General features: G+C 58.7%; 117 protein-coding genes, 6 tRNA genes and 4 pseudogenes (2 of these 127 only partly in view). 59 read left to right on the forward strand and 68 right to left on the reverse strand.

Features of this window, described 5'->3' with window-relative positions; all coding sequences use genetic code 11:
- The 3 genes from M5B43_RS04495 to M5B43_RS04505 all read left to right on the forward strand — a co-directional run.
- On the forward strand, positions 1-169 hold the final stretch of the coding sequence (locus tag M5B43_RS04495; RefSeq protein ID WP_053254334.1) for a DUF1780 domain-containing protein. Its footprint begins 461 nt before the window's first position; the window shows 169 of its 630 coding nt (coding positions 462-630); the start codon falls outside the window, past its left edge; it ends in the stop codon at positions 167-169.
- An 89-nt stretch (positions 170-258) separates the two neighbouring features.
- Positions 259-432: a DUF3094 family protein gene (locus M5B43_RS04500; RefSeq protein ID WP_248748964.1), complete on the forward strand. Its 174-nt coding sequence runs from the start codon at positions 259-261 to the stop codon at positions 430-432.
- A 60-nt stretch (positions 433-492) separates the two neighbouring features.
- Positions 493-1,791: an NAD(P)/FAD-dependent oxidoreductase gene (locus M5B43_RS04505; protein ID WP_248748965.1), complete on the forward strand. Its 1,299-nt coding sequence runs from the start codon at positions 493-495 to the stop codon at positions 1,789-1,791.
- A 177-nt stretch (positions 1,792-1,968) separates the two neighbouring features.
- Here M5B43_RS04505 and M5B43_RS04510 read toward each other — a convergent pair.
- The 7 genes from M5B43_RS04510 to rluD all read right to left on the reverse strand — a co-directional run bounded on the left by M5B43_RS04510 (position 1,969) and on the right by rluD (position 7,090).
- Positions 1,969-2,045: transfer RNA gene (locus M5B43_RS04510), tRNA-Pro, on the reverse strand.
- Between the two features lie 94 nt (positions 2,046-2,139).
- A tRNA-Lys gene (locus tag M5B43_RS04515) sits at positions 2,140-2,215 on the reverse strand.
- A gap of 5 nt (positions 2,216-2,220) precedes the next feature.
- Positions 2,221-2,297, reverse strand: a tRNA-Pro gene (locus tag M5B43_RS04520).
- A 10-nt stretch (positions 2,298-2,307) separates the two neighbouring features.
- Positions 2,308-2,383, reverse strand: a tRNA-Asn gene (locus M5B43_RS04525).
- Positions 2,384-2,686: 303 nt separating this feature from the next.
- Entirely contained in the window at positions 2,687-5,251 is a 2,565-nt protein-coding gene (clpB, locus tag M5B43_RS04530) for an ATP-dependent chaperone ClpB (RefSeq protein WP_248748966.1), read from the reverse strand.
- 154 nt (positions 5,252-5,405) lie between these two features.
- Positions 5,406-6,131: a peptidoglycan editing factor PgeF gene (gene pgeF / locus M5B43_RS04535; RefSeq protein ID WP_248748967.1), complete on the reverse strand. Its 726-nt coding sequence runs from the start codon at positions 6,129-6,131 to the stop codon at positions 5,406-5,408.
- The gene (gene rluD / locus M5B43_RS04540; protein WP_024073341.1) at positions 6,128-7,090 is read right to left on the reverse strand and encodes a 23S rRNA pseudouridine(1911/1915/1917) synthase RluD; all 963 of its coding nucleotides are present in this window, start codon (positions 7,088-7,090) and stop codon (positions 6,128-6,130) included. The genes pgeF and rluD overlap by 4 nt, the downstream gene beginning before the upstream one ends.
- A gap of 149 nt (positions 7,091-7,239) precedes the next feature.
- Here rluD and M5B43_RS04545 point away from each other — a divergent pair, with 149 nt between their 5' ends.
- A complete protein-coding gene (locus M5B43_RS04545; protein ID WP_248748968.1) occupies positions 7,240-8,265 on the forward strand; it encodes an outer membrane protein assembly factor BamD in 1,026 nt (341 codons plus the stop codon).
- A 124-nt stretch (positions 8,266-8,389) separates the two neighbouring features.
- Positions 8,390-8,623 (forward strand): PP0621 family protein, encoded by a 234-nt coding sequence (locus M5B43_RS04550; RefSeq protein ID WP_248748969.1) that lies wholly within the window; start codon positions 8,390-8,392, stop codon positions 8,621-8,623.
- Here the strand turns inward: M5B43_RS04550 and thiO are convergent.
- From thiO to pilV, 5 genes are all read right to left on the reverse strand, one after another.
- Entirely contained in the window at positions 8,610-9,719 is a 1,110-nt protein-coding gene (thiO, locus tag M5B43_RS04555) for a glycine oxidase ThiO (RefSeq protein ID WP_248748970.1), read from the reverse strand. The genes M5B43_RS04550 and thiO overlap by 14 nt on opposite strands.
- A gap of 62 nt (positions 9,720-9,781) precedes the next feature.
- Positions 9,782-10,183, reverse strand: a complete 402-nt coding sequence (locus M5B43_RS04560; protein WP_248748971.1) for a type IV pilin protein — start codon at positions 10,181-10,183, stop codon at positions 9,782-9,784.
- Positions 10,184-10,194: 11 nt separating this feature from the next.
- A complete protein-coding gene (locus M5B43_RS04565) occupies positions 10,195-10,725 on the reverse strand; it encodes a PilX N-terminal domain-containing pilus assembly protein (protein WP_248748972.1) in 531 nt (176 codons plus the stop codon).
- A gap of 5 nt (positions 10,726-10,730) precedes the next feature.
- Entirely contained in the window at positions 10,731-11,435 is a 705-nt protein-coding gene (locus tag M5B43_RS04570) for a prepilin-type N-terminal cleavage/methylation domain-containing protein (RefSeq protein WP_248748973.1), read from the reverse strand.
- The gene (gene pilV, locus M5B43_RS04575) at positions 11,432-11,917 is read right to left on the reverse strand and encodes a type IV pilus modification protein PilV (RefSeq protein WP_349292351.1); all 486 of its coding nucleotides are present in this window, start codon (positions 11,915-11,917) and stop codon (positions 11,432-11,434) included. The genes M5B43_RS04570 and pilV overlap by 4 nt, the downstream gene beginning before the upstream one ends.
- A gap of 205 nt (positions 11,918-12,122) precedes the next feature.
- Here pilV and M5B43_RS04580 point away from each other — a divergent pair, with 205 nt between their 5' ends.
- Positions 12,123-12,653 (forward strand): GspH/FimT family pseudopilin, encoded by a 531-nt coding sequence (locus tag M5B43_RS04580; protein ID WP_248748975.1) that lies wholly within the window; start codon positions 12,123-12,125, stop codon positions 12,651-12,653.
- A gap of 4 nt (positions 12,654-12,657) precedes the next feature.
- On the opposite strand, the gene ispH is transcribed toward M5B43_RS04580, so the two are convergent.
- The 6 genes from ispH to murJ form a co-directional block, all read right to left on the reverse strand.
- Positions 12,658-13,605 carry a 4-hydroxy-3-methylbut-2-enyl diphosphate reductase gene (ispH, locus tag M5B43_RS04585; protein WP_248748976.1) on the reverse strand — a complete coding sequence of 316 codons (948 nt, stop codon included), beginning with the start codon at positions 13,603-13,605 and terminating at the stop codon, positions 12,658-12,660.
- Between the two features lie 41 nt (positions 13,606-13,646).
- Positions 13,647-14,084, reverse strand: a complete 438-nt coding sequence (locus tag M5B43_RS04590; RefSeq protein ID WP_197880190.1) for a peptidylprolyl isomerase — start codon at positions 14,082-14,084, stop codon at positions 13,647-13,649.
- A 7-nt stretch (positions 14,085-14,091) separates the two neighbouring features.
- A complete protein-coding gene (gene lspA, locus M5B43_RS04595; protein WP_248748977.1) occupies positions 14,092-14,601 on the reverse strand; it encodes a signal peptidase II in 510 nt (169 codons plus the stop codon).
- Positions 14,594-17,425 carry an isoleucine--tRNA ligase gene (gene ileS / locus M5B43_RS04600; protein ID WP_248748978.1) on the reverse strand — a complete coding sequence of 944 codons (2,832 nt, stop codon included), beginning with the start codon at positions 17,423-17,425 and terminating at the stop codon, positions 14,594-14,596. The genes lspA and ileS overlap by 8 nt, the downstream gene beginning before the upstream one ends.
- 14 nt (positions 17,426-17,439) lie before the next feature.
- The gene (ribF, locus tag M5B43_RS04605) at positions 17,440-18,378 is read right to left on the reverse strand and encodes a bifunctional riboflavin kinase/FAD synthetase (RefSeq protein WP_248748979.1); all 939 of its coding nucleotides are present in this window, start codon (positions 18,376-18,378) and stop codon (positions 17,440-17,442) included.
- Positions 18,379-18,497: 119 nt separating this feature from the next.
- The gene (gene murJ, locus M5B43_RS04610) at positions 18,498-20,036 is read right to left on the reverse strand and encodes a murein biosynthesis integral membrane protein MurJ (protein ID WP_248748980.1); all 1,539 of its coding nucleotides are present in this window, start codon (positions 20,034-20,036) and stop codon (positions 18,498-18,500) included.
- Between the two features lie 253 nt (positions 20,037-20,289).
- Between murJ and rpsT the strand changes: the two genes are divergently transcribed.
- Complete coding sequence (rpsT, locus tag M5B43_RS04615; RefSeq protein ID WP_003188401.1) at positions 20,290-20,568, forward strand: 30S ribosomal protein S20; 279 nt, start codon at positions 20,290-20,292, stop codon at positions 20,566-20,568.
- 194 nt (positions 20,569-20,762) lie between these two features.
- Here rpsT and M5B43_RS04620 read toward each other — a convergent pair whose 3' ends face one another.
- On the reverse strand, positions 20,763-21,248 hold the full coding sequence (locus M5B43_RS04620) for a peptidylprolyl isomerase (RefSeq protein WP_176995167.1): 486 nt from the start codon (positions 21,246-21,248) through the stop codon (positions 20,763-20,765).
- Between M5B43_RS04620 and M5B43_RS04625 the strand changes: the two genes are divergently transcribed.
- The 3 genes from M5B43_RS04625 (at position 21,247) to M5B43_RS04635 (ending at position 24,616) form a co-directional block, all read left to right on the forward strand.
- Positions 21,247-21,537 carry a DUF3565 domain-containing protein gene (locus M5B43_RS04625; RefSeq protein ID WP_248749077.1) on the forward strand — a complete coding sequence of 97 codons (291 nt, stop codon included), beginning with the start codon at positions 21,247-21,249 and terminating at the stop codon, positions 21,535-21,537. The genes M5B43_RS04620 and M5B43_RS04625 overlap by 2 nt on opposite strands.
- A 79-nt stretch (positions 21,538-21,616) precedes the next feature.
- A complete protein-coding gene (gene pta / locus M5B43_RS04630; RefSeq protein WP_248748981.1) occupies positions 21,617-23,716 on the forward strand; it encodes a phosphate acetyltransferase in 2,100 nt (699 codons plus the stop codon).
- A complete protein-coding gene (locus tag M5B43_RS04635; RefSeq protein WP_248748982.1) occupies positions 23,717-24,616 on the forward strand; it encodes an acyltransferase in 900 nt (299 codons plus the stop codon).
- A gap of 272 nt (positions 24,617-24,888) precedes the next feature.
- Here M5B43_RS04635 and cysN read toward each other — a convergent pair whose 3' ends face one another.
- The 3 genes from cysN to M5B43_RS04650 all read right to left on the reverse strand — a co-directional run bounded on the left by cysN (position 24,889) and on the right by M5B43_RS04650 (position 28,609).
- The gene (cysN, locus tag M5B43_RS04640) at positions 24,889-26,787 is read right to left on the reverse strand and encodes a sulfate adenylyltransferase subunit CysN (protein WP_248748983.1); all 1,899 of its coding nucleotides are present in this window, start codon (positions 26,785-26,787) and stop codon (positions 24,889-24,891) included.
- Positions 26,788-26,796: 9 nt separating this feature from the next.
- Positions 26,797-27,714 carry a sulfate adenylyltransferase subunit CysD gene (cysD, locus tag M5B43_RS04645; RefSeq protein ID WP_248748984.1) on the reverse strand — a complete coding sequence of 306 codons (918 nt, stop codon included), beginning with the start codon at positions 27,712-27,714 and terminating at the stop codon, positions 26,797-26,799.
- A gap of 136 nt (positions 27,715-27,850) precedes the next feature.
- Positions 27,851-28,609 carry a Nif3-like dinuclear metal center hexameric protein gene (locus tag M5B43_RS04650; protein WP_248748985.1) on the reverse strand — a complete coding sequence of 253 codons (759 nt, stop codon included), beginning with the start codon at positions 28,607-28,609 and terminating at the stop codon, positions 27,851-27,853.
- A 102-nt stretch (positions 28,610-28,711) separates the two neighbouring features.
- Between M5B43_RS04650 and algW the strand changes: the two genes are divergently transcribed.
- On the forward strand, positions 28,712-29,866 hold the full coding sequence (gene algW, locus M5B43_RS04655) for a Do family serine endopeptidase AlgW (protein WP_248748986.1): 1,155 nt from the start codon (positions 28,712-28,714) through the stop codon (positions 29,864-29,866).
- 111 nt (positions 29,867-29,977) lie between these two features.
- Positions 29,978-32,074 (forward strand): TonB-dependent siderophore receptor, encoded by a 2,097-nt coding sequence (locus M5B43_RS04660; RefSeq protein ID WP_248748987.1) that lies wholly within the window; start codon positions 29,978-29,980, stop codon positions 32,072-32,074.
- A 254-nt stretch (positions 32,075-32,328) separates the two neighbouring features.
- Here M5B43_RS04660 and hemH read toward each other — a convergent pair whose 3' ends face one another.
- Together hemH and M5B43_RS04670 are read right to left on the reverse strand one after the other, a co-directional pair.
- Entirely contained in the window at positions 32,329-33,351 is a 1,023-nt protein-coding gene (gene hemH, locus M5B43_RS04665) for a ferrochelatase (RefSeq protein ID WP_248748988.1), read from the reverse strand.
- Between the two features lie 14 nt (positions 33,352-33,365).
- On the reverse strand, positions 33,366-34,265 hold the full coding sequence (locus M5B43_RS04670; protein WP_248748989.1) for a TIGR01777 family oxidoreductase: 900 nt from the start codon (positions 34,263-34,265) through the stop codon (positions 33,366-33,368).
- A gap of 211 nt (positions 34,266-34,476) precedes the next feature.
- On the opposite strand from M5B43_RS04670, the gene M5B43_RS04675 reads away from it, so the two are divergent.
- From M5B43_RS04675 to M5B43_RS04730, 12 genes and pseudogenes are all read left to right on the forward strand, one after another.
- On the forward strand, positions 34,477-35,463 hold the full coding sequence (locus tag M5B43_RS04675) for an NAD(P)/FAD-dependent oxidoreductase (protein WP_248748990.1): 987 nt from the start codon (positions 34,477-34,479) through the stop codon (positions 35,461-35,463).
- A complete protein-coding gene (locus tag M5B43_RS04680) occupies positions 35,460-35,675 on the forward strand; it encodes a TIGR02450 family Trp-rich protein (RefSeq protein ID WP_248748991.1) in 216 nt (71 codons plus the stop codon). The genes M5B43_RS04675 and M5B43_RS04680 overlap by 4 nt, the downstream gene beginning before the upstream one ends.
- Positions 35,676-35,788: 113 nt before the next feature.
- Positions 35,789-36,748, forward strand: coding sequence for a DUF523 and DUF1722 domain-containing protein (locus tag M5B43_RS04685; protein WP_248748992.1), 960 nt, complete (start codon positions 35,789-35,791; stop codon positions 36,746-36,748).
- 3 nt (positions 36,749-36,751) lie between these two features.
- Positions 36,752-37,681, forward strand: coding sequence for a MerR family transcriptional regulator (locus M5B43_RS04690; protein ID WP_248748993.1), 930 nt, complete (start codon positions 36,752-36,754; stop codon positions 37,679-37,681).
- Positions 37,682-39,127: a deoxyribodipyrimidine photo-lyase gene (phrB, locus tag M5B43_RS04695; RefSeq protein WP_248748994.1), complete on the forward strand. Its 1,446-nt coding sequence runs from the start codon at positions 37,682-37,684 to the stop codon at positions 39,125-39,127. It abuts the gene before it with no gap.
- Positions 39,120-39,542 carry a nuclear transport factor 2 family protein gene (locus M5B43_RS04700; protein ID WP_248748995.1) on the forward strand — a complete coding sequence of 141 codons (423 nt, stop codon included), beginning with the start codon at positions 39,120-39,122 and terminating at the stop codon, positions 39,540-39,542. Before phrB ends, M5B43_RS04700 begins: the two co-directional genes overlap by 8 nt.
- The gene (locus M5B43_RS04705) at positions 39,539-40,321 is read left to right on the forward strand and encodes an SDR family NAD(P)-dependent oxidoreductase (RefSeq protein ID WP_248748996.1); all 783 of its coding nucleotides are present in this window, start codon (positions 39,539-39,541) and stop codon (positions 40,319-40,321) included. The genes M5B43_RS04700 and M5B43_RS04705 overlap by 4 nt, the downstream gene beginning before the upstream one ends.
- Positions 40,318-41,565, forward strand: coding sequence for an FAD-dependent oxidoreductase (locus tag M5B43_RS04710; protein WP_248748997.1), 1,248 nt, complete (start codon positions 40,318-40,320; stop codon positions 41,563-41,565). Before M5B43_RS04705 ends, M5B43_RS04710 begins: the two co-directional genes overlap by 4 nt.
- On the forward strand, positions 41,562-42,371 hold the full coding sequence (locus M5B43_RS04715; protein ID WP_248748998.1) for a DUF1365 domain-containing protein: 810 nt from the start codon (positions 41,562-41,564) through the stop codon (positions 42,369-42,371). The genes M5B43_RS04710 and M5B43_RS04715 overlap by 4 nt, the downstream gene beginning before the upstream one ends.
- A complete protein-coding gene (locus M5B43_RS04720) occupies positions 42,358-43,629 on the forward strand; it encodes a cyclopropane-fatty-acyl-phospholipid synthase family protein (RefSeq protein WP_248748999.1) in 1,272 nt (423 codons plus the stop codon). The genes M5B43_RS04715 and M5B43_RS04720 overlap by 14 nt, the downstream gene beginning before the upstream one ends.
- A gap of 45 nt (positions 43,630-43,674) precedes the next feature.
- Positions 43,675-43,831: pseudogene (locus M5B43_RS04725) on the forward strand (DUF2878 domain-containing protein); the annotation flags it as partial.
- A gap of 54 nt (positions 43,832-43,885) precedes the next feature.
- The gene (locus M5B43_RS04730; protein WP_047543652.1) at positions 43,886-44,191 is read left to right on the forward strand and encodes a YkgJ family cysteine cluster protein; all 306 of its coding nucleotides are present in this window, start codon (positions 43,886-43,888) and stop codon (positions 44,189-44,191) included.
- An 85-nt stretch (positions 44,192-44,276) separates the two neighbouring features.
- Here M5B43_RS04730 and M5B43_RS04735 read toward each other — a convergent pair whose 3' ends face one another.
- The 6 genes from M5B43_RS04735 to hemA all read right to left on the reverse strand — a co-directional run bounded on the left by M5B43_RS04735 (position 44,277) and on the right by hemA (position 49,641).
- Positions 44,277-44,795, reverse strand: a complete 519-nt coding sequence (locus tag M5B43_RS04735) for an acyloxyacyl hydrolase (protein WP_248749000.1) — start codon at positions 44,793-44,795, stop codon at positions 44,277-44,279.
- Between the two features lie 110 nt (positions 44,796-44,905).
- Positions 44,906-45,700 carry a glutamate racemase gene (gene murI, locus M5B43_RS04740; protein ID WP_248749001.1) on the reverse strand — a complete coding sequence of 265 codons (795 nt, stop codon included), beginning with the start codon at positions 45,698-45,700 and terminating at the stop codon, positions 44,906-44,908.
- On the reverse strand, positions 45,693-46,448 hold the full coding sequence (locus M5B43_RS04745) for a molybdopterin-synthase adenylyltransferase MoeB (RefSeq protein ID WP_248749002.1): 756 nt from the start codon (positions 46,446-46,448) through the stop codon (positions 45,693-45,695). Before M5B43_RS04745 ends, murI begins: the two co-directional genes overlap by 8 nt.
- Positions 46,442-47,272 carry a peptide chain release factor N(5)-glutamine methyltransferase gene (gene prmC, locus M5B43_RS04750; protein ID WP_248749003.1) on the reverse strand — a complete coding sequence of 277 codons (831 nt, stop codon included), beginning with the start codon at positions 47,270-47,272 and terminating at the stop codon, positions 46,442-46,444. The genes M5B43_RS04745 and prmC overlap by 7 nt, the downstream gene beginning before the upstream one ends.
- The gene (prfA, locus tag M5B43_RS04755; protein WP_027606884.1) at positions 47,273-48,355 is read right to left on the reverse strand and encodes a peptide chain release factor 1; all 1,083 of its coding nucleotides are present in this window, start codon (positions 48,353-48,355) and stop codon (positions 47,273-47,275) included.
- Complete coding sequence (gene hemA / locus M5B43_RS04760; RefSeq protein ID WP_248749004.1) at positions 48,352-49,641, reverse strand: glutamyl-tRNA reductase; 1,290 nt, start codon at positions 49,639-49,641, stop codon at positions 48,352-48,354. The genes prfA and hemA overlap by 4 nt, the downstream gene beginning before the upstream one ends.
- Positions 49,642-49,823: 182 nt before the next feature.
- On the opposite strand from hemA, the gene M5B43_RS04765 reads away from it, so the two are divergent.
- The 16 genes from M5B43_RS04765 to M5B43_RS04840 all read left to right on the forward strand — a co-directional run bounded on the left by M5B43_RS04765 (position 49,824) and on the right by M5B43_RS04840 (position 64,401).
- Positions 49,824-51,548, forward strand: a complete 1,725-nt coding sequence (locus M5B43_RS04765; protein WP_248749005.1) for a tetratricopeptide repeat protein — start codon at positions 49,824-49,826, stop codon at positions 51,546-51,548.
- Between the two features lie 4 nt (positions 51,549-51,552).
- On the forward strand, positions 51,553-52,170 hold the full coding sequence (gene lolB / locus M5B43_RS04770) for a lipoprotein insertase outer membrane protein LolB (protein ID WP_248749006.1): 618 nt from the start codon (positions 51,553-51,555) through the stop codon (positions 52,168-52,170).
- Between the two features lie 2 nt (positions 52,171-52,172).
- A complete protein-coding gene (gene ispE, locus M5B43_RS04775; RefSeq protein ID WP_349292353.1) occupies positions 52,173-53,024 on the forward strand; it encodes a 4-(cytidine 5'-diphospho)-2-C-methyl-D-erythritol kinase in 852 nt (283 codons plus the stop codon).
- Between the two features lie 37 nt (positions 53,025-53,061).
- Positions 53,062-53,136: transfer RNA gene (locus M5B43_RS04780), tRNA-Gln, on the forward strand.
- Positions 53,137-53,182: 46 nt separating this feature from the next.
- Complete coding sequence (locus tag M5B43_RS04785; RefSeq protein ID WP_003208392.1) at positions 53,183-54,124, forward strand: ribose-phosphate pyrophosphokinase; 942 nt, start codon at positions 53,183-53,185, stop codon at positions 54,122-54,124.
- 138 nt (positions 54,125-54,262) lie between these two features.
- Complete coding sequence (locus M5B43_RS04790) at positions 54,263-54,862, forward strand: 50S ribosomal protein L25/general stress protein Ctc (RefSeq protein ID WP_248749007.1); 600 nt, start codon at positions 54,263-54,265, stop codon at positions 54,860-54,862.
- A gap of 167 nt (positions 54,863-55,029) precedes the next feature.
- Positions 55,030-55,614, forward strand: a complete 585-nt coding sequence (gene pth / locus M5B43_RS04795) for an aminoacyl-tRNA hydrolase (protein ID WP_248749008.1) — start codon at positions 55,030-55,032, stop codon at positions 55,612-55,614.
- 22 nt (positions 55,615-55,636) lie between these two features.
- Positions 55,637-56,737, forward strand: a complete 1,101-nt coding sequence (ychF, locus tag M5B43_RS04800; RefSeq protein ID WP_248749009.1) for a redox-regulated ATPase YchF — start codon at positions 55,637-55,639, stop codon at positions 56,735-56,737.
- Positions 56,738-57,056: 319 nt separating this feature from the next.
- Positions 57,057-57,974 carry a sigma-54 dependent transcriptional regulator gene (locus M5B43_RS04805; RefSeq protein WP_248749010.1) on the forward strand — a complete coding sequence of 306 codons (918 nt, stop codon included), beginning with the start codon at positions 57,057-57,059 and terminating at the stop codon, positions 57,972-57,974.
- Between the two features lie 368 nt (positions 57,975-58,342).
- Positions 58,343-58,528 carry a hypothetical protein gene (locus M5B43_RS04810; RefSeq protein ID WP_248749011.1) on the forward strand — a complete coding sequence of 62 codons (186 nt, stop codon included), beginning with the start codon at positions 58,343-58,345 and terminating at the stop codon, positions 58,526-58,528.
- 483 nt (positions 58,529-59,011) lie between these two features.
- Positions 59,012-59,812 carry a type III secretion system inner membrane ring lipoprotein SctJ gene (sctJ, locus tag M5B43_RS04815; RefSeq protein WP_248749012.1) on the forward strand — a complete coding sequence of 267 codons (801 nt, stop codon included), beginning with the start codon at positions 59,012-59,014 and terminating at the stop codon, positions 59,810-59,812.
- Between the two features lie 570 nt (positions 59,813-60,382).
- Positions 60,383-60,958 carry a type III secretion system stator protein SctL gene (gene sctL / locus M5B43_RS04820; RefSeq protein WP_248749013.1) on the forward strand — a complete coding sequence of 192 codons (576 nt, stop codon included), beginning with the start codon at positions 60,383-60,385 and terminating at the stop codon, positions 60,956-60,958.
- 155 nt (positions 60,959-61,113) lie between these two features.
- Positions 61,114-61,677, forward strand: coding sequence for a CesT family type III secretion system chaperone (locus M5B43_RS27325; RefSeq protein ID WP_248749014.1), 564 nt, complete (start codon positions 61,114-61,116; stop codon positions 61,675-61,677).
- 14 nt (positions 61,678-61,691) lie between these two features.
- Positions 61,692-63,833, forward strand: a complete 2,142-nt coding sequence (sctC, locus tag M5B43_RS04830) for a type III secretion system outer membrane ring subunit SctC (RefSeq protein WP_248749015.1) — start codon at positions 61,692-61,694, stop codon at positions 63,831-63,833.
- Entirely contained in the window at positions 63,830-64,033 is a 204-nt protein-coding gene (gene hrpT, locus M5B43_RS04835; RefSeq protein WP_248749016.1) for an HrpT family type III secretion system protein, read from the forward strand. The genes sctC and hrpT overlap by 4 nt, the downstream gene beginning before the upstream one ends.
- Complete coding sequence (locus M5B43_RS04840; protein ID WP_248749017.1) at positions 64,030-64,401, forward strand: transcriptional regulator; 372 nt, start codon at positions 64,030-64,032, stop codon at positions 64,399-64,401. The genes hrpT and M5B43_RS04840 overlap by 4 nt, the downstream gene beginning before the upstream one ends.
- Here the strand turns inward: M5B43_RS04840 and sctU are convergent, their stop codons facing one another.
- From sctU to M5B43_RS04895, 11 genes are read right to left on the reverse strand one after another with little or no spacing between them, the layout of a single operon-like run.
- Entirely contained in the window at positions 64,402-65,499 is a 1,098-nt protein-coding gene (gene sctU / locus M5B43_RS04845; RefSeq protein WP_248749018.1) for a type III secretion system export apparatus subunit SctU, read from the reverse strand.
- Complete coding sequence (gene sctT / locus M5B43_RS04850; protein ID WP_248749019.1) at positions 65,496-66,284, reverse strand: type III secretion system export apparatus subunit SctT; 789 nt, start codon at positions 66,282-66,284, stop codon at positions 65,496-65,498. The genes sctU and sctT overlap by 4 nt, the downstream gene beginning before the upstream one ends.
- A gap of 10 nt (positions 66,285-66,294) precedes the next feature.
- Positions 66,295-66,558 carry a type III secretion system export apparatus subunit SctS gene (gene sctS / locus M5B43_RS04855; protein WP_248749020.1) on the reverse strand — a complete coding sequence of 88 codons (264 nt, stop codon included), beginning with the start codon at positions 66,556-66,558 and terminating at the stop codon, positions 66,295-66,297.
- A gap of 7 nt (positions 66,559-66,565) precedes the next feature.
- On the reverse strand, positions 66,566-67,219 hold the full coding sequence (gene sctR / locus M5B43_RS04860; protein ID WP_248749021.1) for a type III secretion system export apparatus subunit SctR: 654 nt from the start codon (positions 67,217-67,219) through the stop codon (positions 66,566-66,568).
- Positions 67,216-68,229 carry a FliM/FliN family flagellar motor switch protein gene (locus M5B43_RS04865; RefSeq protein WP_248749022.1) on the reverse strand — a complete coding sequence of 338 codons (1,014 nt, stop codon included), beginning with the start codon at positions 68,227-68,229 and terminating at the stop codon, positions 67,216-67,218. Before M5B43_RS04865 ends, sctR begins: the two co-directional genes overlap by 4 nt.
- Positions 68,226-68,684, reverse strand: coding sequence for a type III secretion system HrpP C-terminal domain-containing protein (locus M5B43_RS04870; RefSeq protein ID WP_248749023.1), 459 nt, complete (start codon positions 68,682-68,684; stop codon positions 68,226-68,228). The genes M5B43_RS04865 and M5B43_RS04870 overlap by 4 nt, the downstream gene beginning before the upstream one ends.
- Positions 68,681-69,109 carry a YscO family type III secretion system apparatus protein gene (locus tag M5B43_RS04875; RefSeq protein ID WP_248749024.1) on the reverse strand — a complete coding sequence of 143 codons (429 nt, stop codon included), beginning with the start codon at positions 69,107-69,109 and terminating at the stop codon, positions 68,681-68,683. The genes M5B43_RS04870 and M5B43_RS04875 overlap by 4 nt, the downstream gene beginning before the upstream one ends.
- Positions 69,096-70,454 (reverse strand): FliI/YscN family ATPase, encoded by a 1,359-nt coding sequence (locus M5B43_RS04880; RefSeq protein ID WP_349292354.1) that lies wholly within the window; start codon positions 70,452-70,454, stop codon positions 69,096-69,098. The genes M5B43_RS04875 and M5B43_RS04880 overlap by 14 nt, the downstream gene beginning before the upstream one ends.
- Positions 70,451-71,356: an FHA domain-containing protein gene (locus M5B43_RS04885; protein WP_248749025.1), complete on the reverse strand. Its 906-nt coding sequence runs from the start codon at positions 71,354-71,356 to the stop codon at positions 70,451-70,453. The genes M5B43_RS04880 and M5B43_RS04885 overlap by 4 nt, the downstream gene beginning before the upstream one ends.
- A 37-nt stretch (positions 71,357-71,393) precedes the next feature.
- Positions 71,394-73,487, reverse strand: coding sequence for a type III secretion system export apparatus subunit SctV (gene sctV, locus M5B43_RS04890; RefSeq protein WP_248749026.1), 2,094 nt, complete (start codon positions 73,485-73,487; stop codon positions 71,394-71,396).
- Positions 73,484-74,569, reverse strand: a complete 1,086-nt coding sequence (locus M5B43_RS04895; RefSeq protein WP_248749027.1) for a TyeA family type III secretion system gatekeeper subunit — start codon at positions 74,567-74,569, stop codon at positions 73,484-73,486. The genes sctV and M5B43_RS04895 overlap by 4 nt, the downstream gene beginning before the upstream one ends.
- Positions 74,570-74,833: 264 nt before the next feature.
- Between M5B43_RS04895 and M5B43_RS04900 the strand changes: the two genes are divergently transcribed.
- Entirely contained in the window at positions 74,834-75,385 is a 552-nt protein-coding gene (locus tag M5B43_RS04900) for an RNA polymerase sigma factor (RefSeq protein ID WP_248749028.1), read from the forward strand.
- Between the two features lie 55 nt (positions 75,386-75,440).
- Here M5B43_RS04900 and M5B43_RS04905 read toward each other — a convergent pair.
- Positions 75,441-75,650, reverse strand: a pseudogene (locus tag M5B43_RS04905) (MFS transporter); the annotation flags it as partial.
- Positions 75,651-75,877: 227 nt separating this feature from the next.
- Here M5B43_RS04905 and M5B43_RS04910 point away from each other — a divergent pair.
- From M5B43_RS04910 to M5B43_RS04920, 3 genes are all read left to right on the forward strand, one after another.
- Positions 75,878-75,954: transfer RNA gene (locus M5B43_RS04910), tRNA-Met, on the forward strand.
- A 167-nt stretch (positions 75,955-76,121) separates the two neighbouring features.
- Positions 76,122-77,354, forward strand: a complete 1,233-nt coding sequence (locus tag M5B43_RS04915; protein WP_130138567.1) for a tyrosine-type recombinase/integrase — start codon at positions 76,122-76,124, stop codon at positions 77,352-77,354.
- The gene (locus tag M5B43_RS04920; protein ID WP_248749029.1) at positions 77,351-78,262 is read left to right on the forward strand and encodes a hypothetical protein; all 912 of its coding nucleotides are present in this window, start codon (positions 77,351-77,353) and stop codon (positions 78,260-78,262) included. The genes M5B43_RS04915 and M5B43_RS04920 overlap by 4 nt, the downstream gene beginning before the upstream one ends.
- Here the strand turns inward: M5B43_RS04920 and M5B43_RS04925 are convergent.
- The 8 genes from M5B43_RS04925 to M5B43_RS04960 form a co-directional block, all read right to left on the reverse strand.
- Entirely contained in the window at positions 78,248-78,865 is a 618-nt protein-coding gene (locus M5B43_RS04925; RefSeq protein ID WP_248749030.1) for a recombinase family protein, read from the reverse strand. The two genes, M5B43_RS04920 and M5B43_RS04925, sit on opposite strands and share 15 nt — an antisense overlap.
- Positions 78,866-79,028: 163 nt before the next feature.
- Positions 79,029-79,499 carry a hypothetical protein gene (locus tag M5B43_RS04930; RefSeq protein ID WP_248749031.1) on the reverse strand — a complete coding sequence of 157 codons (471 nt, stop codon included), beginning with the start codon at positions 79,497-79,499 and terminating at the stop codon, positions 79,029-79,031.
- A gap of 51 nt (positions 79,500-79,550) precedes the next feature.
- Complete coding sequence (locus M5B43_RS04935) at positions 79,551-80,147, reverse strand: tail assembly protein (RefSeq protein ID WP_248749032.1); 597 nt, start codon at positions 80,145-80,147, stop codon at positions 79,551-79,553.
- 8 nt (positions 80,148-80,155) lie between these two features.
- Entirely contained in the window at positions 80,156-80,500 is a 345-nt protein-coding gene (locus tag M5B43_RS04940; protein ID WP_248749033.1) for a hypothetical protein, read from the reverse strand.
- A 68-nt stretch (positions 80,501-80,568) separates the two neighbouring features.
- A complete protein-coding gene (locus tag M5B43_RS04945; protein WP_248749034.1) occupies positions 80,569-81,402 on the reverse strand; it encodes a hypothetical protein in 834 nt (277 codons plus the stop codon).
- The gene (locus tag M5B43_RS04950) at positions 81,399-81,617 is read right to left on the reverse strand and encodes a cytochrome P450 (protein ID WP_248749035.1); all 219 of its coding nucleotides are present in this window, start codon (positions 81,615-81,617) and stop codon (positions 81,399-81,401) included. Before M5B43_RS04950 ends, M5B43_RS04945 begins: the two co-directional genes overlap by 4 nt.
- A complete protein-coding gene (locus M5B43_RS04955) occupies positions 81,604-82,035 on the reverse strand; it encodes a hypothetical protein (RefSeq protein WP_248749036.1) in 432 nt (143 codons plus the stop codon). Before M5B43_RS04955 ends, M5B43_RS04950 begins: the two co-directional genes overlap by 14 nt.
- Positions 82,032-82,448 (reverse strand): DUF5681 domain-containing protein, encoded by a 417-nt coding sequence (locus tag M5B43_RS04960; protein ID WP_248749037.1) that lies wholly within the window; start codon positions 82,446-82,448, stop codon positions 82,032-82,034. Before M5B43_RS04960 ends, M5B43_RS04955 begins: the two co-directional genes overlap by 4 nt.
- A gap of 405 nt (positions 82,449-82,853) precedes the next feature.
- On the opposite strand from M5B43_RS04960, the gene M5B43_RS04965 reads away from it, so the two are divergent.
- Positions 82,854-83,819 (forward strand): hypothetical protein, encoded by a 966-nt coding sequence (locus tag M5B43_RS04965; protein ID WP_248749038.1) that lies wholly within the window; start codon positions 82,854-82,856, stop codon positions 83,817-83,819.
- A gap of 259 nt (positions 83,820-84,078) precedes the next feature.
- On the opposite strand, the gene M5B43_RS04970 is transcribed toward M5B43_RS04965, so the two are convergent.
- Positions 84,079-84,984, reverse strand: coding sequence for a toll/interleukin-1 receptor domain-containing protein (locus M5B43_RS04970; protein WP_248749039.1), 906 nt, complete (start codon positions 84,982-84,984; stop codon positions 84,079-84,081).
- A 306-nt stretch (positions 84,985-85,290) separates the two neighbouring features.
- Between M5B43_RS04970 and M5B43_RS04975 the strand changes: the two genes are divergently transcribed.
- Entirely contained in the window at positions 85,291-85,494 is a 204-nt protein-coding gene (locus M5B43_RS04975) for a hypothetical protein (protein ID WP_044267637.1), read from the forward strand.
- A gap of 42 nt (positions 85,495-85,536) precedes the next feature.
- On the opposite strand, the gene M5B43_RS04980 is transcribed toward M5B43_RS04975, so the two are convergent.
- On the reverse strand, positions 85,537-86,205 hold the full coding sequence (locus tag M5B43_RS04980; RefSeq protein ID WP_248749040.1) for a hypothetical protein: 669 nt from the start codon (positions 86,203-86,205) through the stop codon (positions 85,537-85,539).
- A 141-nt stretch (positions 86,206-86,346) separates the two neighbouring features.
- Here M5B43_RS04980 and M5B43_RS04985 point away from each other — a divergent pair, with 141 nt between their 5' ends.
- From M5B43_RS04985 to M5B43_RS05000, 4 genes are all read left to right on the forward strand, one after another.
- Positions 86,347-86,574 carry a hypothetical protein gene (locus M5B43_RS04985; protein WP_248749041.1) on the forward strand — a complete coding sequence of 76 codons (228 nt, stop codon included), beginning with the start codon at positions 86,347-86,349 and terminating at the stop codon, positions 86,572-86,574.
- Positions 86,575-86,728: 154 nt separating this feature from the next.
- Positions 86,729-86,914 carry a hypothetical protein gene (locus M5B43_RS04990; protein ID WP_248749042.1) on the forward strand — a complete coding sequence of 62 codons (186 nt, stop codon included), beginning with the start codon at positions 86,729-86,731 and terminating at the stop codon, positions 86,912-86,914.
- On the forward strand, positions 86,911-87,174 hold the full coding sequence (locus M5B43_RS04995; RefSeq protein ID WP_248749043.1) for a hypothetical protein: 264 nt from the start codon (positions 86,911-86,913) through the stop codon (positions 87,172-87,174). Before M5B43_RS04990 ends, M5B43_RS04995 begins: the two co-directional genes overlap by 4 nt.
- Complete coding sequence (locus M5B43_RS05000) at positions 87,171-87,629, forward strand: hypothetical protein (protein WP_248749044.1); 459 nt, start codon at positions 87,171-87,173, stop codon at positions 87,627-87,629. Before M5B43_RS04995 ends, M5B43_RS05000 begins: the two co-directional genes overlap by 4 nt.
- Positions 87,630-88,071: 442 nt before the next feature.
- Here the strand turns inward: M5B43_RS05000 and M5B43_RS05005 are convergent, their stop codons facing one another.
- The 4 genes from M5B43_RS05005 to M5B43_RS05020 form a co-directional block, all read right to left on the reverse strand.
- Positions 88,072-89,058: a hypothetical protein gene (locus tag M5B43_RS05005; protein WP_248749045.1), complete on the reverse strand. Its 987-nt coding sequence runs from the start codon at positions 89,056-89,058 to the stop codon at positions 88,072-88,074.
- The gene (locus M5B43_RS05010; protein ID WP_165386517.1) at positions 89,055-89,210 is read right to left on the reverse strand and encodes a hypothetical protein; all 156 of its coding nucleotides are present in this window, start codon (positions 89,208-89,210) and stop codon (positions 89,055-89,057) included. Before M5B43_RS05010 ends, M5B43_RS05005 begins: the two co-directional genes overlap by 4 nt.
- Before the next feature lie 92 nt (positions 89,211-89,302).
- Complete coding sequence (locus tag M5B43_RS27215; protein WP_349292355.1) at positions 89,303-89,638, reverse strand: helix-turn-helix domain-containing protein; 336 nt, start codon at positions 89,636-89,638, stop codon at positions 89,303-89,305.
- Complete coding sequence (locus M5B43_RS05020; RefSeq protein WP_248749046.1) at positions 89,596-89,865, reverse strand: AlpA family phage regulatory protein; 270 nt, start codon at positions 89,863-89,865, stop codon at positions 89,596-89,598. The genes M5B43_RS27215 and M5B43_RS05020 overlap by 43 nt, the downstream gene beginning before the upstream one ends.
- Before the next feature lie 392 nt (positions 89,866-90,257).
- Here M5B43_RS05020 and M5B43_RS05025 point away from each other — a divergent pair, with 392 nt between their 5' ends.
- The 4 genes and pseudogenes from M5B43_RS05025 to M5B43_RS27330 form a co-directional block, all read left to right on the forward strand.
- Positions 90,258-91,037: a PhzF family phenazine biosynthesis protein gene (locus M5B43_RS05025; RefSeq protein ID WP_248749047.1), complete on the forward strand. Its 780-nt coding sequence runs from the start codon at positions 90,258-90,260 to the stop codon at positions 91,035-91,037.
- A gap of 36 nt (positions 91,038-91,073) precedes the next feature.
- Positions 91,074-92,903, forward strand: coding sequence for a gamma-glutamyltransferase (gene ggt, locus M5B43_RS05030; protein ID WP_248749048.1), 1,830 nt, complete (start codon positions 91,074-91,076; stop codon positions 92,901-92,903).
- A gap of 27 nt (positions 92,904-92,930) precedes the next feature.
- Positions 92,931-93,656 (forward strand): polyphenol oxidase family protein, encoded by a 726-nt coding sequence (locus M5B43_RS05035; RefSeq protein WP_248749049.1) that lies wholly within the window; start codon positions 92,931-92,933, stop codon positions 93,654-93,656.
- Positions 93,657-93,748: 92 nt separating this feature from the next.
- Positions 93,749-93,838: pseudogene (locus tag M5B43_RS27330) on the forward strand (transcriptional regulator); the annotation flags it as partial.
- A 26-nt stretch (positions 93,839-93,864) separates the two neighbouring features.
- On the opposite strand, the gene ddlA reads toward M5B43_RS27330, so the two are convergent.
- Both ddlA and M5B43_RS27220 read right to left on the reverse strand, forming a co-directional pair.
- Positions 93,865-94,959, reverse strand: a complete 1,095-nt coding sequence (gene ddlA / locus M5B43_RS05040; RefSeq protein WP_248749050.1) for a D-alanine--D-alanine ligase — start codon at positions 94,957-94,959, stop codon at positions 93,865-93,867.
- Between the two features lie 9 nt (positions 94,960-94,968).
- Positions 94,969-95,100, reverse strand: a complete 132-nt coding sequence (locus M5B43_RS27220; RefSeq protein ID WP_283099358.1) for a hypothetical protein — start codon at positions 95,098-95,100, stop codon at positions 94,969-94,971.
- A 136-nt stretch (positions 95,101-95,236) separates the two neighbouring features.
- Here M5B43_RS27220 and M5B43_RS05045 point away from each other — a divergent pair, with 136 nt between their 5' ends.
- On the forward strand, positions 95,237-96,046 hold the full coding sequence (locus tag M5B43_RS05045) for an AraC family transcriptional regulator (RefSeq protein ID WP_248749051.1): 810 nt from the start codon (positions 95,237-95,239) through the stop codon (positions 96,044-96,046).
- 260 nt (positions 96,047-96,306) lie between these two features.
- Here M5B43_RS05045 and M5B43_RS05050 read toward each other — a convergent pair whose 3' ends face one another.
- The 3 genes from M5B43_RS05050 to M5B43_RS05060 form a co-directional block, all read right to left on the reverse strand.
- Positions 96,307-96,882, reverse strand: coding sequence for a flavin reductase family protein (locus M5B43_RS05050; protein ID WP_248749052.1), 576 nt, complete (start codon positions 96,880-96,882; stop codon positions 96,307-96,309).
- A gap of 60 nt (positions 96,883-96,942) precedes the next feature.
- On the reverse strand, positions 96,943-98,259 hold the full coding sequence (locus M5B43_RS05055) for a PAS domain-containing methyl-accepting chemotaxis protein (protein WP_248749053.1): 1,317 nt from the start codon (positions 98,257-98,259) through the stop codon (positions 96,943-96,945).
- Between the two features lie 96 nt (positions 98,260-98,355).
- Positions 98,356-98,688 (reverse strand): DUF2790 domain-containing protein, encoded by a 333-nt coding sequence (locus M5B43_RS05060; RefSeq protein ID WP_248749054.1) that lies wholly within the window; start codon positions 98,686-98,688, stop codon positions 98,356-98,358.
- Between the two features lie 192 nt (positions 98,689-98,880).
- On the opposite strand from M5B43_RS05060, the pseudogene M5B43_RS05065 reads away from it, so the two are divergent.
- The 3 genes and pseudogenes from M5B43_RS05065 to M5B43_RS05075 all read left to right on the forward strand — a co-directional run.
- A pseudogene (locus M5B43_RS05065) lies at positions 98,881-99,252 on the forward strand (OprD family outer membrane porin); the annotation flags it as partial.
- Positions 99,253-99,618: 366 nt separating this feature from the next.
- Entirely contained in the window at positions 99,619-100,293 is a 675-nt protein-coding gene (locus M5B43_RS05070) for a heavy metal response regulator transcription factor (RefSeq protein WP_248749055.1), read from the forward strand.
- Positions 100,290-101,744: a heavy metal sensor histidine kinase gene (locus tag M5B43_RS05075; protein WP_248749056.1), complete on the forward strand. Its 1,455-nt coding sequence runs from the start codon at positions 100,290-100,292 to the stop codon at positions 101,742-101,744. Before M5B43_RS05070 ends, M5B43_RS05075 begins: the two co-directional genes overlap by 4 nt.
- 52 nt (positions 101,745-101,796) lie before the next feature.
- On the opposite strand, the gene M5B43_RS05080 is transcribed toward M5B43_RS05075, so the two are convergent.
- The 4 genes from M5B43_RS05080 to M5B43_RS05095 form a co-directional block, all read right to left on the reverse strand.
- Positions 101,797-104,943, reverse strand: a complete 3,147-nt coding sequence (locus M5B43_RS05080; protein WP_248749057.1) for a CusA/CzcA family heavy metal efflux RND transporter — start codon at positions 104,941-104,943, stop codon at positions 101,797-101,799.
- An 18-nt stretch (positions 104,944-104,961) separates the two neighbouring features.
- On the reverse strand, positions 104,962-106,065 hold the full coding sequence (locus M5B43_RS05085; protein WP_248749058.1) for an efflux RND transporter periplasmic adaptor subunit: 1,104 nt from the start codon (positions 106,063-106,065) through the stop codon (positions 104,962-104,964).
- Positions 106,066-106,084: 19 nt separating this feature from the next.
- A complete protein-coding gene (locus tag M5B43_RS05090) occupies positions 106,085-107,305 on the reverse strand; it encodes a TolC family protein (RefSeq protein WP_248749059.1) in 1,221 nt (406 codons plus the stop codon).
- Between the two features lie 109 nt (positions 107,306-107,414).
- Complete coding sequence (locus M5B43_RS05095; protein ID WP_248749060.1) at positions 107,415-108,320, reverse strand: cation diffusion facilitator family transporter; 906 nt, start codon at positions 108,318-108,320, stop codon at positions 107,415-107,417.
- A 216-nt stretch (positions 108,321-108,536) separates the two neighbouring features.
- Here M5B43_RS05095 and M5B43_RS05100 point away from each other — a divergent pair, with 216 nt between their 5' ends.
- Positions 108,537-109,907, forward strand: coding sequence for a gluconate:H+ symporter (locus M5B43_RS05100; RefSeq protein WP_248749061.1), 1,371 nt, complete (start codon positions 108,537-108,539; stop codon positions 109,905-109,907).
- Between the two features lie 39 nt (positions 109,908-109,946).
- Here M5B43_RS05100 and M5B43_RS05105 read toward each other — a convergent pair whose 3' ends face one another.
- The 3 genes from M5B43_RS05105 to M5B43_RS05115 form a co-directional block, all read right to left on the reverse strand.
- Positions 109,947-110,444, reverse strand: a complete 498-nt coding sequence (locus M5B43_RS05105; RefSeq protein ID WP_248749062.1) for a DUF4411 family protein — start codon at positions 110,442-110,444, stop codon at positions 109,947-109,949.
- Positions 110,441-111,577, reverse strand: coding sequence for an XRE family transcriptional regulator (locus tag M5B43_RS05110; protein ID WP_248749063.1), 1,137 nt, complete (start codon positions 111,575-111,577; stop codon positions 110,441-110,443). The genes M5B43_RS05105 and M5B43_RS05110 overlap by 4 nt, the downstream gene beginning before the upstream one ends.
- Positions 111,578-111,647: 70 nt before the next feature.
- Positions 111,648-112,041, reverse strand: partial view of an MFS transporter gene (locus tag M5B43_RS05115; protein ID WP_248749064.1) — the final stretch only. The gene runs 911 nt beyond the window's last position; only the last 394 of its 1,305 coding nucleotides appear in the window; its start codon lies beyond the right edge, outside the window; the stop codon is at positions 111,648-111,650.

Consider the following 112,041-nt stretch of genomic DNA (forward strand, 5'->3'; position numbering starts at 1 on the left):
CAACAGCCACTTTCCACCACCGACCGAGTACCTGCGCCAAGGCTGGCGTTCGCTGTCACTGGTAGGCCCGACCTTCGCCCGAGTGCTGTTCGCCCACCCCGACGCACCGGATTTCTTGCGCAACAACCTGGGGCGCAGCATAGTATTCGACGTGGGCATCAGCCTGTGAGACGGGCACCGGCTACGCTTGTGGCGATACCGCCAATCTCCTGACTGTAACGTGGCGCCCTTTTGCAACGTCTACCTGACGAGGCCTTTATGACCAGCCGCCTGAACCCCGATGACCAACAGCATGTCGAAGAGTACCTGCAACTCTCCCAAAACCGAGTCGAGCGCAAGCCTTTCCGGCCGTGGCTGCTCCTGGGTGTGGTGCTGGCGACGGTGATTGGGCTCGGCCTGCTGAGTCGCCTATTGAGTTACCTGACGCTGTGAGCTGCCTTGCGCTCGCGGGGGTAACTGCTCCGATTTCTTTTAGCCTTGCGAGATATCCCCATGACCCATCGTATTATTATCGTCGGCGGCGGCGCCGGCGGCCTGGAGTTGGCGACCCGCCTGGGTAAGACTCTGGGCAAGCGCGGCACCGCCAGCATCACGCTGGTGGACGCCAACCTGACCCATATCTGGAAGCCGCTGCTGCACGAAGTGGCGGCCGGCTCGTTGAACTCGTCGGAAGATGAACTCAATTATGTCGCCCAGGCAAAATGGAACCATTTCGAGTTCCAGCTTGGACGCATGAGCGGGCTTGACCGCGAACAGAAGAAAATCCAGCTGGCCGCCACCCTCGACGAGGAAGGCCGTGAGCTGGTACCCGCGCGCGTGCTGAGCTACGACAGCCTGGTGATCGCGGTGGGCAGTACCACCAACGATTTCGGCACCGAGGGCGCAGCGCAGCACTGCCTGTTCCTCGACACCCGCAAACAGGCCGAGCGCTTCCATCAGCAATTGCTCAACCATTACCTGCGGGCCCACGCTGGCCAGACCGATGTGGAAGAAAAAATCAGCGTCGCCATCGTCGGCGCTGGCGCCACCGGGGTTGAACTGGCCGCAGAGCTGCATAACGCAGCCCATGAACTGGCGGCCTACGGCCTGGATCGAATCAAGCCGGAGAACATGCACATCACCCTCATCGAAGCGGGCCCACGGGTGCTACCTGCCCTACCGGAGCGCATCGGCGGGCCTGTGCATAAAACCCTGGAGAAGCTCGGGGTGACGGTGCTGACCAACTCGGCGGTCAGCGAAGTGACGGCCGACGCCCTGATCACCAGCAGCGGCCAGGTGATTCCAGCCAGCCTCAAGGTATGGGCCGCCGGGATTCGCGCACCGGCTTTCCTCAAGGACATTGATGGCCTGGAAACCAACCGCATCAATCAACTGCAAGTGCTGCAAACACTGCAGACAACCCGTGACGAAAACATCTTTGCCTTTGGTGATTGCGCAGCCTGCCCACAACCGGGCACCGACCGCAATGTACCGCCACGAGCCCAGGCTGCTCACCAGCAGGCTTCGCTGCTGGCCAAGTCGCTGAAGCTGAGGATTGAAGGCAAGGAGCTGCCGACCTACAAGTACACCGACTACGGCTCGCTCATTTCACTGTCGCGGTTCTCGGCAGTGGGTAACTTGATGGGCAACCTGACCGGCAGCGTGATGCTGGAAGGCTGGCTGGCGCGGATGTTCTATGTGTCGCTGTATCGCATGCACCAGATGGCCCTGTATGGCTTCTTCCGCACGGCGATGCTGATGCTGGGCAGCAAGATCGGGCGCGGGACCGAGCCGCGTCTCAAGCTTCACTAAAAACACGGCCCCAGGTGAGAGGGGGCTTGCTCCCGATGGCGGTGGGTCAGCCAAGTAATGAGTGGCTGGCACACTGTTATCGGGAGCAGACCCCCTCCCACATTAGTTTTGTGTTGAGGTTGAGATAATTTCAGGCAAAAAAAATCCCCGTATCTTTCGATACGAGGACTTTTAATATGGTCGGGGTAAGGGGATTCGAACTCCTGACATCCTGCTCCCAAAGCAGGCGCGCTACCGGACTGCGCTATACCCCGGTAAAAAAAAGGCGACCTTTCAGTCGCCTTCTTCGATCAGTGCTTTTGGCCTCTGATCTTAAGATTCGATTCCAGCCTGAACTGGTCTCAAAAATGGTGGGTCGTGTGGGATTCGAACCTACGACCAATTGGTTAAAAGCCAACTGCTCTACCAACTGAGCTAACGACCCAAAAATGGTCGGGGTAAGGGGATTCGAACTCCTGACATCCTGCTCCCAAAGCAGGCGCGCTACCGGACTGCGCTATACCCCGGTTTTGAAATTGGCTCCGTGACCAGGACTCGAACCTGGGACCCAATGATTAACAGTCATTTGCTCTACCGACTGAGCTATCACGGAACTACACATTTCAAATGTACAACTTTTACTGCGATGTAAGCTTCTCTTCGGCTTGTCCGTATCGCTACGTTCATGTCTCTGAGGCGCGCTATTCTACAATCTTAAAAACCCCTGTCAACCCTTTAAATTGCTTTTAAGACAATGATTTGCGCTTCTTTCTGATTTCTTCTTGGGGAGAAGAAACCCGTGGGCTGACGTTGCTGCGGGGCGCACTTTACAAGCCTTTGCCTTACAGTTCAACGCCCTATCGAAAAAAAAGGCCCCGCAACGCGGAGCCTCTTCTTGCAGCACCAACCCATGGGCTTAGTGGAAGACGATTTCGTCGTCTTTCACCGTGGCAGTGACACGCGAGCCAGGCATAAAGCTGCCCGACAGGATCAACTGGGCCAGAGGGTTCTCGATCCAGCGCTGGATCGCACGTTTCAGAGGCCGTGCGCCATATACCGGGTCGTAACCGACCGCGATCAGCTTGTCCAATGCCTCGCCGCTCAGCTCCAGGTCCAGCTCGCGCTCGGCCAGGCGGCTGCGCAGACGGCCCAACTGGATCTCAGTGATCCCTGCGATCTGATCTCGCGCCAAAGGTTCGAAGATCACGACTTCATCGACCCGGTTGATAAACTCCGGACGGAAGTGGGTGGTCAACGCATCCATGACCGCAGCACGCTGGGCTTCACGATCACCCACCAGCTCCTGGATCTGCGCAGAACCCAGGTTGGAGGTCATCACGATCACCGTATTGCGGAAGTCCACCGTGCGGCCGTGGCTATCCGTCAGGCGACCATCTTCCAGTACCTGCAGCAAGATGTTGAACACATCCGGGTGCGCCTTCTCCACCTCATCCAGCAAGATCACCGAGTAAGGCTTACGCCGCACAGCCTCAGTCAGGTAACCGCCCTCTTCGTAGCCCACATAGCCTGGTGGGGCACCAATCAAGCGAGCTACCGAGTGTTTCTCCATGAATTCGGACATATCGATCCGCACCATGGCCTCTTCAGTATCAAAGAGGAACTCGGCCAATGCCTTGCACAGCTCAGTCTTACCCACACCAGTCGGGCCCAGGAACATGAACGAGCCGCTCGGGCGATTCGGGTCGGATAACCCGGCGCGCGAACGTCGCACTGCGTTGGACACCGCCACCACGGCCTCGTCCTGGCCGATGACACGCTGGTGCAACAGGCTTTCCATCTTCAGCAGCTTGTCGCGCTCACCTTCGAGCATTTTCGACACTGGGATACCGGTCCACTTGGAGACCACTTCGGCAATTTCTTCCTCGGTGACCTTGTTGCGCAGCAACTGGTTCTCAGGCTTGCCATGCTGGTCGACCATCTGCAGGCTGCGTTCCAGATCCGGGATCACCCCGTACTGCAACTCGGCCATGCGGTTCAGGTCGCCTTTACGGCGCGCAGCTTCCAGCTCCTGGCGGGACTGCTCGATCTTTTGCTGAATCTGTGCAGAACCCTGTACTTCGGCTTTTTCCGAGGTCCAGATTTCTTCAAGATCCGAATACTCACGCTCCAGGCGGATGATTTCTTCCTGGAGTTTTCCCAGGCGTTTCTTCGCCGCCTCGTCCTCTTCTTTCTTCAGTGCCTGGGATTCGACTTTCAGTTGAATCAGGCGCCGATCAAGACGGTCGAGCACTTCCGGCTTGGAGTCGATCTCCATACGGATCCGGCTGGCCGCTTCGTCGATCAGGTCGATGGCCTTGTCGGGCAACTGCCGATCGGTGATATAGCGATGGCTCAACTTGGCCGCCGCAATGATTGCGCCATCGGTGATCGCCACTTTGTGGTGGACTTCATAGCGCTCTTTCAAGCCACGCAAAATTGCAATGGTGTCTTCTTCGCTGGGCTCTTCCACCAATACTTTCTGGAAACGACGCTCAAGGGCCGCGTCCTTTTCAATGTACTGACGGTATTCGTTGAGCGTGGTCGCCCCCACACAATGCAGCTCACCGCGCGCCAACGCAGGCTTGAGCATGTTGCCGGCGTCCATGGAGCCTTCGCCTTTGCCGGCGCCGACCATGGTGTGCAGTTCGTCGATGAACAGAATGATCTGGCCTTCCTGCTTCGACAGTTCGTTAAGCAAGGATTTCAGACGCTCTTCAAACTCGCCACGGAACTTGGCACCGGCAATCAACGAACCCATGTCCAGGGACAACAGGCGCTTGCCTTTAAGGCCGTCGGGCACTTCACCATTAATGATGCGCTGGGCCAGCCCTTCGGCAATGGCGGTTTTACCCACGCCTGGCTCGCCAATCAGAACCGGGTTGTTTTTGGTGCGACGCTGCAGGACCTGGATGGTCCGACGAATTTCATCGTCACGGCCAATCACCGGGTCAAGCTTGCCCTCTTCGGCGCGCTTGGTCAGGTCAACGGTGTATTTATCCAGCGCCTGGCGCGACTCCTCATGGTTGGGGTCGTTCACCGCTTCGCCGCCACGCAGGTTGTTGATGGCGTTCTCCAGGGCTTTCTTGCTCACACCCTGGCCCAGCAACAACTTGCCGAGCTTGCTGTTGTCATCCATCGCGGCGAGCAGCACAAGTTCGCTGGAGATGAATTGGTCACCTTTCTGTTGGGCCAGACGGTCAGCCTGGTTCAACAGGCGCGCCAGGTCCTGGGACATATTCACGTCGCCAGTCGGATTCTGGATTTTCGGCAATTGGTCGAGCTCTTTGCTCAACTCCTTGCGCAGGCTGTTGATGTCAAAACCCACCTGCATCAACAAGGGCTTGATAGAACCACCTTGTTGTTCCAGGAGCGCCTGCATCAAGTGGGCAGGCTCAATCGCCGGATGGTCGAGGCCGACCGCCAGGGATTGGGCATCAGATAAGGCCAACTGCAATTTGCTGGTTAAACGATCAATACGCATTAGTCACCTTCCTTTTGAGCAGGCCGGAGCTATCTAGGAGCGAGTGAACTCGCGAGAAACACATCCTGAATGATGAAACCTGCCAGATACCCGTATAGATGGGGGGGATTCTGGAAGATTCAAGCTACAGACAGTTGACCTGGATCAGAAGAGTCTAGCGCTCAAGCCAGACAAGAGAGGCAAACCGGCCAGTGCGAGGGCTGCGACGGTAAGAAAAGAAGCGCGGATCGGTGACGGTGCAAAAACCGCCACCATAGACAGCCGTGATACCGCGGGCAGCAAGCCGCAGGCGAGCCAATTGGTAGATGTCGGCCATGAACTTTCCGGGGTTGCGACTGGGCACAAAGGCTTCGACCGTTTCGGCATGTTCCTTCATAAAGGCTTCGCGCACTTCCGGGCCGACTTCAAAGGCATTTGGGCCAATTGCCGGCCCCAACCAGACCAACACTTCGCCAGGCTCAGCCTCCAGGCTTTCGAAAGCGGCCTCAAGCACACCCGCCGCCAAGCCACGCCACCCGGCATGGGCCGCTGCGACGCGGGTACCGGCACGGTTGCAGAACAACGCCGGAAGGCAATCGGCGGTCATCGATGTGCAGGCGATCCCAGGGGTGCTGGTCCAACTGCCATCCGCTTCGGCGATGCGTGAAGGGTCAGCCTCGACCACAGCCACCCCGTGAACCTGGCGTAGCCAGGCAGGCTGAATCTTGAACGATTCAGTAAGGCGGCGACGGTTTTCAACAACAGCCTCAAGGCTGTCCTCGACATGATCACCCAGGTTGAGGCTATCGAACGGCGCCAAACTGACGCCGCCCGCACGGGTGGTGACGCAGGCTTTGACCTGAGACGGCGCGGGCCAGTCAGGAATCAGCCAGTCACTCATCCGATAAATGCCTCACGGTCCTGCTTGAGCAATGACAACAACCAGACCAAGTCGTCTGGAAGAGGCGATTCCCAGCTCATACGCTTACCGCTCGTCGGATGATCCAGCTCCAGGAAGCGGGCATGCAGTGCCTGGCGAGGGAAGGACTTCAACGATTCAACCATGGTTGCACTGGCCGCCGGTGGAATGCGGAAGCGACCACCGTAGGCCGGATCTCCGACCAACGGGAAGTTAATGTGCGCCATGTGCACGCGAATCTGGTGCGTACGACCGGTTTCCAGCTTGACCCGTACGTGCGTGTGGGAGCGGAAGCGCTCCAGCACGCGGTAATGGCTAACGGCCTGCTTGCCGCCTTCCATCACCGCCATGCGCTGGCGCTGCTGGCCGTGGCGGCCGATAGGTGCGTTGATCTTGCCACCCGCCACCACGACGCCGATCACGATGCACTCGTAGATTCGGCTGACGCTACGGCTCTGCAACTGTGTGACCAGTTGCGTCTGGGCCTGAATGGTCTTGGCCACCACCATCAAGCCGGTGGTGTCCTTGTCCAGGCGGTGAACAATGCCGCAGCGCGGGACATTGATGATGTCCGGCACGTGGTGCAACAGGGCATTGAGCAAGGTGCCATCAGCGTGCCCGGCAGCCGGGTGAACCACCAGGCCAGCAGGTTTGTTGATGACCAGAATGTCGTCATCTTCATAGACGATATCCAGCTCAATGTCCTGGGCAACCCATTCTCCCTGGGCTTCCTGCTCGGCAGTCAGCTCAAGAATCGCACCGCCATGAACTATGTCTCGCGGGCGGATAACCGCTCCATCCACAGTCAGGCGGCCGTCTTTGATCCAGGCGGAAAGGCGCGAGCGCGAGTGCTCAGCGAATAATTGTGCGGCGACTTGATCGAGGCGTTGGCCGCCCAATTCGGACGGCACCTCTGCGCGAAGTTCAATTTTATCGGACATGCTCAGACTAGGCGTGGCGTAGCCTTTGGTTTCGGCTGCGCGCTTGTGGTTAAATACGGCGTCTTTTGCCCCGAGGCTTTCAACGGGGCGCTCATCATAACAGGACGGCCCCGCCCAAGACAGCGGCCGTCATAGGGACGCAAGCCGCCATGCAAGTGAAACACCTGCTGCTGATCGCCATCCTCGCCATGACTGCTGCTTGCTCGTCAACAAAGGACGTCGTCGACGAAAACCTGAGCGAAGTCGAGCTGTACCAGCAAGCTCAGAAAGACTTGGACAATAATAGCTACACCAGCGCCACAGCGAAGCTGAAGGCACTGGAGTCGCGCTATCCGTTCGGGCGCTACGCCGACCAGGCCCAGCTTGAGCTGATCTACGCCAACTACAAGAACGCCGAGCCGGAAGCTGCCAAGTCCGCCGCCGAGCGTTTTATCCGCCTGCACCCACAGCACCCGAACGTGGACTACGCCTACTACATGAAGGGCCTGACCTCGTTCGACCAGGACGTTGGCCTGCTGGCGCGCTTCCTGCCGCTGGATATGACCAAGCGTGACCCGGGTGCTGCCCGCGACTCCTACAACGAGTTCGCCCAGCTGACCAGCCGCTACCCCAACAGCCGCTACGCGCCGGACGCCAAGCAGCGCATGATCTACCTGCGCAACCTGTTGGCCTCCTACGAAATTCACGTAGCCCACTACTACCTGACCCGCCAGGCGTATGTAGCAGCCGCCAACCGTGGTCGTTATGTAGTGGAGAACTTCCAGGAAACCCCTTCCGTGGGTGACGGCCTGGCAGTGATGACCGAGGCTTACCAGCGCCTGCACCTGGACGCCCTGGCAAGCACCAGCCTGGAAACGCTGAAACTCAACTACCCGGACCATCCGAGCCTGAAAGACGGCCAGTTCGTGCCTCAGGTCGCCGAAGCTGACAACCGTTCGTGGCTGAGCAAGTACACCCTGGGCCTGATCGAATCCCGTCCACCGCTGCCGCCGGGCGAAACCCGCGCCAACCAGGACGTGATCAAACAGTACCAGGACGCCAAGGACGCCATTCCTTCGGACCTCAAGCCACATGACGAGAACGGTGACGTGATCGAAGAGCAGGCACCACAGGCCCTAGGAAACAACGAAGACCGCTCGTGGTTCAGCTACATGACCTTCGGTGTGTTCGATTGATTGTTTGATGCAACGTGAAAGGGAGCCCTCAGGGCTCCCTTTTTAATGGGCCAGCAGTACTGCGCTGTGCGCATTCCAGGCCCTTGGCTAAACTTGCTTATTCCACGTCGAGAAAGTGCCCATCATGCTTCGTCTACTGTTCTGGATTGCCGTCATTGCCGCCGCAGTATGGTTCTGGCGCAAATTCAAAAACCCTGCAGCCCTGCAGCAACGGTCCGCCGAGCCAGGTGCAGCCATGATGGTGCGGTGCGCCCACTGCGGCGTGCATCTACCACAAGATCGCGCGCTGAACTCACGGCAGGAGTGGTACTGCAGCCAAGCGCACCTGGAACAAGGGCCAAAGACTATCCAGCGTTGAGGCGACCGACGGGCGCGTAAGGCGCCGGATCAATGATCGGTGTACGCGCCAGCAGCAAATCGGCGAATAGCTGGCAGGACGCCGGCGCAAGCACCAGGCCGTTGCGGTAGTGCCCACAGTTGAGCCACAACCCCTTGAAACCAGGAACCTCGCCGATATAAGGGATACCCTCCGGCGAGCCGGGCCGCAAACCAGCCCAGTGCCCCACCACCTCGGCGCCTGCCAAGGCTGGAATCAGCTCAACCGCAGAAGCCTTGAGGCTTTCCAATGCTGTGTCGGTCGGCGTCTTGTCGAACCCTTCATGTTCCAACGTGCTGCCAATCAGAATGTGTCCATCACGTCGCGGTATCGCATAGCGCCCCTTGGCCAGGACCATACTCGACAAGAAGTCCGAAGCGCACTTGTACAAGATCATTTGGCCTTTGACCGGCTCAACCGGCAGCGACAAGCCCAGCGTGCCCAGTAACTTCCCACTCCAGGCTCCCGCGGCAAGCACGACCTGATCGCCAAAAACCTGACCTGTGGCCGTATTCACGCCCACCACGGCATCCCCATCCCGAACAAACCCTGAAACCTCACATTGCTCGTGAATTGTCACGTCGGGTAACGCCAGCAGCGCAGCTCTAAGGGATTTGACCAGCCGAGGGTTGCGCACATTGGCCACATCAGCCATGTAGATCGCCTGGGAGTAACCGCCCCCAAGCACCGGAACCGCATCATGGGCGGCCGACACATCCACTTTGCTCAGTGGCCTCCCCTCACGCGCAGCCCAGGCCAATGCTTCAGCCTCGTCATCCAGATCGAGCCAATACAGCCCCGTCGTGTGAACTTCAGGGTCGACACCGGTGGCAGTAAACAGCCGCTGCGCCAGTTGTGGATAAAAATCCTGGGACCAATGGGCCAAAGCAGTGACCGCTGGGCTGTAGCGCCACGGATACAACGGCGAAACAATACCCCCGCCCGCCCACGAAGATTCCTGCCCCAGCCCCGCACGCTCCAGCAGTATGACCGCCTGCCCTTGGGTGGCCAGGTTGAACGCCGTCAACAACCCAATGACTCCACCGCCGACAATCACTACTTGCTGTTGCTTAGCCATCATTTGATCCAGCCGATAAAAAGGGAAAGGCGCGCCCGGCGCCCATTCATCCAGCACTCGCATCACTGCCCCCAGCACGTCTTGCGCGACATCTCAGGCTGCGCCCCGGGATTGCTGCGCATACCGGTGCTGGTCAAGCTGAAGGTCCCACAGGCGTCGCTCGCCATGACTGAGTTCGCGGCAGGCGTCGCTAGCAGGTCAAAATCCTGGGGGTTTAATACAACACTGATTCTATAGTGATCATTGCCCGCGCTGATGCCGCCTGCATCAATAAAAGTGCCGTTCCTCGTGTAAAAACGCTCCAGATGCTGAGCTTGTTCCGTCAACAACGCGACGACTTGCGCGCGATACACCTTTTTTACCTGGCCGGTGTACCCGGGATAAGCGATCCCTGCCAGCAACGCGATGATCGCCACGACGATCAGTAGCTCGATCAGGGTAAACCCCTGGCTGTCCGTGCCCATCCAATTGCTCCTTATTGAAGTTGCCGCCATAGAATCCGCCGAAACCTCACGCTGCCCTCCTCGTCTACCCGCGCATAGACGGTCTCCAGCACCGTGCGCGATTGGCCACCGAGCCCGACGGCAGTCACCCGAAACAGCGCAGCCGGGGCATGCGAGGGCAAATGAACCAGCCCGGTACCACCCCCCAGGAATTGAACGCCGTAGAACCCACCCTTCATGGCCACCCACGTGATCGCCGAGACCGGGTTCACCCCGGCACCCACCAACGAAAAGGCTTCATCGGGGGGCGCACAAGTGATGATTGAGTGACACATGGGCAACGTGCGACCAACCGTCTGTACCGCCGACTCCCCCAATCTCAGGCCGCTTTCGGCACGTTGAAACGATTGGTTGCGTTGCCACAGGCTGCCGGCGTTTTTTTGCTGGGATATCGCGCCCTGCAATGCTGACAACCCCAGCAGTGACAACAGCAGCAGGAATACCAGGCTGACCAGCAACACCATGCCCACCTGCCGCACATGAATATCCTCACACTTGGTCATCGGCCCTACCCCAGCCGATTTCGCAGCGCCGCCACGACACTGTAGGTCTGATCTTTCACCCGCCCTGTCGGGTCTTGCAATGTCATGAGAATACGCACGCTACGTATCAACGCTTCGTCGAATGGGTTGCTGTCGTAACGCACCACCTCCATTGATGCCGGTTTCGCCGCCATGCCAAAACTGATCTCGAATGCCCCCACGTTTTCGATCAGTACGGCTTTGGCCGGTGCTGCCGGCGTACTGACCTTCACCTGCCCCGACTCGTAGGTGTAGGTGAGCTGGCGTAGGGCAAAACGGATCTGCCCAGGGAGAGGCGGGTATGTTCCCTCATAAGCCTGGGCGGCGGTCTTGCAGTCCGACAGTATCGTCCAGTCAGGCTTGCCGGCACCGTCGCCGACGTTCGCGGTAACCAATGTCAAAGCCTTTGTATTCCCCGACGCCACCCAGCTCACCGGCCGGTGAAAAGCGGCAGGAGCGCCCTCGATAAATGCCACATCCAGACAACCCAACATGCCCGCCTGGCGGATATCCTGCGTCATCTTGCTCAAGACGAACCGTGCATCATCCTGCAGCGTCATGGCGGCCTGCTGGCTGGCGTGGGTCAATCGCGAACTGATCAATACCTGGCTCGCCCCCAGTACCAGCAGCAGCCCGACGGCCAACGCCAGCAACAATTCCACCAGGCTGAACCCCCATGCACGACGGCTCATTGCAACGCTCCCGGCTCATTGGCGATGCGCCCGACCAGGGTGAAGGTTTCCTGTGCTGCCGGGCTGTTTACGACCCTCGCATTCTCCCAACTGATGCTGATGGTGACCTCCGGCCCGCTGACCGCCACGGCCCCTTTGGCCCCTTCGCCAGCAAAACCGATGATATTGGCCTCAAAGTCATGCAGGTCCACATCACGTACGCTGGCGGTCGAAGTGCTAGGCGGCGCCTGTTCGGATTTACCCCATGAGTAATCAGCGCCTGTGTTGGCGCGGATTCGGTCGAGCATGTCGTAGGCGATAAAACTGGCCTGGCTGGTCATCCTGGCGCTGTCGGTGTACTTGAGCGCATTGAGCTGGACCACCGCCGCCCCCAGGAGGCCGATGGCCAGGATCAACAACGCAACCAGCACCTCGACCAGGGTCATGCCAGATTGGTACCGATAAAAAGCGCGCAAATAAAATGTAGGTGGGCTGGCAAGCATTACCGTCGTCATCCATGTCGAAGGCCAGGGAAAGCAGGTAAAACCTGCCGTACGACCCAAGACTAGCGCCGGTTTTTGGTCGGCGCTGCGCCCGGAACAAAGGGAAATACTTTGGACAAAAAGGCCAGCATCCAGCGCCAAGGCCCACACGCTATACCTATACCGGCTGTTTGAAGATCGACTCGCGTCCACGGAGGGAGCGCACATGACACAACGAGGGTTCACCCTGATCGAATTACTGCTGGGGCTGATCGTGACCGGCTTCCTGGCGCAGCTGGCGGTACCCGGCTTCCAGGGATTGCTCGAGTCACAGCAACGCCAAGGCGCAGCCCAGTCCTTGGCCGCCGGGCTGCGCTACGCTCGCTCAGAGGCCATTGCACACAATCGCGCCGTGATCATTCATGCGCGGGACGAGGACTGGAGCCTGGGCTGGCGAGTGATACTGGATGCCAGCGGGCGTGGCCATCTGGACGATGACAATCCGGTACTGTTGGAGCAGCAAGGTAACCGGCGCGTTCCGATTGCGGGCAACGGGCCAGTCAAGGATCAAGTGCGTTTCAACGGATTGGGAGAGCCCGTCTTCACGGGTGGAGGGTTCCGCGCGGGCACCGTACATGTGTGCGATGCGAACCAGGCACAAAGCCTGTATCAGGTCGTGCTGGCCCCCAGCGGACGCATCAGCCTGCGCAGTGATAAGACCGAACAGGCATTATGCCGAGGCTCTTCCAGCACGTAGGGGTTCAAAGCAACGAACGAACCCGCAGTTCCTTGGGCATGGAGAACGTGATGTTCTCTTCACGACCGGCCAGCTCATCGGCGCCGGTAGCGCCCCAAGCCTGCAATTGCTGGATCACGCCGCGCACCAGGACTTCCGGAGCCGAAGCGCCCGCGGTGATCCCGATACGCTCGACACCCTCGAACCAACTGCGCTGCATGTCTTCGGCGCCGTCGATCAAGTAGGCAGGCGTGGCCATGCGCTCAGCCAGCTCGCGCAGGCGGTTGGAGTTGGAACTGTTCGGGCTGCCGACCACCAGCACCACGTCACACTCATCCGCCAGTTGCTTGACCGCATCCTGGCGGTTTTGCGTGGCGTAGCAGATGTCATCCTTGCGCGGGCCGCCAATAGCCGGGAAGCGCGTGCGCAGGGCATCGATAACACGGCTGGTATCGTCCATGGACAACGTGGTCTGGGTCACGAAGGCCAGGCGATCCGGATTGTGCACCTGCAAGTTGGCAACGTCTTTTTCGTCCTCCACCAAGTAGATGGCACCGCCATTGCTGGCATCGTACTGCCCCATGGTGCCTTCGACTTCGGGGTGGCCCGCGTGACCGATCAGGATGCACTCACGGCCGTCACGGCTGTAGCGCGCGACTTCGATATGCACCTTGGTCACCAGGGGGCAAGTGGCATCGAATACTTTCAGGCCGCGGCCTGCCGCTTCAGTGCGCACAGCTTGCGAAACGCCGTGGGCACTGAAGATCACAATAACGTCGTCCGGCACCTGGTCGAGCTCTTCGACAAAGATCGCGCCGCGTGCACGCAAGTCTTCGACCACAAACTTGTTGTGGACAACTTCGTGGCGCACATAAATCGGCGGCCCGAAGACTTCCAGGGCGCGGTTGACGATTTCGATCGCCCGGTCCACGCCGGCGCAGAAGCCACGGGGGTTGGCGAGTTTGATTTGCATGCTATGCCTCGTGTCTTGCCCTGATAGGCCGAATTCGTCAGTCAGAGCGCTTTAACGTCGATGATTTCTACATCAAACGTCAAGGTTTTACCGGCCAGCGGATGGTTGAAGTCGATGGTCACTTGCGCGTCATCGAAGGCTTTGACCACACCGGGCAACTCGGTATTGGCCGCATCATTGAAGATCACCAGCAGCCCTTCCGACAGGTCCATGCCATCAAACTGCGAACGCGGGATGATCTGTACATTTTGCGGGTTGGGTTGGCCAAAGGCGTTTTCCGGCAAAATCTGCAGGTTGCGCTTATCGCCGGCCTTGAAGCCGAACAGGGCCGCCTCAAAACCCGGCAGCAGGTTACCGTCGCCGACCTTGAAGGTCGCCGGGGCCTTGTCAAACGTGCTGTCGACCGTGTCGCCATTCTCCAGGCGCAATGCGAAATGCAAAGTGACTTCCGTGTTCTGGCCGATACGTTGTTCAGCCAATACCTGATCAGTCATTGACGGTCTCTCCGGTTTTCTTACTTTTGAACATGTCCAGCGCCAACATGATTGCACCGACGGTGATGGCGCTGTCGGCAAAATTGAACGCCGGGAAGTACCAGCGGTTCTGCCAATGCACCAGGATAAAGTCGATCACATGGCCCAAGGCAATGCGGTCGTACAAGTTGCCCAACGCGCCGCCCAGCACCAGGGCCAGCGCGATGGCCAACCAGGTGTCATCGCGCCCCAGGCGCTTGAGCCAAACGACCAGCACCGCACCGACCACCACGGCGATCAGGGCAAACAGCCAGCGCTGCCAGCCGCCGCCGTCAGCCAGGAAACTGAACGCCGCGCCGGTGTTATAGGCCAGGGTCCAGCTGAAGTAATCCGGGATTACCACGATTTGCTGGAACATCTCCAAGGCGCCTTCGAAATGAGCCTTGCTGACCTGGTCGATAACCAGGACCAGCACACTCAGTACGAGCCAGCCCAGACGTCCAAAACGGCTGGTGTTAGGCATAGTGACGAACCTCGCCGGCACCGCTGATGTTGTCGACACAACGACCGCAGATTTCAGGATGCTCAGGGTTCACGCCGACATCTTCACGGCAGTGCCAGCAACGGGCGCACTTGGGGAAGGCCGACTTGACCACTTTGAGCTTGAGGCCCGGAACCTCGGTAACCACGGCATCCGCCGGGGCCTGGGCGAAAGGTGCCAGGCTCGCGGTGGAGGTGATCAATACGAAACGCAGCTCATTGCTCAGCTTGGCCAGGTCGGCGGTCAGGCCCTCCTCGGCAAACAGGGTGACTTCGGCTTGCAGGTTGCCACCGACGGCCTTCGCCGCACGCTGAACTTCCAGTTCCTTGTTCACCGCAACCTTGACGGCCATCACGCCCTCCCAATACTCGCGGCCCAGCTCGAAGTCGGCCGGCAATTCGGTCAAGCCTTCGTACCAGGTGTTGAGCATGACAGACTCGTTGCGCTCGCCCGGCAGGTATTCCCACAATTCGTCGGCGGTGAAGGCCAGGATCGGAGCGATCCAGCGCACCAGCGCCTCGGAGATGTGGTACAGCGCGGTTTGCGCCGAACGGCGAGCCTTGCTGTTGGCGCCAGTGGTGTACTGACGGTCCTTGATGATGTCGAGGTAGAAACCACCCAGCTCCTGAACACAGAAGTTGTGGATCTTCGAGTACACGTTCCAGAAGCGGTATTCGCCGTAGTGCTCCTGCAACTCGCGCTGCAGTAACAGGGTACGGTCCACGGCCCAACGGTCCAGGGCGAGCATGTCCTCGGCCGGCAGGATGTCGGTGGCCGGGTTGAAACCGCTCAGGTTCGACAACAGGAAGCGTGCGGTATTACGGATACGACGATAGGCATCGGCGCTGCGCTGCAGGATCTGCTCCGATACAGCCATTTCGCCCGAATAATCGGTCGAGGCCACCCACAAGCGCATGATGTCGGCGCCCAAGGTGTCGTTGACCTTTTGCGGTGCGATCACGTTGCCCAGGGACTTGGACATTTTGCGGCCGTTTTCATCAACGGTGAAACCGTGAGTCAGCAGTTCGCGGTACGGAGCGTGGTCGTCGATGGCGCAACCGGTCAGCAGCGACGAGTGGAACCAACCACGGTGCTGGTCCGAACCTTCCAGGTACAGGTCGGCGCGCGGGCCGGTCTCGTGGCCCATCGGGTGCGAGCCACGCAGCACGTGCCAGTGGGTGGTACCCGAATCGAACCACACGTCGAGGGTGTCACTGATCTTGTCGTACAGCGGCGCTTCGTCGCCGAGCAATTCGGCGGCGTCCAGCTTGAACCAGGCTTCAATGCCTTCCTGCTCGACGCGCTTGGCCACTTCTTCCATCAGTTCGACGGTGCGTGGGTGCAGCTCGCCGCTTTCCTTGTTCAGGAAAAACGGGATCGGCACACCCCAGTTACGCTGGCGGGAGATGCACCAGTCCGGGCGGTTGGCGATCATCGAGTGCAGGCGTGCCTGGCCCCAGGCCGGTACGAACTTGGTGTCTTCGATCGCCTTGATCGCACGGTTACGCAGGGTCTGGCCCTGAACCGGCTCTTTATCCATGCCGATAAACCACTGCGCGGTGGCGCGGTAGATCAGCGGGGTCTTGTGGCGCCAGCAGTGCATGTAGCTGTGCTTGATGGTTTCGGTGTGCAGCAGAGCGCCGACTTCCGACAGTTTGTCGATGATCGGCTGGTTGGCCTTGAAGATGAACTGACCACCGAAGAACTCCAGGGACGGCACATAGACGCCGTTGCTTTGCACTGGGTTCAAGATGTCGTCGTTGACCATGCCATAGGCTTTGCAGGTCACGAAGTCGTCCACACCATACGCGGGCGCGGAGTGAACGATGCCGGTACCAGCGCCCAACTCAACGTAGTCAGCCAGGTACACAGGCGACAGGCGATCGTAGAACGGGTGACGGAAATTGATCAGTTCCAACGCCGAACCGGTAGTCGTGGCGATCACCGAACCTTGCAGCTCGTAGCGAGCCAGGCAAGACTCGACCATTTCCTCGGCCAGCACCAGCAGGCGATCACCGACGTCCACCAGGGCGTAGGTGAATTCCGGGTGCACGTTCAGCGCCTGGTTGGCCGGGATGGTCCACGGGGTGGTGGTCCAGATCACGATGGCAGCCGGTTTGCCCAGGCTAGCCAGGCCAAAGGCCTCGGCCAGCTTGGCGTCGTCGGCGATCGGGAAGGCCACGTCGATGGTCGAGGACTTCTTGTCTTCGTACTCCACTTCCGCTTCGGCCAGGGCAGAACCGCAGTCGAAGCACCAGTTCACAGGCTTGAGGCCCTTGAACACGAAACCGCCTTTGACGATTTCGGCCAAGGCGCGGATTTCACCGGCCTCGTTCTTGAAGTCCATGGTCTTGTACGGGTTGTCCCAGTCGCCCAGCACACCCAGACGGATGAATTCGGACTTCTGCCCTTCAATCTGCTCGGTAGCGTAGGCGCGGCACAGTTCGCGGGTTTTATCCGCGCCCAGGTTCTTGCCGTAGGTCACTTCGACTTTGTGTTCGATCGGCAGGCCATGGCAGTCCCAGCCCGGGACATAAGGCGCATCGAAACCCGAAAGGGTTTTCGAGCGGATGATCATGTCCTTGAGAATTTTGTTCAGCGCATGACCGATGTGAATCGTGCCGTTGGCATAAGGAGGGCCGTCGTGCAGGACGAACTTCGGACGATCCTTGCCAATTTCGCGCAACTTTCCGTACAGGCCAATACTGTCCCAGCGCTGCAGGATCTGCGGTTCGCGCTGTGGCAGGCCGGCCTTCATTGGGAAGGCGGTGTCCGGAAGGTTTAACGTGGCTTTATAGTCGGTCATTTAAGGCTCTTCGGTTAGCGATGGGCGCTAGGTGCGGCTAGTGCACGGGCGGCGGCGACATCCGCATTGATCGCCGTTTTCAACGCCTCAAGGGAGGCGAAACGCTGCTCTTCACGCAGCTTCTGGTGGAAAACCACCGTCAAACGCCGGTCATACAAATCACCGGCAAAATCCAAAAGGTGAACTTCCAGGTGGGCCTTGCCGTCACCTGCAACCGTGGGCCTGACGCCTATGTTGGCGACTCCCGGCCACGATTGGCCGTCGATATCGACACTCACCAGGTAAACCCCGGTCAGCGGTACACGACGGCGCTTGAGTTGCACGTTGGCAGTTGGCGTGCCCAATTGGCGCGCCAGCTTCTGGCCGTGCAGTACCCGGCCCGCAATGCGGAACGGGCGACCGAGCAAGCGCTCGGCCAAGTCGAAGTCGGCAGCGGCCAGGGCGTTACGCACCTGGGTACTGCTCACGCGCAGGCCATCCAGTTCGACGGTTTGCGCGGCTTCGACAGTAAAACCTTGATTCACACCGGCATGTTGCAGGAAGTCGAAATCCCCGACGCGGTCACATCCGAAACGGAAGTCGTCGCCGACCTCCAGGTGCTGCACGCCCAGGCCATCCACCAGGATACGGTCAACGAACTCAGCGGCGCTGAGGCTTTGCAGACGCTGGTTGAAGGCCAGGCAGAGCACACGGTCCACGCCCTCTTCAGCCAACAACTGCAGTTTGTCCCGCAGGCGGGCCAAGCGCGCCGGCGCCGTTTCCGGGGTAAAGAATTCACGCGGCTGTGGCTCAAAAATCACCACGCAGCTGGGCACGCCCAACTCGACCGCTCGCTCGCGTAGCCGAGCCAGGATAGCCTGGTGGCCACGGTGAACACCGTCAAAGTTGCCAATAGTGGCGACGCAGCCCCGATGCTCAGGGCGCAGGTTGTGGAGACCTCGAACCAGCTGCATAACGCGCTTCTTGCTCATAAAGTGGTCGATTATAACCACACCCGGCCTCGGACGACAGGCAACAGCGCAGGCCAAATGGGTCCATTCGATAAAACAACCGTTTTATCGCGATTAACGCGCTAGCCTAATGACTTGCGATTGAAATCCCGCAGGCGGAAACCTTGCAGCAGCAACATCCCGAAGTACACCACCACGCCAGCGACCACCAGCAGGCCCAGGCGCATGAAACGCTCCAGCATATGCCCCTCGTCCCAAGCCGGCATAACGTGCATCAGCCCCAGTAACACGGCCGACATCATGGCCACCGCCACTAACAGCTTGAGCGCGAACATCCCCCAGCCCGGCTGCGGCTGGAACATTTGTTGTTTACGCAGTTGATAAAACAGCAGGCCAGCATTGATGCATGCACCGGCACTGATAGCCAGAGCCAGGCCGGCATGGGCCAACGGCCCGATAAATACCAGGTTGAGCAATTGGGTGACGACCAGCGTGAAAATCGCGATTTTCACGGGTGTGCGAATGTTCTGCTGGGCATAGAAGCCAGGCGCCAGCACTTTGATTACGATAATGCCCAGCAGGCCGACGGAGTAAGCAATCAACGCGCGCTGGGTCATTGATGCATCAAAGGCGCTGAATTGGCCATATTGGAATAGCGATACGGTCAGCGGCTCGGCCAGGATGCCCAGGGCCAGGGAACATGGCAGCACCAGCACAAAACACAGGCGCAGGCCCCAATCGAGGATGCGCGAGTATTCCTGGCGGTCCTTGCTGGCGTAGGTGCGTGACAGGGTCGGCAGCAAAATCGTGCCCAATGCCACGCCCAGGACACCAGACGGCAGTTCCATGAGGCGGTCGGCGTAGTACATCCACGATACCGAGCCGGATACCAGCAACGAGGCGAACGCTGTGTTGATGATCAGGGAGATCTGGCTCACCGACACCCCGAGGATCGCCGGCAGCATATTGCGCATCACGCGCCAGACCCCGGTGTCCTTCAGGTTGAGGCGTGGCAGGACGAGCATGCCGATCTTTTTCAGGTGCGGCAGCTGGTAGAGCAACTGCGCCAGGCCACCGGCCAGCACGGCCCAGCCCAAGGCCATGACCGGCGGATCGAAATACGGCGTGAGGAACAGTGCGAAAATGATCATGCTGACGTTAAGCAGCGTCGGCACGAAGGCCGGCACCGAAAAACGGTTCCACGTATTGAGAATCGCCCCGGCCAGGGATGACAAGGAGATCAGCAATATATAAGGAAAGGTCACCCGCAACAGGTCAGTGGTCAGCGCGAATTTTTCCGGCGTATTGGCAAACCCGGGAGCCGTGGCCCAGATCACCCAGGGCGCAGCGAGCATACCGGCGATGGTCACCAGCATCAGTACCAGGGTCAACAGGCCCGAGACGTAGGCAATAAAGGTGCGGGTCGCCTCTTCGCCCTGCTGGGTCTTGTATTCCGCCAGGATCGGCACGAAAGCCTGTGAAAACGCGCCCTCGGCGAAGATCCGCCGCAGCAGGTTGGGCAATTTAAAGGCAATAAAGAAAGCATCCGTGGCCATACTGGCGCCAAAAATGCGCGCCAGCAGGGTGTCACGCACGAACCCCAAAACCCGGGAGATCATCGTGATAGAGCTGACGGCAGCCAACGATTTAAGCAGATTCATTGAAAGAGTTTGCGCCTATAGATAAAGAGCAGGCGAACAAAGCGCCCACTTATGCGATACTGCGCGCCTGCAACAGCACAGAGCCAAAGCTCGCGAGTTTACAGGTCAAGCGCCGGAAATAAATCACCCGCCTCTTCAGATCGACCACTCAGCAGTTCGCATCAGCCGCCCTTGACAACCCATCAAGTCATCGGCATGATTCGCGGCCTATTTTGTTTGCTATTTCCTAAAAAGTCTTTCGAGGAGCTCGACGGTGGCCAACACACCTTCCGCCAAAAAACGTGCAAAACAGGCTGAGAAGCGTCGCAGCCACAACGCCAGCCTGCGTTCCATGGTTCGCACCTACATCAAGAATGTAGTTAAAGCCATCGACACCAAAGACGCTGAAAAAGCCCAAGCTGCTTACGTTCTGGCCGTGCCAGTTATCGACCGTATGGCCGATAAAGGCATCATCCACAAGAACAAGGCCGCTCGCCATAAGAGCCGCCTGAATGGCCACATCAAGGCTCTGAGCGTTCCTGCTGCAGCCTAAGTGGTAACAACTGCCACGCAACCCAGGTTGTGTAACAGTTAAGAAATGCCCCGTACCGAAAGGTCCGGGGCATTTTTGTTTGCCCACAGAATCATCATAAATTCCCTCCCACATTTGGATCGCGGTGAATCTCAGGCAAAAAAACGCCCCGAGCCAGTCGGGGCGTTTTTGCTACCACCTGATCAAGACATCAATCAATGGTGATGACCGCCTTCACCGTGGACGTGGCCGTGAGCCACTTCTTCCTGGGAAGCGTCGCGGATAGCAACGATCTTGACCTTGAAGTTCAGGCGCTGACCCGCCAGAGGGTGGTTACCGTCGACAGTCACGTCGTCGCCGTCCAGGTCGCGGATAGTCACGATCTGCATTTGGCCGTCGGGTGCGGAAGCATGGAACTGCATGCCCACTTCCAGCTCGTCGACGCCTTCGAACATGCTGCGGCTCAGGGTGCTGACCAGCTCGGCGGAATATTCGCCGTAAGCATCTTCAGGTTCTACGGCGACAGTCAGTTCGTCACCGACGTTCTTGCCTTCCAGAGCCTTCTCCAGGCCCGGGATGATGTTACCTGCGCCTTGCAGGTAGACCAGCGGCGCGCCGCCGGCTGAGCTGTCGATGACCTCACCAGCGTCGTTGGTCAGGGTATAGTCGATGGAGACAGCCTTGTTAGCGGCGATCGTCATGGGGCGAGACCTTTTGCATAAGAATGAAGAACGGACAAGTCTAAACAAGGATTTGCCCGAAAGCGAACAGAACCCGGACAGACGGACCCGACCAACGGCATCCTTCATCATTGGGTTCCACCAGGACGACGACCAACACTGGGTCGCCGAGCTGTCCTGCGGCCACACCCAGCACCTGCGCCACCAGCCGCCCTGGCAGTCGCGTACCTGGGTGCTTGACCCCGCGCAGCGCCTGGAAAAAATAGGCCAACCCTTTGCCTGCGGCTGGTGTGCGCAAGGGCACGAATAACGATAACCTTGGCGCCTGATTCGCGGTAGGCACTCAACCATAGGGTGCCACCCAAGCCATGCACCTCTAGAGAATTCGCATGCAGACTTTTTTTATCGCGCCCACCGATTTTGGTGTGGGTCTGACCTCCATCAGCCTTGGGCTGGTGCGTACCCTGGAACGGGCCGGCCTCAAAGTCGGCTTCTTCAAACCCATCGCCCAGCCACACCCCGGCGATACCGGCCCCGAACGCTCCACTGAGTTGGTGGCGCGCACCCATGGTCTGAAACCGCCCCAACCCCTGGGCCTGGCCCATGTGGAGCGCATGCTCGGCGACGGCCAGCTTGATGAACTGCTCGAAGAGATCATCACCCTGTATCAGCAAGCCGCCGTGGGCAAGGACGTACTGATCGTCGAAGGCATGGTGCCAACCCGTAGCGCCAGCTACGCAGCGCGGGTCAACCTGCACTTGGCCAAGAGCCTGGATGCGGAAGTGATCCTGGTCTCGGCCCCGGAAAACGAAGTGCTCACCGAACTCTCCGGCCGCGTGGAATTGCAGGCCCAATTGTTCGGCGGCCCGAAAGACCCGAAAGTACTCGGTGTGATCCTCAACAAGGTGCGCACTGATGAAAGCATGGAGGCATTCTCCGCGCGCCTCAAAGAACACTCGCCGCTGTTGCGCAGCGGTGACTTCCGCCTGCTGGGCTGCATCCCTTACCAACCCGAACTCAATGCCCCACGCACCCGCGACGTGGCCGACCTGATGGGGGCGCAAATCCTCAACGCCGGCGACTATGAAACACGGCGCATGACCAAGATCATTATCTGCGCACGCACCATGCGAAACACCGTGGAGCTGCTCAAGCCCGGCGTGCTGGTCGTGACCCCCGGAGATCGCGACGACATCATCCTCGCCGTCAGCCTGGCCGCGATCAATGGCGTGCCCCTGGCCGGCCTGCTGCTGACCAGCGACACCCTGCCCGACCCGCGCATCATGGACTTGTGCCGAGGCGCCTTCCAGGCAGGCTTGCCCGTACTCTCGGTGAGCACTGGCTCCTACGACACCGCCAACCAGCTCAATAGCCTGAACAAGGAAATCCCTATCGATGACCGCGAACGCGCGGAGATCATCACCGACTTCGTCGCCAGCCACCTCGATGCGCGCTGGTTGCACCAACGCTGTGGCACGCCACGGGAGATGCGCCTGTCGCCGGCGGTATTTCGCTACCAACTGATCCAACGCGCCCAGGCCGCCAACAAACGTATCGTGTTGCCCGAAGGCAGCGAACCGTTGACCGTGCAAGCCGCCGCCATCTGCCAGGCCCGCGGCATTGCCCGTTGTGTGCTGCTGGCCAAGCCGGCGGATGTGGAAGCGGTTGCCCGCGCCCAGGGTATCGAGCTGCCCGAGGGGCTGGAGATTCTCGACCCGGACCTGATTCGCCAACGTTATGTAGAGCCCATGGTTGCACTGCGCAAAAGCAAGAGCCTCAACGCACCAATGGCCGAGCAACAGCTGGAAGACACCGTGGTGATCGCCACCATGATGCTCGCCCTGGATGAAGTGGACGGCCTGGTTTCCGGCGTTATCCATTCCACCGCCAACACCATCCGGCCGGCCCTGCAACTGATCAAGACCGCACCGGGCTGCACCCTGGTGTCATCCGTGTTCTTCATGCTGTTCCCTGAGCAGGTGCTGGTGTACGGCGATTGCGTGATGAACCCCCACCCGAGCGCTGCAGAGCTGGCGGAAATCGCCCTGCAAAGCGCCGACTCGGCGGCGGCGTTCGGCATCACACCGCGCGTGGCGATGATCAGCTATTCCAGCGGTGACTCGGCCAGTGGCGAAGAGGTGGAAAAAGTCCGCGAAGCCACCCTGCTTGCCCACGAACAACAAAGCTCGCTGCTGATCGACGGTCCGCTGCAATACGACGCCGCCGCCAACGAGAACGTTGCCCGGCAGTTGGCGCCCAACAGTCAGGTCGCCGGCAAAGCCACGGTGTTTGTATTCCCCGACCTGAACACCGGCAACACCACCCATAAAGCCGTACAACGCAGTGCCGATTGCGTGAGCCTGGGTCCGATGCTCCAGGGCCTGCGCAAACCGGTGAACGACCTTCCGCGCGGCGCACAGGTGGACGACATCGTGTACACCATCGCACTGACTGCAATTCAAGCCGCCAACCGACCTATGGATATCTAAATGCTGGTTTTTCTACCTGCCGCCGTTCGCGGGGTGATCGCGTCCTTGCTGTTGGCACTGAACACGATCCTGCTGTGCTCGTTCCTGTTTATCGTGGCGCTGTTCAAGGCATTGCCATTCGCCAAACGCTTCAGTGAATGGCTGATGAACCACACCCACGAAGCCTGGGTCACCAACAACAAGGGCTGGATGAACCTGGTGCGACGCACACGCTGGCATCTGACAGGGCTTGAGGGGCTCGACTACCAGCACTCGTACCTGGTGACCAGCAACCACCAGAGCTGGGTTGACATCATGGTGCTGCAATACGTGCTCAATCGACGGATTCGCCCGCTGAAGTTCTTCCTCAAACAGGAACTGATCTGGGTACCGGTGATTGGCCTGGCGTGGTGGGCCCTGGGTTTCCCCTTCATGAAGCGCTATACCAAGGCATATCTGGAAAAGCACCCGGAGAAGAAAGGCAAAGACCTGGAAACCACTCGCAAGACCTGTGCGAAGTTTCGTGACAACCCGGTGGGCATTTTCAACTTTGCCGAAGGCACACGCTTTACACCTGGCAAGCATGCGCAGCAGAACTCGCCGTTCCGCTACCTGCTCAAGCCCAAGGCCGGTGGCATTGCGTTTGTGCTGGATGCGATGGGTGAGCAGTTGAAGTCATTGGTCAACGTGACCATTCACTACCCTGCCGGACGCCCTGGCTATTGGGACCTGCTGTGCGGGAATGTGCAGGACGTGGTGGTGCATTTTGAAGAAGTGCAAATCCCGGCCGAGTTCATTGGCAAGAATTATGAGCAGGACGCGGAGTATCGGACAGCCTTCCAGGGCTGGATTAACCAGCTGTGGGAAGCCAAGGATGCGTTACTGGATCAGCTTCACACCGAATTCCCAAGCAAGCGATGATCAACCTGTGGCGAGCGGGCTTGTCGAATCGTCGCAGCGCCCCCAAAGAAGGACGAATGCGGTGTACCCGATACTCCGCAGAGACAGTTTTGGGGCTGCTTCGCAGCCCAACGCGGGACAAGCCCGCTCGCCACAGTGACAGTGCTCCCTCTTAACTGACTGGCATTGGGGCAAGCCCCCTCCCACATTTGACCGCGCCCCGTCCGATCTTGAGAATGTAAAAAAGCCCGCCACCGAGTCATCAGTGGCGGGCTTTTTGGTAGCGGCAACCCTTAGATCGCGTCGCGCTGACGCAACAGCTCCAGCACTTGCTTGACGCTGTCTTCCAGCGACAGGGCCTGGGTGTCAATGATCAGGTCGGCGTTCAATGGCACGTCGTACGGGAACGACTCGCCCGGGATGTTATCCCCACCGGCAGCGTACAAGCCCTGCGGATCACGCTCGGCACACACCAGCGGCGAGGCCTGGACGTAAACGGTCAGCAGGCGATCGCTGCCGATCAGCGCCTTGGCTTGTTCACGACCTTCTGCATCCGGCGCGACGAAGGCGGCCAGGGTCAGCAAGCCCGCTTCGTTGAACTGTCGCGCCACGTGAGCGGCACGGCGCCAGTTCTCGGTGCGCCCGGCCCGGTCTTGCGGCAACCCTTTGTTCAGGTCATGACGCAAGTTCTGGCCATCCAGCACGAACACCGCACGCCCCATGTCGAACAGCTTGCGCTCAACCGCATAGGCCAGGGTGCTCTTGCCGGCGCCGGACAGGCCGCTGAACAATACGGTGGCCGGCTGTTGGCCGAAGCGCTGCGCCCGCTCTTCGGTGGCCACATGAGCCAGTTTGCCGTGCTGCGCCGAGCTGCCGTGGGTCACTGGAGGCGCGATGATCATGCCCGCGCCCACGGTGCCGTTGGTCAACCGGTCGATCACGATGAACGCGCCAGTGGTGCGGTTGCTGTCGTAGCCGTCCAGAGCGATGGCGGCGTCGAGGCTGACCTTGACCCGTCCGATTTCGTTCAACTGCAGTGAACTCGCCGGGCCTTCGGCCAGGGTATTCACATCCACACGGTGCACGATGCTGGTAACGGAACCCGGTACGTAGCTGGTGGCGCGCTTGATGTCGTATTTCTTGCCCGGCAGCATTGGCTCTTCGGCCATCCACACCAACATGGCGTCGAAGGCGTCGGTCACTTGCGGCACGTTATCGGCATGCACCAGCAGGTCGCCACGGGAGATGTCGATCTCGTCTTCCATGGTCAGGGTCACGGCCTGGCCTGGGCCTGCGTGTTCCAGCTCACCTTCGAAGGTGACGATGGATTTGACACGGCTGCTCTTGCCCGACGGCAGCACCACGACTTCGTCGCCTTTGTGCACGATGCCACTGGCCAGGGTGCCGGCAAAACCACGGAAATTCAGGTTCGGACGGTTGACGTACTGCACCGGGAAACGCAGGTCGGTGTAGTTGCGGTCGTTGGCGATCTCGACGGTCTCGAGAATTTCCATCAGCGACTGGCCGGTGTACCAAGGCGAACGCTCGCTCTTGTTCACCACGTTGTCGCCCTTGAGCGCCGACATCGGCACAAAGGCCAAGGTGCTCGGCTTGAACGCGATACCGTCGGCGAACTTCAGGTAATCGGCCTTGATCGACTCGAATACGCTTTGGTCAAAGCCGTTGATGTCCATCTTGTTGATGGCCACCACGATGTGTTTGATCCCCAGCAACGAGGCGATAAAGCTGTGGCGACGGGTCTGGGTCTGCACGCCGTAGCGGGCGTCGATCAGGATGATCGCCAGGTCACAGGTGGACGCACCGGTGGCCATGTTGCGGGTGTACTGCTCATGGCCGGGGGTATCGGCAATGATGAATTTGCGCTTGGCGGTGGAGAAGTAGCGGTAGGCAACATCGATGGTGATGCCCTGCTCACGCTCGGCCTGCAGGCCGTCGACCAGCAAGGCCAGGTCGATGTCGTCACCGGTGGTGCCGACTTTCTTCGAATCGCGGGTGATGGCTTCCAGATGGTCTTCGTAGATCATCTTGGAGTCGTGCAGCAGGCGCCCGATCAGGGTGCTCTTGCCGTCGTCGACGTTGCCGCAGGTCAGGAAGCGCAACATTTCCTTGCGCTCGTGCTGGCCCAGGTAGGCGAGGATGTCCTCGCTGATCAAATCAGATACGTGCGACATGACAGCCCCTTAGAAATAGCCTTGACGTTTTTTATCTTCCATGGAGCCTGCGCCATCGTGGTCGATGACACGGCCCTGGCGCTCGGAAGTTCGCGTCAGGAGCATTTCCTGAATGATGTCCGTCAGCGTCTCGGCTTCGGACTCCACCGCGCCCGTCAACGGGTAGCAGCCAAGGGTACGGAAACGTACTTTCTTTTTGACGATGCGGGCTTTGTCTTCGTCGGACAGGTGCTCGAGGATGCGGTCGTCGTCGATCATGATCAACGTGCCGTTCTTCTCGATCACGTCGCGCTCGGCGGCGAAGTACAGCGGCACGATCGGGATGCCTTCCAGGTAGATGTACTGCCAGATGTCCAGCTCGGTCCAGTTGGACAGCGGGAACACACGGATCGACTCGCCCTTGTTGACGTTGCCGTTGTAGACGTTCCACAGCTCGGGGCGCTGGTTCTTCGGGTCCCAGCGGTGTTTGCTGTCGCGGAACGAGTACACGCGCTCTTTGGCGCGGGATTTCTCTTCATCGCGACGGGCACCGCCGAATGCGGCGTCGAAACCATGCTTGTCCAGTGCCTGCTTGAGGCCCTCGGTCTTCATGATGTCGGTGTGCTTGGCACTGCCGTGGGTGAACGGGTTGATGCCCTGCGCCACGCCATCCGGGTTGACGTGGGTGATCAGGTCCAGGCCCAGCTCTTCCACCATGCGGTCGCGGAATGCGTACATCTCCTGGAATTTCCAGCGAGTGTCGACGTGCATCACCGGAAACGGCAGTTTGCCCGGGAAGAATGCCTTGCGTGCCAGGTGCAGCATCACGGCGGAGTCTTTACCGATCGAGTAGAGCATCACCGGGTTGTCGAACTCGGCGGCGACCTCGCGGATGATGTGGATGCTTTCCGCCTCCAGCTGTTTCAGATGCGTCAGTTTGTCGACCATGGCTACTCACGGAAAAACGATCTTATGGACGGCCTGCGGGCCGTGTTCGAGCGGGGCATGCTAGCACAGCACCTTCTTCTATTCAGGGCGCCATCTAGATCGAAACGGTATATGAATATGCCCCGTTGTTTGGCCCTCAGATCGGGTTCGGGCAATCGATGAACAGGTGTTCCAGGGCAAAGCGCCGCGCCAGGTAATCCCCCAGTGCCTGCACACCGTAGCGCTCGGTCGCGTGATGGCCGGCAGCGATAAAGCTGATGTCATTTTCGCGGGCGCTGTGGAAGGTTTGCTCGGACGCTTCACCGCTCAGGTATAGGTCGACACCGGCGGCAACTGCCTGGTCGATATAGCCCTGACCACCCCCGGTGCACCAACCAATGCGACGGATCATCTCGCTGCCTTCGATCAGCAGCGGCTCGCGCCCCATGACGTCTTGCACGCGGCGGGCAAAGTCCCGGGGCGACAAAGGCTCGGCCAGGGAGCCGACCAGGCCGACGATTTTGGGGTTGCCTGGGTCCAGCGGGCCTTCGACGGTGATGTCCAAGTGGCGGGCCAGTTGCACGTTGTTGCCGACGTCTGGGTGCAGGTCCAGCGGCAGGTGGTAGGCCAGCAGGCTGATGTCGTGCTTGAGCAGGGTTTTCAAGCGGCGCTGCTTCATGCCGGTGATGCAGGGGTTCTCGCCTTTCCAGAAATAGCCGTGGTGCACCAGCACCAGATCGGCCTGGGCCTCGACGGCGGCGTCCAGCAGGGCTTGGCTCGCCGTCACGCCGCTGACGATACGCATCACCTGCGGACGCCCTTCGACTTGCAGGCCATTGGGGCAATAGTCGGCAATTTTTGCGCTGCCGAGGTAGCGGTCGGCTTCCTCGACGAGGGTGGTAAGGGGGACGGCCATAAAAGACTCCTAAATATCCCGTTCCGAGGCGCTCGCAGCCTCGTATAATGCGCGACATTATGGGCGCTCTCCCGCCCCCTGCAACCTGTCAGGACTTACTTGATGCTCAAGGCACTGCGTTTTTTTGGATGGCCATTGTTGGCTGGCGTGCTGATCGCGATGCTGATTATTCAGCGTTACCCCCAATGGGTGGGCTTACCCAGCCTTGATGTAAACCTGCAGCAAGCCCCGCAAACCAGCGCGGTGGTGCAAGGCCCGGTGACCTATGCAGACGCCGTCGTCATCGCCGCCCCGGCCGTCGTCAACCTGTACACCACCAAGGTCATCAACAAACCGGCACACCCGCTGTTTGAAGACCCGCAGTTTCGCCGCTATTTCGGTGACAACGGTCCCAAGCAACGCCGCATGGAGTCCAGCCTCGGCTCTGGCGTGATCATGAGCCCTGAAGGCTACATCCTCACCAACAACCACGTGACCACCGGCGCCGACCAGATTGTGGTGGCGCTGCGCGACGGCCGTGAAACCCTGGCCCGCGTGGTCGGCAGCGACCCGGAAACCGACCTCGCGGTCCTGAAGATCGACCTCAAGAACCTGCCTTCGATCACCATCGGTCGCTCCGAGTCCCTGCGCGTAGGCGATGTGGCCCTGGCCATCGGCAACCCGTTCGGCGTCGGCCAGACGGTCACCATGGGCATCATCAGTGCCACCGGGCGTAACCAGCTGGGCCTGAACAGCTACGAAGACTTTATCCAGACTGACGCGGCGATCAACCCGGGCAACTCGGGCGGCGCGCTGGTGGATGCCAATGGCAACCTGACCGGTATCAACACCGCGATTTTCTCCAAGTCCGGCGGCTCCCAAGGCATCGGTTTCGCGATCCCGGTGAAGCTGGCGATGGAAGTGATGAAGTCGATCATCGAACACGGCCAGGTGATTCGAGGCTGGCTGGGGATTGAAGTGCAGCCATTGACCAAGGAACTGGCCGAGTCGTTTGGCCTGACCGGACGTCCGGGTATCGTGGTCGCCGGGATCTTCCGCGACGGCCCGGCGCAGAAAGCCGGCCTGCAACTGGGCGATGTGATCCTCAGCATCGACGGCGAACCGGCCGGTGATGGTCGTAAGTCAATGAACCAGGTGGCGCGGATCAAGCCAACCGAAAAAGTGGCGATTCAGGTCATGCGCAATGGCAAGGAAATCAAGCTGTCTGCGGAAGTCGGCTTGCGCCCACCGCCGGCGCCGGTGAAAGAAGAAGAATAACCCGCGCCCCCAAGTGCCCGTTCGCGGGCACTTGTAAGGCGATGTTGCGAAGCGATTCATTCTCATCTGGCATGTTATATTGTTTCAATATTGCTATTGGAACGCTCTACCATGCCGTCTCGAAAGTTTGCACCCCTGGCTGGCCTGGCCCTGGGTTTACTGCTCGACCCTGCCTACGCCGAAGAAAGCCCTCTTGAGCTGGACACCATCAGCGTCACCTCCGACGCCTATGAGTCCGCCACCGGCCCGGTCACAGGCTACCGCGCCACCCGCTCGGCCAGTGCGACCAAGACGGACACCGCCCTGCGCGACATCCCACAATCGATCAGCGTCATTCCCGCCACAGTGCTCAAGGATCTGGGTAGCACCAGCGTGGAACGTGCGTTGGAATTTGCCGGCGGCGTTTCCAAGCAAAACAACTTTGGCGGCCTGACACTCTACGAATACAGCGTGCGGGGCTTCACCACCTCTGAGTTCTACCAGGACGGTTTCAGCGCCAACCGGGGTTACCCGAGCACACCAGACGCCGCCAATATCGAACGCATTGAAGTGCTCAAAGGCCCTGCCGCCAGCCTCTACGGGCGCGGCGACCCTGGCGGCACCGTGAATATCGTCACCAAGAAACCCCAGCCCGAAGCCTTTACCACCGTGCAAACCAGCGCCGGCAGTTGGGACCGCTATCGCACAGCGCTGGATGTAAATACGCCACTGGACAGTGATGGCCGCGTATTGTCGCGAGTGAACCTGGCGGTTGAAGACAACCACAGCTTCCGTGATCACGTAGACGCCAAGCGGGTGTTCATCGCGCCCTCCTTCAGCTGGCAATTGGACCCGGACACACACCTTCTCGTCGAAAGCGAGTTCGTGCGCCACAGCTCCACTTTCGACAGGGGCATCCTCGCCAATACGGGCATGTCCCGCTCCACCTTCCTCGGCGAACCCAACGACGGCAATATCCGCAACCACAACAACCGCCTCCAGGCAGCCTTGGAGCATCACCTTAACGACGCCTGGCAACTGCGCCTGGCCAGCCACTACAAGCAAGGCAGCCTGTGGGGTGACGCCTCGGAAAACCGTGCATTGAATGCCGACGGCCATACCATCAACCGCCGCTATCGCGAACGCTCCACCGGCTGGCATGACAGCATTACCCAACTGGAACTGCGTGGCCTGTTCGATATGGGCAGTTGGCAGCACGAGCTGCTGGTTGGCGCCGAATACGAGGACTACCGCAAGAAAGAACGCGTCACCGCCATCGGCGGCAGCGACTACGCCATCGACCTCTACAAGCCAGTCTACGGCCAGCCCAAACCCAACGGGCAGCGCTCCGGCACCGACGTCTTCGAACAGGTAAAAAGCCAGGCCCTGAACCTGCAAGACCAGGTCATCTTCACCGACCGCCTGCGGGGCATGGTCGGCGCACGCTTGGAGCATTTCGAACAGAGTACCGACGACTTCACCCGCAACCACGCCAAGAGCCGACAAACCCACGACGCCCTCACCCAACGCGCCGGGCTGCTCTACCAACTGACGCCGCAAATCGGGGTATTCGCCAATGCGTCCACCTCGTTCAAGCCGAACAACGGCCTGGACGCCGGCGGCAAATCCTTCAAGCCTGAAGAAGGCGTGGGCTATGAAGTGGGGCTCAAGAGCGAGTGGTTCGACGACCGCCTCAGCGCAACGCTCGCCGCGTTCCACATCGAAAAGGAAAACGTACTGACCCTGGACCCGGCGACCAACACCAACCGCGCCATGGGCAAGGCCCGCAGCCAAGGGTTTGACCTGCAAGTGTCCGGGCAAGTGACCGACGCCGTGCGCGTGATCGGCGCCTTTGCCTACATTGATGCCGAAGTGACCAAGGGTGACACAGCCATTCCCACCGGCAGCCGGATTCTTGGCGTGGCCAAGCATAGCGGCAGTCTGCTGGGCGTGTATGAATTCCAGGATGGCATGCTGCGCGGCTCAGACCTGGGCGCGGCGCTCACCTACGTGGGTGACCGCTCCGGTGAAGCCGGCAGCCGTTTTGAACTGCCCGCCTACCACACCGTCGATTTGCTGGCCCATTACAAAGCCACGGAGCAGGTCACCGTAGGACTGAACCTCAACAACCTGTTTGATAAAAAGTATTACGAACGCTCCTACAGCAGCTACTGGGTCAACCCGGGTGAACCACGCAATCTCACTGTCAGCCTGACCCTCAACCTCTGACACCGTCGAACGCAAAATCTGTGACACATCGGCTGTCGTGGCGAGTGGCTTGTCGAATCGTCGCACCGCCCGCGTTGGGCTGCGCAGCAGCCCCAAAACTGTCTCTGCGCAGTATCGGGTACACCGCATTCGTCCTTCTTTGGGGGCGCTACGCGCCCCAACGCGGGACAAGCCCGCTCGCCACAGGGGAATATGACGGCCTTCAACAGATCAGGAGCAAGCCGCCTTCCGCCTTTAGATCCCCACAAGCTGGATTACAGAGTAACGGGAGCCCGTTCGCACAGGGTGTTGAGCGCCGCCGCCCACTGCGGGTCATCATTCAAGCACGGCACCAACACCAACTCCTCGCCCCCGGCCTCGCGGAATTGCTCACGGCCACGATCACCAATTTCTTCCAGCGTCTCGATGCAGTCGGCGACAAACGCAGGGCACATCACCAGAAGCTTTTTCACGCCCTGTTGAGCCAACGCCTCCAGGCGTGCCTCGGTGTAGGGCTCGATCCACTTCGCCCGTCCCAGACGCGATTGAAACGCTACCGACCACTTCTCCTTCGGTAAGCCCATGCGCGCGGCAAAGTCCCGCGCCACACTGAAGCACTGCCCGCGATAGCAGGTGCCGCGTACCTCGGCGCTGGCATCCGCACAGCAATCGGTGGCGCCATCGAAGGTATGGCCTGGGTTGAGTTTCTTCAGGTGCCGCTCCGGCAAGCCGTGGAAGCTGAACAACAGGTGATCGTAATCCTGCTGCAAGTGCGGCGCAGCGCTGGCGACCAAGGCGTCGAGGTACTCGGGCTGCTCGTAGAACGGCTGCAAGATCGAAAACTGCACCTTGAGCTGCTTATCCCGCACCACCCGCTTGGCTTCTTCGATCACCGTGGTCACGGTGCTGTCGGCAAACTGCGGGTACAACGGTGCCAGCGTGACCTTTTGAATGCCCTGAGCCGCCAGGCGCGTCAGGGTTGTTTCCAGCGACGGCTCGCCGTAGCGCATGGCCAGCTCCACCGGGCCTTGAGTCCACTGCGCAGTCATTTGCTGCTGTAGGCGACGACTCAGGACGACAAGGGGTGAGCCCTCGTCCCACCAGATCGACGCGTAAGCGTGGGCTGACTGCTCGGGGCGCTTGATCAGGATCAGTGAGACCAACAAACGACGTACCGGCCACGGCAGGTCGATCACGTAGGGGTCCATCAGGAACTGATTGAGGTAGCTGCGCACATCGGCTACCGAAGTGGACGCCGGTGAACCCAGGTTGACCAGTAACAACGCGTGATCCGTCATGCAACATCCTATCTCTAGAGGCGGCTGGACACGTCGTCCAGAGCCGCGTGCAACTCAGTGAACTGGAAAGTGAAACCCGCAGCCAACAGCCGCTCAGGCAGCGCCCTTTGCCCGCCCAGCAATAAACCGGACAACTCCCCCAAACCCACCTTCAGTACAAAGGCCGGCATTGGCATGAACGCCGGGCGATGCAGCACTTGGCCCAGAATCTTGGCAAACGCGCGGTTACGTTCCGGCTGTGGCGCACAGGCATTATAAGGACCGCTGGCGTCTGCCTTGTGCAGAAGAAAATCAATCAGGGCGATTTGATCCTTGATATGTACCCACGGCATCCACTGCCGGCCACTGCCGATAGGCCCGCCCAACGCCAGTTTGAACGGTAGCAACAGGCGCGACAAAAAGCCGCCCTCGGCCGCCAATACCAGGCCTGTACGCACCAGCACCACGCGAATCCCCATGGCTTCGGCACGCAGGGCAGTTTCTTCCCAGGCGATACACAGCTGGCTGGGAAAGTCGTCTTGCACCGGGCCGCTGGCTTCGGTCAGTTCACGTTCGCCGCCATCGCCATACCACCCCACGGCGGAACCGGAAATCAGCACCGCCGGTTTTTGCTCCAGGCTTTCCATCCACGCCAGCAAGGTTTCGGTGAGACTGATGCGACTGCTCCACAACAACGCCTTGCGCCTGTGGGTCCAGGGTCGGTCGGCGATGGGCGCACCCGCCAGGTTGACCACCGCATCCACCGCGCCGATCACCTCTTGCAGATGGCCCACGCCCAGCACCTGAGCACCGCAAAGACGAGCAACGGTTTCAGGCTGACGGCTCCACACCGTCAGGCGATGGCCTTGTGCAAGCCAGTATCGGCAGAGTTGGCGACCGATCAAGCCGGTACCGCCGGTCAGCAAAATATGCATGGGATCCTCCTCATGTAACGTTTGCCGCCCATCACTGGTCTATTTTATAAGCAGGGATCATTTGTAATCGGGCGTAACGTTGGTTCTAGCCTCAGCTTTAACCATAGGACACGCCAAACGATCAGGTACGCCAAAACTTATACCAAAAAACAATATTGTACAGCTATTGGTGTCGGCGTAGTCTGTACCCAACGGTAAAACGAGGCCTCCCATGACTGTTCCCATCGCGATCATCGGCACCGGCATCGCCGGTCTCTCCGCCGCCCGAGCGTTAAGAGACGCGGGGCACGTTGTACAACTCTTTGATAAAAGCCGCGGCAGTGGCGGCCGCATGTCCAGCAAGCGCAGTGACGCTGGAGCGCTGGACATCGGCGCACAATATTTCACCGCCCGCGACAGGCGCTTCGTCAACGAAGTGCAGCGCTGGCAAAGCAACGGCTGGGCAGAGCAGTGGAAGCCCCAGCTGTACAATTTCAAATCCGGCCAGCTTACACCCTCCCCTGATGAACAGATCCGCTGGGTCGGCACACCGCGCATGAGCGCCATTACCCGCGCGCTGCTTGACGACTTGCCGGTGGAATTTGGTTGCCGCATCACCGAGGTATTCCAAGGCACCCAGCACTGGAACTTGCTGGACGCCGACGGCGGTCATCATGGCCCCTTCAGCCACGTGGTCATCGCCACCCCGGCGCCCCAGGCCACCCCTCTGCTGGCCGCCGCGCCCAAGTTGGCGAGCGCCGCCGCCGGGGTGAAGATGGACCCGACCTGGGCCATCGCCCTGGCCTTCGACAAGCCTCTGGATACGCCGATGGAAGGCTGCTTCGTCCAAGACAGCGCCCTCGATTGGCTGGCGCGCAACCGCAGCAAACCCGGGCGCGACACCGCCCTCGATACCTGGGTCCTGCACGCCACCAGTACCTGGAGCAAGGCCCATCTGGACCTGCCCAAGGATGCGGTGATCGAGCACCTGCACGGCGCCTTCGCCGAACTGCTGCACAGCGCCATGCCCGCGCCTTCCTTCAGCCTGGCCCATCGCTGGCTCTATGCTCGGCCATCCGACAGGCATGAGTTCGGCGTGCTGGCCGACGCCGACCTGGGCCTGTACGTGTGTGGCGACTGGTGCCTGTCCGGGCGCGTCGAAGGCGCCTGGCTCAGCGGCCAGGAAGCGGCACGACGCTTGATCGAACACCTGCAATGAACCGTATCAATCCCGCCAAATTGCTGCTGTCGAAGTGGACAGCAGCCCAGCCGCGCAACAAGGAAAAACACTTTCTGGTCATCGAGTTGTTTCGCGATGAGGAAGGCACGGTATTAGACATCGAACTGCAAGCCATCATGACTCGCCGCGCTGAACGCCTGGCCTGGCAAACCCTACAAAACGCAGACGTTTGGCGAATCGGCTGGCAATAGCGCCCTCGCGAATACCTATACAAAACATTTGACTTGTACAGCATCAAACCTATGATGAAATCTAGTTGTACAGAGTTTTAAGTTTGTACAGGAATTTCGGAGGGGGTTTAAGCATGTCCAGCAGCGCAAAACCGAAGATCGCCATCAGCGCCTGCCTGTTAGGCGAAAACGTGCGCTTCAACGGCGGACACAAACAGTCCCTGCTGTGCACCCAGACCCTCGCCGAGTACTTTGACTTTGTGCCGCTGTGCCCCGAAGTCGCGATCGGCCTGGGCATCCCCCGCGAGCCGATCCGCCTGGTCGGCGACCCTGCTCACCCGCAAGCTGTCGGCACCGTGTGCCGTGAGCTCAATGTCACACAACCGCTGGACGATTATGGTCAGCAGATGGCACAGGAACATACCGACCTGTGCGGGTACATCTTCATGCAGAAATCGCCGTCGTGCGGGCTGGAACGGGTCAAGGTCTACCGTGACAACGGCACCCCCGTCGACGGTGGCGGGCGAGGCATCTACGCCCAGGCGTTTTGTGCACGCCACCCTAACCTGCCGGTAGAAGAAGACGGTCGACTGAATGACCCGGTGCTGAGGGAAAACTTCCTGACCCGCGTGTTCGTGTACGCCCGTTGGCAACAACTGCTGGCCGACGGCCTCACCCGCCACAGCCTGCTCACCTTTCACTCGCGCTACAAATACCTGCTGATGGCCCACAGCCCGGCGCATTACAAGAGTCTCGGCCACGTGCTCGGCAGCATGGGCAAGGGGGCCGACCTCAAGACGTTGGCCGACGGCTATTTCACCGAACTGATGGCTGGCCTGAAAAAGTGCGCCACGCGCGGCACTCACACCAATGTGTTGCAACACATCAGCGGTTACCTCAAACAAGCCATCAGTGCCGATGACAAACAGGAAATGCAAACCGTCATCGGCCAATACCGCCACGGCATCGTACCGCTGGTGGTGCCACTGACCCTGCTCAAGCATCACTTTCGCCAACACCCGGACCGCTACATCGCGCAGCAGGCTTACCTGCAACCGCACCCGGAAAACCTCAGCCTGCGCAATGCGATCTAGACCATGAGACCTGCCCTGCAAGACGAGCCCGGCGAAGACATCGCCCTGGCCCTGGAAAACGGCTGGCTGCCCATCCGCGAGGTCGCGCGCCAGACCGGCGTCAATGCCGTGACCCTGCGTGCGTGGGAGCGCCGTTACGGGCTGATCGTGCCCCAGCGCACGCCCAAAGGGCATCGGCTGTTCAATGCCGAGCACGTACAACGCATCCATACCATCCTTACCTGGCTCAATCGCGGGGTGCCGGTCAGCCAGGTTAAAAACCTGATCGACTCTGCTCAAGCCTGCCCCGACAGCGTAGAAAACGAGTGGCAGGCGCTGCGCCAGCATCTGGTCAATGCCATTGGTGAACTGGCCGAACGCCGGGTCGATGACGCTTTCAACCAGGCGATGGCGCTTTATCCGCCACGCACCTTGTGCGAGCAATTGATGCTGCCGCTGCTCAAGGAACTTGAACAAAAATGGCAGGGCCAGTTCGGCGCGAAGATGGAGCAGGGATTTTTCCTGTCGTGGCTGCGCAGCAAGTTCGGCGCGCGGATTTACCACAACAACCGCCAACTCCAAGGTGCGCCGCTGCTGCTGGTCAACCATTCCGACTTGCCCCTTGAACCACACCTGTGGCTCTGCGCCTGGCTGGCCAGCAGCGCCGACTGCCCGGTGGAGGTCTTCGACTGGCCGCTGCCCGCTGGGGAACTGGCCCTGGCGGTGGACCACCTGCAACCACGCGCCGTGCTGTTGTACTCGAGCCAGGCGCTGCACTTTCCGGCACTCGCAAAACTAATCAGCGGCGTCAGTTGCCCGACGTTGATAACCGGACCAACGGTACGCATCCATCACGCCGAGTTGGCCGTATTAAGCCGTGACACCCCTGAATTGTTCGTGGCCGAAGACCCGTTGTCGGCCCACCAGCTACTGATCCTGCGTGGAATTGTTTAAATGCACTTGATCTGGCTGCGCACCGACCTGCGCCTACACGACAACACCGCCCTGGCCGCCGCACACCAGCGAGGCCCGGTTGTCGCCGTCTACCTGATCACTCCCGAACAATGGCTGGCCCACGATGATGCGCCGTGCAAAGTCGACTTCTGGCTGCGCAACCTGCAACACCTGAGCCGGGCGTTGGGCGAATTGAACATCCCCCTGTTGATCCGCCACGCCGCGACCTGGAACCAGGCGCCGGCCGTGTTGGGTGAGCTGTGCCGGGAACTGTCGGTGCAGTCGCTGCACGTCAACGAAGAATACGGCATTCATGAAAGCCGTCGCGACACGGCGGTGGCCAAGGCTTTGGAAGCCGACGGCGTGACCTTCCACAGCTACCTGGACCAGCTGCTTTTCCAACCAGGCAGCGTACTGACCAAGACCGGCACCTACTTCCAGGTGTTCAGCCAGTTCCGCAAGGTCTGCTACAACCGCCTGCACAGTGCCTTGCCGCGCTTGGTGGCAACACCAAAAGCCCAGGCCAGGCTTGCCTTGAACAGTGATCCGGTGCCCGCACAGGTCGACGGTTTCGCGCTGCCCACCCAGACCTTGCGCGCACTCTGGCCCGCCGGCGAAGACGAAGCGCGCCGCCGCCTCGACGCCTTTGCCGACGAGCAAATCAGCCACTACCGGGACGAACGCGACTTCCCGGCCAAGCCCGGCACCAGCCGGCTTTCCGCCTACCTCGCCGCCGGTGTGGTTTCGCCGCGCCAGTGCTTGCATGCCGCGCTGCAAACCAACCAGGGTGAATTCGAAAGCGGCAACATCGGCACCACCACCTGGATCAACGAACTGCTGTGGCGCGAGTTCTACAAACACATCCTGGTCGGCTATCCACGGGTATCCCGCCACCGCGCATTTCGCCCCGAAACCGAAGCGCTGGCCTGGCGCGATGCACCCGAAGATCTCGCCGCCTGGCAGGAAGCGCGCACCGGCTTGCCGATTATCGACGCAGCCATGCGCCAACTCCTGGAAACCGGTTGGATGCACAACCGCCTGCGCATGGTGGTCGCGATGTTCCTGACCAAGAACCTGTTGATCGATTGGCGCGAAGGCGAGCGCTTCTTTATGCGTCACCTGATCGACGGCGACCTGGCGGCCAATAACGGCGGCTGGCAGTGGAGCTCATCGACAGGGACCGACTCGGCACCGTATTTCCGAATTTTCAGCCCGTTGAGCCAATCGGAAAAATTCGACGGCGAAGGCGTATTCATCAAGCGCTGGCTACCGGAGCTAGCCGCCCTGAATAAAAAGGACGTGCACAACCCCGAAGCGGCCGGCGGCTTGTTCGGCTTGGCCGATTACCCCCGTGCCATCGTCGACCTGAAAAAATCCCGGGACCGCGCACTGGCCGCGTTCCGCAGCCTGCCGTCGCGCCTGGCAGCCGGAGCCGAGTATGAGTGACTTCCTGCGCCGCTTCGCCCACGCCTTCGCCACGCTGGACAAGCACAACCTGGACCGGCTCGACAGCCTGTACAGCGCGGACATTATCTTTGTGGACCCGTTGCATGAAATCCACGGGCTCCCGGCCATGCGGCACTACTTCGCCGAGCTGTACAGCAATGTCAGCCAATTGCGCTTTGACTTCCACGGCTTCGACCCAGTGGCCGATGGCGAAGGCTACCTGCGCTGGAAAATGAGCTTCTGCCACCCACGCCTGGCCAACGGCAAGGTGATCCAGGTGGAAGGTTGCTCACACCTGATGTGGCACGACAAGGTTTACCGGCATCGCGACTATTTCGATGCCGGCGCCATGCTCTATGAACAGTTGCCCGTCATCGGCCGCATGATCCGCTGGCTGAAAAGGAGAGTGGGATGAACCTGACACTGCCCCGCCGTTATTGGCTGACCGGTGCCAGCAGTGGCATTGGTGCCTCGCTGGCCGTGGAGTTACTCAACAGCGGCGCCCATGTGGCCCTTAGCTCGCGCACCAAAGGGCCGTTGGAAGCCCTGGCCCAACGTTACCCGGGGCAAGTACTGATCGTGGCCGGCGACCTGACCAACAGCCAGACCGTACGTGAAATCGGCGAGCGGATCGGCGCGGTCTGGGGCTCGCTGGACACGGTGATCCTCAACGCCGGCACCTGTGAGTATGTGGATGCCAGGCAATTTGACTCATCGATCATCGAGTACGTGGTTCGCACCAACCTGCTAGCGAGCAGCTATTGCATCGAAGCTGCGCTGCCGCTGTTACGCAAAGGGCATGCGCCCCACCTGGTGGGCGTTGCCAGTGCCGTGACCTACCTGCCGATGCCTCGCGCCGAAGCGTATGGCGCGTCCAAGGCCGGGCTGCGCTATTTGTTCGAATCACTGCGCATCAGCCTGTCACCCGAGCACATCGATGTCACGGTGATCAGCCCGGGCTTTGTCGACACGCCGCTGACCGAACGCAATGACTTCCCGATGCCTTTGAGCTGGTCCGCCGACAAGGCCGCACGGCATATTTTCGCCAAACTGGAAAAGCGCCCGCTGGAAGTCGCCTTCCCCGCGCTGTTTATCGCCACGCTGTGGCCGCTGTCGAAGCTGCCCAACCGTGCCCAACTGATCATCGGCAAACGCATGCTGCGCAGCCCGCCGCCGCAGAAGGATCACCTGTGAAGATCGCCATCATCGGCAGCGGCATCGCCGGGCTGACCAGTGCCTACCTGCTCAGCCGTCGCCACGACATTACGCTGTTCGAAGCAGGCGACCGCATTGGCGGGCATACCCACACGGTCAACGTCACCGTCGAGGGTAAACACTACGCGGTGGACACCGGCTTTATCGTATTCAACGACCGGACCTACCCCAACTTCATTCGCCTGCTGGGCCAGGTCGGCGTCACGTTCAAACCTACCCAGATGAGTTTTTCGGTGTGCGACCAGCACAGCGATTTTGAGTACAACGGCAATAACCTCAACAGCCTGTTTGCGCAGCGACGCAATATTCTGTCGCCGGGGTTCTGGGGCATGTTGCGCGATATTCTGCGCTTCAACCGCCAGGCGCCTCTGGACTTGCAAGCGCAGCGCATCAGCGCCGAGATGACCCTCGGTGAGTATCTTGAAGCGGGCGGCTATGGCCCACGGTTTATCCGGCATTACATTGTGCCGATGGGTGCGGCGATCTGGTCGATGCCTTTGGCGGACATGCTGGGCTTTCCGCTGCAATTTTTTGTGCGCTTCTTCAAAAACCACGGCTTGCTCTCGGTGAACAACCGGCCGCAATGGTGCGTAATCGAGGGAGGTTCAAGCCGCTATATCGAACCGCTGACGCGCAGCTTTCGCGAACACATCCGACTCGATTGCCCTGTGGATAAAGTGCAGCGTACCGACGCCGGTGTGGTTATCCACAGCCCGGCCGGCCGCGAGACATTTGATCAGGTGGTGTTCGCCTGCCACAGCGACCAGGCGCTGGCCTTGCTCGACGACCCCAGCCAGGCCGAGCAGGAGATCCTCGGTGCCCTGCCCTACGCCGACAACGACGTGGTGCTGCACACCGACACCCGCCTGCTGCCGGACCGCAAATTGGCGTGGGCCAGTTGGAACTATCGGCTGACCGGCAATGCGCAGGCCCAGGCCGCCGTCACCTACGACATGAATATCCTGCAAGGCATCCACAGCGATACCACGTTCTGCGTCAGCCTTAACCAGACGCCGATGATCAACCCGCTGAAGGTCCTTGCTCGCTACACCTATGCCCACCCGCAATACAGCCTGGCGGCAGCGGCTGCACAACAGCGCTGGGAAGAATTATGCGGCGCCCGCAACACCTTCTACTGCGGCGCCTATTGGGCCAACGGCTTTCACGAAGACGGCGTGGTCAGCGCCCTGCGTGTGGCCCAGGCGTTTGGGGAAACGCTATGAACAGCGCCCTGTACAGCGGCTGGATTGCCCATCGCCGATTTGCGCCCAAGGCCCACGCCTTTCGCTACCGCATCGGCCTGCTGTACCTGGATTTAAGCGAGCAAGACGCAGTCCTTGCCCTGTCACCCCTGGCCGGCGTAGGGCGCTTGGCGCCCTTCGGCTTTCGCCAGCAAGACTACCTGCGTCAGTTCACACGCCACGGCATGAGCTTGACCGATGCCGTGCGCCAAGAAGTCGGCAAGGCCCTGGGACGTACACCCCAGGGCGCTATCTGCCTGCTGACCCAGGCCCGCAGTTGGGGTCTGGCTTTTAACCCGGTGAGTTTCTTCTACTGCTTCGAGGCCGATGGGCAACTGGCCGCGATCCTGTGTGAAGTGACCAACACCCCATGGCGCGAGCGCTATCACTATGTCCTGCCGGCCAAGGCGCTCGGTGATGATGAGCACCAGCATTTCGCCGTGGCCAAGGCGTTTCATGTGTCGCCATTTTTGCCGCGCGACCTGGAATATCGCATGAGCTTCAGCCCGCCCGCCCAAAGGCTGGGTGTACACATGGCCGACTGGCAAGGCGCGCAGAAAGTCTTTGACGCAACGTTGAGCCTGCAAAAAGAAGCCCTGGACCGCGCCGGCCTGCATCGTTACTTGTGGCGCTTTCCCTGGATGACTGCCAAGACCTGCCTCGCGATTTACTGGCAGGCCCTGCGCTTGTTGTTCAAACGCACACCGATTTTCCCCCACCAGGCCGCCGATGGCGCCTCTCGCACCGCAGTCGGGTATCCCAAGGATCGTCGCCATGAAGTCCCCTAGCTTATCGGTCAAGACTAACCGCCTGAACGTCAACGGCCTGACCGCTGCCCTGTTGCGCAAAGGCGTACTGCGCCAGCTCAGCCAATTGCGCCATGGCCAACTGGTGGTCATCGAGGAGGGTGAACGGCAAGTGTTCGGCGCACGGGAAGCGCACCTGTTGGGGGAGATCCAGATCCTCGACGCCGCCGTGTGGGGCTTGGTGGCCGCCAACGGTTCCATCGGTGCTGGCGAAGCGTTTATCCACGGTTACTGGAGCAGCCCGGACCTGACCGCCGTGGTGCGCGTGATGGTCAGTAACCTGGAGGTGCTCGATGCGCTGGAAGGCGGCTTGGCGCGCCTGGCCCGGCCACTCACCCAAGGTCTGCACTGGCTCAACCGCAACACGCGCAAGGGCTCGCAAAAAAATATCGCCGCCCATTACGACCTGGGCAACAACCTGTTCGAAGCATTCCTCGACCCGACCATGATGTATTCGGCAGCGCAATTCCTGACGCCCGAGGACACCTTGGAACAGGCCCAGTTGAACAAGCTTGAGCGTATCTGCCAGAAGCTCGCGCTCAAGCCCACCGACTACCTGCTGGAGATCGGCACCGGCTGGGGCAGCATGGCGTTGTATGCGGCGCAGCATTACGGTTGCAAGGTCACTACGACGACCTTGTCTAAAGAACAGTTTGCCTACACCGAACAACGCATCGAAGCCCTGGGGCTGCAAGCTCAAGTGACACTGCTGCTGCAGGATTACCGCGACCTCACTGGCCAGTACGACAAGTTGGTGTCGATCGAGATGATCGAAGCGGTGGGCCATCGCTTCCTGCGCACTTATTTCATACAGTGCGCGCACTTGCTCAAGCCTGACGGCCTGATGTTGCTGCAAGCCATCACCATTCGCGAACAACGCTTCGAGCAGGCCAAGCACAGCGTCGATTTTATCCAGCGCTACATCTTCCCCGGTGGCGCCCTGCCCTGCGTGCAGAACATGCTGCAGATCGTCAGCCGCGACACCGACATGAACCTGCTGCACATGGAGGACTTCGGCCTGCATTACGCGCGAACCCTACGCCTTTGGCACGAGAACTTTCGACGCGCCCACGGCCGCCTCGCGGAACTGGGCTACGATGAGTACTTCCTGCGCCTGTGGGAGTTTTACTTGTGCTATTGCGAAGGTGGTTTTATGGAACGAACCATAGGTACCGCGCAGTTGCTGCTGGCCAAGCCTGCCGCGATCAACCCGCCCCTGCTTGGGCGCTTCAGTGCTTAAACCCTTGGTGAACGCCGTGCTGTTTCAGGGCGGCTGGTTTGCCGTGTGCTGGGCGCGGTGGACGAGCCGTTGCCGTATTACGCGGGCAGCCAATTGGCTGGCATGAGTTTCGGTTACGGCACCGACCGTGATCGGCCTGGCGCTGCTCTGGGCCGTACTGTTTCCGGTGTTGCACTGGGTCGCGCGGCAACTGGGGCACTGACGTCCGTCAGAGCGTTCACACGCACTTAACGCGCTTGCCTTACACTGCGCGCCTATGACCAACATCCCCCATACCCAAATTACCGAACCCGTCGTCACCTGCTCGACGTGCGCGGCCTGTTGCTGTCAGCTGGAAGTCATGTTGATCACCGACACCGGCGTGCCGGAACGCTATATCGATACTGACGATTGGGGCGGCGAAGTGATGCTGCGCCTGGACGACGGCTGGTGCGCAGCGCTGGACCGGGACACGATGATGTGCACGATTTATGAGCGACGACCGCTGATCTGCCGGGAGTTCGAGATGGGTGCGCCGGAGTGTCTGACCGAGCGCGAAGGCATTGCGACGGCCTATCGCTGAACCCAAGCTTTTAGAGTGAGCGGGCTTGCCCCGCGCCGGGCAAGCTCGCTCACTACAGATTCATGTACCCGCCGTTCTTTCTAACTTACAGCGGCAAGGTGTAGTGCAACGAATAGCTCTCGATTCCATCGTTGTTGCGACTGATGCCAGCGTTGGAGTAGTGAGTAGCGCGAATGCCGACTTCCTGCCCGCCAGCAAAGCGCAGACCAAAGCCCAGGCGGTCTTCGAATTGGAAAGCCTGGCCGATGTTGTTGTCTTCGACCCGTGTGCGGGAGAACACCGCCACGCCAATCCCCGCCTCGACGTAGGGCTTGACCGACTCAGCGGCAAACTCATACACAAATACCGGGGAGAACGACAGGCTGCTGACGCTGGCGCGCTTGTCGCCATCCCAGTAGGTGTAAGCACCGCTCCAATAGCCGGTCAGTCGACCGACGTTGCTCTGCATCCAGCTTTTGTCCCAATCGGAAGTCAGGCCCAGCCGATAGGTCATGGTCGAATCGCCAGTGCTCCCCACCCCAAATTCCAAGCCAGCGGCTTGGGCCGAAACTGAATGCCCCAACACTGCAGCCGCCATTGCGACCAAACAGAACAAGCGCTTCATAAGAAACATCCTTGCGAACGAAGTTATATGGTTTTGTACAGGCTAACGGGCTATAGAAGCTGGCGCATAGGCGGAAGTTCAGCTTTTATCAGCGCTATTTCACGAAATTTTCACGAGCCAAAGCTTCGCACAACTCCGGGATGTTTCCATAGTGTCGGTAGGATATTTCTTAGGTGATACGGGTCGCCGCTGGTCCAGAACTGGGCAGTTTCAGGCTCGCCCACGGCCAGCAGGTTACGCTCCCCCAGCAAACGTTTGAGCTGACGCGCTACGGCGGCGCCGGTGTCAATGAGGATGATGCTGGGAGGCAGCATCTGTGCCAGCAGTGGCTTGAGGAAAGGATAGTGGGTGCAACCCAGAATGATGGTGTCGCACCCGGCCGCCAGCAGCGGTTCGATGTACCCCTGCAACAGCTGGCGCAACGCCGGGCTGTTCAGGTCACCGGTTTCAATCAGCTCCACCAGGCCCGGACACGGCTGGGTAATCACCCGCACATCGGTGGCGAAGCGGTCGAGCAAAGCGGCAAACTTGGCGCTTTGCAAGGTGCCGGTGGTGGCGAGCACACCTACCACACCGCAGCGAGTTGCGGCAGCCGCGGGCTTGACCGCAGGCTCCATGCCCACCAGTGGCCAGTCGGGATAATCCTGGCGCAGGTCAGCCACGGCGGCGACGGTCGCGGTATTACAGGCAATCACAAATGCCTTGGCACCACGCTCACGGAAAAATTCGGCAACCCATCGGGAACGCTCAAGAATGAACGCCGGGGTTTTCTCGCCATAGGGGATATGCCCGCCATCCGCCACGTACAGCAGTGACTCATGGGGCAATAACTGCTGTATTTCATCCAGTACCGACAAACCACCGATACCCGAGTCGAACACACCAATGGGCGCATCCTTAACCATGCTGCGTCCCACACACGCTGCAACCGGGATCGCGCTTGACACGCAACTCTCGGAACCGTGTGGTCAAGGCATCGATCAATAACAAACGGCCCACCAGCGGCTCACCGAAACCGGCCAGCAACTTCAAGGCTTCCAGCGCTTGCAGGCTACCCACCAGCCCCACCAGCGGGCCGACGACGCCCGCTTCGCTGCAGGTCAGTTCGGTGTCACTGCCATGCCCGTATAAGCAGTGATAGCACGGGCTTTCGGCGCGACGCGGGTCGAATACCGATAACTGCCCTTCAAGGCGAATCGCCGCGCCACTGATCAACGGCTTACCCGCGACGACGCAGGCGGCGTTGACCGCTTCGCGGGTCGAGAAGTTATCACTGCAATCGAGCACCACATCCACACTCGCCACAGCTGCTGCCAGGGAGTCTGCATCCAGCGCGGTGCGATGGGCCAGCAATTGGACGTCCGGGTTGAGTGCACGCAGACGGCGGATGGCCGAATCGACCTTGGTCTGCCCGACGCTGTCGGTGTCATGGATGATCTGGCGTTGCAGGTTAGTCAAGTCGACGGTGTCGAAGTCCGCCAGATGCAACTCGCCCACGCCGGCAGCGGCGAGGTAAAGCGCAACCGGAGCGCCCAGACCACCCAGGCCGACAATCAACGCACGGCTGTTTTTCAGGCGCAACTGGCCGTCGATGTCGACATGCTGCAACAGAATTTGTCGGCTATAGCGCAACAGCTCCTGGTCGGTCAGCACGGCCGGCGCCCCAGGGTGATGCGCTCGTGACCACCGAGATCAATGCGGCTGTGTACGTTTTCAAACCCCTGGCTCGCCAGCAAGTCACGCACGGCCGGGGCCTGGTCGTAACCGTGTTCGAGCAGCAACCAACCTGCGGCATTCAGGTGTGCAGGGGACTGCGCGATGATCAAGCGCAAATCGTCCAGGCCATCATGCCCCGCCACCAGGGCGCTGGCTGGCTCAAAACGCACATCGCCGGCCACCAGGTGCGGGTCGTTGTCGGCGATGTAGGGTGGGTTACTGATGATCAGATCGAAGGCATTGCCTTGCAGGGCGCTGAACCAATGGCTGTTCAGTACCGTGGCATTGTTGAGGTGCAGGCGTTGGCGATTTCGCTCGGCCAGGGCCACGGCCTCGAGCACACGGTCGACGGCCGTGACCTGCCAGGCCGGACGCTCGCTGGCCAGGGCCAGGGCGATGGCACCGCTGCCGGTGCCCAGATCAAGAACCTTGGCAGGCGTGCCCGGTAACAGCTCCAGGGCAGCCTCTACCAACAGCTCGGTTTCCGGACGCGGAATCAGCGTGTGAGGTGCGACCTCCAGGTCAAGCTTCCAGAAGCCTTGCTGGCCGAGGATATAGGCGACCGGTTCACCGCTGCGGCGGCGCTGCAGGTAGCCGGAAAAGGTCAGGGCATCTTCACTGCTGACGATTTTTTCCGGCCAGGTGTGCAGGTAGCTGCGGGACTTGCCCAAGGCAGCGGCCAGCAACAGTTCCACATCCAGGCGCGCGGTAGGCGAGTCGGGCAGGTCGGCGGCGCGCAGCAGGCTGGCGATAATGGTCATTTATTCACCTATGGCTGCCAGTTGATCGGCCTGGTATTCGGCAAGCAGCGGCTCGATGACCGCGTCGACACCACCGGCAAGGATCTCGTCCAGGGAGTAAAGGGTAAGGTTGACCCGGTGGTCGGTAACCCGGCCCTGGGCAAAGTTGTAGGTCCGGATGCGCTCGGAGCGGTCGCCCGACCCCACCAGCAACTTACGCTCACTGGCAATAGCGTTGGCGGCGGCGCTGGTCTGCTGGTCGTTCAACTTCGCCGACAGCCAGGACATGGCCCGCGCACGGTTCTTGTGCTGGGAACGTTCTTCCTGGCACTCCACCACAATGCCCGACGGCAAGTGGGTGATGCGGATCGCCGAGTCGGTCTTGTTCACGTGCTGGCCACCGGCGCCCGAAGAGCGGTAAGTGTCGACGCGCAAGTCCGCCGGGTTGATCTCGATGGCTTCTTGTTCGTCCGGTTCGGGCAATACGGCCACGGTGCACGCCGAGGTGTGGATACGCCCCTGGGATTCCGTCGCCGGCACCCGCTGCACACGGTGCGCGCCGGACTCGAATTTCAGCTTGCCGTAGACATTGTCGCCTTCGACCCGGGCGATGACTTCTTTATAGCCGCCATGTTCGCCTTCGTTCTCGGAGAGGATCTCGACCCGCCAACCACGCCGCTCGGCATAACGCGAATACATGCGGAACAGGTCGCCGGAAAAAATCGCCGCCTCGTCACCGCCGGTGCCGGCGCGAATTTCGAGGAACACGTTACGCCCGTCGTTAGGGTCCTTGGGCAGCAGCATGCGTTGCAGGTCGCCTTCCAGCTCGGCCAGCTTTTCCTTGGCTTCGCGGACTTCTTCCACGGCCATTTCGCGCATGTCCGGGTCGCTGTCCTTGAGCAGCGCCTGGGCGCCTTCGAGGTCGGCCTGCACTTTCGTGAGGTTTTTGTAGGTCGCTACGATCGGCTCAACTTCGGCGTATTCCTTGGAATAAGCACGGAATTTAGTCTGATCGGAAATAACCTCGCCATCGCCGAGCAAGGCGGTCAGTTCTTCGAAACGGTCCTGGAGCACATCCAGTTTATTGAGCAGTGACGCTTTCATTGCGGTTTTTTATCCGAAGAGCTATCTGACGCGCCCTCACCGAGGGCAAAGAGTTCCTGGGCCATGGCCAGCGCATCGAGGCGGCCTTCGGCAGTAAGCTTTTTCAACTGAACGCTGGGGGCGTGGAGCAACTTGTTGGTCAGGCCGCGAGCCAATTGCATCAGTACCTCTTCAGCACTGCTGCCGTTGGCCAGCAAACGCTGGGCCTTGCTCAACTCCTCATCGCGCAGGCGTTCACCTTGCTGACGATACGCCTTGAGCACATCCACCGCCGCCAATTCACGCAGGCGCACCATGAAGTCTTCGGCGCCGGTACTGACCATTTCCTCGGCGGCCTGGGCTGCGCCTTGGCGACTCTTGAGGTTTTCGGCGACCACTTCATGCAGGTCGTCGACGCTATAGAGGTAAACGTCGTCCAACTCGCCGACTTCGGGCTCGATATCCCGGGGAACGGCGATATCCACCATAAAGATCGGTTTGTGCTTGCGCAGCTTCAGCGCGCTCTCCACCGCACCTTTGCCGAGTATCGGCAACTGGCTGGCAGTGGAACTGATGACAATATCGCTGCGTACCAGCTCCGCCGGGATGTCTGACAGCAACACGGCGTGGGCACCGAACTGCTCGGCGAGGATGCTGGCGCGCTCCAGCGTACGGTTGGCAACCACAATACGCTTCACGCCCAGGTCATGCAGGTGGCGCGCAACCAGGGTGATGGTCTCACCGGCGCCGATCAGCAGGGCCTGGCTGCGTTGTAAGTCACTGAAAATCTGTTTGGCCAGGCTGACGGCAGCAAAGGCCACGGACACCGGGTTTTCGCCGATGGCGGTGTCGGTGCGTACCTGCTTGGCGGAATTGAATGTGGCCTGGAATAGCCGGCCCAACAGCGGGCCGACGGTGCCAGCTTCACGCGCTACGGCGTAGGCGGATTTCATCTGGCCGAGAATTTGCGGTTCGCCCAATACCAACGAGTCGAGCCCTGCGGCGACGCGCATCATGTGACGAACCGCCGCATCCTCTTCATGCACATACGCGCTGGCACGCAGGTCATCCAGGTTCAAATGGTGGTAATCGGCCAGCCAGCGCAGCACGACATCCGCGCAAAGATGTTCCTGCTCTATATAAAGCTCACTGCGATTGCAGGTCGAAAGGATTGCAGCTTCGCGGCTGTCGGTGAGCCGGCAGAGCTGCTGCAAGGCCTCAACCAACTGCTCTGGCGTGAACGCCACGCGCTCGCGCACGTCTACGGAAGCAGTCTTGTGGTTAATACCGAGTGCAAGGAAGGCCATTCAATATCGCTGATGATGTCGGGAAGCCGACAATTGTCCTACTTCGAAAGATCCAGAACAACCACCGTCGTCTATTGTCCTAATGCCTTGTGTCTATAAAGGCGTCAACTGAGACTCGGTTATGTTTGGCCGAAGGCTTGTGTCATGATGATCCGACCGCAGGTTAGTCGTCCTCTTCCTATATGAATAGATCTTCCGCGTTGCTCCTTGCTTTTGTCTTCCTCAGCGGCTGCCAGGCCATGGCCCCCGTGTCGCCGGACGGTACACCGCCGGTAGAAGACAGCACCCCCGCCCCTGAAAAGCCCAAGGTTTATTCCTCGTTCAGTGAAGAAACGGTCTACAGCCTGTTGACCGCGGAACTGGCCGGCCAGCGCAATCGCTTCGATATTGCACTGGATAACTACGTGACCCAGGCCATCAACACCCAGGATCCAGGCATTTCCGAGCGCGCTTTTCGCATCGCTGAATACCTGGGAGCCGACCAGGCGGCACTCGACACGTCGCTGATCTGGGCGAAAAACGCCCCGGATGACCTAGAGGCACAACGCGCGGCGGCCGTTCAATTGGCGCGCGCCGGGCGCTATGACGACTCCATGATCTATATGGAGAAAGTCCTGCAGGGCAAGGGCGACACCCATTTCGATTTCCTCGCGTTGTCGGCTGCCGACACCGACCAGGACACGCGCAATGGTTTGATGAAGAGCTTCGACCGCCTGTTGCAAAAGCACCCGAAGAACAGCCAGTTGATTTTCGGCAAGGCCCTGCTGCTGCAACAAGATGATGAGGCCGAAGCGGCCTTGAAGCTGTTGGAGCAGAACCCGCCGGAGGACGGCGAAATCGCCCCGATCCTGTTGCGCGCACGCCTGCTGCAGAACCTCAACCGTGGCAAGGAAGCGATTCCGCTGCTGGAAAAAAGCATCAAGAAATACCCGGACGACAAGCGCCTGCGCCTGACTTATGCGCGGATGCTGGTTGAACAGGACCGCATGGAAGACGCCAAAGTCCAGTTCGCCAACCTGGTCCAGCAATACCCGGACGACGATGAGCTGCGTTATTCCCTGGCACTGGTGTGCCTGGAAGCCAAGGCATGGGAAGAAGCCAAGGGCTACCTGGAAGAACTGATCGAACGTGAAAGCCATGTGGATTCGGCGCACTTGAACCTCGGCCGCATCGCTGAAGAACGCAACGACCCACAGGCCGCCTTGCTCGAATACGCCCAGGTCGGCCCAGGCAATGACTACCTGCCGGCCCAGCTGCGCCAGGCCGATATCCTGATGAGCAACGGCCGCACCGACGAGGCGGAAAAACGCCTGGCCGCGGCGCGTGATGCCGAACCGGACTACGCCATCCAGCTGTACCTGATCCAGGCCGAGACCTTGTCCGCCAACAAACAGGGCGAACGCGCCTGGAAACTGTTGCAACAAGCATTGCTGCAATACCCCGATGATTTGAACCTGCTCTACACCCGCGCCATGCTGGCGGAAAAACGCAATGACCTGGCGCAGATGGAAAAAGACTTACGCCTGATCATCAAGCGCGACCCGGACAACGCCATGGCGCTTAACGCCCTGGGCTACACCTTGTCCGATCGCACCACGCGCTACGCCGAAGCCAAGGCGCTGATCGAACAAGCCCACAAGCTCAACCCGGAAGACCCTGCCGTGCTCGACAGCCTGGGCTGGGTGAATTACCGCATGGGCAACCTCGACGAGGCCGAGCGCCTGCTGCGCCAGGCACTGGAGCGCTTCCCCGATCAAGAAGTCGCCGCGCACCTGGGCGAAGTGCTCTGGGCCAATGGCAAGCAACGCGAAGCGCGACAGATCTGGGAAAAATTCCTCAAGGAACAACCCGAAAGCCCCATCCTGCGCGGCACCATCAAGCGCCTGACCGGATCAGAGACCCTTTAAGCTTATGTTTTTGCGCCACGTTATCGTTTTCAGTTTCATCGCCCTGCTCGCCGGTTGCGCGGGCATAGGCAGCCGCGAATCCGTTGAAGGCCAGGGCAACCCGGCGCAATGGAAACAACACAAGGATCAGCTCAGCAGCATCGATGGCTGGCAGATCGATGGCAAAGTCGGGGTGCGCGCACCGAAAGACTCTGGCAGCGGCACATTGTTCTGGCTGCAACGCCAGGACTACTACGACATTCGCCTGTCCGGTCCGCTGGGCCGAGGCGCGGCACGCCTGACCGGTCGCCCAGGGCAAGTGAGCCTCGAGGTAGCCAACCAGGGCCGCTATGAAGCGACCTCCCCGGAAGAACTGCTGGAACAGCAGATCGGCTGGAAGCTCCCCGTCTCGCACTTAGTGTGGTGGGTGCGCGGCCTGCCAGCGCCCGACAGCAAGAGCCGCCTGAGCCTTAACGGTGACAGCCGCCTGGCATCGCTGGAACAGGATGGCTGGCAGGTCGAGTACCTGAGCTACGTGCAACAAGGCAGTTATTGGCTGCCCGAGCGTATCAAGCTGCATGGCACCGACCTTGACGTCACGCTGGTGATCAAGGACTGGCAACCGCGCAAGCTGGGGCAATAAACGTGACCGCACAATCGTTGACCCTGCCCTCACCCGCCAAACTCAATCTGATGCTGCACATTCTCGGTCGCCGTGAAGACGGCTACCACGAGTTGCAGACCCTCTTTCAATTCCTCGACTACGGCGATGAACTGACCTTCGCCGTACGCGACGATGGCGTGATTCAGTTGCACACCGAATTCGCAGGCGTGCCCCACGACAGCAATCTGATTGTGAGGGCGGCGAAAAAACTTCAGGCGCAATCCGGTTGCGCACTGGGTATCGACATCTGGATCGATAAAATTTTGCCCATGGGTGGCGGCATCGGTGGCGGCAGCTCAAATGCGGCCACCACCCTGCTGGGCCTGAATCACCTGTGGCAACTGGGTTGGGACCATGATCGCCTGGCCGAGCTGGGCCTGACGCTGGGCGCCGACGTCCCGGTTTTCGTGCGTGGACACGCCGCATTTGCTGAGGGCGTGGGCGAAAAACTCACCCCTGTAGAGCCCGAAGAGCCGTGGTATGTCGTGCTTGTGCCGCAAGTATCTGTAAGTACAGCAGAAATTTTTTCAGATCCGTTGTTGACACGTAACTCTTCTCCCATTAAAGTGCGCCCCGTTCCCAAGGGAAACAGTCGAAATGACTGCTTACCGGTTGTAGCAAGGCGTTATCCAGAGGTACGTAACGCTTTGAATTTGTTAGGTAAATTTACCGAAGCAAAATTAACCGGAACTGGAAGTTGTGTGTTTGGGGGCTTCCCAAGCAAAGCTGAAGCTGATAAAGTCTCGGCCCTTCTTACAGAGACCCTTACAGGGTTTGTAGCAAAGGGAAGCAACGTTTCGATGTTGCATCGCAAGCTGCAAAGTCTGCTCTAAAAGGAACCGAGTGTTAGGCACTCGTTGCAACAGATACAGGGGCGTCGCCAAGCGGTAAGGCAGCAGGTTTTGATCCTGCCATGCGTTGGTTCGAATCCAGCCGCCCCTGCCATTTTCTAATACTCATCCAGGTTACCCTCAGCCTCTAGGTACTGCGCGTGTCCAAGATGATGGTCTTTACGGGGAATGCTAACCCCGATCTGGCTCGGCGTGTCGTACGTCAGCTGCATATCCCTCTCGGTGACATCTCTGTCGGTAAATTCTCCGACGGTGAAATTACAGCCGAGATCAATGAAAACGTCCGCGGTAAAGACGTCTTCATTATTCAGCCGACTTGCGCTCCGACCAACGATAACCTGATGGAACTCGTCGTGATGGCTGATGCCTTCCGCCGCTCCTCAGCGACTCGAATCACAGCTGTAATCCCTTACTTTGGTTATGCCCGTCAGGATCGCCGTCCGCGTTCCGCACGTGTAGCTATCAGCGCGAAAGTCGTTGCTGACATGCTGACCGTGGTAGGCATCGACCGTGTTCTCACGGTTGACCTGCACGCTGACCAAATCCAGGGGTTCTTCGATATTCCGGTAGATAACATCTACGGCTCCCCCGTTCTGGTGGATGACATCGAAGACCAGCGCTTTGAAAACCTGATGATTGTGTCCCCGGACATTGGTGGCGTCGTGCGTGCACGGGCGGTTGCCAAATCCTTGGGCGTGGATCTGGGGATCATCGACAAACGCCGTGAAAAAGCTAATCACTCTGAAGTGATGCATATCATCGGTGATGTCGAAGGGCGTACCTGTATTCTGGTTGATGACATGGTCGATACCGCCGGCACCCTGTGCCATGCGGCAAAAGCCTTGAAAGAGCACGGTGCAGCAAAAGTCTTCGCCTACTGCACACACCCTGTGCTGTCGGGCCGAGCGATCGAGAACATCGAGAACTCCATGCTGGACGAACTGGTGGTGACGAACACCATCCCGTTGTCCGCTGCTGCTCAAGCCTGTTCGCGTATCCGTCAACTGGATATCGCACCGGTAGTTGCCGAGGCGGTTCGCCGCATCAGCAATGAAGAATCGATCAGCGCGATGTTCCGCTAAGGGTCAAACCTTCGGAGCACCTCACTGACGAAAAGCGCCCCGCCCCAGCATTCTGTTGGGGCGGGGCTTTTTTGCCCATATCGCCTTTAGCGCTGGTCGCAAACGCTGGGGCGAATGTGGTTATTTTGGAGATACAACATGAACGATTTTACTCTGAATGCTGAAGCGCGTTCCGACCTGGGGAAAGGTGCGAGCCGCCGCCTGCGTCGTCTCGCAAGCCTGGTTCCAGCTGTAGTTTACGGTGGCGACAAAGCCCCTGAATCCATCAGCATGCTGGCCAAAGAAATCGCCAAACTGCTCGAAAACGAAGCTGCCTACAGCCACGTTATCGAACTGAACGTGGGTGGCACCAAGCAAAACGTAATCATCAAAGCTCTGCAACGTCACCCGGCCAAAGGCCACGTGCTGCACGCTGACTTTGTACGCGTTGTTGCTGGTCAGAAACTGACCGCCATCGTTCCAGTACACTTCGTTGGCGAAGCGGCTCCGATCAAGAAAGGCGGCGAAATCTCGCACGTTATTGCTGAGATCGAAGTTTCCTGCCTGCCAAAAGACTTGCCTGAGTTCATCGAAGTCGACCTGGCTAACGCTGAAATCGGCGCCATCATCCACCTGTCCGACCTCAAAGCCCCTAAAGGCGTTGAGTTTGTCGCACTGGCTCACGGTGATGACAAAGCTGTTGCCAACGTTCACGCTCCACGCGTTGCTCCAGAAGCTGAAGCAGGCGCTGCAGAGTAATTCACTCTGTATTGCCGGAGCTTGAGGAAACATCGCGGACCGAAACGTAGCGAGAAAGCGGGCGATAACGCGAAGTTTATCTCTGGATAAGTTAGCTCCTGTCGTCCACTTTCGCCGCACGCAGGTCAGGCGACGTTATCCACAACTCCATAGGAAGGGCCCCTGTCGTGACTGCCATTAAACTGATCGTTGGCCTGGGAAATCCAGGCGCCGAATACGAACAGACCCGGCATAACGCGGGGGCCCTTTTTGTTGAGCGTGTCGCCCACGCCCAAGGTGTCAACCTTGTGGCCGATCGCAAATATTTTGGCCTGACCGGACGCTTCTCGCATCAGGGTCAGGATATTCGTCTACTGATTCCCACCACCTACATGAACCGCAGCGGCCAGGCTGTCGCGGCGCTTGCGGGCTTCTTCCGGATCAAACCCGAAGAAATCCTGGTGGCCCATGACGAACTGGACCTGCCACCCGGCGTTGCCAAGCTCAAGCATGGCGGCGGGCATGGCGGGCACAATGGCCTGCGTGACATCATCGCGCAGCTGGGCAATCAGAATACCTTTTACCGCCTGCGGCTCGGCATTGGCCACCCAGGCGTTGCCAGTATGGTTTCAAATTTCGTCCTGGGTCGTGCGCCACGCGCCGAACAGGAAAAACTCGATGCCAGCATCGATTTTGCCCTCGGCGTGCTGCCGGATATCTTCGCCGGTGAATGGAACCGCGCGATGAAAAACCTGCACAGCCAGAAGGCCTGACTTTTACCCGAGGGGAAACACCATGGGATTCAATTGCGGCATCGTCGGCCTGCCCAACGTCGGCAAGTCCACCCTGTTCAACGCCCTGACCAAGTCCGGCATTGCGGCAGAGAACTTCCCCTTCTGCACCATCGAACCCAACAGCGGTATCGTGCCTATGCCCGATCCGCGCCTGGAAGCGCTGGCAGCCATCGTTAATCCCAAGCGCATCCTGCCGACCACCATGGAGTTCGTCGATATCGCCGGCCTCGTGGCCGGCGCATCGAAAGGTGAGGGCCTGGGCAACAAGTTCCTGGCCAACATCCGCGAAACCGATGCCATCGCCCACGTGGTCCGCTGCTTTGAAGACGAGAACGTGATTCACGTCTCCAACAGCGTTGATCCGAAACGCGACATCGAGATCATCGACCTGGAACTGATCTTCGCTGACCTCGACAGCTGCGAAAAGCAACTGCAGAAAGTCGCGCGTAACGCCAAGGGTGGCGACAAGGACGCAGTGGTCCAGAAAGGCCTGCTGGAGCAGTTGATCGCTCACTTCACCGAAGGCAAGCCTGCACGTAGCCTGATGAAGAACATGGGCGCTGACGAGAAGGCTGTGATCAAAGGCTTCCACCTGCTGACCACCAAGCCGGTGATGTATATCGCCAACGTTGCCGAAGATGGCTTCGAGAACAACCCGCTGCTCGACGTGGTCAAGGCCATTGCCGACGAAGAAGGCGCCATCGTGGTTCCGGTGTGCAACAAGATCGAAGCGGAAATCGCCGAGCTCGATGACGGCGAAGAAAAAGACATGTTCCTCGAGGCCCTGGGCCTGGAAGAGCCTGGCCTGAACCGCGTGATCCGTGCCGGTTACGAAATGCTTAACCTGCAGACCTACTTCACCGCCGGTGTCGAAGAAGTCCGCGCCTGGACCGTCAAGGTGGGTGCCACCGCACCACAAGCCGCTGGCGTGATCCACACCGACTTCGAAAAAGGTTTTATCCGCGCCGAAGTGATCGCCTACAACGACTTCATCCAGTACAAGGGCGAAGCGGGTACGAAGGAAGCCGGTAAGTGGCGTCTGGAAGGCAAGGAATACATCGTTAAAGATGGTGATGTGATGCACTTCCGCTTCAACGTGTAAGCGTAATTTGCAGTTATCATCCCCGATAAAAAAGCCGATGCATGCATCGGCTTTTTTGTGGGCGACTGTTTACCGGTGACACAAAACACCCCATTAAGACTTAACACAAAGCACCTTAAGATTTTTCCTATTAACTCATTCGTTTTTTTATATTAACGCAACGCCCATACACCCTCACAATAGAACTTGTCCTACGTTACACAGGCAACTAACCACACTAAATACCAGTGACAATCACTGTGAATTTCGATTTACTGAGTTCAGCCTGACCCGCCTCTCCTCAGCAGTGAAGCAATAGCGATAATGGAGTAATCACTCAATGTCGGCCTTCGAACACATGGAAAACGAAACGGATATCTCACTCATTGAAGACCCTCACATTGAGAGTATGTTAAGCAGTACCGCCCCCCTCAACATCGACATTTTATTATTGGGAGAAACCGGTACAGGTAAAGATACATTGGCAAAACGGGTTCATTGTTCATCCAAGCGACAGGGCAACTTCATTGCCGTGAACTGCGCTGCCATTCCGGAAAGCCTCGCGGAAAGCCAATTGTTCGGTGTCAATAGCGGTGCCTATACCGGAGCCGTCCAGTCACGCGCAGGATTTATCGAAGCCTCGCATTTGGGCACCTTGTATCTTGATGAAATTGATAGCATGCCATTGTCACTGCAAGCCAAGCTATTACGCGTGCTGGAGTCCCGGGGCGTGGAGCGTCTGGGGTCAACCCGGTTCATACCGGTAGACATGCGTATCATTGCGTCGGCCCAGCAATCGCTTTATGAAATGGTCAAACAAGGCGATTTCAGACGCGATCTGTATTTTCGGTTGAGTGTGGTCAACATCCGGCTTCCGCCCTTGCGGGATCGCAGAGACCGAATAATTCCGCTGTTTTTGAATATGGTTCAGCAAGAGGCTGAGTATTTTAACTACCCCTCCCCGCTCCCAACCAACTCCCTATTTCAACGATTATTGTGCCATGCCTGGCCTGGCAACGTTCGTGAGCTACGCTCTACCGCCAAACGCTTCGTATTAGGTCTCCCTCCCTTTTCGGAGGCGATGATGGACCATCAGGAAACTGAATTGGGTCTCAAAGAGCGGCTACAACAGATAGAGAAATCACTCATTGAAGAATCATTGCGCCGAAATAGCAGTAACGTGGATCAGGCGGCTGTCGAATTGAGAGTTGCCAAGCGCACATTATATTACCGGATGAAACAACTCGAGATCCGCTGATCAGATACGTAAAAGCCAGTCACTCCATAAGCGTCTGAGCAGGCAGTCTGGCGCTGTGATCCCGCAAACAACCCGTTGTTGCTGCCTGACGGTGTTAAAGGCTATCGCACCCACTTAAAAATTGGCAGACTCCATCACCCTTACTCCTGCGGCGGGGCGGAGGGCGCTTGCCGTTGTACGTACACAACGGCAATCTACGGCGCACTAAAAATTAAGAAATAACTTGAGACATTCATTTTTTTTGATCCGGAACTGTATTCCGCGTGGCGACCACCGAGGCAATACCAGGTCCATGTTGTAACTCGATATACCAAATATCATTACACGTGGGCACTGGCACCTTTAGACTAGTTACTTGGAGAATCCATATGTCCGGTCCAATCAGCCCTTACAATTCCTCTCAAGCCCAGTACGACCTGAGCGCCTACGCTCAAGGAAGCACCGTGGAGGAACAGGCGGCAATAGCAAGAAGGAAGCAAGTCGAAGGCATGATATTGAGCAACGAAGTCAAGCACGACAACAACTACTCAGCTGCCGCGCAGAAAAGGCAGTAATTTAATCGCCTCCTCGGCTTATCAGTCGGGGAGGTGACGCCACACATTAAGGCAGCTTGCAACTGACAAGCCTTCATAAAAATAGCCCCTTCACACGACCGGGTCAAAAATGTTTATAACCGACGATAAATCAATCAAACATGCTGATCTGTCCCCCGCCCTTCAAACGCCAGGCCATTTGCAATCCAATACAGATATTGGTTTTTTTTCATCACAACTCGAACGCCCCACATCGACCAAGGCCATAACCGCCAACCCTGGCACGTCGAATCTACTGATAGCGGCATCAGAGCAACTCGACACTACACACAGCAGAATAACTAGACAGTTAAGAACATTAAGTAAAGACGTCAATAGGGAGGTGATGAAAAAATTCCCAACCGAGCTTTCCAATACATTATTCATGTCGCAAATGCTTGTAAAAAGCCTTGGCAAAACGACCCAATGCATCGACAAAATATGCAATCTACAGTAACAAATAGCATGAAATTCATTCTGCCATTTGTTCTCATGCTCTCTCTTACCTCTATGTTGAGTGGCTGCAGTGACCGTGTCGAACTCCATACCCAACTCTCCGAACAGGAGGCGAATGAGGTCATAGCAGAACTGGCAGATAAACATATCCGTGCGCAAAAAGTTCCTGTCAAGGGCGGTGCGACGGTGGCGGTCAGTGCTAGCGACATCGGACGTGCTGTGCGCACCTTGGAGGCCGCAGGTCTGCCCAGGTTGGCGCGCACTACGCTGGGCGATACATTTCGTAAAGAGGGCGTTATTTCTACGCCGCTGGAAGAGCGTGCTCGCTACATCTATGCCCTTTCCCAAGAGCTTGAAGCCACACTATCAAACATCGACGGTGTCATCGTTGCCCGCGTACATGTCGTACTGCCCGAACGCATCGCACCAGGAGAACCGATCCAACCCGCATCGGCTTCGGTTTTCATCAAGCACGATCCTCGCCTTGATCCCGACAATATCCGTTCGCGTGTCCGCAGAATGGTCGCAAGCAGCATTCCTGGAATGACGACAGCAGTGGACAACCCGCAAAAACTCACCGTGATATTCGTACCTGCCACGGCATACCAGGAGCAAAAGCGACTGGCCTATTTCGGTCCCTTCCTGATACCTGCAGATGATCTCGGCTTTTGGTGGACCAGCATCATCGTCGCGGTGGCCGGTTTGATTTTGACGGTGGCCGGCTCCTTGTTCTGGCGCAACCGGATGCAGCAGTTACAGCAGCAAACGCCTGCACTTGAAGGATCGGCTGGACCTTCCCATGACACCTAGTCCCGATCACACGATGAAGGAAAACCTGGCGTGGGTTCAATGGTGGGCATTTCCCTGGAGGTCATCCCATGAAGGCTGGAGATCCCTGTATCCCGAGATTAATCTGACTCATCGCACTGGAGTCTTGGCAACAAGCGAGCTCGCTGGCATTACCCCCTGCTTGCCTCCTGCGCCTAACCACGCAGTGCGCGTGCTCGCCCTAGCCTCAGCCGAACAACTCGACCTCGCGCTCGCATTGATTCATGGCGCCGTCAATCCAGCAACCGCTCGCTCTTTGAGCGAAGGACACCGTCTGTGGTGTATGAGTCTCTTTAAAGCATTCCCCCCTGACATGCTTCTGCCCAACGATGATCCCTTGCATTTGCTACGTAGTTGGGTAGAGCCCCCTGCCTGGCAGCGCCTTCGATTGCGCTTCCCCTCTATGCGAGTGCTCGATATAGAAAAAAGCACCCCGGTAACCGAAGTCGTGCGCAGCCGGCTGACTACCCTCTGGCAAGCCGTCGCCTGGCGCGTCACATCAATGGAAAGCCACGACACGCTTCCTGACCCGTACGGGCAAGGAATTTAACGATGCTTTGTCTGCACAAAATCGAGTTGCGCACGAACGCTACCAGCCTTCCATTCCCCCTGATCCCCCGGGAAGTGCTCACAGATGTCAGCAAGGCTAATCAGCGCTTGGTGAGCGCCAATGCGCAGGCTGACGAGCTGATAAGACGCGCTGAAGAAAAATGTAAGGTGCTGCAGGAGAAAGCCACGGTGGAAATCTGGCAACGCGCTGATGAACAGCTCAAGTGCTGGGAGCGTGAGCGTGAGGAGATACTCGGGAACATTGAACATTACGCGACCTTGATCACCAACCAGGCGATCAGTTGCATACTTGACGAAACCATCGAGCCCAACCGCCTGGCGGCTCTTATAAAGAAGCTGCTGGCCAGCCAAATGCCGGAGATCAACGCAACGCTATTCTGTTGCCCCGCTGAAATCGAGTATGTAAAACAGTACCTAGCTATTCATGGGGCCACGCGATGGCAGCTTCAGGCGAACGATAGAACTCCACCTCAAACTCTAGTTCTGAAGACAGACGAGGGGGATTTTTTTATCAATTGGAACTCAATGTTCGAAACGGTGCTCAAGCACAGCACATAGCATTAAGAAACCCTATTCTCTCCCGGACATTACGTGTCAAATAATTTTCTATGCGTGGAACTGAATCGCTCATACAAACCACAATACAAAAAAACAAAGAGGAAACGCTATGAATTTTTTTAAGGACTTACCCCTTAAACTTCTGAACAGCAGCAGTGCTCTCCATCAGCAACAGAGACAAGTGGCTGAAGAAGCTTCAGAAACCGGAGACCTCGAACTTTTCTATAGGCTGTCGACACAGGTGCACTACACCGACTTCGCTCATCAAGAGCAAGGTCGTATCAATCATCAAATACTCAGAACAACGTTTGACAGTTTCCAGTGATTTGAAAGATATCATTGTTCACTGGTTGGACAGCGGGAAAGAACAGATCATCTTGTTTGAAGATAACGACGAAATTGTACTTAGCCGTCGGGGAGATCAGTTACTACTAAGCGTCCGGCTGACGTCAGCCCCACCTTCTGACGCACTCCTACAATGCTGGATGCGGCTCGGAGCTGCCAGCCTTAGTCATTTTCAAGGTGCATTGGCACAGGCGTCAGCCAGTGGTGCGCTTTGGCTGGTTCAAAGTCTCCAGACTGCACCTGGCGAGTCGTATCTGCTCAGCGCCATCGAACACTTGCTCAACCAACGTGATACCTGGCGCTCCGTCGTCGTGCGTCTGAAAAAAGCCTGTCCTTCGCCCCCGCCCACCTCATTACGTTCGTTGCTGTACTAATCAGAGAAGCTTCTATGTATAACAAGACCCATCAGCGCAACAGCTTACGCAGTGAGCCGCCTGAAACTTCATCCCGAAGAATCGATTGGCGTGTCCTAATCACAGTAGCCTGCTTGCTGGCTCCGGCCGCCCCAACCCTTGCCGCCATCCCCCCCGAATGGAAAAACACCGCCTACGGCTATGAAGCCGAACACAAACCCTTGCGGGAAGTACTCGAAGATTTCGCCCAAACCTTCGGCACACAACTCCAAGTCGAGGGCCTGCTGGAGGGCAGCGTCAACGGCAAGATACGCGCCAACACCCCACAGTCGATGCTTGACAGGTTGGGCGTGGAGCACCGTTTCCAGTGGTATCTCTACAACAACACCCTGTACATCAGCACCCTGGATCAGCAGGAGTCTGCGCGGCTGGAAGTCTCATCCGAAACCATTGCCGACCTCAAGCAAGCGCTGACCGATATCGGCCTGCTCGACAGTCGCTTCGGCTGGGGCGAGTTACCGGAAGACGGTATCGTCCTGGTCTCCGGCCCCAAGCGCTATATCGAACAGATCAAGCAATTCAGCAGCCAGCGTCGTTCGCCAGACGAAAAGCAGAGCGTGCTGAGTTTCCCGCTGAAGTTCGCCAACGCGGCGGACCGGAAAATGCAATACCGCAGTGAACAAGTCATCATCCCAGGCGTCGCCAGCATGTTGCGGGGGCTGTTGGATCCGCGCGCTACCTCAACGCTTTCCGGGCTGACACAACGCCCCGCCTCTACGTCCCAGCCCGCGCCGCTCACGCCGTCTTTTCCGCGCCTGAGCAACCCACTGCTGGGGCAAATGCTCGGCGCATCATCGCCACCCGGGCAGGCAGATTCAGGAATGTCGATCTCGCCTCGGGCACCGGTCAGCACCAGTCGAATTCGCGTCGAAGCCGACGTGCGCAATAACGCAATCCTGATTTATGACTTGCCGGAACGGCAGGCGATGTACCGCGAGTTGATCAGTCAGCTCGACGTGGCACGCAAGCTGGTGGAAATCGATGCGATTATCCTCGACATCGAGCGCACGCAACTGGACGAATTCGGTATCAAGTGGGGCTTTCAAAACAGTCGTTTCAGAGGCGGTGTCAACGTGGCGCCTGGCACCTCCCAGCAGCTATCGATCGAGCATCGTGATCGTTTTAAGGCCGATGTACGCGCGCTGGAAGCCCGCGGCCTGGCAACCATGGTGTCCAATCCGTCGGTGCTGACCCTGGAAAACCAACCCGCGGTCATTGATTTCAATCGCACCCAATACCTGACGGCCGGCACCGAGGTCGCGACCGTTCTGCCCATCACCGTCGGCACCAGTTTCCAGGTGGTCCCCCGCGTCATCACCAGCCGCAGTGGCTTCCAGATCCATCTGGCGGTGGATATCGAGGACGGTAACTTTGACGAGTCAAACCCTGAACGGCTCGGCCCCGATGTACGCCGGGGCACTGTCAGCACCCAGGCCGTGATGGCGGAAAAGCGCTCGCTGGTGGTCGGCGGGTTTCACGTGACGGAAAACTCCGACAAACAAAACAAGGTCCCGCTGCTGGGGGATATACCGTTGCTGGGCAAGGCGCTGTTCTCCTCAACCGAGCGGAAAAACAACCGGCGTGAAAGGCTGTTCATTCTCACCCCACGTGTCATCGGTGATCAATCCGACCCCTCGCGCTATTTGCCCCAGGACGATCAGGTCGAGCTGCAGGCCGCACTCAAGCCCTTGGCTCGGCGCTATGCTCCCCACGACCCCGTCATCAACCGCAGCGATATCATCAGCACCCTGGCGCACCTGGTCAGCGGCGAAGTGCCCAAGGCTTTCAAGACGGCCCCCATGCCCTTGGGCTTAAACACGTTGTGCAGCACCCGCGACCTGCTCGCGCTGAACACCGAGCGCAGCCAGTGGTATGCCGGCCCGCACTACAACGTAGCGATCGTGGTGTTGCGCAACCAGTTCAACCGCAACGTGCGTATCGATGAAAAAGAGTGCAGCAACTCGCAGACCCTGGCCGTCAGCGTGTGGCCGCGCGCGTGGCTCAAGCCGGGTGAGGAAGCTGAGGTATTTATCGCCATGCGCCCGGTCGTGAAGGATGAACATCTCAGCGTGCCACGCCCTTCCCTGCTCACCCCAACCCGGATAACTTCGCCATGAACCACAGACTGTTGCCTGCCGCCCTGATGAGTGCCGTATTGCTTCTTGCAGGTTGCACGCCGACCTGCAAGGGCGACTCCTGCTCACGCCCGCAATCGGCGAAGGATAAGATGGTGATCTGGTGGCCACCACAGATGCGCGTCGAACCTGGCCCCGCCGGGGAGCGCTCGGACTATCAGACGGTCTCTCTGGAGCGATGAACACGGGCACATCGCCAGACGAGCATCTGCAACGCCAGATGCTCATCGACAACCTGGTGAGCGGTAACCCCGCTCACCAGCAGTTGTGCCCAGGGGTCTCATTCTGCTCACGCGATGCCGGCGGTCACCGGGGAGTGGCATTACAAGTCGCTGCCATGGCCTTGCAAGCCGGGCAATTGGAACGGGTACTGGAGCGCCGCTTTGAACGGGCGCTGGCGTTCGACGGCTGTTACATCTATCTGGACCAACAGGGCGCAATGATCATCTGGCACGCCCTGCCCCCTCAGCGCCAGGCACTGGACAAAATCCTCAGCCGGATGCTGTCGCTGGCCAACCTTGAAGCGCTGGACGACGCTGCCATACGCTGATCAGCGCCGTTCCAGCTCTGGCAACTCCAGGGTTTCACGCTTGGCTTCATCGTCAAGCTCACGCAGGGTGCGGTAGATCAAGGCTACGGCCTGCAACGTCTCGCGAGGAATGTTGGCCCCTAGTTTTTTCTCGTAAAGCGTACGCGCCAGCCATACGCATTGAATAACCGGAACATCGGCAGCCTTGGCTCGATCAATCAGCTTGCGCGCATGCGCATCCGTGCCCTTGGCCACCAGTTGCGGCAGCGGCGTTTTGCCGGGGCGGTAATACAACGCGACGGCAAAGTGCGTCGGGTTGACCACCAACATGTCCGACTCCTCCAGCTTGGGCAATTTGACCTTGGGTTCTTCCTGAGCCAATTGATACGCCAGCGAGCGTCGTTGCCCTTTGACATGGGGGTCCCCCTCCATGTCCTTGTACTCTTTGGTGACCTCGACCTGGGTCATGCGCATGCGCTTGGCGAAGAAGTACCTCTGCTGCGCCAGATCGATAAGCGCCAACACCAACAACAGCCCCAGGCACATATGCAATAAATGGCGAAACAATGTGATCAGCGCCTGGATATAAGTTGGCAGGTCGCTGTTGGCAAGGTTGATCAAAGGCCCTAATGAGGGACGAATGACAACGTAGAGTATCAGCCCAAGGAACACGGCCTTGGCGACTCCCATCAACACGTTCATCACGGACCGGGCAGAAAACATCTGCTTGATCTGAGTCAACGGGTTGAGGCGATTGAAGTCCGGCTTCAGGGACTCAGGGGCGAACAGCAACCCGAACTGCATCCAACCGCTGATCAGCTTCACGCTGATCGCGACCCCGGCCATCATCAGGCCGAACGAGAAGAACAACACCAAGCCTTCCGTGAGCACTTCCTCCAGGGCGCGAGTAAACGGTTGCCCGATTCGCGACAGGGACATCGCCATGAACTGCTGGAAGCGCTGCATGCTGGTGTCGGCCGTGAACAAGGCGATCTCGCTCAACGCCGTCAGCACCAGCAACTTGCCCACGTCCTGGCTTTGGGCAACCTGGCCTTTCTTACGCTGATCGCGCAGCTTCTTGGCACTGGCCGGGTGCTTCTTTTCTCCCGAGTCACTCATGCCGACGCAGCCTTGAACAGCAAGCCCAGAAGGTGCTTGAGATCCCCCAGCAACGCCATGCGCCCGACAATCAAATCCTGCAGCAATGCAAAATACAGCAGCAGGATACCAATGCCCGCCAGGCTTTTGATGGGGGGGGCCAGCGTACTTACCTGCAACTGCGGGCTATAAAGCCCCAGCAACGCAACGCCGAATTCCAGCAATAGCAGCACGGCGATAAAGGGCGCGGCATACAGCATCATGTGAGTAAAGGTATCGCCGACCAGGCCGACGAACACACTGAAACCATTAGCCGCAGGCAGCGGGAACCAGACAGTGGCCGGCCAGACCAGGTAACTGTCCCAGATCACCTGGGTCAACGCGCCCAGGCCGAGGCTGACCATCAACAGAAAAATCGCCAGTTGCTTGAACAGGTGCCCTATCGGCGTAGCGTCCGGCCCCAGCGAAGGGTTGAGCTGGCCACCGGCCAAAGCCCCACGCTGGTTGTCCAGCAATGCCCCGACCGACTCAAACATCCAGAACGGCATGGATAACAACACCCCCAGCATAAAACCCAGGGCTGCTTCCTTGAGCACCAAAGCGGCCATCATCAGGGCCGAGAGGTCCTGCTCGATCAATACGGCATGAATGCCAGGTGCCGGCATCAGCGCCATGACCATCACAATGGTATGCCTGGGCATGCCGCGGATGTGCTGGAAACAGAATGCCGCGACCAGAAAGGCGCAAGGATAGATACGCGCCATGGCGACCAACAGACTGGGCAAGAGTTCGAGATACAGCAACACAGAAGGTACCTCAGTTCAGCGCCGAGCGGCCGATCATGTCGAATGTCAGGTTGATCAGCTGGATCAACTCCACGCCAATCCAGCGCCCCGTCATGATCAACGTGATACCCACCGCGACCAGTTTGATCCCGAAGGGTAGTGTCTGATCCTGTATCTGCATCAGCGCCTGCAGCAGAGATGTCAGTACGCCAACCACCACTGCCACGATGAGCGGCGGCGCGGTCAACACCACCACCAGCAACATGCCCTGTTTGAACAGTACGATTGGTTCCATAAGCCACTCAGAGATAGGAAAGGAACAGACTGTCGAGCAACCGCGACCACCCGGACACCATCACAAACAGCAGCAACTTGAGGGGCAGTGAGAGGGTCATCGGCGAGACCATTTGCATGCCCAGTGCCAGCAGCAGGTTGGAGACGATCAGGTCGATCACGATGAACGGGATGTAAATCAGAAAACCGATCTCGAACCCCGCCTGCAGTTGCGACAATACAAATGCAGGAATCAGCAGGATCAGGTCTTCACGCTGGACCTCCTGGGCCATGGGCGCGGGCCAAAGGCGGGCGGTGTTCTCCAGCAGGTGCGTGAGCACGTCCGGATCGACATTGCGCAACATGAATGCACGCAACGGCTTGATGGCCTCGCTCCCTGTCTGCAATACGGTTTGCACGTTGCTCATGTCCAGGGGCGAAGCCTTGACGCTCTCGGCGATTTCGTAGCCTACCGGCGCCATGATGAACAGCGTCGCCGCCAAGGCGATGCCATTGATAGCCATGCTGGGCGGCACTTGCTGCACACCAATGGCATTACGGGTAATCATCAGCACAATCACAATCTTCAAAAACGCTGTACAGATGACCAACAGCATGGGCATCAACGACAGTGCCCCAAGAAAAAGCGCGAGAACGAGGGGGTCAAGCCCCTGAAGTATCATCGGGCGAAGAGCACGCGGGACAACTGCAACCCCAGGCGGCCGTCGATTTCCACCAACTGCCCCTGGCCAATGGGCCGATCGCCGTAGTAAAGACCCGCCATGCCCGGTGCGTAACCGGTGATGCCCAGCACCGAACCGGGGCCAATATTGCGCAACTCGCCCAGGGTGAGGTTGAGTGTTCCACAGCGTATATTCAGCGCCATACTCAACTCATCGAAGGGTTCGTGGCCAAATACATCGGCCACGGGTTCGCCCTCCCCATCCTCGGAGTAAGGGGGCGCTGCAAAATTATCGTCCACAGAGATGTCCTCGATAGCAGTAAGGGTCAGGTACAAAGCCCTGGTGTCATCGTCAATGTCCCCGTGCAGCCGCTGCCGGCCGACTTGCACAAAGCCCGCGCCCTGCGCTTGGAAAAGGGCCTGCTCGAGGACCAGCACATCACCGACCTGCAGGCTGCATATCTGTGCAATCGTTAGCTGCACATGACCCAGGGTGACGGCAATCGCCAGTTGAAAATGATCGGGCAGCGGCGCGGCGATGGAGCGCCATTGGCCGGCCTCGCACAACGCCAGAAAGCTCTCGGCCGACAGCCACAGATAACCCACGACGCGGGACGCGCCGAGGGTCACGCGTAACCGGCAACCAAAGCTCAAGGTTTGGGCACTTGGCAGCAACCGCAGGTACCCGAACAGTTCGCGCAGCTGGGGGCTCAGATGATGGTGGAACAAGGCCCAGAACCAGGAATCCGGATCGTTGCCCGCCTGCGCCAACGTCACCGGGCATTCCCCCATCAAGCTGAGTTGCGGCCCAGGCTCGCTGAAACCCAATACCCCGCAGGCGGCTTCGAAACAGAGCGGCTGGATGTGCATGGGGGCGCTCCCGGGCTCAAGGCACAGCTCACCCTGTAGTTCGCCAACCTGGAACGGCATACGCAAGCCGCGCCCCAACCGCCGTCGGGCGGCTGCGACATCGGCGCTGACAGTCAGTAGGCCCAGAGAAGGCAGCATCATGTCGGCACCGAATTCGCCACACGTAAATCCACAGGTAACTCCAGGCTCGCGGCGAGCCTGTGCTCACACCGCTGGCGTACGCTATTGAGCCAGCACGTCGTCGTTTCTTGCTCCGCCTCAAGCTCAATATTCCAGCCGGTCTTTTCTCGACGGACACTGGCGTTGATCCGCCCCAGACGCGGTATATATAACGTCGCCTTCAGCGGCCACTGTGAAACACCCTGCAGCCGAGGTGCCAACTGCTCGGTCAACGCCTCGACCATGGCGAGATCGCTGGATGCCTTGGCTGCGGCCCGGGACGTGCCATGGCCTTTGTCTTGAGGGTCATCACTGAACAATTGAGTAAAGAGTTGCCGTTGCTCCCAAGGCACGAGCATGCCGACCTCGGGGACACGATCCTCCGAAGATTCACGTTGGCGACGGTGTTCAGGCGGATTGACTGAAACGTGGTTCATATCGGCTCCTGCGTCAGTAAATTGGATAGCTCTTGAATTTTTTCTACTTGACGCAAGCACAAGGTCACCTGCCTTTGCGCGCTGCCGACCGCCATGGCTTGCTGTGCACACTGCCCTTGCAGCGCCTGCAATTGGTGTTCTTCGCGCCGGGTGTTGACCGACAAGTTCTGCTCCTTGGCGCTCCAGGCCTTGAGCGCTTTGCGGTCCAGCACCTGCCCCTGGTGCTCACTCAACAGCTGCGCAGTTTGCCGGGCCTCTTCCTGGCGCGTATGTTCCAGCGCGTCCTGCGCTTGCTGGATGTGGGCGGCCAGGGTTTTCTGGGCTTTTTTTGCCTCGCGCAGCGCACGCTCGGCACGGTCTGCACGGTGTCGACGCAGACGCCGTAAGGTGTCGATTTCACCCGACAGCACTTCAGAATGGGACATAGGCGGTCAGCTCTGTCAGTTGATCCATGGTCGTGGCGATCGGCGATGGCTCACGTAAGTCCTGGCGCAGGAAACCATCCACGGCCTGGCGGCTGTCCACGGCCATGTCTGTCAGCGCGTCGTTGCCAGGCTGATACTCGCCTAGCTTGAGCATCAGCTCGATCTGCTGGTATGCCGACAACAAGCGCCGCAGCGCCGTACCGGACTGGATATGCGCAGGCTCGGAAACGTTGCTCAGAATTCGCGACAGGCTGGCCAGCACATCGACTGCGGGGTAGTGACCGCGCTCGGCCAGTTTGCGCGACAAGACAATATGGCCATCGAGCAGGGAGCGAACTTCATCGGCCACCGGATCGTTCATGGAGTCCTGTTCGATCAGCACCGTGTAGATGGCCGTGATCACGCCTTCACGCGTCAGCCCGGCGCGCTCCACCAAACGCGGCAGCAGGCTGTACACCGACGGCGGCAAACCACCACGGCCCAGGGGCTCGCCCGCAGCCAGGCCTATTTCGCGCTGGGCCCTGGCGAAACGGGTCAGGGAGTCGATCAACAACAACACCCGTTTGCCCTTGCGCCGAAAGCCCTCGGCCAAGGCCGTCGCCGTGAATGCGGCACGCGCGCGCTCCATGCTGGAGCGGTCAGAGGTGGAACACACCAGTACGGCTTTGGCACGTAGCTGATCGTCCAGTTCGTGATCGAGAAACTCGCGCAACTCGCGACCCCGCTCACCGATCAACCCGAACACAATCACGTCGCACTCCACGTTACGGGCGATCTCGGCCAACAAGGTGGTCTTGCCACAACCGGCACCGGCAAACAGCCCGACGCGTTGGCCCTCCCCCAGTGTGATCAGGCCATCGATCGAGCGTACACCGGTGGCCAACGCGCGGTTGATCCGTGGCCGCTCCGTGGGTAACGGCGCCTCACACAGTACCGGGGTTGCCTCGCCGGTATCAGCCTCGACGAAGGCGCTGGGACCATCACCCGCAATCGGCCGGCCGAAACCATCCAGCACCTGCCCCAACAGATCATCCCCCACCCGCACCCGATGAGGCACTCCAAGGCGCTCCACGCCGGCACCGACACTCACCCCCTCCAGGTTGCCCAGGGCACTGAGCACCGCATCCTGCTGATCAAAGCCGATAATTTCAGCGAGCATGTAATCGCCAGGTTTTTTTTCAACCTGGCACAGGTCACCGATACGTGCCTGCGGCAGCCGACATTGCATCAGCATGCCATTGACGCGCTGTATGCGACCGCGCATCGTGACCGGCGTAAAGCCCTTCAGCGCCGCTGACTGGCTCTGCTGCCACGCCTCAAGGCGCTCTTGCAGCGTGCCGCTCACCAATTCACCTCGTACCGTTGCGCACCGTCGAAAATCACTTTGCCGTTATCGAGCAACACCAGGCGCAGGCCATCCACTTCGTCGCCCACGAAGAGTCGGGGTCCCTCCTCCAATACAACATGGCCGTTCGGCCCACCCACAATCTGCAAGATCTTGAACGGCAGTGCGCTGTCGCGAATCCGCACGCGACTGATAACCGGCACACTCGTCTCGAACTGCTCGGCAAAGCGATCCAGCATGCGCGCCACCAATGCCACGTCCTCTTGGGAAACATCACCGTTGAGGGAGATCTGCCCATTGATTACCTGCAAGCTGACACGTTGGGTCAGTTCGCGTTCGATGAGCATCTTCAGCAACTGTTGACGCACCTCAAATGGCGAGCCCAATTCAGGCTTCTGGGCCACGACCGGCATCAGCGATGCCTGGGCCTCGCGCTCACCGGAAAAAGTAATACCGGCCGCTACCACCAGCACGGCAAACACCAACACCAGGCTGATCAAGCTTTTTTGTTGAGACGATGAAATGGATGACAGTTTGAGCGCCAGTGGCGCTTGATTCACTGACTCAGAGACCAACCGTTCTGGCCTGAGAAGCGGCGCGGGTGGCCAAGGCTGATCGGCAGAAGCGACGCACAAGCGAACGGAGCCAATCAAAAAGACCGTATCGAGCGCCAGGTCGCTGATTTGTGCCAACACTTGCCCATCACTGTCTTTCAACAACCCAGCCTCGGCCTGGACCGACCAACGCTCGTCGATCAACCGCAAGCGCGCATGGCGTTCAGCAATGCCGGGGTCCGTCAGCAGCAGGTCCGCATCCGCGTTGGCACCCATGCCCCATTGCTCACCAAACAACGGCAATGCGGCCCCCTGATGCAAACCATCCAGCACTCGCAACTCGAACATCATCGGGTCATCCTCGAGTCGAGGGGGAGCAGGCTGTTCACGCTGCAGCTCCACGCATCAACTCATCCTGTTCCAGGTCAAAACGCCCCAACACCTTGACCTTGGAATCACTCCCAAGCTCAGCAAAAGACAACACCGGTACATGGTTGAACTCGTCCAGCAACAGGGTACGTAAAGGGCTGCGCAGGTCCTGTGCAACCAACATCACGCTCTTGCTTTTAGGTCGTACCACGAATGCCTGGTTGAGCAGGTTGACCAGGGCCGCACTGCTGTCGTTATCGAGGGCAAAGAACACCCCGCTTTGGGTTTGGCGCAATGCTTCGCGCAAGGTGTTTTCTGTCTGGGGCGATAGCAGCCAGGCATGCAGGCCGTCGGCCTCGCTGTACTGGTGGAGGATTTGCGATTTGAGGGCAATGCGCGCGTAATCAGCCAAAGCCTCCGGCTCACGCTCATGTTGGCCATACTCGATCAACGACTCCACAATCAAGCGCACGGCGCGCAACGGCACCCCTTCACTGGCCAGCCGCTGCAGCACTGATGAGAACCGCGATAGCGGCATGATCCGTTGCAGCTCCTGCACCAGCTCCGGCTGGTTGTGTTCAAGCCAACTGAGGATCGACTTGCTTTCCTGGATGCCGAGAAACCTCGGCCCGCTGAGCATCATCGCCCGCGTCATGCGCTCGATGATCAGGCTGAAAGCACTGAAGCGTTCAATCTGGGGGTCGTGAAGCAACGGGTCATCAGGGGCCAGCCACAGCCAGCCCTGTTCGTCTCGCTCAACCAGCCCTCTTGTCCCTCTGTCGAAGGGCTGCGCCAGCGCGGCGTAATCAACCGCGAACTGATCGCTCAGGGTCGCCGTCATCATTGGCACCTCATGCACGCAAAAGCGCATCTCGTCGGCGGCCAACGACTCACTGAACTCAGCCTCGAACGGCGGCAGTGTCAAGCCGATATTGGCGACCAGCGAATTGCGCGCCTGGCGAATCTTGTGCACGATTTCGGCGACCCGAGGCGTCGAATACATCGACGTGTGAAACTGCAGCAGATAGGGCCGCGACGGGTCGAAGCCACGCAGGTCTTCCTCACCGTTTTCCTCTGGGCGCACTGCAATCTTGGCCTGAGGAGCCGGGGATTCCTCGCGCTGACGCTGGCGCACGAGGTAATACCCCAGGCTGCCGGTCATCAGCGAAATCAGAATAAACACCACGGTGGGCATGCCAGGCAGTGCGGCAAAGGCCAGCATGCCCACCGAAGCAATCATCCAGCTCTTGGGCTCGCTGGTCATCTGCCGGGCAATTTCGGCGCCCATGTTGCTGACGCCCTTGCGGCCATCCGGCGCCACACGGGTAATGATCATGCCGGCAGTCAAGGAGATCAGCAGCGCGGGAATCTGTGCGATCAAGCCGTCGCCGATGGTCAACACCGAGTACAGCGCCATGGAGTCACCGGCGCTCATTCCGTGCTGGAACATACCGGTCGAGAAGCCGCCCAGCAGGTTGATGAGCACAATGATCAAGCCGGCAATCGCATCGCCCTTGACGAACTTCATGGCGCCATCCATGGCACCGAACAACTGGCTTTCGCGGGACAACTGCTCTCGCTTGTCGCGCGCCTGCGCGCCGTCGATCAAACCGGCGCGCAAGTCACTGTCGATCGACATCTGCTTGCCCGGCATTGCATCCAGGCTGAAACGGGCGGCAACCTCAGCGACCCGCTCCGAGCCCTTGGTGATCACCAGGAAGTTAACGATGGTCAGGATCATGAAGATCACCAGTCCCACCGCCAGGTTGCCACCCACCACAAAGTTACCGAAGGCTTCAACGATGTCGCCTGCGTCTTGCTCCAGCAAAATCAAGCGCGTGGTGGCGATCGACAAGGCCAGGCGAAACATGGTGGTCAACAGCAAAATCGAGGGAAAGGAGGAGAATGCCAACGGGCCGGGCAAGTACAACGCCAGCACAATCAACAAACAGGAAATACAGATATTGAGCGCGATCAGGATGTCCACCAGCCACGTGGGCAGCGGCACGATAAAGATAAACACAATGGCCATGACCACCACTGCGCCTAACACTTCGGCGCGCCGCGCTACCTTGAGCAGCAACGCATTGATGGACGCCAACGCTGTCAACCGCGAGCCCTCGCATCACCGGCAAATTGCGGGTGACCCCGTTCCGAACGAGTGAACGCATCCATGACCAGCAAGAAGTGGTCCAAGGCGTCCTGACGGCCTTGAGGATCAAGCCATAGGGCCCGGGGCAGGTCTTTTATCACCGGGTACAGAGCGTTCAACGACACCAGTTGGCTGGCAACCTGCTCGCCTCCCAATTCGTGCGCCAGACGTTGCACCTCTGAGGACGCAATACCGGCGCTGATATAGCCCAACAGGCATTTCAACAGCGTCACGGCGTCCTGTTGGGCTTTCAGGTACGGAATCAACTTCTTGCAAGCGGCCAGCGCCGTGCTCAAGTTGCTACAGCTTTGCAGGCCCAGCAGCAATGTGCGCAAAAGCGCGGTCGGCACCGAGGGGGTGTTTGCTGCGATATCGTCCGCCAAGGCGCGGCGCATCAGGTTGAGGCCATCAGCAAACCGCTCGTCGCCGAACACGCCCAGCAGCGATTGCATCATGAGCGCCAAGGACTGACGCGTGACCACACTGGCGTAGTAAAGCTCGCGTACGGCCTGGCGCTCGTTCGGGTTGCCACCGGCCAGTTGCAACGCCGCAGCGATGTTCAAGCCGGCCTGGATCTGCAGCTTGAAACGAATTTCCAGCTTTTCAAGTGCCTCTCGCGCCATCTTTTCTTCTGCTTTACGCGCCTGGGCTTGCGCCTCGGCAGCCACGAACTTAAGGACCACAAACGTGCGCGCAGGATCATTTTCGGTAAGGTCCAGCAATTTTTCGGTGAGGCTCTGCGATTTGTCGGTACTCCCCCACAGCAGCAGTTGCAATCGCACCAGACGAGCGATAGAGGCCAGCGTGGTTTGGGCGGGATGGCCCAACTGCTCGTAAAGCTCCACGAGGTGCATCACCGGCTCGACGCGGCTGCCGATCACTCTTCGCTTCAGGGCTATTGTGTTGGACGACACTTCTTCGCTGAAGATCTGAGCAATGTCATCAACTCCCGCTGCTTTAGGCTGCGTTGGGGCGGCGCTGACACGAGGCTGATCCGAACTCAGGATTTGCTGCACATCGTTGGCGGATTCGATTTTCATGGGCGGACCAAAACAGGAAGTTTGTGTCCCTATGTGGCAAACAACCACGATACGGTTCCATCGAAACGTGCCACCTGCAAGCTTGTGAAAAACCCCGCGCAACCCTCTCAGGCTTTTTGCAAATTACGGCGCTAAAACTCACCTAGCAAAAATATTTATCCATGTAAATCAAATGTTTATATTTTTCTCCTGTTTGGCACAACCGATGCAAAAGGGGTTTCCGTTGGAACCATTTGGATCGCGCCTTACCTGAGGAAAAACAACATGAATATCCCTGTTGGTGCTCTAGCTCATCTCGTCGGCAGTTCGCCTCAATTCATATATCACCTGACAGATGACCAGCAAAAAAAACTCCGACGCTTCATTCATAAGCGCGTGCTCAACCCCGAAGATGCGGATGACATTCTGCAACTGACTTACCTGGAAGCCTGGCGTAACAGAGAGCGCTTCAGCGGCGAGGCCACCCTCAGCACCTGGATGTGCGGAATCGCCCAGAACCTGATTCGCAACCACTTCAGGCGCTTGTATGCCAAGCCCGTACATTGCGAATTTGATGAGTCGCTATGGCATGGACAAGAGGAAAACAAAAACCTGGACTGGGAGTTTGAAATCAACCGACGCCTGGAAAAGACCTTAAGTGCCATCGACCACCTGCCGATGGAAATGCGCAAAACGCTGTACGCGTCGCTGGAAACCGATGGCAGCTACCAGGACACAGCTGACGTGCTGGACATCCCCATCGGCACGGTACGCTCACGTCTATCGCGCGCGCGCGAACAGCTCAAGCGCGTGACCCACAAGCCGTTGCAACCGTAAGTTCGCCTACTCGGCAATCGTTGGGCGACAGGGATATCTGCCCAACTCGATCAAACCTTTTCGTGCGCGGCAGAAAGATCGCCAGCATTGGGAACAACGGCAAAACGAACATCAGCACGAAGTCGACTATCACACGGGTGCAGAACAGGTCGACATGAGGCTTGAGCAACGTGCACAGCGCTGCGCCGAGGCTCGAAAACCAGATCACCGCCTTGCAGCCTACCTTGTCACCAATCGGGCCGACGCAGAGCATGCCCGCCGCCAGCATCGGGTACGCGACAAGGCTATCCCGCAAGGGAGCTAACGACAGGGTTTGTAAAGGGCCCGCAGGGTGAGACTTCGACATGAGATCTTCATCGCGATACCAGCGACGCCCACCTCACCACTCGTCGCCGTTTAGGCGTTTTTTTGTTAAACAGTTGAAAGCGTAGAAAAAAACTCAACAAAAATGCTTGACGCATTCCTGTTCTACGCGAATAATGCGCGCCACTTGGCTACATAGCTCAGTTGGTTAGAGCATAGCATTCATAATGCTGGGGTCCGGGGTTCAAGTCCCTGTGTAGCCACCAAGTACCGATTTATAGATGTTTATAGAAGTCTATAAATCACCTCAAGAAGCCCGCCTAGTGCGGGCTTTCTTGTTTCTGCCTATCTCTAACCGTCTCTATCTATCTCTACCCTTCCTGTATCCCCCCGTGTATCCTCGAAAAATAATTGAACCCGGGATACACGCGCCATGAAACGTTCCGAAATAAAGCGCCGACCTCTTTCCGACACGGCTTTGGCCGGGCTAGAGCCCGACGCTAAGGAATACCGCGAGCTCGACGGGAACAGCCTTTATTTTCGCGTGAAAACCGATGGCCAAAAGTCCTGGCAGCTTCGCTATAAAAAACCTGATGGCAAATGGTCGTGGCTGGGACTGGGCGGCTATCCCGATGTAAGCGGATCGATGGCCCGGCAGAAAGCTGCAGAGTTGCGCGCCGAGGCCGCCGACGGCAAAAATCCGATTATCACTAAACAAGCCCGCAAGAAAGCGGAGCGGGATATCGCCGGCGAGACATTCGAGCCGCTGGCTCGAGAATGGTATGCCTCACGCCTCACCAACTGGGACGCAGGCACCGCGAAGCGAATCATCGGCGCGCTCGAACGTCACGTCTTCCCTGTGTTCGGCAAGCGCCCCTATGCCGACATCACCCCGCTTGAGTGGATGGAGTTTCTGCGCAGCATGGAGCAGCAGGGAATCCTCGAGCAAATGAGCCGGGTGCGCTCGTACTGCAGAGACGCCTACGACCTGGCGAGGGTAACTGGGCGGGCTACCCATAACCCGCTTGAGGGACTGCAAAAATACCTCAAGTCCGGCAAGGCCGAAAACTATGCCCACGTCTCACCCGATGAACTTCCGGGCCTTATCCGCTCCATCGCTGCCTATCCACACGCCCACGATGTGCGCCTCGGCTTGCGCCTACTGAGCCTGTTCGCCGTGCGCCCCAGCGAGCTAAGGGAGGCCCGGTGGTCAGAATTCGACTTCGCCAAAAAGGTCTGGACGATCCCAGTCGAGCGTAAAGGCCGCAAAAAAGGTCTAGAGCACTTAGTGCCGCTCTCGTCTCAAGCAATTGAGGCCCTAGAGGAGCTGCGCCAGTACACCGGCAGCTATCCCCTTCTGTTCCCTGGTCGCAGCGATCACACCAAACCACGTAGCGACACCGTGTTCCTGATGGCGCTGCGCCGTATGGGATACGAGGGGCGCCAGACCGGTCACGGCTTCCGACATATCGCGTCGACAGTACTCAATGAAAACGGATTCGATGAAAACCACGTCGAGGCCCAGCTATCGCACAAAAAACATGGTGTTGCCGGCGTCTACAACAAAGCCCAGTACCTACATCAGCGCACGACGATGATGCAATGGTACGCCAACTATCTGGATGAAATTGCAGCGGGCAACTTGGCCGAGAGGAAGCGAGCATGATCGAGCCTACATTTCTAAGCGTCCCTGAACTGGCAGAACGATGGGGTGCATCTTCACGCCAGATCCTCGAGCATGGAATCAACCGCGCACTGCCGATTCTTTTCGCATTCGAGGGCCTGGCTTTCGATCAGGCAGATAGATGGCTGATGAGCCATGGGGCGCACGATGAGGCTATGGAGCTCGAGGCCAAAACCAAATCGGTTGAAAGTAGCGAGGCACATCTGCGAAGGAACGCCGCCGGTAACGTCGACGAGTTCACTAGATTGAGCCAAGAAGAGGTAGTCGCCTTACGCCAGGCAACAAATGCGAATCAGGACCGGATACGAGAACTTAGCGATCTCCTTGAGCGGCGAGATCGAACTCGCCTAGATTACCGATTCATGGGATATATGCGAGCGCCCCCGCGTGTGCTTTGGGAGCTAATGCAGAACGAAGAAACCCCTTTTCCTCACCTGGCATTCCATCCTCTTTCGGATGTTCACTTGGTGAGCATCGATGGCCGGACAGTTTGGGAGGGTCGCATGATGACGCTCGAGCCGGATATCACCGGAGCCTGGAAAGGAAGACTCCGGATATCAGACTTGCTGATCCCCTGGGCATCAGTAAAGGCGTTGGAAGCAGCTCAGAAAAGCATCAAGGAAGAAGCCTTAACCAACGATAAGGATGCGACAAAGCCGGTTTCTCGCATGAAAGCCCAAACGGCAGCAATCCTTGCTGAAATCGCCAGACTTGGTCACGACCCCAAAGCCTTGCCGACGAGGAGCCCGGGCAAATCAGGGGTACGCGCCGAAGTATCGAAAGCCATGAGCAAACGCCGCGATCTTTTCTCTACCAGTTCCTTCAAGAAAGCTTGGGAGGAATTAAGGGCATCGGGCGAGATAGCCGATGGCAAGTCAGGCGCTCAATAGCTCCTTGATCCGCAGCACCGTGGTAGTCGAGCAGTCCGCGTGCCGGGCCGTGGCGCGGATGCCAAGTCCAGCCTTCAGCAGTTCCTTCACTCGCTTGTGAAGATCAGCGTCGATCGGGCGGCCCTGATACTTGCCCTCGGCTTTAGCCTTCTCAATGCCTTGAGCCTGGCGCTCCCGCCGCTGCTCGTAATCTTTGCGCGCGATGGCGGCCATCATTTCCACCAGCATTGAGTTGATGGCGCCCAGCATTCGGCCGGTGAACTCGTCGCCCTTGGTGTCCTGCATTCCCTGGTGGCTGGTCGGCAGGTCGAGCGCGACAATGCGCAGGCCCTTGGAGTCGATAGCCGCCTTGAGCTTTTGCCAGTCCTCCACCGGGAGGCGGGATAGGCGATCTATCGACTCCACCAGCAGCACGTCACCCTTGCGCGCATCTTTCAGCAGGCGCAGCAGCTCCGGCCGGTCGGCGGTGGCGCCGCTGGCGTTCTCCAGGTATACGCTGGCGATGACCTTGTTATGGTCGCTGGCGAACTGCTCGAGCGATGCCCGGGCGCGGCCGGCGTCTTGCTCTTCGGTGGATGCTCGGAGGTATGCGCGGATGAACATGATGGGTGCCTGTATCAGTTAGGGCGTCCTACTAATACTGTTGCACTTTGGGTGTTACTTATCAAGCGAAAAGCCAGAAAAAGGCAAAATAAGCCTGTATCTGGATAGGCATACCTAGCTGGAACAAAGCTGCAGCCGTAAAAAACCCGCCGAAGCGGGTCGATTAATTTGGTACTTGACCTGCACTCTTCATGATCATTTCAATCTGTTCTACATCTACGTGATAGTACCGAGCAACTGCAGCCCTTGCTTGCTCCATACCGAGAGCAAGCGTGCTTCCAAGTTCGTCCTCGTCGGCATTAGGTCTTGACGTACCAGTCCTAGAAAGCCGGTCGTACTTACTAATCTCGTCGAGACTCAGTGGCTTGTCACAACAGTCCAGAAGATCCTTAGCATGGTTTCCGAACCCTCTTTTATGGCTGAAGCGCAATTTATTCAGCCGTTTCGTACCGTTAGGGACTAGCTCCAGCGTATGGCTCCAAGCATCAACCATTGCAAGATCGAACCCACTACCATCGTCAAACAAAACAAACGCAATTTCTTCTAGATTAAGGTCCGGTTCAGGCTGAAATTCATACTGCCATCCGCCATCAAACTTGTTCTCCAGACGCACCAACTTTACGATTTTCAGCATCAGCCTCTCCTGTTAAGTAGATGCCCCATCCTGCCATAGCTCGTGTGGCGACTACAGCTGGTCTTCGGCATAAATGCCGGCACTTATGATAGCCCCGCCGACCCTGCGCTTGCCGTAGCAGAGCGGGACAGGGTTGCCGGATGCCGTGGTGTTCTTGGCGCTGCCGAAGGCATACCCCGGGGTGTTTTCTGGTGCGGCGCTGGTCTTGAGGCCGCCGGTCTGCGGGCTGAGCATTTGGATTACTCCGCCGGCGACCATACCCACGCCAGATGCAAACAGGCCGGCTGATACTGGAGGCGCCCAGAACGTGAAGAATGAAGCAGCTATAAGCAGCGCACCGACGACCGTTTGCAAAACCCCAGCGCGCTTACTGCCAACGATCACAGGCGCGATGATGATGTCGCCTTGTCCTTGGTAGGTGAGCTCGCTCTCCCCGATATTTTTCTTGCCTCGAAACACGGCAAACACGAGCCCGCGAGACTTTGCGTTAGACAGAAACCGTTCAAACCCTGGGATCTGCACTGACAGTGCTTTGATGGCCTCGGCCGTCGTGCGGACGGAGAACTGGTAGGACTTACCGAACTGCCGTAGCTGCCCGTACAGTTTGATTGTGGTGAGCGGGGCGTATTCGATTGCTGTAGCGGCCATGGGGCCTCCTATGGCTTGGTGGATGGGGCGGGCAGCCCCAGACGAATGGCGAGTACCGCACGCGACATATGCGCCTGGTCGATGGTCAGTTGCTCCTGGCGCGGGTCGTAGTTCCACACCCGGTTGTAGATCGTCTCGCTGGCCCGGGCGCCGCGGAATGTCCCTCTCAGCAGATCGGCCGAAACCCTGGCCTCTTCCTGGGTGAAGTAAGGGCCGTCGATGGTCACCTGTTGGCCATTGCGGACGTGTTGAACCTCCCACACCAAATAGCCGGCGTCGGGCCCCTGTATCAGCTCGTAGGGTTTGAACTTCTGGGTGCTGCACGCTTCGGTAAAGCGGTCTTGAAAGGTCATATCGTCACACTCACAGAGTCTGCCGCTGATCGGCGCTACCAATACTTGCGTAGCGCACGGATGGGCAGTTAGGCCGCTTCGGATTGATCAGGAGACGCTTTTGCGGAGGTGCGAGTTGGCATTTTCGCCAGCCATTCGCGAAGCGCTTCGGAGCCCTCGCAGCCCGATCGCCACTTCTCAAACCGGCCGGTGTACCCATTCGAATTGGCAACCATGCCGCTCAGTGCGACACCAGCATTGGAGGCGGTGGCCAGCACGTCATCGTAGATCGCTAGCATCTGCTTGAGCCCTTCGATGTCTTCGGAGCGCGATGCGGCAATGCCTGCTCGCGAAAGGCTGTCAGCCGCCTCTGGCGATAGCCCGGAGAGCATTGGGTTTGCCCTGAGCACAGCCTCTACAACGTCGGGGTGACTGCCTGCGCGCGCTTCAGCTACTAGCCGCTGACGCTCTTCAGGTTTGAGGCCTCGCACGATGGCTCGCAGCTCCTGGTCGGCCAGGAAACCAACAACGTCCGAGCTAGCGCGAGGCGTGACCGCTGCGAATCCGCTGGCCACTGTCTGGGCCAGCGTGAGCATATCTTTTGCTGCCTTCTCCATCGCCGGCATCAGGGCGGGGATGATTCCATCAATCTGCTCCTTGCCCTTGCGCTCAATGGCAGCGGCGTTGAGGTCCTTGTTCCCGCGAATCGAGAGGATTTCTTCTCCAAGGTCCTTGAATGCCTCCAACGACAATCCCTGCAAGTGGCGGACAGACTTCAGTAAGCCACCGGCCTGCCAAGTGCCTTTGGTGCCATCGGGTCGTTGAATGTTGAATGTTCTTGCCTCTACCTGGGAGTGCTCGTATTCGGAGTAATGGAGGTTGGCCAAGCCAACTTTGAGGACGGATCGTTTGCCGATTTTCATTGGGTTACCTTTTGATTGTCTGGCCATGGTTCGGCCGGTTTTTGGTCTGAGGATTCGCTCAGGATTTGGAGTAGGGACACGTTTTCTCGGGCGCTACCGCCGGCTGCTGCTTCGTGCAACTCGTCCATAAGGGCGCTGATCTCTCGCACGTCACGATTGAACTGAGTGAGCCCGGATTGCTGGCGCAGCTTGGCCACCTGGCTACGGATGTTCATGGCGGGCCTCGATGATCAGTCGGTACTGTTCGGCGACGTGGTTTCTGATGTCTTGCCCGTCAGCCAATGGAGGGAAGATCCAGGCGCCAGCGCTTGGGAATGGCCGCATATCCATCACACCTACTGGAGCGGGACGGCGGAGGCTTTCAATTGCGCGGACGTGGAGAATGAACGCCTCTGCCAGATTGGCCGCGTCGTTGCTGTTCATGGTGCACAGTGGGAAGTGCATCACCGTTTGCACGCCCAGGACTGGATAGTTGAATGAATGGCCCACGGTCTTTGGGTAGTCCATCTCGTCCTCAACCGCGTCAACCCTGCAGTCCACCACCGTCAACATAACGAGAACTGTCTCTTCGTCGTCGGCGCCGATCTTTTCTGCAATTCGCTTGAGCTCGGCCCGCATCCACTTAATGCTCATTGCCGCATTCCCTCCATTTGTTCGCGGAGTTCTTCGACGGCCTTCTGTAGCTCGGCAACTTCGATGACCCGGGCAACAGCGCCTAGCCCTTCGATCAATGCCTTGCCCTGGTCGGGCGGTAGCTCGCCGGCGGCAACTGCGCGAAGGATTGATTTGGCTGCGCTGGGCAAGTCGGTGTCGTCCAGGTCGAAGCACACTGTCTCGGCAGTTGGCTTGATTGGCGGCACTAGGCGCTCAAGGATCAGCCGGCAAGCCTGCATATCGCCCTTCTTGGCTGCTGTCAGAACCTTCTTTGTCACGGCGTCTGCACCTTCCGCGAGTCGGGCGCGCAGCTCTTGCGTCTGACCGGATCGGCCGCCGGGATTACCCGACTGTCCGGGCTTCCATTTTCCGGCTTTATCGCGAGCAGTCATGCGGCGGGCGATTCCATAGCGATGACCGGTTTGTTTTCAGCGAGCGCTATTAGCAGGGCGGATGCTTGAACGCTTCCGTCTGCTGCGGCTTCGCGAAGGCGGCCCCAGGCGGCAGCAACTTCGGAGCGAGTTGGTTTGTGCTGGCGTCCTCGGGCGGGCTTAGCTGTGTTCATAGGTGCTGCCTCGAATGGGTTTTGAGTGGCTCAAAAACTCACATTAGGCATGATCTGATCATTTATCCAGTGCTTTTTAGGTGCATTCCAAGTGATACACATATATAGATTGAAATAGACAGAAAATGCCAGTAGATATGTTATCCCGCCGGATTGTTTTCGTATCACTTAATTGCAATAACCCATAATGATACGATATTCACTATCCGCTCAAACTTATAAGGAGTTTCAAATGAACAAGGCTCTGGAGCGTGCAGTTTTTGATAGCGTATTTGGAGGCAGATTTTCTTCGGAGATTATCGAATCAGAGATACCAGACTTTTTAATTAAAGATCCTAAAGGGATAACGCTTGGTGTAGAAGTCACTGAGATCTATACAGACTTCACTGATGCCAGACTTAAAAACCAAGAAGGGTATTTGGATGGCCTATTGGCTGGCACGCAAAAAATATTCCGGGCCGACAAGGGAATGATGGACGTAGACGAAATAAAGATCCTGAGAGAGAACGGTGAAGTATTTTCTGTCGAAACGGCAGTAATACGTGGCGTTCCCACTTTTAAGGAATCTATGAATTTGCTTGAGCAAGCCATCCGCGAAAAAAACCTGAAAGCCCCTACCTACCTGGCATCCTGTGATCAGGTTGACCTGATTGTCTCCGACGCCTCTGGAATCTTTAACTTTAAAAAAGATGAAGATTTTTATAGATCTTTTTTTCACACATTTGACCGAAACCTAATAAAAAATCTCGAATTTCGTGAAATATATTTCATATATCACTCTATAGAGAGTGACAAAAAATCCATACCAATAAAATTAAACTCATTTATGTGCGACCTCCTCTCACTTCATTACACTTTCTTGGCGGATAATAAAGAAATAGACAGCAGTGAAAATGAAAGCACTATAATTCTTCTCTTAGCGCTTTATGAGCTGGGCCATCAAGACTTCTCGTTCAGCATCAGTGAAAAAATTCTTATAATAGATTTAGGCGCCTGGGTATTAGAATTTGAGGCTGAGAGGACCAACGTTAAAGATCATACGAATTTGCTATTTCCTAGAAAAAAAGAGGAACTGATCTCGGACGCTTATGATGGGGCTGACGAATCAGATCAATTGGCCGCGCAGAAACTTGCCAAAAAACGATGGAATAATGTTGCTTATGTTCCGATTTTGTTTCCGCTTGCAGATGCCAGCTGATAAAAGCTCAGCCCAACCCCAATTGAGTGGCGGACCTGGCACCCCATTTCGGTAGGTCAGGTGTCGCGCTACGTTTGGGGAGCTACGAAAACGTGGCGCGGTTTTGATGCGTCCAGCATAGAACGCATCTTCCACCAGTGGTGTATCACTGCGGCGCGCGCCTGCTCCAGCCTGCTGTCAGGCTTCGAAGGTAGTGAGCCCCATGATTAACGCACTCAGCCTTTCACAGTTGGAACCGAACAAACCTGATGCCTGATTATTACCAAGGGGTATCTTTAATGGCGCTAAACCGCTCCATCTCATCTTTGGTAGGTTTTCTCTCTGTTTGATTTACATAACCAAGTATCCGCCTGAAATAGTCAGTTATGTTGATGAGCTGGTCCTTTCCGTTATCGTTACCCATCTTTCTTGATTTAACTAATATCTCTGTTCCGGCACCAGTTTTGGGATCGGAGAATGTGATGCTTTTATGCTGTGGTATCGGGTTGTCTAGGATAAGAAACATTTCATCTTTAGCTTTCTCTGCAAAGTCCAGGAGAATGATTGCGTTTGTGGTTCGCCCCATCCAGCCTACACCTGCATCGACATAGCGCATCTGGCGGCGTGTGGCCACCTCGTTGTAGATGCATTGAATCTCTGTCACGAAGGACATCTCAAGCTTCTCAGAGCTTTGCATCAATATGTAATTGACAAAGTAGCTCCCGTCGACAAGCCCATAGTCACAAGACCAGTCCACGTATCCCTCGGCATCCTCAAGCCTGCTCTGCTCGGGGTTAGAAAATTGAGCTACCGATTCCAGCAAAGTAAACATACCGGCATCAAAATCAGTCCGAAAATCAGCATACATTTTGTCTCGCAAGAACATGGGTATCTTGCAGTCATCTAGTAGCACTGGGATTGTGACAACTCGCTTTTCGTCTAGCTCTCGAAATAGCCCTGCAGTGAGCTCTTTTTTACACCATTCGGATTCGACTGATGCTTTGGATAACATAATAAGTAAAGCACTGGAACCCTCGACTGCCTCTTGAACCTTATTAATTATCGAATCGCCCGCTCGCAACTCCCATCTGTCAATCCAGACGCTCGTTCTTTTCCGGACGAGGTGTCCGGCAATTAGATCAATCTTCTCTTTATCAGCGTGCGAATAGCTAACGAAAATCGGCATACCTTTCTCATCCCTTGATCCAGCCCATCGCCGGTAAATCCGTGATACCCCAGTTTTGAGGAATGCGCTAGTGGCTACCTACTAGCGAAATGGTCCGACTCGGCTCATTTGGTCTGTCTCGCGCACTCGGGCTCCGTACTGAGAAAATCGGAACCACCTCCGATCCGCCAGATAGACAAAACCGTCTCAGTGAGACCAAATCGTCACAAAGCACGATAATCCCCTGTGTTTTCGTGTTTCTGTAGATATTTCGCCTGGCGCAATGCGTGAATATCCTCAAAACTGAGCACATTCCCAGGAGCCCCTATGTCAGTCATCGATTGCGATTACCTGCCCGACCCATCCAAGACCACATTCCCGCCCGAACTGGCGCTGCTGATCGTGCGCAAGGCTGCCTCAATGGCCGAGGCGTTCGAACAGCAGGCCCTGGACCAACTGACCAAGGACGCTATCTCAGCAATATCCGCCGGCGCCGATCCGCGCCAGGTCATTCGGCAGATGCGTCTGTAGGAGCGAGCTCACCGGAAGCTGGCTCGACTTTATTCTCTCCGGCTAGCCACGATGAGGCGGCGCGCTGTACAGCGCGGAAAGGAACTCTGTTACGCGCTCGAAATCCGGAAACTCTTCCGTCTCCCTGCCCCACGTTTCACTGAGCGACAAATAGAGAACGTAAAGATAGTTGTCATAGAGATGGTAAAACGTTGAGAGGTCGATCTGTTGGATTCTCTCGTAGGTGACGTGGCCTGCGACTTTGTTACGCATCGTACGAAATTTTTTGGAAAACCCTTCGGGCACTGGCAATAGCTCAGTGAGAAATTCGATATCTTCAGCCGAGGCGCCAGCTAAGCGTGCCCGATCTAAGCGCTGGGTTACGGCTCTCTCGGTCGCACCGTTCATGACTAGATCGATCGCATCGGACAACGCAATTTCTTCCTCCTTTCCCTCGCGGCGGACTGCAACCTTTCCACGGTTGTTTTTGCTGAGCACGGCTGTGTTTCCAAAATCCCTCGCTAGGGCGGACAGCATGAGCTCGTAAAGATGCAGGATGAAAGCGGAGTATGCGTTGTAAGCGCGATGCGCGATTTCACGCGTATGCCCAAAACGCTCTAACTCCTCTAACACGGCCTCGAACCTATCAAACGAATCCTTGCATCGAAGGTATTCATGCCTGATAGCCAGGCAGTGCTGCCGATCGATCTCGCTTCCGGATTGGAACCTCATTTCTGGTTCATCCCTTGAATTGTCAATTCGCCCACTGTCATTGACCTCTGAGAAGGTTGCAAATATTTTTCACCCTGCCTCTTGCGTGACTGCTAACGATGGCGCATCATCGCTTCATCGTGACTGCTAACGGAGATTGTTGTGAAGAAAGACGACTTGAAAAGCCCGCTGTCTGCCGCTGATCGGCAAAGGATCTACAAGGAGCGACAGCGCGAAGCCGGGTTTAGGCAAACGACAGTATGGATTCACGGCGAAACGGAGGAGGAGGGCAAACAGGCAGCGCGCGATGGCAAGCCGCTCAAGCCGATGACGTCGAAAGACCCGCTGAGCTGGGCCGCGGGATGGATCAGCGAGAAGGGTAAGCAGTGATCGGCTGAGAATTTAGCCGATTGAGAAAGCAGCAAACGGTGGGTTTTCCCCACATTTGAAGGTGGCTCAGATCCGAGCCATTAGAGAAAAGGTGCCAACCCGGTGCGCTAACACCGGGAAGGCGATCACACGACGAAGCTTAGAGGCACACGTCATGCAATTTAAACAGAATACCATCCAAATTCTGGATGCGCGCGGCCAGATCATCGCCACAATGGCACTGCCGGCCAACATCAAGCTCACTGAGCTGGCCCCGTTAAAGATCCTGGGCGACATCAGCTTCAAGGTTTTGCCAGGTGCCGCACAATTCCGCGGTGTATGCGTAGGGGGTGTCCTATGAGCGCCCAGGCCCGCACCATCCAAGAAGTCGCCCATGACGCGCTTGAGGATCTCGAAAGCGCCCAGATCGCCCTGCGCAAGGTTGAGGCCGTGCTCTGGGCCGCACTGGCAGACAAGGGCACCAGTCAGCACGTCCGCAACCTGGTAGACGTCGCATGGAACCTGGCCGCTGACGGCGCCAACACCGCCGACTGCGACCGCGAGGAAATCACGGCCGCGCTGGCTGGGTGTGCTGCACTGGGCGCCGGGGGTGATCAATGAGCCGCTCCTACAAGGCAATCGCCGAGACCGCCATTAGTGATCTGTACGAAGCGCAGGCAGCGCTCGGCAACATGCACGCGATCTTCACGCTGATGCTCCAGCACTTCCCCGAAGACAGTACCGGCAACGCTTTCGCGCAACTCGGCACCCTCGAGTCGAATGACTGGTCCACGAAAATTTATCAGTGGTGCGAGTGCATGGAAAACGAGTTGGATGATGCGAACCAAGAGGCGGCCGTGGCGATTTCTGCCGAGCGTGCACACGCCACCCGGTGGTGGACGCACTTGAACGAGATGCGGCGCCGTAAGGAGCTGCAAGAGTGGGTGGGGGCGGATATTGGCACTCATGATGAGCATGACCTGATGCTGGATAGCAGGAAGGCCGTCAATCAGGCCCTGTTCGGCTCGGATGACCTGGGCGGCGATCAGCAATACCGCGCGTTGGTGTTGGGGTAGGGCTGACAAGCAACGAAACTTTCGCGGTACCGAGGGCACTACCCCGTCACAGGGTGGTGCCTTTTTCGTCACGCTAAGACGTTTTGTTCTCTCCGGTCCAACGCATCCAACTCTGGCTGAAGAGAGAGTCGTACCGAGTGTGATGAAAACACCACAACGTGTTGAAAGCTACACAGTGAGTTGTGGTCAACACGCTCTATTGATTACGCGCTTTTGTTTCTCGGGAACTGAATCAACACACAGCCGCCGATCAGAGTGCGCGCTTGAATAGTACTCTCACTGATTACCCGCTTTTGCTCTTGCTGCTGCTTCATTGCTTTCCACATGATGATCATAGAGCTCATTTTCGACCTCATTTTTTATGCAGGCTGCATCTGCACTTACGCGCCTTGATAAGCCTTGATATGAACACTTAGGTTCCTTGATAACCCTTGATAACCCTTTAAGAGCCTTGAACAGCCTTGATATGAACACGCGGTTTTTCTCCGCACATATTGTTAACCATACCCACCATTGCTTCGGCTTGCTCTTGCTCAACTGCCCACCAGCGTGACGTCTTGCCGGTTTTAGGGCGGTACCGCAGACGATACAGCCCAACCATTGCCGCATTTTTTATGTGCTTCGGAGCAATACCTTGCGTGTCATGATTCTGCGCCTGGAACGCAAAACCCTTGCCATCGCCCTCCTCCAGCCAGGTCAATAATTGCCATATCGCCTGGGCAGTGCCATGCGGTCCTGCGGGATAAATCAGCTCAGCATCTGGCTCGCTAGACTCGGCCATGTAGTAGACCTTTTCCAGAAGGCCCATTTGAAATAGCGGGGAAAGGACTGTCCACGGCCCCTTATTTCCGTCTTCGTCAACTTTGTCTGCATAACCGTCAAACAGACCTTTATTGCTTGCCTGAGTCTTTTCGTCGCTAAAGCCGTACAGGACGAAATGTCCGATGGGGCAAATCTTTTCCCTAGCGAATGTGGCCCAAGCAACATCCCTCGGGATTCCGCCATCGCCGTCTAGGTCTTGTATGCCATAGAGCCGAATGAATTTTTCTAGCAGATCTATCTCGCCCCGCTCTCGGATCTTCGTGATCGGCGGTACCTCATTAGCAGCGCCATCGACAAGCTCATTCGGTAACCACAAAAGGAGCTCATCGTCTTCAGGTTTATTAATTTTGTACTTGGGAAACCTGCCTGCTTTGATTTCGAGCAGGTCTACTATCTTATTATCAATCAAAGCGTCTATGGCCTCCTTGGCGCGCCGTCGAGCTATACCGGCGCTATTGCTCACAGCAAGAGCACTCCAAGACGTCGTAGCGTTGTCTCGGCCAGTCCCCCTTGCCATAACTAGCAATGCAACGGCCGGGTTCATGCCAAGCTCACAAGCAGCCGCGAATTCGCCAGACCCAACCGCAAAGAAGTTGCCATGGCTCATTTGCGAAACTCCTTCTCTTTCAGGTCCAAGCCTGCAGTCAGCAGAAGTCGGATTACATCCGAACGCTTGACGTCTAGGCCAGTTTTATCAGCCATAGCCTTCGAATAAGCGTCGATACGATCCACCAAATCAGGCGGCAGTCGCATAGTCATGTGTTGCTTCATAGGCTTCTCGACCGAGTGTGACACGTTGTGCCACATGCTATATCTACGTGGCACAACGTGCAACGTTGTGCCACGAAAAGCTAGGACGCACTAGACGGCTCAGCAAGCAAAGTGTAAAGCGCGACCTTTGGGTGCTTACGACCCCACTCATCCTCAACGCTGATGAGCCGGGTATGAATAGAATAACCAGCAGTGCGCAAGTCGCAGATCCTCGCACCTGGCCTACAGATGTTGAGCTCACGCATGATGGAAAAAGTGTCCGTTTGCCCAATCCGAAGACGTGCAAGTAGGCGTGTGAGTTGGGCGCTCAAGCTGTTATTGTGGAGATGAGATGTTTCTGGGCTGGCCTTATGGTTGGCCTTTTTTTTATCCATTATGCGGCCGCCCCACGAAGGGCGATGCGCTGACGAATCCATGTCTGCACTTCACCGAGAACCCAACCCACCGGGGCACCACGGCATTTGCTATTGCTCAGAGGAACAGGCTTTGGAAAGGTCGGATCGTCTTTGAGGCGCTTGTAGATGGTCGGTGCCGCGAAGCCGGTAATCGACTTCAATTCAGGCATGCGAATAATGGTCACCGCCGGGTCGCAGATATTGCGAATGTTCATGATGGCGGCTTGTTCTGTGGTGTGGCTCTTCATATCAATCTCCAGATGTTGGTTGCCTCTGGAGCCATGCTCTTCTGTGCGATATCCCCCCTCACAAGCGTCCCCCTATCCCCTTTTTTGAGGGGGGGTTAGACCTAGATGGATGGGGTAGCAGCACCCACCACCGTGTATCCCTACGTGTATCCCTGCAAAAATTAAGAAAATAAAGTCTTTAAACTACATATACTTACATCAATGGTTCAAATGACTGTGTACCACCAAGTACTAAAAACGGCTTACCGAAAGGTAGGCCGTTTTTTTATGCCTGTAGAAAAGTACAACCGGGTGCTGCCTTCATGCGCCCCAAAAAACTCACCATCTGTATTTTGACGCCCCCCAACCCCACTGTTAGTGTCCAGCCTCCCCTACACATGGAGTGCCCCACTGTGAAACTGGACATCTACCAAGTCGACGCCTTCAGCCAACAGCCGTTCGGCGGTAACCCGGCCGCGGTGTGCCCACTCACCGAGTGGCTGAGCGACGAACAACTGCACAACATTGCAGCCGAGAATAATCTCTCGGAAACAGCGTTCTTCGTGCCCCGTGGCGAGTTCTATGAGTTGCGTTGGCTTACCCCGGAAGTCGAAGTAGACCTGTGCGGCCATGCAACGTTGGCGGCGGCGTGGGTGTTGATCCATGCGCTGACGGGCGCCCCCGAAGTGCTGCGCTTTGCCACGCGCAGCGGCGAACTTCGGGTGACGCGAAAAGGCGATGAGTTGGCAATGGATTTCCCGGCCAAGCAGCCCGAACGCTGCGAGCCGCCGAGCGGGATGCTGAGTGCACTGGGCATTGAAAAGGCCGAGGTGTTTGCTACCGACGATTACATCGTGCTGGTTGAGGATCAAGCACAGGTGGCTTCACTCACACCCGATTTCGCACGACTCAAGGGCCTGCCTAAACGCGGGATTGCAGTGACGGCCAAAAGCACGCGATTTGATTTCGTCTCGCGTTGGTTCGGCCCGAATGTGGGGATCAACGAAGACCCGGTCACCGGTTCGGCGCACACCTCACTGGCACCGTTCTGGGCCGAACGCCTGGGCAAATCGCAGTTGACCGCTGAACAAGGCGGCACACGCAAGGGCCAATTGCATTGTGAGCTACAGGGTGACCGCGTGATTATCTCCGGCCACGCAGCGCTGTATATGCAAGGCGTGATTTACCTGTAAAAAGCAGTACCCAAAGGACAACAGATCATTCACAAAATGAACGGAGTTCAGCGCGTGTTTTCAACTTCCCGCCGTCAGCTATCGATAATTGTCGCGGCTCTGGTCCTTTCGGCCTGCCATACCCCCGTCACCGAACAACCACCGGCACCAGAGCTGGGCTCGGGCTATCGCACCGACCTTACCACCCGCCATGCCGAACGCCATATGGCCGCCGCCGCCAACCCGCTGGCAGCCGAAGCCGGGCGTGAGATGTTGCGCCAAGGCGGTTCGGCCATCGATGCGGCAATTGCCATGCAAGCAGTGTTGACGCTGGTGGAACCGCAGTCTTCCGGTATTGGCGGCGGCGCGTTCATCATGGTGTGGGACGGAAACCGCGTGCATGCATACGACGGCCGCGAAACCGCGCCGACCGGAGCGACTGAACGGTTGTTCCTCAAGGCCGACGGCACGCCGATGGCGTTCACGGATGCGCAGATCGGCGGGCGTTCAGTGGGCACGCCGGGTGTGTTGCGGGCCTTGGAAATGGCGCACAAAAAGAGCGGCCATCTGCAATGGGCCAAGCTGTTCGAGCCGGCGATTCGCCTGGCGGAGCAGGGTTTCGCGATTTCTCCACGCTTGCACAGCCTGATCGCAGCGGATCGTTTTATCCCGCAATCGCCGGAAATGGCGGCCTACTTCCTGAATACCGATGGCTCGCCGAAAGCCGCCGGCACCCTGCTGAAAAACCCGGCGTTGGCGAAGGTGTTCAAACGCATTGCCAAGGAAGGACCGGACGCGCTGTACCACGGCCCGATTGCCGATGAAATCGCGCGCAAGGTCCAGGGCCACCCTAACCCAGGTAGCCTGTCGCAAACGGACCTGCTGGGCTACACCGCCAAGGAACGTTCCCCCCTGTGCACCGACTACAAACAATGGAAGGTCTGCGGCATGCCACCGCCCTCATCGGGCGGGATTGCGGTCGCGCAGATCCTGGGGACGTTGCAGGCGCTGGAAGCCCGTGACCCGCGCTTGGCCATCGCCCCCATGACACCGGTCAAGAGCACCTCGCCTGCCGGGCTTGAGCCAACGCCCGAGGCGGTGCACTTGATCGCCGAAGCCGGACGCCTGGCCTTTGCCGACCGCGCGCTGTATGTGGCCGATGCGGACTTCACACCGGTCCCGGTAGCCGGTCTCGTCGCGCCGAACTACCTGGCCCAACGCGCCGCGCTGATCGGTGAGCGCAGCATGGGCATCGCCAAGCCGGGCCAACCCGCGGGTATCCAGGTAGCGTACGCGCCGGATCGCTCGCCACTGCGCATTTCCACCTCGCAAGTAGTTGCAATGGATGACGTGGGCGGCGCCGTGTCGATGACCACCACGGTGGAAGCGGCATTCGGCTCCCATGTGATGGTGCAGGGCTTTTTGCTCAACAACCAGATGACTGACTTCTCGTTCATCCCCGAAGAAAACGGCCAGCCGGTCGCCAACCGCGTGCAACCCGGCAAGCGCCCGCGCTCGGCCATGGCTCCGACCTTGGTGTTCGACCGCAAGAGTGGCGAGTTACTGGCAACCGTCGGCTCGCCGGGCGGTTCGCAGATCATCGAGTACGTGAGCAAATCCCTGGTGGCCATGCTCGACTGGAAGCTCGACCCACAAGCCGCCATCAGCCTGCCCAATTTTGGTAGCCGCAACGGCGCTACCGAACTCGAGCAAGGACTGTTCAGCCCAGTGCTGAAACAGGCGCTCAAGGACAAAGGTCATGCCCTGAACGAGATTGATATGACCAGTGGTATCCAGGCCATTGTTCGCACGCGCAACGCTCAAGGTAAGGTTGTTCTGAGCGGCGGCGCAGACCCTCGGCGCGAAGGCGAAGCGCTAGGCGACTAAGGTGCTCTAATCAACGGAGAAATCGCGGTGCACAAGGCAAATATTCTCGACGCCCTACCCGGCGTCGATCATGGTTTTTGTTCGATTGACGACCCGCTGCGTCCCGATGAGGTGTTCATCTGCAAGCAGGTGCACAGCGCATCGGTGATTGAATGGCAAGCGGGTCAAGTGGCCAACACCGTTGAGGCGGATGGCGTATTCAGCCAGGCCCGGCATCCCATTGCAGTCATTACGGCCGATTGCTTGCCCATCCTGATCGCCGCCCAAAACGGCGCGCACGTGGCGGCGATTCATGGCGGCTGGAAGGGGCTGCAACGCGGGATTATCAAGAATGCCGTGCAGCGCTTTGTCGACGATGGCGTGGCTGTGGACCAGCTACGGGTTGCGATTGGGCCGTCGATCAAACCGTGCTGCTATGAAGTGAGTGAGACATTTATCGCCGAGTTCCAGGCAGATCAAGGGCACGTGTGGCAGGGCAGCCAGGCCCCATGGCAGGTAGAGCAACCCACGCCGTTGCTGCCAGCGCAGATTGCACCACCCCATGCCAGGCAAGCGAGAAGCGCCTGGTTTGACTTGAGCGGGTATGGGCTGATGTTGCTGCAGGCCGCGGGGGTCAAGCGCGAGCACATCGAGGTGAGCGAGGTGTGCACCTACTGCACATCGCCGGCGTTCGCCAGCTACCGCAGGAGGACGCATCACCCGGAGGAACCGAGGACACTGATCTATTCATGGATTGCTCGTACTAACAAGTGAGATACCGCCTACAGCCTGCTTTCGCAATCCCGCCCCATACCTCCTAATCGCACCGTGCCATGTCACTATTTGCGATAAAAAGAGCCTTGAGTCGGCGCTTTCTCTCCGGAGCAGCGCGCTCGCTACTGCATATTGCAGCAGTAAGACCCGACGTTTTTCGTGAAGTGCTCAGTAACGCCTGATGGCGTTACTGAGCGTCGGCCGACAGCTATCGACTGACCTTCAACCCCTTGCGCCCCGCATGCCGCTCCAGTGCCAGTTCAATCAACCGGCTCACCAGTTCGCTGTAGCTCATACCTGCCGCCTGCCACAGCTTGGGGTACATGCTGATACGCGTAAATCCAGGCAGTGAGTTGATTTCATTGATCAGCACTTCACCTTCGTCGGTGAGGAACACGTCGACCCGCGCCAACCCTGCGCAGCCCAACACCTCGAACGCCTCAATGGCCAGGCGGCGAATGCGCTCGCTGGCTTCATGACTGATAGCCGCCGGCACCACGACTTGGGCCGCGTGATCGTCGATGTATTTGCTGTCGTAGGAGTAGAAGCCACTGCTCACCAGGATCTCGCCACAACCGCTGGCGATAGGGTTCTCGTTGCCCAGTACCGCGCATTCGATTTCACGGCCTTGGACGGCGGACTCCACCAGCACTTTTTCATCAAATCCCAGGGCCAGTTCAACGGCAGCGTGGTACTCGGCTTCGCTGTCGACTTTGCTCACACCGACAGACGAACCTTGGTTGGCCGGTTTGACGAACATCGGCAAGCCGAGCTTGTTCACGGCCATCTCAAAGGAGGTTCGAGCCGCGTTGCCACGGGTCAGGGTAATGAACGGCGTGACGGCAATGCCGGCGTCACGCAGCAGGCGTTTGCTGATGTCCTTGTCCATGCACACAGCCGAACCGAGCACGTCGGAGCCGACGAATGGCAAGTCAGCCATGCGCAACAAGCCTTGCAGGCAACCGTCCTCGCCCAGGGTGCCGTGGACGATGGGGAAGATCACGTCGATATGTTCCCGCAGGCCCTGGCCGGACGTCTCCACCACTTGCTGGCTGGCCTTGCCAGGCACCACCGCCAGCTCGCGGTTGGATTGGTTGAGGGCAATCAGCGCCGGGTTTTCCTGGTTGAGCAGGAAGTTCGAGGTGTCGTTGAGGTGCCAGTGACCGGCCTTGTCGATACCGATCAGGATGGGTTCGAAGCGTGAACGGTCGAGTGCATCCACGATATTGCGCGCCGATTGCAGCGAGACTTCATGCTCGGCCGAACGCCCGCCAAAAATAATACCTACCCGCACCTTGCTCATGACCCTGCCTCACTGTTGAAAATAAGGCTTCTTACCATGGGCGGTCAGCGATTCGCTACCAGATGTGCACCGAACAACAGGTAGCAACAGCAGCCCCAGCGACACCAAGGGCGCCAGGTAGGCCAAGTCGAAAAGATCCATGGGGCGGCTCCCTCCGGGCACTGTACGAGCCAGGATCATAGGCCGCGCCCGACGCCTGCACAATCGTACAAGACCCCAGCAGACAACCGGTGCAGACTCAGTTAACGTGTTTCCACCTATTTCTGTGACAGTCACCATGGGCCAACTCACTTCTCCCCTCGATTGGCTGCATCGCGCCCCGCACGCCAGCGGCCTGGACCGTATCGAAGCCTACTTTGCCGGTTTTGCGTTCGACCCACATCGCCACGACACCTACGCCATCGGCCGAACGTTGTTCGGCGTGCAGAGTTATCACTACCGGGGTTGCATGACCCACAGCTTGCCCGGTACGACCATGGTGATTCACCCCGATGAATCCCATGATGGCCGTGCCAGCAGCGTAGAAGGTTTCAAGTACCGCATGATTTATGTAGAGCCGGCGCTGATCCAGCAGATTCTCGGCGGCCGGCCGCTGCCGTTTATCCAGAACGGCCTATCCACTGACCCGCGACTGTTCCGCGCCAGCGAAGTATTGCTGCAAAGCCTGGACTGCCCGATTGATCCGATGCAGGAACAGGACGCGCTGTACGACCTGGCGCAAGCGCTGAGCGCTGCGTCCGGCGCTATCGTCAGCCGCAAATCCTTCGATTACCTCGCCGCTGAGCGTGCGCGGGAATTCATCCACAGCGCGCTCGGCCGCAGCATCACCCTGGATGAAATGGCCGACCACGCCGGCCGCGACCGCTGGGCGTTGTCGCGGGATTTTCGTTTGTTGTTCGGCACCAGCCCCTACCGCTACCTGACCATGCGTCGGCTGGACCTGGTGCGCCACCTGCTGGCTCAGGGCCAATCGTTGGTGGACGCAGCACTGACCGCCGGTTTCACCGACCAAAGCCATATGACAAGGCAATTTCGCAGCACCTACGGCATGCCGCCATCGCGTTGGGTGAAGATGCTCGGGCGCTGATCGCGGGATTGGAATGCATTCAAAATGTGCTGGACCTTCGGGCGCGCTGGTTTTCCTATTGACCGGTCTGCTAACCCGCGCACAGCTGCCACCTTGCGTTTAGCAGCTTCGACGGTAAGTTGTGTAGATCCCTATGCTCATCGGGGGCAAGCCCCCTCCCACATTTGGATCGGTGTGAATCAGTGAGATCTCACTCTGCTGTTGACCTTAGTCGCCCCGTTAAACCACGCTGGCCGCACACTGAGCCTGGGCAGTAGGGGTCAGAGCTGGCGCCCGACAATCGGCTGGCCGATGCTCAGGAAATTCCCACCCGCCACATGGTGCAGGGTGCGCAGTTCATCATGGCCGTCGAAATGCCAGCGGCCTTCGCTGAATACGCGTTCATCGGCATAGGCCGCGACCACTTCGCCCAGGAACAGGTCATAAGCCTGCTGGTTATGAGGCTCTGGCAGCAGCCGGCATTCCAGCCACGCCACGCAGCCTTCCAGCAAGGGGGCTTCGCAATGTTCGCCGCTGAAAACGTGCAGCCCGTAGGCGGCGAATTTGTCGGTTTCAGCGCCGGTGGTATTGCCCACGGTCTGCACCAGATCGGCCTGCGCCACGCAAGGTACCTGCAGCACGAAGGTGCCGGCGGCTTCCAGCAGTTGGCGGGTCCAGGTGGCCTTGTCGAGCACCACCGCGACTTTCGGCGGCTCGAAATCCAACGGCATGGCCCAGGCAGCTGCCATGATATTGCGCTGGCCGTTGTGGGCTGCGCTGACCAACACGGTCGGCCCGTGGTTGAGCAAGCGGTAGGCTTTGGACAAAGGGACGGGGCGGCAGTGAATAGGGCTCATGGAGGGTCGGCTCTTCAAGCTAGAAAAAACCTACGATACCTCAAGCATGAGCCCGGTGGGTCAGCTCGACAGCTGGCTGGCGAACTGCCCGACTGCGCTGACGACTTTTTGCGCGCCGTCCTGGATTTCCACGATCACCGTACCCGCCTCGGCCGCCAGGGCCAGACCTTGTTCGGCCTGCAAGCGACCGTCCGTCATCAGGGCGACTGCGTCGCGGGCCATGTCCTGGTTCTGGCGCACCACACCGACGATTTCCTCGGTGGCTTTGCTGGTCCGCGACGCCAATTGGCGCACCTCATCGGCGACCACCGCAAAACCTCGGCCTTGCTCACCCGCACGCGCCGCTTCAATCGCCGCGTTGAGCGCCAGCAAGTTGGTCTGCTCGGCAATGCCGCTGATGGTCTTGACGATGGTACCAATCACTTGGGATTGGGCATTCAGCGCCTCGATGCCTTCGCCGGCCTGCTGCATGTGCTGGGCCAAATCACGCATCACATCCACGGCCTGGGTCACTACGGTAGTCCCGCGCTGGGCGCTGCTATCGGTTTGCAGGGACGTGCTGTAGGCGATGTTGGCCGCCTCCGCCACTGCCTGTTCCCGGTTGACCTGGTCGGTGATGACGGTGGCGAACTTGACCACTTTGTACAGCCGCTCATTGGCATCCAGCACGGGGTTGTAAGTGGCTTCCAGCCACACCACACGGCCATGGCTGTCCACACGTTTGAACCGCGCCGCCACAAACTCCCCCGCATTCAAACGCTTCCAGAAATTCTGGTACTCAGGGTTGTTGTACTCCTCCGGCTCGCAGAACATACGATGATGTTTGCCCTGGATCTGCGCCAGGCTGTAACCCATACCGGTGAGGAAGCGGTCATTGGCCGTGATCACATGCCCGTCCAGGTCGAATTCGATCACCGCCGTGGAGCGCACCAGCGCGGTGATCAGGTTTTCATGTTCGCGCGAACTCTCGATGGTTCGGGTGAGGTCGCTGGAATAGATCGAAAAATGCTTGATACGCCCATCCGAACTGCGCACCGGCTGCACGATTGAACGCAGCCACGCCTCCTTGCCATTGCCACGCATCAGGCGCACGGTGCCGGCGAAATGTTCACCACGCGCCAACGCATGTTTGAAGCGCAGCTGGTATTCGTCCTGGCGCACGTGGGCCGGCACTAGGTCTTCGATTTGGCGGCCCAGGATGTTGCTCGCCTGGTAGGCCAGTTCCTGCAGGAAGTTGGCATTCGCCCACTCCACCCGACCTTCGGCATCCAGCGTCAGGCACAGCATCTCGCTTTCCAGGCTTTCCTTGACCTGTAGCAGGCTCGACAATTCTTCGCGAAGAGCGGACAGCTCCTGCTTCAGGCGGGTATTGAACATAGGGCACCGATGGGCAAAGGGTCGGGGTACTCTCACTTGCATCGGCGCTGTCGGCGTTTTCTGAAGAGGGGTTTAGCCCTGGATCCAACTATATTTTTAACCCCCATTGTTTCGGCACACGCCCATCACTTGATACTCCAGGGTATTGAGCTTGCCACTGGAGTCTTCGTAGGTCATGCGCGACGGCACGACGTTGCACGAACGCACCGGCGGCGTCACGTTGACCACCTTGGCAATGTCCAGCTTCATGCCGTAGCGGTAAGCCTGCACCTCGGGCACAGGCCGGCCTTGTGTGACCGCGTAATCGGCCATGGCCTTTTCATTACGCTCCATCATCAGGGCAAAGGTACGATCCCCACCGCCTTCCGCCAACGCACCGAATGACAAGATTGCGGTTAATACACCCACGCCAATTTTATAAATGCTCATTACAAGTTCCTCGACTGAAAAGTTCAGTGTCGAGATTAACCAACCCACCCTGACGCGATGTTCACCAGAACATTACTTATTTGTTAGGTCGCCGTGAGCTTCCAGAATTGTAATCTTCACGCCATGAACTCGTTATCCGCGGTTTGCAACTATCAGTCCGGGCCAGATCAATAAAAACGCCCACTTCCATAATTTTACTTCAACCGCGATGATCGCAAGGGCCAGTCCAGCCCGACCGGCAACGGCTACTCCGAAGCCTGGCCGCAAGGGTTGATGAGCAAATTCGAATCCGGCTTCACCCAAGGCACAGTGGGGTTCGGCCTGGACGCGTTCGCCCTGTACGGCCTTGAACTCGACTCAGGCACCGGCCGCAGCGGCGGCCAGGGCTCATGCGGCGTACTGTCGGTGGACAGCGGCAATCACCCCGAAAGCGGCATGAACAACGGCTTTGCAACGTTTTATGCGGGCAAGGTCGACTCGCCTCGGATCGGCTATTTCGGCGGTGACTACACCGTCAATCAACCCCTCAGTGTCAGCCTGTACGGCAGCCGTTTGAAGGACGCCTGATTGCTGAATATCCGCGGGTGATGCTCTGAGCATTACATTCGTTCGCGCTTAACTAACATCTGTTCACAAATACACCGTTATCAAAATTGTAATATTGGCCTCAGCTTCTCGTTAAGTGGCACTTCCTATACTCGCTTCACCTTTTCACCGAGCACATTCATCTCTGAAGCGTTTGTGTAGCTCCTTTGGAAAGAGATGAATTTTTAACGCCCCACTGGGGCGTTTTTTTTGCGCTCGGCGTTATGCGGCCGATGGTCGCAGTTGACCCTGAAGTGACTTCACGGTTCAGACTTTTCCTACTCCCCCGACAACACCCGCCATAAGGAAATGGCCCCCTTCTCTCTCCGTAAAAGGTAACCCCCCATGCGTATCCTTGTGGTTGAGGACGAGCAAAAAACCGCTGACTACCTGCAGCAGGGCCTGAATGAAAGCGGCTACGTGGTCGACTGCGCGGCCAATGGCATCGATGGCCTGCACCTGGCCGGGCAGCACGCCTATGAACTGGTGATCCTCGACGTCAACTTGCCCGGCAAGGATGGCTGGGAAGTGCTGGAGCAAGTGCGCCGCAACGGTACCCAACGGGTCATGATGCTGACCGCGCGCGGCCGCCTGGCCGACAAGATCAAGGGCCTGGATATGGGCGCCGACGATTACCTGGTCAAACCCTTCGAGTTTCCTGAGCTGCTGGCACGGGTGCGCACCCTGTTGCGGCGCAGCGAACACATCCCGCAGCCGGAAGTGTTCCGTGTGTCGGACCTGGAACTGGACCCGCGCCGCCATCGTGCCTATCGCGGCACTCGGCGTATCGACCTGACGACCAAGGAGTTCGCCCTGCTGCAGGTGCTGATGCGCCAGGCCGGCGAAGTACTGACGCGAACGCAGATTATTTCCCTGGTGTGGGACATGAATTTCGACTGCGACACCAACGTGGTGGAAGTCTCCATCAGCCGCCTGCGGGCCAAGGTGGATGACCAGAGTGAGGTCAAGCTGATCCACACTATTCGCGGCGTGGGCTACGTGCTGGAGGCGCGCCCATGAAGCCCGGCAGCCTGTCGATGCGCCTGGGGTTGACCGTCAGCTTGATGGGCGCGGGCCTGGTGTTGCTGCTGGCCACCCTGGCCTACCTGGCCCTCACCCACGAGCTGGAAAAACTGGCGCGCAAGGGTCTGGAAAGCAAGATGGAACAGATCCAGCACAGCCTGGCCCTGGGCCTGGACGCCCAGGCCATCCGCGCGCGCCCGCATTCGCTGATGGACCTGGTCATCGGCCACGACAATTTCTACCTGACCATCGTCGGCACCGCGCCCGATAGCACGGTGTTGCTGAACATCGGCGCCAAGCCCCAGGAACCGTTGTTGACCGACTTCACGCCCCGGGAAACCCTCGGCTATCTCAACTGGACCGACAGCTACGGCAACCAGGTGCTCAGTGCCTCCAGCCTGATGCGCCTGGCCAGCGGCGAGCGCGTCCGGGTGCTGCTGTCCCTGGACCGCATGGACGACCAGGCGCTGCTCAGTGCCTACCTGCGTGCCACGCTGATTGCGTTGCCGCTGCTGCTGATATTGATCGGCATGGGCGCCTGGTGGTTGGTGCAACGCGGCTTGGCGCCGTTGAAGCAATTCAGCCAGGTGGCGGCGAAAGTCACCACCCAGGACCTGACGCATCGCTTGTCTGTCGACAACTTGCCCCACGAGCTTGGCGAACTGGCGCAAGGCTTCAATGTGATGCTTCACCGCCTGGATGCCGGGGTGCAGCAACTCTCGCAATTCTCCGATGACCTTGCCCACGAATTACGCGCGCCCCTGACCAACCTGATGGGCAAGGCCCAGGTCACCCTGTCGCGCCAGCGCCCTCCCGAAGAGTACAAGGCGGTGCTGGAATCCAACACCGAAGAGCTCGAACGCCTGGGTCGTATCGTCAGCGATATGCTGTTTCTCGCCCAGGTCAGCCACCCGGCGGCGCGGGCTTCGTTTGCTCAAGTGTCGCTGGCAGATGAAGCACATCGGGTCATGGAACTGTTTGCCTTGAGTGCCGAAGACAAGCACGTCACCCTGAGCCTGCGCGGCGATGCCTGGGTGACCGGCGATCGCCTGATGATCCAGCGGGCCATTTCCAATTTGCTCTCCAATGCAATTCGCCACACGCCTGCGGCCTCAACCGTGTTACTGCTGGTGGAGACCTACGACCAGAGCGTGTCGCTGTCGGTGGGTAACCCCGGCCGCGGTATCGAGGCGCACCACCTGCCGCACCTGTTCGAGCGCTTCTACCGCGCCGACAGCAGCCGCACCCGCGCCGAGGGTGGCACGGGGTTGGGACTAGCCATCGTGAAATCGATCATGCACCTGCACCAAGGACACACTCATGTCACCAGCCAGCCTGGGCGTTTCACACGGTTTAGCCTGGTGTTTCCTTTGCAGACAACAGAGATCTCATGTGGGAGGGGGCTTGCCCCCGATGGCAGTGTGTCAGTCAACACATGTATCAACTGACCTGTCGCTATCGGGAGCAAGCCCCCCCATTGGTTTTGTGGCGCATTCAAGATTATGACTCGGCCTCTTCTTCACGGCGATGAGCCCACTGATACAACGCCGGCAATACCAGCAATGTCAGCAACGTCGAAGAAATAATCCCGCCGATCACCACCGTCGCCAGCGGGCGTTGCACTTCGGCGCCGGTGCCGGTGGCGAGCGCCATGGGGATAAACCCGAGGGACGCCACCAGTGCGGTCATCAACACCGGCCGCAGGCGAGTCAGTGCGCCTTCGTGGATCGCCACCGATAACGAGCGGCCCTCTTCGCGCAGGTTACGTATGAAGGCGATCATCACCAGGCCGTTCAGCACCGCCACACCGGACAACGCGATAAAACCCACCCCCGCCGAAATCGACAACGCAATATCCCGCAGCCACAGCGCCATGATCCCACCGGTCAGCGCGAACGGAATGCCGGTAAACACCAGCAAGCCGTCCTTGAGGTTGTTGAACATCATGAACAGCAACCCGAACACCAGCAGCAACGCTACCGGCACCACGATACGCAAGCGCTCCGAAGCTTCCTTCAACTGTTCGAACTGACCGCCCCAGGTGGTCCAGTAGCCGGCAGGCACTTTCACCCAAGCGTTGATGGCACCTTCGGCCTCTTCGACAAACGAACCGATATCGCGCCCGCGCACGTTAGCGCTGACGATCACCAGGCGCTTGCCGTTCTCGCGACTGATCTGGTTAGGCCCCAGCACCAGGTCCAGGCTGGCGACCTGGGACAAGGCGATAAAGCCCAACTGCCCCGCCGCATTACTGGCCTGTGCCGGTACCGGAATCAACAGCCGTGACAAGCCTTCGATATCGGTGCGCAGCGCGTCGGACAAACGTACGACCATGTCGAAGCGCCGATCACCTTCGTACAAGGTACCGGCCTGGCGCCCACCGACGGCGACGGCAATGGTGTCCTGCACATCGCCCACATTCAGGCCAAAACGCGCGGCCTTGTCGCGGTCAATATTGATGGTCAGCACCGGCAGGCCGGAGGTCTGCTCCACTTTCACTTCCGAGGCACCGCTGAGCTTTTGCAAGGTCTCGGCGATCTCTGCGGCAGTCTTGTTGAGCACCGCCATGTCATCGCCAAACACCTTCACTGCCACATCACTGCGCACGCCGGAAATCAGTTCGTTGAAGCGCAGCTGGATCGGCTGCGACAGCTCGTAGACGCTGCCCGGCACAATCGCGCTGGCGCGCTGGATGTCGGCAATGATCGCCTCGCGGGACTTCTTCGGGTCCGGCCATTGATCCTTGGGCTTGAGCATCACGTAGCTGTCGGAAATATTCGGTGGCATCGGGTCGGAGGCGATTTCCGCGGTGCCGGTACGCGCGAAGACCCGCTCGATTTCAGGCACGTGGGCCATCAAGGTTTTTTCCAGTTGCTGCTGCATCTGCACCGATTGGGTCAGGCTGGTACCGGGCACGCGCAATGCCTGTTGGGCAAAGTCGCCTTCGCTGAGGCTGGGGATAAATTCGCTGCCCATACGGCTTGCGACCGCGCCCGATACGACGATGGTCAGCAGCGCCAGGCCGAATACCAGCGGCCGGCGGGTCATCACCCAATTGAGCACCGGGTCATACACCCGACGCGCGCTGCGCATGACAAAATTTTCTTCTTCCTTGACCTTGCCGGTGACGAACAGCGCAATCGCGGCCGGCACGAAGGTCACCGACAGGAGCATCGCACCCAGCAAGGCGATGACCACCGTGAAGGCCATGGGGTGGAACATCTTCCCGGCCACCCCGGTGAGGGCGAAGATCGGCAGGTACACCACCATGATGATCAGTTGCCCGAAAATCAGCGCCCGTCGCGCTTCCTTGGCAGCAGCAAACACTTCGTGCAGGCGCTCACTGCGCGTCAACAGACGGCCGTGCCGGTGCTGCGCATGAGCCAGACGACGAATAGCGTTCTCGACGATCACCACCGCGCCGTCCACGATAATGCCGAAGTCCAACGCGCCCAGGCTCATGAGGTTAGCGCTGACCTTGTTGGTGAACATGCCGGTGAAGGTGAAGAGCATCGCCAGGGGAATCACCATCGCGGTGATCAGCGCCGCACGGATGTTGCCCAGAAACAGGAACAACACCGCGACCACCAGCAGCGCGCCTTCGAAGAGGTTCTTCTTCACGGTGGCAATGGCTTTTTCCACCAGGTTGGTGCGGTCATAGACGGTGGCGGCCACCACCCCTTCGGGCAACGAACGGTTGATCTCCTCGAGCTTTTTCGCCACGGCCTGGGACACGGTGCGACTGTTCTCACCGATCAACATGAACACGGTACCCAGCACCACTTCACGGCCATTTTCGGTGGCGGCGCCGGTACGCAACTCGCGACCGATCTCGACCTGGGCCACATTGCGCACGCGGATCGGCGTGCCGTCCGAGGTGGTGATGACAATGTTGGCGATATCGTCGATAGACGCCACTTGCCCCGGCGCACGGATCAACAACTGTTCGCCGCTGCGCTCGATATAACCGGCACCGACGTTGGCGTTGTTGCGCTCCAGCGCCGTGACCAAATCATTCAACGTCAGGTTGTAGGCCGCCAGGCGCTTGGGGTCGGGGGCGATCTGGTATTCCTTGGCGAACCCGCCAATCGTATTGATCTCAGCCACTCCCGGCACGTTGCGCAGCTGCGGTTTGATGATCCAGTCCTGAATCACCCGCAAGTCGGTCGGCGTATAGGGCGAGCCATCGTCCTTGAGTGCGCCGTCTTTGGCTTCCACGGTCCACAGGAAAATCTCGCCCAGGCCGGTGGAAATCGGTCCCATGGCGGTTTCGATGCCCTGCGGCAATTGCTCGCGAGCCACTTGCAGGCGCTCGTTGACCAGTTGGCGGGCGAAGAACAGGTCGGTGCCGTCCTTGAAGATCACCGTGACCTGGGACAGGCCGGAGCGCGACAACGAACGCGTCTGTTGTAAACCCGGTAAACCCGCCATGGCGGTCTCGATGGGAAAGGTGATGCGTTGCTCGGTTTCCAGCGGCGAAAACCCGGCCGCCGCCGAGTTGATCTGCACCTGCACGTTGGTGATATCGGGTACCGCGTCGATGGGCAGTTTCTGATAGCTGGCAATGCCGACACCGGCCATCAGCAGCACCGCCAGCAGCACGATGATGCGCTGCTCAATGGCGAATTGGATAAGGCGCTCAAACATGGGGGATCACTCGCAAGATCAATGGGCGTGTTCGGCCGAGCCTTTGCCCAGTTCGGACTTGAGGATGAAGCTGCCAACCGTCGCTACCTGCTCACCGGCCTCCAGGCCCTGGCGTACTTCGACGTAGCCGTTTTCACTCACGCCCAGTTCAAGGTGGCGGGTGATGAAACCGCCCGGGGTGCGCACGAACACCGAGGGTTTGTCCTCGACGGTCTGGATCGCGGCCTGTGGCACGCTGACCTTGGCCTGGTAGGTGTCGGTGGCGACTTGTACAGCCACAAACAAGCCAGGGCGCCAGGCGTCGTCGGGGTTGGGCACCGTCACGCGGACGGTGGCGGTGCGCGTCTGCTCACCCAGCAAATTGCCCACATAGGCCACGGTCCCCTGCACTTCGGTGCCCATTTCCGTGGAGCTGACTTTCACCGGCTTGCCCACGCGAACCGTGTTCAAGTCCTTGGGATACACGCCGAACGTGACCCACACCTGGGATAAGTCCGAGAGGGTGAAGGCATTGCTGGATTCACTGACCACCTCGCCCACACCCAGGTGTTTTTCCACCACCACACCGGCGAACGGCGCACGCAATTCATAGCGGTTGCCACCGGCCAACACGGCGCTGCCACTGAGGGCGGTCATCTTTTGCCGGGCGTTGTTCAGGGCGATTTCGGCTTCTTGCAGGGTCTGGCGCGCCAGCAAGTAATCCTGCTCGGCGGAGATTTTGTCCTGCCACAACTGACGCTCGCGCTGGAAGGTGGTGCGCGCCAGCTCGACCCGACGCTGGCTGGCCGCCAACTCGCTGCGTTGATCGGAAATCTGCTGACTGGCGATCACGGCCAACAGCTCTCCCTTTTTTACCGACTGGCCGAGGTTGACCTGCACCGACTCCACAACGCCTGCCGCACGGGGCACGATGTGCGAGGTACGGTCTTCATCAAAACGCACCTCTGCCGGTAGCGTCAGCACGGTGCTGATCGACCGGGGCTGAGCCTGGGCGAGTTGAATGCCGGCGGCCTGGATCTGCTGTTCGGTCAGTTCGAGCGTGCCTTCTTCCTCGGCATTTGCGAAGCCGGACAGCATCAGGCCCAAGGCGACGGCGAGCGCCATGCCATGTTTTTTGTTCATCAGGAGACTCCAGGAAAAATCAAAACCGGGCGAGGTCGCCGTAAATTCGTTCGATGCGTACCCAGGCGTCGGTGGCCTGGGCGGTTGCCGCGAGGTATTGGGTGCGGGCAGCGATCAACGTGCGTTGGGCGTCGAGCACATCGAGGAAATTGAACTTGCCCATCTCGAAGCCACGGGTGGCGCTGTCGACCGCACTTTGTGCGGCGGGCAGGATCTGCTGGTTGAATGCGCGCACTTCGGTATTGGCCGTTTGCCACAGGTCCAGGGCCTGGCGGGTTTCGGTGCGCAAGCGCAGTTCGGCAGCGTTGCGCAGGTCGCGGGCCTGGTCGGCGCGGCGGCTGGCGGCAAGTACATTGCCCTGGTTACGGTTGAACAACGGGATCGGCATCGACACGCCCACCACATTCACCCGCTCACGCACACTGGCGTCGTACTGGCTCCCGATGGACACATCCAGGTCGGGAATGCGCTGGGCTTTTTCCAGGTTCAGGCTGGCTTCGTTCTGTATGATTTGCAGCTCGGCCAAACGTAATTCAGCGGTTTGTTCAAGGCGTGACAGCAGTTGCCCAGAGCCCGGCAAGGGCGGTGTTGATTGGCCGGGCGCAACCACCGCCTGAAAGTCGGGGGCAGCACTGCCGGTGCTGGCAGCCAGGCGCCGATAGGCATCGGTCAAGCCGATTTGTGCACGGTTCAACTCCAGGCGAATCTCGGATAACTGCACTTGCGCGCGGGTAGCTTCCACCGGTGACGACTTGCCGGCGGTGACGCGCCCGTTGGCGACCACCAGGCCGCGCTCGGCCAACGCCAGCGAGCGCTGTGCCAGGTCGAGGCGCTCCTGGGCACGCAGCGCAGCGTAATAGCTGTCGATCACATCAGCACGCAAGCCGTTGCGACGCTGTTCCAAGGTCAGTGCAGCAGCGTCCTGGGCTCGCGTGGCCACGTCAATGCGCGCACCGCGCTTGCCGCCCAGCTCCAGGGTTTGGCTGAGCTTGAGGGTAGTGGTACGCGAGTTGCGGCGAGTGTCTTCGGCATCCCAGGAAACGACCGGGTTGGGGATCAAGCCGGACTGCTGGCGCCCGCCCTGGGCGATGTCGATTTCCCATTGCGCGGCGGCCAGGTCCGGGTTGTTGGCAAACGCGTTTTGCAAGGCCGCATCGAGGGTAAGGGTTTGTGCCTGGGCGGTGCTTGCGGCTACCCACAACGCCGCCGCCCCCAACAGTGTTCTAACGGAAATTGCCATAACGAAAGTTCCACGCCCATGAAGTCGCTGAGGTTTCCCAGCGGGGGCAATGTAGCTTTCAGTACTTATCAGAGCCGTGGGTAGGAGATTACAAATCCGTTAGCCGGTCTCAGGCATGCACCTCGTCGTGGTCGTCGTGACGAAAGCCGTCGCCCTCGACCTGGAGGGTGGCGTGGGAAATCTCGAATTGCTCATGCAGTAATTCCGTCACGCCACTGAGGATCTGTTGCTCGGTACCCTGGGATGCATCTGCGACCAAATGAGCACTGAGCACGTTCTTACCGCTGGTGAGAGCCCAGATATGCAGGTCGTGCACGTCCTTGACCCCAGGCACACTGCGAATGCCTTGTTCCACCTGGTCGATATCAATGCCGTCCGGCACGCCTTGCAGCAGCACGTTCATGCTTTCCTTGAGCAGCGTCCAGGTGCGCGGCAGTACCCAGAAGCCGATAGCCGCCGCGACCACGGAGTCGACCCACCCCCAGCCGGTGAACATGATCACTACCGCCGCGATGATCACGCCGATGGAGCCGAGCATGTCGCTCCAGACTTCCAGGTAGGCGCCCTTCACATTCAGGCTTTCACCACTGGCCGCGCTGAGCAGGCGCATCGAGATCAGGTTGACGATCAGCCCCAGCACCGCAATCACCAGCATCCCGGTGGACTGAATCTCGGCAGGCGCCTGCAGCCGCTGATAAGCCTCGTACAAAATGTAGAACGCCACGGCAAATAGCAGCAGCGCGTTGAAGGCCGCCGCGAGAATCTCGAAGCGCGCATAACCGAAGGTGCGCTTGCGATCCGCCGGGCGTTTTGCGACTTGGATAGCCACCAGGGAAATCGCCAGGGCCAGGGCGTCGGTCATCATGTGGGCGGCGTCCGACAACAGCGCCAGGCTACCGGTGACAAAGGCACCTATGACTTCGGCAATCATGAAGCTGCCGGTCAGCCCCAGGGCGATCCATAATTTGCGTTCGTGGCCGGCACGTACTTGGGCGTGGCTATGTCCTGCGCTCATGCGATGTCCTCAAGGGGTGTAATCCTCTGATCATAGAGCGATAGGCCGGATCCACCGGCATAGATTGCAAACTTGTCATCCGTGCGCCAGCTCGCCGTTACGTCCAGCGCACCAAAATCGCACACGGGCGCTCTGGAACACTTCTATCAGGTATGCTTTTCGCGCAGGAAACAAAAAGAAACATATTAGCCAACCTGTTCGATAAGGAGTCCCGTTTTGGAGTTATCGACTGCCGCGTGGATGGTGCACGACACCCGCCTCATGTTCTGCGTTCTACTGGCGATTGCCAGCATCATCGTGCTGATCAGTGCGACCAAATTGCCGCCGTTCCTGTCGATCCTGATCGGCACTTTCATTGCGGGCGTCGGCGCTGGTTTGCCGCCGGAGGAAGTGGCCAAGGCGTTCAGCAAAGGCGCCGGGGCGATCCTCGGTGAAGCGGGGATCATCATTGCCCTGGGCTCAATGCTCGGCGCACTGATGGCAGAGTCCGGCGCGGCCGACCGTATTGCCACCACCTTGCTCGGCCTGGGCAAGGGCAAGTCATTGCCCTGGGTGATGGCGTTGGTGGCCATGGTGATTGGCCTGCCGTTGTTCTTCGAAGTGGGCCTGGTGATGATGGTGCCGATCATCTTCGTGATGGCCAAGCGCTCGAACCAGCCGTTGCTGAAAATCGCCATCCCGGCGCTGGCGGGCATGACCACCCTGCACGCACTGATGCCGCCGCACCCAGGGCCGCTGATTGCGGTGGGTGCATTGCACGCCGACCTGGGCCTGACCATGCTGCTGGGCTTTTGCCTGGCGGTGCCGGCAGTGATCCTGGCCGGGCCGCTCTACGGCAACTGGCTGTCCAAGCGCCTGCACGTGGATGAGCCGGCCGACATCGGCGCGCTGTTCAGCGCACCGCCCAAGGCGCCACGCCAGCCAAGCTTTGGCGTGTCATTGCTGATCATTCTGTTGCCGGTGATTCTGATGCTCGGCAGCACCTTGGCCAAAGTCGCGCTGGCACCGGAAAGCGCGTTGGGCCTGACCTTGAAATTCCTCGGTGAGCCGCTGATCGCCCTCGGCCTGGCGGTCATCGCCGCAGTCGTCTGCCTGGGCTGGGCCGCCGGCATGCCGCGCGCCGACGTCGGTAACACCCTGCGCAAGGCCCTCGCGCCCATCGCCGTGCTGCTGCTGACCATCGGCGCCGGCGGCGGCCTCAAGCAAACCCTGCTGGACGCCGGCGTCAGCCAGACCATCAGTAAAGTTGCCGAAGGCGCGCACATGCCCTACCTGTTACTCGCCTGGTTGATCGCCGTAGCGCTGCGCCAGGCGACCGGCTCGGCGACCGTCGCCACCACCACGACGGCGGGCATCCTCGCACCGATGATGGCCGGGTTGGCCGCGACACAGAGCTCACTGGTTGCGCTGGCGATTGGTGCAGGCTCGGTGTTCTTCTGCCACGTCAACGACGCCGGGTTCTGGATGGTACGTGAGTATTTTGGCTTGCAACTGAAACAGACGATTTGGGTGTGGTCGGTGTTGCAGACCATTGTTTCAGTGGTTGGGCTGGTGGGGACGTTGTTGCTCTGGCACTTCTTGACCTAAAGATGCCGTATCGAGGGGAGGCTTTCTTCCCCTCGCTTATCAGTGATGCAAAACGAAACGCGCTTCGAGCTTACCGAGCAACTCAAAAGTGTTCATGTAGGGGACACCAAACAATGAGCACACATTGGGAATGGTGTATTTGCGCTTGATGTCAGGGTTATAGACCTCATGCGTGACAACCACGGCGTCTGTCGTCATAGCCTTCGCTATCAGCCAAGCATCTGCGCCCTCAAGAAACTCTTCCAAAGCACCCACCTTCATCACCGGCACCTGCTCGACAATTCTTGAGACGATATCCCCAAAAGCCGCCTGAGTCTGTTGATCACTCGAGTCTTCAAACAGGCTGGCATTACCCCTCACCCATTGTGTCAACTCGTCGTTACCTCTGGCTAGTTCGTCCCTGACTGGAACAATACTGGCAATTTCCAAGGCTTGATGCTGTTGAAGTATCCAGGCCCAATAGCCTGGGCAAATTGTCATTGCGTAATACCGGTTTTTGGCCTCGATCAGTGTATTCGAATCCAATAGATGTTTCATGCCGATAGCTTCATCCCATAAGTCTTCAACTTGGCTGGCTGCACACCCAGCAGTTTTCCCGCGTCTCGTAACAAAATCCGCCCACTGTGCGCTTCTGCAAGAACCGCCCTGCTCAACCGGGTGCTGTTCCTGATAGCCGCTGTGCGGTAGTAATCCCCTCCACTACCCTCTTTATCTCGATACTCCTGCAAGACGCGACGGTAGTAAGCGCCGTATTGATCATTAGTGATGTAGCCAAGATCACGGGCACGACGGGCAATCACCAATGTGCTGACACGAAAGCGTCCAGCCACGGGGCCCAGGTTTTCTTCCCAGTGAATATCCGAATCCCAGTGCGCTCGAAAAACAAGTTCCGGCGCCAGAAACTCTCCCGCCACCGCATTGCAAAAGGCCTCCTCCTGACGGGCGCTTTGACTGCTGCCATCAGACACGCCCGTGCTGCCAATCCAGATATGCGCTAGCTCATGCATCAATGTAAAAAGGCGTGCCGTGGGTGCGTCCGCACTGTTGATGAAGACCACAGGGGCCATAGGGTTGCTGATCGCAAATCCTCGGAACTCACTGACATCAAGTTTCCTGTGGGTATTGCCCAAGGCAACACCACTGCGCATGACGAGAATTCCCGCCTCTTCCGCACCATTCACCAAAGCCCTCACGTAGTCTTCATAACCCATTCGAGCAAAAGCATCCGTCACGCCAAGTACGCGACGAATATCTGCAACCACATCTTTGATGGGCGAACGGATATTGAAACTTCCTACGAAGGACAGGGGGGAGCCCTCGTGATCCTGCAAGTACTCCAAGTACCAGTCTTGCTTACGGAGCACGTCTCTCACTGTGTCCATCAGGTTCAAGCTGGGCTTGTCTGGAAAAACGCCACCCACGGTCCGCAGGTCTGGAAGAGGGAGATGCTCGGGCGGAGGAGTCCTGAGAAAGAGATAGCCAAAAGGGATGTGCACAATGGCAGCCCACTTTTGCGCCTGGTTGAAGGAAGGAAGGCTCTGGCCACCTTCCCACTCCTTCAGCCTTTCCAATTTGACCATGAGGCCTTTGGCAACCTGCGCCTCAGACAGCCCCGCCCGCTGGCGAGACCAGGACAGGATTACAGGGTTGATATAGGCGGTCTGAGTCATGGAGGTAGATGCAGTCAACAGGAATGGACGTGACTATAGGAGCGACCTCCCTACCCGTCAATTAATGGCCCTAGGTGCCATTTGTAACTGCGTCTACCGCGTGGCGCTTGCCAAACAGCGCCACACTCGCCACCCCCACCGCGCCCATCACCACGCAATAGCCCACGCAAATCCAAGGGCGGGTGGGCATCAGTGCAATCAACAGCAACGGTGTGGTACTCGCCCATAGCGCATAGGCAATGTTGTAGGTGAAGGAGATCCCCGACACTCGCACCTGCGCCGGGAACAACCCGACCATCACCGATGGCACCGCGCCCACGACCCCGCAACTCAAGCCCGCCACGGCATACGCCGCACCCAGCCACACGCCGCCGGCAATCAGGCTGGCGTATAACACCGCAACGCCCATCGGTAGCAACAGGCTGTAGACCAGCACCGCGCGCCAGGCGCCGATGCGGTCCACC

Source organism: Pseudomonas sp. MWU15-20650, assembly GCF_023242475.1.
In the GTDB taxonomy this organism is placed as follows: Bacteria; Pseudomonadota; Gammaproteobacteria; order Pseudomonadales; family Pseudomonadaceae; genus Aquipseudomonas.

Bases quoted from the DNA above. Each gene is read 5' to 3' on its own strand.
- M5B43_RS05045 (WP_248749051.1), top strand. From the start codon at position 95,237: ATGGGCCAACTCACTTCTCCCCTCGATTGGCTGCATCGCGCCCCGCAC.
- hemA (WP_248749004.1), bottom strand. From the start codon at position 49,641: ATGGCCTTCCTTGCACTCGGTATTAACCACAAGACTGCTTCCGTAGAC.
- ileS (WP_248748978.1), bottom strand. From the start codon at position 17,425: ATGACCGACTATAAAGCCACGTTAAACCTTCCGGACACCGCCTTCCCA.
- M5B43_RS04975 (WP_044267637.1), top strand. From the start codon at position 85,291: ATGTCAGTCATCGATTGCGATTACCTGCCCGACCCATCCAAGACCACA.
- phrB (WP_248748994.1), top strand. From the start codon at position 37,682: ATGCACTTGATCTGGCTGCGCACCGACCTGCGCCTACACGACAACACC.
- M5B43_RS04885 (WP_248749025.1), bottom strand. From the start codon at position 71,356: ATGTTCGAGTTGCGAGTGCTGGATGGTTTGCATCAGGGGGCCGCATTG.
- M5B43_RS05005 (WP_248749045.1), bottom strand. From the start codon at position 89,058: ATGAGCCATGGCAACTTCTTTGCGGTTGGGTCTGGCGAATTCGCGGCT.
- M5B43_RS04505 (WP_248748965.1), top strand. From the start codon at position 493: ATGACCCATCGTATTATTATCGTCGGCGGCGGCGCCGGCGGCCTGGAG.
- M5B43_RS04625 (WP_248749077.1), top strand. From the start codon at position 21,247: ATGGGGCGAGACCTTTTGCATAAGAATGAAGAACGGACAAGTCTAAAC.
- M5B43_RS05000 (WP_248749044.1), top strand. From the start codon at position 87,171: ATGAGCCGCTCCTACAAGGCAATCGCCGAGACCGCCATTAGTGATCTG.
- M5B43_RS04565 (WP_248748972.1), bottom strand. From the start codon at position 10,725: ATGACCAAGTGTGAGGATATTCATGTGCGGCAGGTGGGCATGGTGTTG.
- M5B43_RS04925 (WP_248749030.1), bottom strand. From the start codon at position 78,865: ATGTTCATCCGCGCATACCTCCGAGCATCCACCGAAGAGCAAGACGCC.
- M5B43_RS04620 (WP_176995167.1), bottom strand. From the start codon at position 21,248: ATGACGATCGCCGCTAACAAGGCTGTCTCCATCGACTATACCCTGACC.
- M5B43_RS04680 (WP_248748991.1), top strand. From the start codon at position 35,460: ATGAACCGTATCAATCCCGCCAAATTGCTGCTGTCGAAGTGGACAGCA.
- M5B43_RS05080 (WP_248749057.1), bottom strand. From the start codon at position 104,943: ATGTTTGAGCGCCTTATCCAATTCGCCATTGAGCAGCGCATCATCGTG.
- lspA (WP_248748977.1), bottom strand. From the start codon at position 14,601: ATGCCTAACACCAGCCGTTTTGGACGTCTGGGCTGGCTCGTACTGAGT.
- M5B43_RS04705 (WP_248748996.1), top strand. From the start codon at position 39,539: ATGAACCTGACACTGCCCCGCCGTTATTGGCTGACCGGTGCCAGCAGT.
- M5B43_RS05055 (WP_248749053.1), bottom strand. From the start codon at position 98,259: ATGTTCAATACCCGCCTGAAGCAGGAGCTGTCCGCTCTTCGCGAAGAA.
- pta (WP_248748981.1), top strand. From the start codon at position 21,617: ATGCAGACTTTTTTTATCGCGCCCACCGATTTTGGTGTGGGTCTGACC.
- cysN (WP_248748983.1), bottom strand. From the start codon at position 26,787: ATGTCGCACGTATCTGATTTGATCAGCGAGGACATCCTCGCCTACCTG.
- M5B43_RS04960 (WP_248749037.1), bottom strand. From the start codon at position 82,448: ATGACTGCTCGCGATAAAGCCGGAAAATGGAAGCCCGGACAGTCGGGT.
- M5B43_RS04875 (WP_248749024.1), bottom strand. From the start codon at position 69,109: ATGTCCCATTCTGAAGTGCTGTCGGGTGAAATCGACACCTTACGGCGT.
- M5B43_RS04690 (WP_248748993.1), top strand. From the start codon at position 36,752: ATGAGACCTGCCCTGCAAGACGAGCCCGGCGAAGACATCGCCCTGGCC.
- M5B43_RS04930 (WP_248749031.1), bottom strand. From the start codon at position 79,499: ATGCTGAAAATCGTAAAGTTGGTGCGTCTGGAGAACAAGTTTGATGGC.
- M5B43_RS05050 (WP_248749052.1), bottom strand. From the start codon at position 96,882: ATGAGCCCTATTCACTGCCGCCCCGTCCCTTTGTCCAAAGCCTACCGC.
- M5B43_RS04945 (WP_248749034.1), bottom strand. From the start codon at position 81,402: ATGAAAATCGGCAAACGATCCGTCCTCAAAGTTGGCTTGGCCAACCTC.
- ddlA (WP_248749050.1), bottom strand. From the start codon at position 94,959: ATGAGCAAGGTGCGGGTAGGTATTATTTTTGGCGGGCGTTCGGCCGAG.
- murI (WP_248749001.1), bottom strand. From the start codon at position 45,700: ATGGTTAAGGATGCGCCCATTGGTGTGTTCGACTCGGGTATCGGTGGT.
- sctR (WP_248749021.1), bottom strand. From the start codon at position 67,219: ATGATACTTCAGGGGCTTGACCCCCTCGTTCTCGCGCTTTTTCTTGGG.
- M5B43_RS27215 (WP_349292355.1), bottom strand. From the start codon at position 89,638: ATGGATTCGTCAGCGCATCGCCCTTCGTGGGGCGGCCGCATAATGGAT.
- M5B43_RS05075 (WP_248749056.1), top strand. From the start codon at position 100,290: ATGAAGCCCGGCAGCCTGTCGATGCGCCTGGGGTTGACCGTCAGCTTG.
- ispH (WP_248748976.1), bottom strand. From the start codon at position 13,605: ATGCAAATCAAACTCGCCAACCCCCGTGGCTTCTGCGCCGGCGTGGAC.
- hemH (WP_248748988.1), bottom strand. From the start codon at position 33,351: ATGACGGATCACGCGTTGTTACTGGTCAACCTGGGTTCACCGGCGTCC.
- clpB (WP_248748966.1), bottom strand. From the start codon at position 5,251: ATGCGTATTGATCGTTTAACCAGCAAATTGCAGTTGGCCTTATCTGAT.
- M5B43_RS04955 (WP_248749036.1), bottom strand. From the start codon at position 82,035: ATGAGCATTAAGTGGATGCGGGCCGAGCTCAAGCGAATTGCAGAAAAG.
- murJ (WP_248748980.1), bottom strand. From the start codon at position 20,036: ATGAATCTGCTTAAATCGTTGGCTGCCGTCAGCTCTATCACGATGATC.
- cysD (WP_248748984.1), bottom strand. From the start codon at position 27,714: ATGGTCGACAAACTGACGCATCTGAAACAGCTGGAGGCGGAAAGCATC.
- M5B43_RS05020 (WP_248749046.1), bottom strand. From the start codon at position 89,865: ATGAAGAGCCACACCACAGAACAAGCCGCCATCATGAACATTCGCAAT.
- M5B43_RS05090 (WP_248749059.1), bottom strand. From the start codon at position 107,305: ATGGCAATTTCCGTTAGAACACTGTTGGGGGCGGCGGCGTTGTGGGTA.
- M5B43_RS04500 (WP_248748964.1), top strand. From the start codon at position 259: ATGACCAGCCGCCTGAACCCCGATGACCAACAGCATGTCGAAGAGTAC.
- M5B43_RS04560 (WP_248748971.1), bottom strand. From the start codon at position 10,183: ATGGGCACGGACAGCCAGGGGTTTACCCTGATCGAGCTACTGATCGTC.
- M5B43_RS04685 (WP_248748992.1), top strand. From the start codon at position 35,789: ATGTCCAGCAGCGCAAAACCGAAGATCGCCATCAGCGCCTGCCTGTTA.
- rluD (WP_024073341.1), bottom strand. From the start codon at position 7,090: ATGTCCGATAAAATTGAACTTCGCGCAGAGGTGCCGTCCGAATTGGGC.
- M5B43_RS04965 (WP_248749038.1), top strand. From the start codon at position 82,854: ATGAACAAGGCTCTGGAGCGTGCAGTTTTTGATAGCGTATTTGGAGGC.
- M5B43_RS04735 (WP_248749000.1), bottom strand. From the start codon at position 44,795: ATGAAGCGCTTGTTCTGTTTGGTCGCAATGGCGGCTGCAGTGTTGGGG.
- M5B43_RS04700 (WP_248748995.1), top strand. From the start codon at position 39,120: ATGAGTGACTTCCTGCGCCGCTTCGCCCACGCCTTCGCCACGCTGGAC.
- M5B43_RS04550 (WP_248748969.1), top strand. From the start codon at position 8,390: ATGCTTCGTCTACTGTTCTGGATTGCCGTCATTGCCGCCGCAGTATGG.
- ggt (WP_248749048.1), top strand. From the start codon at position 91,074: ATGAACGGAGTTCAGCGCGTGTTTTCAACTTCCCGCCGTCAGCTATCG.
- M5B43_RS04650 (WP_248748985.1), bottom strand. From the start codon at position 28,609: ATGGCCGTCCCCCTTACCACCCTCGTCGAGGAAGCCGACCGCTACCTC.
- M5B43_RS04570 (WP_248748973.1), bottom strand. From the start codon at position 11,435: ATGAGCCGTCGTGCATGGGGGTTCAGCCTGGTGGAATTGTTGCTGGCG.
- M5B43_RS05070 (WP_248749055.1), top strand. From the start codon at position 99,619: ATGCGTATCCTTGTGGTTGAGGACGAGCAAAAAACCGCTGACTACCTG.
- M5B43_RS05085 (WP_248749058.1), bottom strand. From the start codon at position 106,065: ATGAACAAAAAACATGGCATGGCGCTCGCCGTCGCCTTGGGCCTGATG.
- M5B43_RS05010 (WP_165386517.1), bottom strand. From the start codon at position 89,210: ATGACTATGCGACTGCCGCCTGATTTGGTGGATCGTATCGACGCTTAT.
- M5B43_RS04730 (WP_047543652.1), top strand. From the start codon at position 43,886: ATGACCAACATCCCCCATACCCAAATTACCGAACCCGTCGTCACCTGC.
- hrpT (WP_248749016.1), top strand. From the start codon at position 63,830: ATGAACCACAGACTGTTGCCTGCCGCCCTGATGAGTGCCGTATTGCTT.
- lolB (WP_248749006.1), top strand. From the start codon at position 51,553: ATGTTTTTGCGCCACGTTATCGTTTTCAGTTTCATCGCCCTGCTCGCC.
- sctU (WP_248749018.1), bottom strand. From the start codon at position 65,499: ATGAGTGACTCGGGAGAAAAGAAGCACCCGGCCAGTGCCAAGAAGCTG.
- M5B43_RS04865 (WP_248749022.1), bottom strand. From the start codon at position 68,229: ATGATGCTGCCTTCTCTGGGCCTACTGACTGTCAGCGCCGATGTCGCA.
- M5B43_RS04995 (WP_248749043.1), top strand. From the start codon at position 86,911: ATGAGCGCCCAGGCCCGCACCATCCAAGAAGTCGCCCATGACGCGCTT.
- pilV (WP_349292351.1), bottom strand. From the start codon at position 11,917: ATGCTTGCCAGCCCACCTACATTTTATTTGCGCGCTTTTTATCGGTAC.
- ribF (WP_248748979.1), bottom strand. From the start codon at position 18,378: ATGCAGCTGGTTCGAGGTCTCCACAACCTGCGCCCTGAGCATCGGGGC.
- M5B43_RS05110 (WP_248749063.1), bottom strand. From the start codon at position 111,577: ATGACTCAGACCGCCTATATCAACCCTGTAATCCTGTCCTGGTCTCGC.
- M5B43_RS04870 (WP_248749023.1), bottom strand. From the start codon at position 68,684: ATGAACCACGTTTCAGTCAATCCGCCTGAACACCGTCGCCAACGTGAA.
- M5B43_RS04545 (WP_248748968.1), top strand. From the start codon at position 7,240: ATGCAAGTGAAACACCTGCTGCTGATCGCCATCCTCGCCATGACTGCT.
- M5B43_RS04765 (WP_248749005.1), top strand. From the start codon at position 49,824: ATGAATAGATCTTCCGCGTTGCTCCTTGCTTTTGTCTTCCTCAGCGGC.
- sctS (WP_248749020.1), bottom strand. From the start codon at position 66,558: ATGGAACCAATCGTACTGTTCAAACAGGGCATGTTGCTGGTGGTGGTG.
- M5B43_RS04935 (WP_248749032.1), bottom strand. From the start codon at position 80,147: ATGGCCGCTACAGCAATCGAATACGCCCCGCTCACCACAATCAAACTG.
- M5B43_RS04790 (WP_248749007.1), top strand. From the start codon at position 54,263: ATGAACGATTTTACTCTGAATGCTGAAGCGCGTTCCGACCTGGGGAAA.
- M5B43_RS04805 (WP_248749010.1), top strand. From the start codon at position 57,057: ATGTCGGCCTTCGAACACATGGAAAACGAAACGGATATCTCACTCATT.
- M5B43_RS27220 (WP_283099358.1), bottom strand. From the start codon at position 95,100: ATGGATCTTTTCGACTTGGCCTACCTGGCGCCCTTGGTGTCGCTGGGG.
- M5B43_RS05060 (WP_248749054.1), bottom strand. From the start codon at position 98,688: ATGAGCATTTATAAAATTGGCGTGGGTGTATTAACCGCAATCTTGTCA.
- M5B43_RS04660 (WP_248748987.1), top strand. From the start codon at position 29,978: ATGCCGTCTCGAAAGTTTGCACCCCTGGCTGGCCTGGCCCTGGGTTTA.
- M5B43_RS04670 (WP_248748989.1), bottom strand. From the start codon at position 34,265: ATGCATATTTTGCTGACCGGCGGTACCGGCTTGATCGGTCGCCAACTC.
- M5B43_RS04675 (WP_248748990.1), top strand. From the start codon at position 34,477: ATGACTGTTCCCATCGCGATCATCGGCACCGGCATCGCCGGTCTCTCC.
- M5B43_RS04950 (WP_248749035.1), bottom strand. From the start codon at position 81,617: ATGAACATCCGTAGCCAGGTGGCCAAGCTGCGCCAGCAATCCGGGCTC.
- ychF (WP_248749009.1), top strand. From the start codon at position 55,637: ATGGGATTCAATTGCGGCATCGTCGGCCTGCCCAACGTCGGCAAGTCC.
- M5B43_RS04900 (WP_248749028.1), top strand. From the start codon at position 74,834: ATGAATATCCCTGTTGGTGCTCTAGCTCATCTCGTCGGCAGTTCGCCT.
- pgeF (WP_248748967.1), bottom strand. From the start codon at position 6,131: ATGAGTGACTGGCTGATTCCTGACTGGCCCGCGCCGTCTCAGGTCAAA.
- M5B43_RS04940 (WP_248749033.1), bottom strand. From the start codon at position 80,500: ATGACCTTTCAAGACCGCTTTACCGAAGCGTGCAGCACCCAGAAGTTC.
- M5B43_RS04895 (WP_248749027.1), bottom strand. From the start codon at position 74,569: ATGAAAATCGAATCCGCCAACGATGTGCAGCAAATCCTGAGTTCGGAT.
- sctL (WP_248749013.1), top strand. From the start codon at position 60,383: ATGCTTTGTCTGCACAAAATCGAGTTGCGCACGAACGCTACCAGCCTT.
- sctC (WP_248749015.1), top strand. From the start codon at position 61,692: ATGTATAACAAGACCCATCAGCGCAACAGCTTACGCAGTGAGCCGCCT.
- M5B43_RS05095 (WP_248749060.1), bottom strand. From the start codon at position 108,320: ATGAGCGCAGGACATAGCCACGCCCAAGTACGTGCCGGCCACGAACGC.
- M5B43_RS04720 (WP_248748999.1), top strand. From the start codon at position 42,358: ATGAAGTCCCCTAGCTTATCGGTCAAGACTAACCGCCTGAACGTCAAC.
- M5B43_RS04970 (WP_248749039.1), bottom strand. From the start codon at position 84,984: ATGCCGATTTTCGTTAGCTATTCGCACGCTGATAAAGAGAAGATTGAT.
- M5B43_RS04840 (WP_248749017.1), top strand. From the start codon at position 64,030: ATGAACACGGGCACATCGCCAGACGAGCATCTGCAACGCCAGATGCTC.
- M5B43_RS04635 (WP_248748982.1), top strand. From the start codon at position 23,717: ATGCTGGTTTTTCTACCTGCCGCCGTTCGCGGGGTGATCGCGTCCTTG.
- M5B43_RS05105 (WP_248749062.1), bottom strand. From the start codon at position 110,444: ATGAAACATCTATTGGATTCGAATACACTGATCGAGGCCAAAAACCGG.
- sctJ (WP_248749012.1), top strand. From the start codon at position 59,012: ATGAAATTCATTCTGCCATTTGTTCTCATGCTCTCTCTTACCTCTATG.
- thiO (WP_248748970.1), bottom strand. From the start codon at position 9,719: ATGGCTAAGCAACAGCAAGTAGTGATTGTCGGCGGTGGAGTCATTGGG.
- M5B43_RS04980 (WP_248749040.1), bottom strand. From the start codon at position 86,205: ATGAGGTTCCAATCCGGAAGCGAGATCGATCGGCAGCACTGCCTGGCT.
- M5B43_RS04990 (WP_248749042.1), top strand. From the start codon at position 86,729: ATGCAATTTAAACAGAATACCATCCAAATTCTGGATGCGCGCGGCCAG.
- prmC (WP_248749003.1), bottom strand. From the start codon at position 47,272: ATGACCATTATCGCCAGCCTGCTGCGCGCCGCCGACCTGCCCGACTCG.
- M5B43_RS04715 (WP_248748998.1), top strand. From the start codon at position 41,562: ATGAACAGCGCCCTGTACAGCGGCTGGATTGCCCATCGCCGATTTGCG.
- M5B43_RS04810 (WP_248749011.1), top strand. From the start codon at position 58,343: ATGTCCGGTCCAATCAGCCCTTACAATTCCTCTCAAGCCCAGTACGAC.
- M5B43_RS04580 (WP_248748975.1), top strand. From the start codon at position 12,123: ATGACACAACGAGGGTTCACCCTGATCGAATTACTGCTGGGGCTGATC.
- M5B43_RS04915 (WP_130138567.1), top strand. From the start codon at position 76,122: ATGAAACGTTCCGAAATAAAGCGCCGACCTCTTTCCGACACGGCTTTG.
- M5B43_RS04920 (WP_248749029.1), top strand. From the start codon at position 77,351: ATGATCGAGCCTACATTTCTAAGCGTCCCTGAACTGGCAGAACGATGG.
- prfA (WP_027606884.1), bottom strand. From the start codon at position 48,355: ATGAAAGCGTCACTGCTCAATAAACTGGATGTGCTCCAGGACCGTTTC.
- algW (WP_248748986.1), top strand. From the start codon at position 28,712: ATGCTCAAGGCACTGCGTTTTTTTGGATGGCCATTGTTGGCTGGCGTG.